The 115,343-nt window shown below is 57.9% G+C and carries 108 protein-coding genes and 1 tRNA gene (2 of these 109 running past the window's edge); 47 read left to right on the plus strand and 62 right to left on the minus strand.

Translation table 11 applies throughout. The features are described 5' to 3' along the window. Window positions 1–218, minus strand: partial view of an IS481 family transposase gene (locus tag P3G59_RS23290; RefSeq protein ID WP_277758418.1) — the start only. 961 nt of this gene lie to the left of the window's left edge; only the first 218 of its 1,179 coding nucleotides appear in the window; its start codon is at window positions 216–218; its stop codon lies beyond the left edge, outside the window. A gap of 338 nt (window positions 219–556) precedes the next feature. On the opposite strand from P3G59_RS23290, the gene lon reads away from it, so the two are divergent. The 7 genes from lon to cmoB all read left to right on the plus strand — a co-directional run bounded on the left by lon (window position 557) and on the right by cmoB (window position 7,330). Next, window positions 557–2,980 (plus strand): endopeptidase La, encoded by a 2,424-nt coding sequence (gene lon / locus P3G59_RS23295; protein ID WP_277759135.1) that lies wholly within the window; start codon window positions 557–559, stop codon window positions 2,978–2,980. Between the two features lie 263 nt (window positions 2,981–3,243). Continuing rightward, complete coding sequence (locus tag P3G59_RS23300) at window positions 3,244–3,729, plus strand: hypothetical protein (protein ID WP_277759136.1); 486 nt, start codon at window positions 3,244–3,246, stop codon at window positions 3,727–3,729. A gap of 42 nt (window positions 3,730–3,771) precedes the next feature. Then, the gene (locus P3G59_RS23305; RefSeq protein WP_277759137.1) at window positions 3,772–4,239 is read left to right on the plus strand and encodes a hypothetical protein; all 468 of its coding nucleotides are present in this window, start codon (window positions 3,772–3,774) and stop codon (window positions 4,237–4,239) included. A 193-nt stretch (window positions 4,240–4,432) separates the two neighbouring features. Continuing rightward, entirely contained in the window at window positions 4,433–4,825 is a 393-nt protein-coding gene (locus P3G59_RS23310; RefSeq protein ID WP_277759138.1) for a protease inhibitor I42 family protein, read from the plus strand. Window positions 4,826–4,827: 2 nt separating this feature from the next. After that, complete coding sequence (locus tag P3G59_RS23315; protein WP_277759139.1) at window positions 4,828–5,472, plus strand: lysoplasmalogenase; 645 nt, start codon at window positions 4,828–4,830, stop codon at window positions 5,470–5,472. A 161-nt stretch (window positions 5,473–5,633) separates the two neighbouring features. Beyond that, window positions 5,634–6,377 carry a carboxy-S-adenosyl-L-methionine synthase CmoA gene (cmoA, locus tag P3G59_RS23320; RefSeq protein ID WP_277759140.1) on the plus strand — a complete coding sequence of 248 codons (744 nt, stop codon included), beginning with the start codon at window positions 5,634–5,636 and terminating at the stop codon, window positions 6,375–6,377. Next, entirely contained in the window at window positions 6,374–7,330 is a 957-nt protein-coding gene (cmoB, locus tag P3G59_RS23325; RefSeq protein WP_277759141.1) for a tRNA 5-methoxyuridine(34)/uridine 5-oxyacetic acid(34) synthase CmoB, read from the plus strand. Before cmoA ends, cmoB begins: the two co-directional genes overlap by 4 nt. Before the next feature lie 158 nt (window positions 7,331–7,488). On the opposite strand, the gene tadA is transcribed toward cmoB, so the two are convergent. The 7 genes from tadA to treP form a co-directional block, all read right to left on the minus strand. After that, complete coding sequence (gene tadA, locus P3G59_RS23330; RefSeq protein WP_277759142.1) at window positions 7,489–7,989, minus strand: tRNA adenosine(34) deaminase TadA; 501 nt, start codon at window positions 7,987–7,989, stop codon at window positions 7,489–7,491. Continuing rightward, window positions 7,989–9,365 carry a multicopper oxidase family protein gene (locus P3G59_RS23335; protein ID WP_277759143.1) on the minus strand — a complete coding sequence of 459 codons (1,377 nt, stop codon included), beginning with the start codon at window positions 9,363–9,365 and terminating at the stop codon, window positions 7,989–7,991. Before P3G59_RS23335 ends, tadA begins: the two co-directional genes overlap by 1 nt. Window positions 9,366–9,482: 117 nt before the next feature. Next, window positions 9,483–9,773: a PTS transporter subunit EIIB gene (locus P3G59_RS23340; protein ID WP_277759144.1), complete on the minus strand. Its 291-nt coding sequence runs from the start codon at window positions 9,771–9,773 to the stop codon at window positions 9,483–9,485. Between the two features lie 2 nt (window positions 9,774–9,775). Further along, window positions 9,776–12,304: a phosphoenolpyruvate--protein phosphotransferase gene (ptsP, locus tag P3G59_RS23345; RefSeq protein ID WP_277759145.1), complete on the minus strand. Its 2,529-nt coding sequence runs from the start codon at window positions 12,302–12,304 to the stop codon at window positions 9,776–9,778. Between the two features lie 62 nt (window positions 12,305–12,366). Next, window positions 12,367–13,590 carry a carbohydrate porin gene (locus tag P3G59_RS23350; protein ID WP_277759146.1) on the minus strand — a complete coding sequence of 408 codons (1,224 nt, stop codon included), beginning with the start codon at window positions 13,588–13,590 and terminating at the stop codon, window positions 12,367–12,369. A 106-nt stretch (window positions 13,591–13,696) separates the two neighbouring features. Next, a complete protein-coding gene (treC, locus tag P3G59_RS23355) occupies window positions 13,697–15,346 on the minus strand; it encodes an alpha,alpha-phosphotrehalase (protein ID WP_277759147.1) in 1,650 nt (549 codons plus the stop codon). Between the two features lie 55 nt (window positions 15,347–15,401). Next, a complete protein-coding gene (treP, locus tag P3G59_RS23360; RefSeq protein WP_277759148.1) occupies window positions 15,402–16,844 on the minus strand; it encodes a PTS system trehalose-specific EIIBC component in 1,443 nt (480 codons plus the stop codon). Between the two features lie 235 nt (window positions 16,845–17,079). Between treP and treR the strand changes: the two genes are divergently transcribed. From treR to P3G59_RS23380, 4 genes are all read left to right on the plus strand, one after another. Then, window positions 17,080–17,784 (plus strand): trehalose operon repressor, encoded by a 705-nt coding sequence (treR, locus tag P3G59_RS23365; protein ID WP_277759149.1) that lies wholly within the window; start codon window positions 17,080–17,082, stop codon window positions 17,782–17,784. Window positions 17,785–17,885: 101 nt separating this feature from the next. After that, a complete protein-coding gene (locus P3G59_RS23370; RefSeq protein ID WP_277759150.1) occupies window positions 17,886–19,898 on the plus strand; it encodes a DUF6543 domain-containing protein in 2,013 nt (670 codons plus the stop codon). Then, on the plus strand, window positions 19,843–20,979 hold the full coding sequence (locus P3G59_RS23375; protein ID WP_277759151.1) for a membrane-targeted effector domain-containing toxin: 1,137 nt from the start codon (window positions 19,843–19,845) through the stop codon (window positions 20,977–20,979). Before P3G59_RS23370 ends, P3G59_RS23375 begins: the two co-directional genes overlap by 56 nt. Before the next feature lie 248 nt (window positions 20,980–21,227). Beyond that, window positions 21,228–23,300, plus strand: coding sequence for a TerD family protein (locus tag P3G59_RS23380; protein ID WP_277759152.1), 2,073 nt, complete (start codon window positions 21,228–21,230; stop codon window positions 23,298–23,300). 119 nt (window positions 23,301–23,419) lie between these two features. Here P3G59_RS23380 and P3G59_RS23385 read toward each other — a convergent pair whose 3' ends face one another. The 5 genes from P3G59_RS23385 to P3G59_RS23405 form a co-directional block, all read right to left on the minus strand. Then, a complete protein-coding gene (locus P3G59_RS23385) occupies window positions 23,420–23,800 on the minus strand; it encodes a hypothetical protein (RefSeq protein WP_277759153.1) in 381 nt (126 codons plus the stop codon). 385 nt (window positions 23,801–24,185) lie between these two features. Next, the gene (guaA, locus tag P3G59_RS23390) at window positions 24,186–25,763 is read right to left on the minus strand and encodes a glutamine-hydrolyzing GMP synthase (RefSeq protein WP_007916833.1); all 1,578 of its coding nucleotides are present in this window, start codon (window positions 25,761–25,763) and stop codon (window positions 24,186–24,188) included. A gap of 99 nt (window positions 25,764–25,862) precedes the next feature. Further along, window positions 25,863–27,332: an IMP dehydrogenase gene (guaB, locus tag P3G59_RS23395; RefSeq protein ID WP_034156270.1), complete on the minus strand. Its 1,470-nt coding sequence runs from the start codon at window positions 27,330–27,332 to the stop codon at window positions 25,863–25,865. Window positions 27,333–27,448: 116 nt separating this feature from the next. Then, a complete protein-coding gene (locus P3G59_RS23400) occupies window positions 27,449–27,997 on the minus strand; it encodes a sugar ABC transporter ATPase (RefSeq protein ID WP_077574417.1) in 549 nt (182 codons plus the stop codon). Between the two features lie 166 nt (window positions 27,998–28,163). Then, window positions 28,164–28,931, minus strand: a complete 768-nt coding sequence (locus P3G59_RS23405; RefSeq protein ID WP_277759154.1) for a sulfite exporter TauE/SafE family protein — start codon at window positions 28,929–28,931, stop codon at window positions 28,164–28,166. A 100-nt stretch (window positions 28,932–29,031) separates the two neighbouring features. Between P3G59_RS23405 and P3G59_RS23410 the strand changes: the two genes are divergently transcribed. From P3G59_RS23410 to leuA, 4 genes are all read left to right on the plus strand, one after another. Continuing rightward, a complete protein-coding gene (locus P3G59_RS23410; protein WP_277759155.1) occupies window positions 29,032–29,934 on the plus strand; it encodes a LysR family transcriptional regulator in 903 nt (300 codons plus the stop codon). 117 nt (window positions 29,935–30,051) lie between these two features. Further along, entirely contained in the window at window positions 30,052–31,431 is a 1,380-nt protein-coding gene (gene xseA / locus P3G59_RS23415) for an exodeoxyribonuclease VII large subunit (RefSeq protein WP_016984362.1), read from the plus strand. A 3-nt stretch (window positions 31,432–31,434) separates the two neighbouring features. Then, complete coding sequence (locus P3G59_RS23420; protein ID WP_277759156.1) at window positions 31,435–32,256, plus strand: M23 family metallopeptidase; 822 nt, start codon at window positions 31,435–31,437, stop codon at window positions 32,254–32,256. A 463-nt stretch (window positions 32,257–32,719) separates the two neighbouring features. Next, a complete protein-coding gene (leuA, locus tag P3G59_RS23425; RefSeq protein ID WP_277759157.1) occupies window positions 32,720–34,399 on the plus strand; it encodes a 2-isopropylmalate synthase in 1,680 nt (559 codons plus the stop codon). Window positions 34,400–34,567: 168 nt separating this feature from the next. Here leuA and P3G59_RS23430 read toward each other — a convergent pair whose 3' ends face one another. From P3G59_RS23430 to trmJ, 21 genes are all read right to left on the minus strand, one after another. After that, window positions 34,568–35,359: an amidohydrolase gene (locus P3G59_RS23430; RefSeq protein WP_277759158.1), complete on the minus strand. Its 792-nt coding sequence runs from the start codon at window positions 35,357–35,359 to the stop codon at window positions 34,568–34,570. Beyond that, window positions 35,347–36,495: a pyridoxal phosphate-dependent aminotransferase gene (locus P3G59_RS23435; protein WP_277759159.1), complete on the minus strand. Its 1,149-nt coding sequence runs from the start codon at window positions 36,493–36,495 to the stop codon at window positions 35,347–35,349. The genes P3G59_RS23430 and P3G59_RS23435 overlap by 13 nt, the downstream gene beginning before the upstream one ends. A gap of 235 nt (window positions 36,496–36,730) precedes the next feature. Further along, the gene (gene der / locus P3G59_RS23440; RefSeq protein WP_007950048.1) at window positions 36,731–38,200 is read right to left on the minus strand and encodes a ribosome biogenesis GTPase Der; all 1,470 of its coding nucleotides are present in this window, start codon (window positions 38,198–38,200) and stop codon (window positions 36,731–36,733) included. A gap of 136 nt (window positions 38,201–38,336) precedes the next feature. After that, a complete protein-coding gene (gene bamB, locus P3G59_RS23445; protein WP_141128386.1) occupies window positions 38,337–39,488 on the minus strand; it encodes an outer membrane protein assembly factor BamB in 1,152 nt (383 codons plus the stop codon). Further along, window positions 39,481–40,122 (minus strand): tetratricopeptide repeat protein, encoded by a 642-nt coding sequence (locus P3G59_RS23450; protein WP_122599078.1) that lies wholly within the window; start codon window positions 40,120–40,122, stop codon window positions 39,481–39,483. Before P3G59_RS23450 ends, bamB begins: the two co-directional genes overlap by 8 nt. A gap of 41 nt (window positions 40,123–40,163) precedes the next feature. Next, the gene (hisS, locus tag P3G59_RS23455; protein WP_027612134.1) at window positions 40,164–41,453 is read right to left on the minus strand and encodes a histidine--tRNA ligase; all 1,290 of its coding nucleotides are present in this window, start codon (window positions 41,451–41,453) and stop codon (window positions 40,164–40,166) included. Between the two features lie 37 nt (window positions 41,454–41,490). Then, on the minus strand, window positions 41,491–42,600 hold the full coding sequence (gene ispG / locus P3G59_RS23460) for a flavodoxin-dependent (E)-4-hydroxy-3-methylbut-2-enyl-diphosphate synthase (protein WP_277759160.1): 1,110 nt from the start codon (window positions 42,598–42,600) through the stop codon (window positions 41,491–41,493). 3 nt (window positions 42,601–42,603) lie between these two features. Then, on the minus strand, window positions 42,604–43,647 hold the full coding sequence (locus P3G59_RS23465) for a RodZ family helix-turn-helix domain-containing protein (protein ID WP_277759161.1): 1,044 nt from the start codon (window positions 43,645–43,647) through the stop codon (window positions 42,604–42,606). Next, window positions 43,647–44,405, minus strand: coding sequence for a type IV pilus biogenesis/stability protein PilW (pilW, locus tag P3G59_RS23470; RefSeq protein WP_277759163.1), 759 nt, complete (start codon window positions 44,403–44,405; stop codon window positions 43,647–43,649). Before pilW ends, P3G59_RS23465 begins: the two co-directional genes overlap by 1 nt. 12 nt (window positions 44,406–44,417) lie before the next feature. Then, complete coding sequence (rlmN, locus tag P3G59_RS23475) at window positions 44,418–45,566, minus strand: 23S rRNA (adenine(2503)-C(2))-methyltransferase RlmN (RefSeq protein WP_277759164.1); 1,149 nt, start codon at window positions 45,564–45,566, stop codon at window positions 44,418–44,420. 28 nt (window positions 45,567–45,594) lie between these two features. Next, window positions 45,595–46,020, minus strand: coding sequence for a nucleoside-diphosphate kinase (ndk, locus tag P3G59_RS23480; protein WP_007916882.1), 426 nt, complete (start codon window positions 46,018–46,020; stop codon window positions 45,595–45,597). 88 nt (window positions 46,021–46,108) lie between these two features. Beyond that, a complete protein-coding gene (gene iscX, locus P3G59_RS23485) occupies window positions 46,109–46,309 on the minus strand; it encodes a Fe-S cluster assembly protein IscX (protein WP_277759165.1) in 201 nt (66 codons plus the stop codon). 14 nt (window positions 46,310–46,323) lie between these two features. Beyond that, window positions 46,324–46,665 carry an ISC system 2Fe-2S type ferredoxin gene (gene fdx / locus P3G59_RS23490; RefSeq protein ID WP_007916885.1) on the minus strand — a complete coding sequence of 114 codons (342 nt, stop codon included), beginning with the start codon at window positions 46,663–46,665 and terminating at the stop codon, window positions 46,324–46,326. Continuing rightward, on the minus strand, window positions 46,665–48,530 hold the full coding sequence (gene hscA, locus P3G59_RS23495; protein WP_099757101.1) for a Fe-S protein assembly chaperone HscA: 1,866 nt from the start codon (window positions 48,528–48,530) through the stop codon (window positions 46,665–46,667). Before hscA ends, fdx begins: the two co-directional genes overlap by 1 nt. A gap of 51 nt (window positions 48,531–48,581) precedes the next feature. Continuing rightward, window positions 48,582–49,103 carry a co-chaperone HscB gene (hscB, locus tag P3G59_RS23500; RefSeq protein ID WP_277759166.1) on the minus strand — a complete coding sequence of 174 codons (522 nt, stop codon included), beginning with the start codon at window positions 49,101–49,103 and terminating at the stop codon, window positions 48,582–48,584. Window positions 49,104–49,111: 8 nt separating this feature from the next. Then, entirely contained in the window at window positions 49,112–49,435 is a 324-nt protein-coding gene (iscA, locus tag P3G59_RS23505) for an iron-sulfur cluster assembly protein IscA (protein WP_003227904.1), read from the minus strand. Window positions 49,436–49,469: 34 nt separating this feature from the next. Further along, a complete protein-coding gene (gene iscU, locus P3G59_RS23510; RefSeq protein WP_007916892.1) occupies window positions 49,470–49,856 on the minus strand; it encodes a Fe-S cluster assembly scaffold IscU in 387 nt (128 codons plus the stop codon). 100 nt (window positions 49,857–49,956) lie between these two features. Further along, window positions 49,957–51,171 carry an IscS subfamily cysteine desulfurase gene (locus P3G59_RS23515; protein WP_277759167.1) on the minus strand — a complete coding sequence of 405 codons (1,215 nt, stop codon included), beginning with the start codon at window positions 51,169–51,171 and terminating at the stop codon, window positions 49,957–49,959. 47 nt (window positions 51,172–51,218) lie between these two features. Next, window positions 51,219–51,710, minus strand: coding sequence for a Fe-S cluster assembly transcriptional regulator IscR (gene iscR, locus P3G59_RS23520; RefSeq protein ID WP_003227911.1), 492 nt, complete (start codon window positions 51,708–51,710; stop codon window positions 51,219–51,221). Window positions 51,711–51,957: 247 nt separating this feature from the next. Then, complete coding sequence (cysE, locus tag P3G59_RS23525) at window positions 51,958–52,734, minus strand: serine O-acetyltransferase (protein ID WP_277759168.1); 777 nt, start codon at window positions 52,732–52,734, stop codon at window positions 51,958–51,960. A gap of 3 nt (window positions 52,735–52,737) precedes the next feature. Continuing rightward, window positions 52,738–53,508 (minus strand): tRNA (cytosine(32)/uridine(32)-2'-O)-methyltransferase TrmJ, encoded by a 771-nt coding sequence (trmJ, locus tag P3G59_RS23530; RefSeq protein WP_277759169.1) that lies wholly within the window; start codon window positions 53,506–53,508, stop codon window positions 52,738–52,740. Window positions 53,509–53,653: 145 nt separating this feature from the next. Here trmJ and suhB point away from each other — a divergent pair, with 145 nt between their 5' ends. Continuing rightward, a complete protein-coding gene (gene suhB, locus P3G59_RS23535) occupies window positions 53,654–54,472 on the plus strand; it encodes an inositol-phosphate phosphatase (protein WP_016984379.1) in 819 nt (272 codons plus the stop codon). Window positions 54,473–54,695: 223 nt separating this feature from the next. On the opposite strand, the gene P3G59_RS23540 is transcribed toward suhB, so the two are convergent. From P3G59_RS23540 to queA, 6 genes are all read right to left on the minus strand, one after another. Continuing rightward, entirely contained in the window at window positions 54,696–55,244 is a 549-nt protein-coding gene (locus P3G59_RS23540; protein WP_007956693.1) for a glycine zipper 2TM domain-containing protein, read from the minus strand. Window positions 55,245–55,365: 121 nt separating this feature from the next. Beyond that, window positions 55,366–56,280 carry a protein translocase subunit SecF gene (gene secF / locus P3G59_RS23545; RefSeq protein WP_277759170.1) on the minus strand — a complete coding sequence of 305 codons (915 nt, stop codon included), beginning with the start codon at window positions 56,278–56,280 and terminating at the stop codon, window positions 55,366–55,368. 9 nt (window positions 56,281–56,289) lie between these two features. Next, window positions 56,290–58,158, minus strand: coding sequence for a protein translocase subunit SecD (gene secD / locus P3G59_RS23550; RefSeq protein WP_277759171.1), 1,869 nt, complete (start codon window positions 58,156–58,158; stop codon window positions 56,290–56,292). Window positions 58,159–58,222: 64 nt separating this feature from the next. Continuing rightward, window positions 58,223–58,561 (minus strand): preprotein translocase subunit YajC, encoded by a 339-nt coding sequence (gene yajC / locus P3G59_RS23555; protein ID WP_007916913.1) that lies wholly within the window; start codon window positions 58,559–58,561, stop codon window positions 58,223–58,225. A 43-nt stretch (window positions 58,562–58,604) separates the two neighbouring features. Then, on the minus strand, window positions 58,605–59,720 hold the full coding sequence (gene tgt, locus P3G59_RS23560) for a tRNA guanosine(34) transglycosylase Tgt (RefSeq protein WP_277759172.1): 1,116 nt from the start codon (window positions 59,718–59,720) through the stop codon (window positions 58,605–58,607). Window positions 59,721–59,734: 14 nt separating this feature from the next. Next, on the minus strand, window positions 59,735–60,799 hold the full coding sequence (gene queA / locus P3G59_RS23565; RefSeq protein ID WP_277759173.1) for a tRNA preQ1(34) S-adenosylmethionine ribosyltransferase-isomerase QueA: 1,065 nt from the start codon (window positions 60,797–60,799) through the stop codon (window positions 59,735–59,737). A 107-nt stretch (window positions 60,800–60,906) separates the two neighbouring features. Here queA and P3G59_RS23570 point away from each other — a divergent pair. The 11 genes from P3G59_RS23570 (at window position 60,907) to P3G59_RS23620 (ending at window position 69,452) form a co-directional block, all read left to right on the plus strand. Beyond that, window positions 60,907–60,991 (plus strand) — tRNA-Leu (locus P3G59_RS23570). A gap of 164 nt (window positions 60,992–61,155) precedes the next feature. Beyond that, complete coding sequence (locus P3G59_RS23575) at window positions 61,156–62,397, plus strand: tyrosine-type recombinase/integrase (protein ID WP_277759174.1); 1,242 nt, start codon at window positions 61,156–61,158, stop codon at window positions 62,395–62,397. Window positions 62,398–62,934: 537 nt separating this feature from the next. After that, a complete protein-coding gene (locus tag P3G59_RS23580) occupies window positions 62,935–63,186 on the plus strand; it encodes a helix-turn-helix domain-containing protein (protein ID WP_277759175.1) in 252 nt (83 codons plus the stop codon). A 116-nt stretch (window positions 63,187–63,302) separates the two neighbouring features. After that, window positions 63,303–63,536 carry an AlpA family phage regulatory protein gene (locus P3G59_RS23585; RefSeq protein ID WP_277762197.1) on the plus strand — a complete coding sequence of 78 codons (234 nt, stop codon included), beginning with the start codon at window positions 63,303–63,305 and terminating at the stop codon, window positions 63,534–63,536. Next, on the plus strand, window positions 63,533–63,838 hold the full coding sequence (locus P3G59_RS23590; protein WP_277759176.1) for a hypothetical protein: 306 nt from the start codon (window positions 63,533–63,535) through the stop codon (window positions 63,836–63,838). Before P3G59_RS23585 ends, P3G59_RS23590 begins: the two co-directional genes overlap by 4 nt. Before the next feature lie 531 nt (window positions 63,839–64,369). Beyond that, complete coding sequence (locus tag P3G59_RS23595; RefSeq protein WP_038362940.1) at window positions 64,370–64,654, plus strand: hypothetical protein; 285 nt, start codon at window positions 64,370–64,372, stop codon at window positions 64,652–64,654. Continuing rightward, on the plus strand, window positions 64,651–64,923 hold the full coding sequence (locus P3G59_RS23600) for a DUF3077 domain-containing protein (protein ID WP_186647613.1): 273 nt from the start codon (window positions 64,651–64,653) through the stop codon (window positions 64,921–64,923). Before P3G59_RS23595 ends, P3G59_RS23600 begins: the two co-directional genes overlap by 4 nt. Beyond that, entirely contained in the window at window positions 64,920–67,826 is a 2,907-nt protein-coding gene (locus P3G59_RS23605) for a DUF927 domain-containing protein (protein ID WP_277759177.1), read from the plus strand. Before P3G59_RS23600 ends, P3G59_RS23605 begins: the two co-directional genes overlap by 4 nt. Before the next feature lie 89 nt (window positions 67,827–67,915). Next, complete coding sequence (locus P3G59_RS23610) at window positions 67,916–68,779, plus strand: hypothetical protein (protein WP_277759178.1); 864 nt, start codon at window positions 67,916–67,918, stop codon at window positions 68,777–68,779. 55 nt (window positions 68,780–68,834) lie between these two features. Continuing rightward, window positions 68,835–69,023 carry a hypothetical protein gene (locus P3G59_RS23615; protein WP_277759179.1) on the plus strand — a complete coding sequence of 63 codons (189 nt, stop codon included), beginning with the start codon at window positions 68,835–68,837 and terminating at the stop codon, window positions 69,021–69,023. A 63-nt stretch (window positions 69,024–69,086) separates the two neighbouring features. Then, window positions 69,087–69,452: a histone-like nucleoid-structuring protein, MvaT/MvaU family gene (locus P3G59_RS23620; protein WP_277759180.1), complete on the plus strand. Its 366-nt coding sequence runs from the start codon at window positions 69,087–69,089 to the stop codon at window positions 69,450–69,452. A gap of 760 nt (window positions 69,453–70,212) precedes the next feature. Here P3G59_RS23620 and P3G59_RS23630 read toward each other — a convergent pair. The 5 genes from P3G59_RS23630 to P3G59_RS23650 form a co-directional block, all read right to left on the minus strand. Beyond that, window positions 70,213–71,361, minus strand: a complete 1,149-nt coding sequence (locus tag P3G59_RS23630) for a hypothetical protein (RefSeq protein WP_277759181.1) — start codon at window positions 71,359–71,361, stop codon at window positions 70,213–70,215. A 464-nt stretch (window positions 71,362–71,825) separates the two neighbouring features. After that, entirely contained in the window at window positions 71,826–72,623 is a 798-nt protein-coding gene (locus P3G59_RS23635; RefSeq protein ID WP_277759182.1) for a hypothetical protein, read from the minus strand. A gap of 71 nt (window positions 72,624–72,694) precedes the next feature. Beyond that, window positions 72,695–73,432: a hypothetical protein gene (locus tag P3G59_RS23640; protein WP_277759183.1), complete on the minus strand. Its 738-nt coding sequence runs from the start codon at window positions 73,430–73,432 to the stop codon at window positions 72,695–72,697. Window positions 73,433–73,615: 183 nt separating this feature from the next. Further along, complete coding sequence (locus tag P3G59_RS23645; protein WP_277759184.1) at window positions 73,616–74,845, minus strand: hypothetical protein; 1,230 nt, start codon at window positions 74,843–74,845, stop codon at window positions 73,616–73,618. Beyond that, the gene (locus tag P3G59_RS23650; protein ID WP_277759185.1) at window positions 74,832–75,872 is read right to left on the minus strand and encodes a nucleoid-associated protein; all 1,041 of its coding nucleotides are present in this window, start codon (window positions 75,870–75,872) and stop codon (window positions 74,832–74,834) included. Before P3G59_RS23650 ends, P3G59_RS23645 begins: the two co-directional genes overlap by 14 nt. A 929-nt stretch (window positions 75,873–76,801) precedes the next feature. On the opposite strand from P3G59_RS23650, the gene P3G59_RS23655 reads away from it, so the two are divergent. Beyond that, window positions 76,802–77,713, plus strand: a complete 912-nt coding sequence (locus P3G59_RS23655) for a hypothetical protein (RefSeq protein WP_277759186.1) — start codon at window positions 76,802–76,804, stop codon at window positions 77,711–77,713. A gap of 272 nt (window positions 77,714–77,985) precedes the next feature. Then, on the plus strand, window positions 77,986–78,315 hold the full coding sequence (locus P3G59_RS23660; RefSeq protein WP_277759187.1) for a hypothetical protein: 330 nt from the start codon (window positions 77,986–77,988) through the stop codon (window positions 78,313–78,315). Between the two features lie 48 nt (window positions 78,316–78,363). Here the strand turns inward: P3G59_RS23660 and P3G59_RS23665 are convergent, their stop codons facing one another. From P3G59_RS23665 to P3G59_RS23675, 3 genes are read right to left on the minus strand one after another with little or no spacing between them, the layout of a single operon-like run. Further along, window positions 78,364–79,524: a hypothetical protein gene (locus tag P3G59_RS23665; RefSeq protein WP_277759188.1), complete on the minus strand. Its 1,161-nt coding sequence runs from the start codon at window positions 79,522–79,524 to the stop codon at window positions 78,364–78,366. A gap of 42 nt (window positions 79,525–79,566) precedes the next feature. After that, window positions 79,567–79,935 (minus strand): PH domain-containing protein, encoded by a 369-nt coding sequence (locus tag P3G59_RS23670; protein ID WP_034156100.1) that lies wholly within the window; start codon window positions 79,933–79,935, stop codon window positions 79,567–79,569. Between the two features lie 45 nt (window positions 79,936–79,980). Beyond that, window positions 79,981–80,727, minus strand: a complete 747-nt coding sequence (locus tag P3G59_RS23675; RefSeq protein WP_277759189.1) for a hypothetical protein — start codon at window positions 80,725–80,727, stop codon at window positions 79,981–79,983. A 25-nt stretch (window positions 80,728–80,752) separates the two neighbouring features. On the opposite strand from P3G59_RS23675, the gene P3G59_RS23680 reads away from it, so the two are divergent. The 3 genes from P3G59_RS23680 to P3G59_RS23690 all read left to right on the plus strand — a co-directional run bounded on the left by P3G59_RS23680 (window position 80,753) and on the right by P3G59_RS23690 (window position 84,057). Beyond that, the gene (locus P3G59_RS23680; protein ID WP_277759190.1) at window positions 80,753–81,211 is read left to right on the plus strand and encodes a hypothetical protein; all 459 of its coding nucleotides are present in this window, start codon (window positions 80,753–80,755) and stop codon (window positions 81,209–81,211) included. Between the two features lie 116 nt (window positions 81,212–81,327). Further along, on the plus strand, window positions 81,328–82,065 hold the full coding sequence (locus P3G59_RS23685; RefSeq protein WP_277759191.1) for a hypothetical protein: 738 nt from the start codon (window positions 81,328–81,330) through the stop codon (window positions 82,063–82,065). A gap of 72 nt (window positions 82,066–82,137) precedes the next feature. Next, entirely contained in the window at window positions 82,138–84,057 is a 1,920-nt protein-coding gene (locus tag P3G59_RS23690) for an alkaline phosphatase D family protein (protein ID WP_277759192.1), read from the plus strand. A 28-nt stretch (window positions 84,058–84,085) separates the two neighbouring features. Here the strand turns inward: P3G59_RS23690 and P3G59_RS23695 are convergent, their stop codons facing one another. Next, window positions 84,086–85,258 carry an aspartate aminotransferase family protein gene (locus P3G59_RS23695; RefSeq protein ID WP_277759193.1) on the minus strand — a complete coding sequence of 391 codons (1,173 nt, stop codon included), beginning with the start codon at window positions 85,256–85,258 and terminating at the stop codon, window positions 84,086–84,088. A 102-nt stretch (window positions 85,259–85,360) separates the two neighbouring features. Here P3G59_RS23695 and P3G59_RS23700 point away from each other — a divergent pair, with 102 nt between their 5' ends. The 3 genes from P3G59_RS23700 to P3G59_RS23710 all read left to right on the plus strand — a co-directional run bounded on the left by P3G59_RS23700 (window position 85,361) and on the right by P3G59_RS23710 (window position 87,561). Continuing rightward, on the plus strand, window positions 85,361–86,266 hold the full coding sequence (locus P3G59_RS23700) for a LysR family transcriptional regulator (RefSeq protein WP_277759194.1): 906 nt from the start codon (window positions 85,361–85,363) through the stop codon (window positions 86,264–86,266). Between the two features lie 54 nt (window positions 86,267–86,320). Further along, entirely contained in the window at window positions 86,321–86,725 is a 405-nt protein-coding gene (locus tag P3G59_RS23705; RefSeq protein ID WP_277759195.1) for a GNAT family N-acetyltransferase, read from the plus strand. 134 nt (window positions 86,726–86,859) lie between these two features. Beyond that, window positions 86,860–87,561, plus strand: a complete 702-nt coding sequence (locus P3G59_RS23710) for a hypothetical protein (protein ID WP_110721302.1) — start codon at window positions 86,860–86,862, stop codon at window positions 87,559–87,561. 72 nt (window positions 87,562–87,633) lie between these two features. Here P3G59_RS23710 and P3G59_RS23715 read toward each other — a convergent pair whose 3' ends face one another. The 9 genes from P3G59_RS23715 to hmpA form a co-directional block, all read right to left on the minus strand. Beyond that, window positions 87,634–88,125 carry a RidA family protein gene (locus P3G59_RS23715; protein WP_277759196.1) on the minus strand — a complete coding sequence of 164 codons (492 nt, stop codon included), beginning with the start codon at window positions 88,123–88,125 and terminating at the stop codon, window positions 87,634–87,636. Between the two features lie 331 nt (window positions 88,126–88,456). Then, window positions 88,457–89,344, minus strand: coding sequence for a heme o synthase (gene cyoE / locus P3G59_RS23720; protein ID WP_007916939.1), 888 nt, complete (start codon window positions 89,342–89,344; stop codon window positions 88,457–88,459). Window positions 89,345–89,355: 11 nt separating this feature from the next. Further along, window positions 89,356–89,691, minus strand: coding sequence for a cytochrome o ubiquinol oxidase subunit IV (cyoD, locus tag P3G59_RS23725; RefSeq protein ID WP_103304512.1), 336 nt, complete (start codon window positions 89,689–89,691; stop codon window positions 89,356–89,358). Then, complete coding sequence (gene cyoC, locus P3G59_RS23730; RefSeq protein ID WP_003227982.1) at window positions 89,691–90,314, minus strand: cytochrome o ubiquinol oxidase subunit III; 624 nt, start codon at window positions 90,312–90,314, stop codon at window positions 89,691–89,693. Before cyoC ends, cyoD begins: the two co-directional genes overlap by 1 nt. Before the next feature lie 3 nt (window positions 90,315–90,317). Further along, window positions 90,318–92,348 (minus strand): cytochrome o ubiquinol oxidase subunit I, encoded by a 2,031-nt coding sequence (cyoB, locus tag P3G59_RS23735; RefSeq protein ID WP_277759197.1) that lies wholly within the window; start codon window positions 92,346–92,348, stop codon window positions 90,318–90,320. A gap of 3 nt (window positions 92,349–92,351) precedes the next feature. Then, on the minus strand, window positions 92,352–93,293 hold the full coding sequence (gene cyoA, locus P3G59_RS23740; protein ID WP_007916947.1) for a ubiquinol oxidase subunit II: 942 nt from the start codon (window positions 93,291–93,293) through the stop codon (window positions 92,352–92,354). Between the two features lie 825 nt (window positions 93,294–94,118). Next, window positions 94,119–94,628 (minus strand): disulfide bond formation protein B, encoded by a 510-nt coding sequence (locus P3G59_RS23745; RefSeq protein WP_277759198.1) that lies wholly within the window; start codon window positions 94,626–94,628, stop codon window positions 94,119–94,121. 25 nt (window positions 94,629–94,653) lie between these two features. Then, entirely contained in the window at window positions 94,654–95,214 is a 561-nt protein-coding gene (locus P3G59_RS23750; RefSeq protein WP_277759199.1) for an ester cyclase, read from the minus strand. Between the two features lie 238 nt (window positions 95,215–95,452). Further along, window positions 95,453–96,634 carry an NO-inducible flavohemoprotein gene (gene hmpA, locus P3G59_RS23755; protein WP_277759200.1) on the minus strand — a complete coding sequence of 394 codons (1,182 nt, stop codon included), beginning with the start codon at window positions 96,632–96,634 and terminating at the stop codon, window positions 95,453–95,455. 164 nt (window positions 96,635–96,798) lie between these two features. On the opposite strand from hmpA, the gene norR reads away from it, so the two are divergent. From norR to P3G59_RS23780, 5 genes are all read left to right on the plus strand, one after another. Further along, the gene (gene norR, locus P3G59_RS23760) at window positions 96,799–98,358 is read left to right on the plus strand and encodes a nitric oxide reductase transcriptional regulator NorR (protein ID WP_277759201.1); all 1,560 of its coding nucleotides are present in this window, start codon (window positions 96,799–96,801) and stop codon (window positions 98,356–98,358) included. A gap of 326 nt (window positions 98,359–98,684) precedes the next feature. After that, the gene (locus tag P3G59_RS23765) at window positions 98,685–99,587 is read left to right on the plus strand and encodes a chemotaxis protein (protein ID WP_008084803.1); all 903 of its coding nucleotides are present in this window, start codon (window positions 98,685–98,687) and stop codon (window positions 99,585–99,587) included. A gap of 27 nt (window positions 99,588–99,614) precedes the next feature. Continuing rightward, window positions 99,615–100,073 carry a GNAT family N-acetyltransferase gene (locus P3G59_RS23770; protein ID WP_277759202.1) on the plus strand — a complete coding sequence of 153 codons (459 nt, stop codon included), beginning with the start codon at window positions 99,615–99,617 and terminating at the stop codon, window positions 100,071–100,073. 156 nt (window positions 100,074–100,229) lie between these two features. After that, window positions 100,230–100,556, plus strand: a complete 327-nt coding sequence (locus tag P3G59_RS23775; RefSeq protein WP_277759203.1) for a hypothetical protein — start codon at window positions 100,230–100,232, stop codon at window positions 100,554–100,556. An 83-nt stretch (window positions 100,557–100,639) separates the two neighbouring features. Continuing rightward, window positions 100,640–101,389 (plus strand): YkgJ family cysteine cluster protein, encoded by a 750-nt coding sequence (locus P3G59_RS23780; RefSeq protein WP_277759204.1) that lies wholly within the window; start codon window positions 100,640–100,642, stop codon window positions 101,387–101,389. 114 nt (window positions 101,390–101,503) lie between these two features. Here P3G59_RS23780 and P3G59_RS23785 read toward each other — a convergent pair whose 3' ends face one another. From P3G59_RS23785 to P3G59_RS23800, 4 genes are all read right to left on the minus strand, one after another. Further along, a complete protein-coding gene (locus tag P3G59_RS23785; protein WP_277759205.1) occupies window positions 101,504–103,093 on the minus strand; it encodes a PAS domain-containing methyl-accepting chemotaxis protein in 1,590 nt (529 codons plus the stop codon). A gap of 151 nt (window positions 103,094–103,244) precedes the next feature. Continuing rightward, window positions 103,245–103,484, minus strand: a complete 240-nt coding sequence (locus tag P3G59_RS23790; protein WP_250606249.1) for a hypothetical protein — start codon at window positions 103,482–103,484, stop codon at window positions 103,245–103,247. Window positions 103,485–103,595: 111 nt separating this feature from the next. After that, window positions 103,596–103,901 (minus strand): type 1 fimbrial protein, encoded by a 306-nt coding sequence (locus P3G59_RS23795; protein WP_277759206.1) that lies wholly within the window; start codon window positions 103,899–103,901, stop codon window positions 103,596–103,598. Window positions 103,902–104,176: 275 nt separating this feature from the next. Beyond that, window positions 104,177–104,539 carry a DUF6124 family protein gene (locus P3G59_RS23800; RefSeq protein WP_277759207.1) on the minus strand — a complete coding sequence of 121 codons (363 nt, stop codon included), beginning with the start codon at window positions 104,537–104,539 and terminating at the stop codon, window positions 104,177–104,179. A 1,062-nt stretch (window positions 104,540–105,601) separates the two neighbouring features. Between P3G59_RS23800 and P3G59_RS23805 the strand changes: the two genes are divergently transcribed. The 7 genes from P3G59_RS23805 to P3G59_RS23835 all read left to right on the plus strand — a co-directional run. Further along, entirely contained in the window at window positions 105,602–106,759 is a 1,158-nt protein-coding gene (locus P3G59_RS23805; RefSeq protein WP_277759208.1) for an efflux RND transporter periplasmic adaptor subunit, read from the plus strand. Further along, window positions 106,756–109,857: a multidrug efflux RND transporter permease subunit gene (locus tag P3G59_RS23810; RefSeq protein ID WP_277759209.1), complete on the plus strand. Its 3,102-nt coding sequence runs from the start codon at window positions 106,756–106,758 to the stop codon at window positions 109,855–109,857. The genes P3G59_RS23805 and P3G59_RS23810 overlap by 4 nt, the downstream gene beginning before the upstream one ends. Before the next feature lie 8 nt (window positions 109,858–109,865). Further along, the gene (locus tag P3G59_RS23815; RefSeq protein ID WP_007916978.1) at window positions 109,866–110,543 is read left to right on the plus strand and encodes a heavy metal response regulator transcription factor; all 678 of its coding nucleotides are present in this window, start codon (window positions 109,866–109,868) and stop codon (window positions 110,541–110,543) included. After that, window positions 110,533–111,897, plus strand: a complete 1,365-nt coding sequence (locus P3G59_RS23820; protein ID WP_277759210.1) for a heavy metal sensor histidine kinase — start codon at window positions 110,533–110,535, stop codon at window positions 111,895–111,897. The genes P3G59_RS23815 and P3G59_RS23820 overlap by 11 nt, the downstream gene beginning before the upstream one ends. A 311-nt stretch (window positions 111,898–112,208) precedes the next feature. After that, entirely contained in the window at window positions 112,209–112,430 is a 222-nt protein-coding gene (locus tag P3G59_RS23825; RefSeq protein ID WP_277759211.1) for a hypothetical protein, read from the plus strand. A 197-nt stretch (window positions 112,431–112,627) separates the two neighbouring features. Continuing rightward, a complete protein-coding gene (locus P3G59_RS23830; protein ID WP_277759212.1) occupies window positions 112,628–113,944 on the plus strand; it encodes an OprD family porin in 1,317 nt (438 codons plus the stop codon). A gap of 208 nt (window positions 113,945–114,152) precedes the next feature. Then, window positions 114,153–115,343: the 5' portion of a sensor domain-containing diguanylate cyclase gene (locus P3G59_RS23835; RefSeq protein ID WP_277759213.1), read on the plus strand. Its footprint extends 315 nt past the window's final position; the window shows 1,191 of its 1,506 coding nt (coding positions 1–1,191); its start codon is at window positions 114,153–114,155; the stop codon falls past the right edge of the window.

The raw sequence follows: 115,343 nt of genomic DNA on the forward strand, positions 1-115,343 counted from the left end.
ACCGCAAACGGCACAGCCTGTGCTTGAGAATGACGCTTGCGACTGCACTCCGCCAAGCCATTGATGCTGTCCGCGTTGTAGCGGGCCACCCACTTGTAGCCAGTCTTGCGACTGATGCTGTGAGCCGCACAGAGTTGACTGAAGTTGAGCCGACCGGACAGATAGTCGGCGATGAACATCACTTTAAGGTCCATAGGTTTCAGCTCTCGCCACGGCATGGTCAGATCCTCGGAATCGACCAGTGCCAGTTAAAAACTGTTACCTATGTGCTTGAACTGTTTTGTTACCTATGTGGGTGAGTCATACCAGCAAGCCTTTTTGGTTACTTTTTCGGCGTCTGGAAAAAGTGACCCGCCGTAAGGGCGGAACCCTAAGAAGCCGTTACCGCAGCAACGGATATACATACCAGACCACCACAACATGGTCGGCCCAAAGGCCGCCAAGACCAAAGAAACCCTGTCAAAACCCTGAACACACAAGCAGAAACATCCCCCGCCATTGAAACCACCCCAAGCCTGCCCCATCTAAGACCCATACTCCATTGCGCAGGTGCCCCATGAGCGACCAGCAAGAATTCCCGGAAAACCCAGACGACTACACCGAAACCGAAGCCGAACACATCGAACACACCTCCTCCGGCAAAGGCCTCGCCCTGCCCGGCCAAAACCTGCCGGACAAGGTCTACATCATCCCGATCCACAACCGCCCGTTCTTCCCCGCGCAAGTCCTGCCGGTCATCGTCAACGAAGAACCGTGGGCCGAAACCCTCGAACTGGTCAGCAAATCCGAACACCACTCCCTGGCCCTGTTCTTCATGGACACGCCCCAGGAAGACCCGCGCCATTTCGACACCGGCGCCCTGCCGCAATACGGCACCCTGGTCAAAGTCCACCACGCCAGCCGCGAAAACGGCAAATTGCAATTCGTCGCCCAAGGCCTGAGCCGCGTGCGTATCAAGACCTGGCTCAAACACCACCGCCCTCCGTATCTGGTCGAAGTCGAATACCCGCACCAGCCGACCGAGCCGACCGACGAGGTCAAGGCCTACGGCATGGCGCTGATCAACGCGATCAAGGAACTGCTGCCGCTCAACCCGCTGTACAGCGAAGAACTGAAAAACTACCTCAACCGCTTCAGCCCCAACGATCCATCGCCGCTGACCGACTTCGCCGCCGCCCTGACCTCCGCCACCGGCCCCGAGCTGCAAGCCGTGCTCGACTGCGTGCCGATGCTCAAGCGCATGGAAAAAGTCCTGCCGATGCTGCGCAAGGAAGTCGAAGTCGCGCGCCTGCAAAAAGAGATCTCGGCGGAAGTTAACCGCAAGATCGGCGAGCATCAGCGCGAGTTCTTCCTCAAGGAACAACTCAAGGTCATCCAGCAGGAACTCGGTCTGACCAAGGACGACCGCAGCGCCGACCTCGAACAGTTCGAACAGCGCCTGGAAGGCAAAGTCCTGCCGGCGCAGGTGCAGAAGCGCCTCGAAGAAGAAATGCACAAACTGTCGATCCTCGAAACCGGATCGCCGGAATACGCGGTCACTCGCAACTACCTCGACTGGGCAACCTCGGTGCCGTGGGGCGTGTATGGCGAGGACAAACTCGACCTCAAGCACGCACGCAAAGTCCTCGACAAACACCACGCCGGCCTCGACGACATCAAGGATCGCATCCTCGAATTCCTCGCTGTCGGTGCCTATAAAGGCGAAATCAGCGGTTCCATCGTGCTGCTGGTCGGCCCGCCGGGCGTGGGTAAAACCAGCGTCGGCAAATCCATCGCCGAGTCCCTTGGCCGGCCGTTCTACCGCTTCAGCCTCGGCGGCATGCGCGACGAAGCCGAAATCAAGGGCCACCGCCGCACCTACATCGGCGCGCAGCCGGGCAAACTGGTGCAGGCGTTGAAAGACGTCGAAGTGATGAACCCGGTGATCATGCTCGACGAGATCGACAAGATGGGCCAAAGCTACCAGGGCGACCCGGCCTCGGCGCTGCTGGAAACCCTCGACCCGGAGCAGAACGTCGAATTCCTCGACCACTACCTCGACCTGCGCATGGACCTGTCGAAAGTCCTGTTCGTCTGCACCGCCAACACCCTCGATTCGATTCCCGGCCCGTTGCTGGACCGCATGGAAGTGATTCGCCTGTCGGGCTACATCACCGAAGAAAAAGTCGCCATCGCCAAGCGCCACCTGTGGCCGAAACTGCTGGAAAAGGCTGGCGTGTCCAAGGGCAGCCTGAGCATCAGCGACAGCGCGCTCAAGGCCTTGATCGACGGTTACGCCCGTGAAGCCGGCGTGCGCCAGCTGGAAAAGCAAATGGGCAAACTGGTGCGCAAAGCGGTGATGAAGCTGATCGACGAGCCGAAAGCGGTGATCAAACTCGGGCCGAAAGATCTGGAGGCGTCACTGGGTCATCCGGTGTTCCGCAACGAACAAGTACTGTCCGGCACCGGCGTGATTACCGGTCTGGCCTGGACCAGCATGGGCGGCGCGACCTTGCCGATCGAAGCGACGCGGATTCACACGCTTAACCGTGGTTTCAAACTCACCGGGCAACTGGGTGATGTGATGAAGGAATCGGCGGAGATCGCCTACAGCTACGTCAGCTCGCACCTGAAACAGTTCGGCGGTGACGCGAAATTCTTCGACGAAGCCTTTGTCCACCTGCACGTACCGGAAGGCGCGACACCGAAAGACGGCCCAAGCGCCGGTGTGACCATGGCCAGCGCCCTGCTCTCGCTCGCACGTAATCAGCCGCCGAAGAAAGGCGTGGCGATGACCGGCGAACTGACCCTGACCGGGCACGTGCTGCCGATCGGCGGGGTGCGCGAGAAGGTGATTGCGGCGCGGCGGCAGAAGATTTTCGAGCTGATTTTGCCGGAGCCGAACCGGGGTAATTTCGAGGAGTTGCCGGATTATCTGAAGGAAGGGATTACCGTGCACTTCGCGAAGAAGTTCGCGGATGTGGCGAAGGTGCTCTTCTGATAGCCCATTAGCGCCCGCTTTACCCTTACCGCACGCAGGAACTCTCCTATCGGGTTGGGTGGTGATCGAAAATAATGCGATCACCCCCCACTGGGTGCCAACCGGTTCTCGGACTACCCTCACCTCAAAGTTGACTCTTTATAGCGTTTGGCTCGCCACTCTATCGCAAGCGAATATAAAAACCTGTCAACCTTGACAGTATCCCTCGGAATAAAGCGCTATCAGAATCTGCTGACTCTCTCTGAACTGTGAAGGAAGTCCGCATGACATATTCCAATCTTGCCCCCAAAAATCTCCAGCGTCTTATCGGTGAGCTGAATCTTTCAACAAACCGAGGCATTAACCTGCACTCAACAGACATGGCTGTGAGTTTCTACCCCAACACTCTTTCAATCCGTTTTTCCATTAATAAATACCCCGACGTCAGCTACCGTAATTTGAGTTTTCAGTTGAGCAGAAACATTACGTCCGGCACTTACACCTGGGGCAGTTCCGTTGACTTCCAAGGTGCTACTTATCTTGAATATTTCAGGGAGGAAGATGAACTCAGCACCCTTATTCCATTTCAATACGAAATCACTCAAGGTTCCTTGACTGTTGACGTTGCACACTCCGGGACAGGGCAACTGACTTTCAACGTGAAAAACTTTGACATCACCTTGAAGGTGACGTCCGGTAGCAATGAACTTCAGCGCCTGAGTGGACGCTTTATCGCTGGCATCGACACTGTCGTCATCGGGAAAAGCTGACAATTAAAGTCTTCCCGCTAGCTGATTAAAGAGCCCTACACCATGACCAGTAAATCTTTTATTACCGTATTGACAATAGATGCCAGCACTGAACTCCGTGTGCAAAACCGAAAACAATTTTCAAGTACTGAAACCTTGCACCAGCTACTGGGTGACAGGGTCACGCTGAAAAGCTCAGTAAACCGCTCGTCTCAGTACAGTGAACGATCGCTTGTCCTTACCTTTAGAGAGGGTGTGGGGTCTGGGACTTATACCGTTGGCGACATTAACAGCCCTTTCTCGGCTATCAATTATGTCGAACGAGGCATTAGCAGCTTGGCCGGAGGAAGCGCGGAAATCGTGTACCCGGCAATAGAAGGCTCCATCAAAGTCGAAGCCAGCCCAACAGCAGACATGACCCGGTACCATTTCCAGCTTGAAGTCCGAGTGAAGCACGACATCTCCGGAACTCAGCTAACAGTGGAAGGAACCTCCGACGTTGACTTGATCACCACTCGATTCACACCCTAGGAGGGCTGAGGTCGAATTCGCATCTTCCTCCGAGGCCTGCATGGGGCGATAAACGCTCCGCCAATTGTGGGCCCCCTCGGTTGCTTACCTGAGCATCCTGCAGTGCTCACCCCCGACAGCGCCTGACTGTCACACTTCGTCTCATCTTCAGTTATGCTCGCCGTTCGTCGCCAACGCCGGAGCCGCTGACCTTATGTCCCCCACTCGCCTGTTTGTCCCCCTCGCCCTTTCCTTGCTGGCCGCTTGTGCCACGCAACCGAAACACAACGTGACTGTGGAAAAACAAAGCGAATGCCCCGTCCGGCTCACTAACGGACAAAACCTTATCATCACGCTGCCAAGCAACCCGACCACCGGCTATCGCTGGGCCATTCAGGACTCGGCTGGCGGCGTGCTGCGCGCACTCAGCCCCGAGGTCTACAGCAATCCGGAAGATGCCGGCGTGGTCGGCGCCGCGGGTTTGTCGACCTGGCGCTTCCAGGCCTTTGCCCCCGGCACCGGGCGCCTGCGCCTGACCTCGCAACAGCCGTGGGCACCGGAAGTGCTGCCAGTGGAAACCTTTGACTGCGCCATTTCGGTGAACTGATCGTGGGCTGGCTGATTCTGGCGCTGATGGGCGCGGTGACGTTTCTCTACGGTGTCAGCACCCATGCGGCGTTACTGTGTCTGTTGGTCAAACCATTGCCGGTGCTGGCGCTGCTCGGCTGGCTGCACGATGCACCACCCAGCGACTATCGGCGCTGGATCAGTCTGGGTCTGATTTTCTCGCTGCTGGGTGATGTGTTGCTGGCATGGCCGGGAGACCTCTTCGTGTTTGGCCTCGGTGCGTTTCTGATCGCGCATCTGGCGTATCTCAAGGCTTATCTGAGTGACTGCAAGCGTCTGGCGGTGTTGCCGTTGCTGCTCGCGCTCGGGGTTGGCGCGGTACTGTTGGGGATTCTGGTTTCCAGCGGTCTCGGGCCTTTGCTGGTGCCGGTGATCATTTACGGCACGGCAATCAGCGCGATGCTCTGGCGCGCCCTTGCTCGCCTCGGCACCGATGCGCCCAAGCGTTCGGCGCTACTGGCGGCGGGTGGTGCGCTGGCGTTTGTGTTCTCGGACAGCGTGATCGGCATTGATCGCTTCGTATCGCCATTCCACGCCGCGCCGTACGTCATCATCCTCAGCTACTGGCTGGGCCAGTGGGGCATTGCGGCCTCCGCGTTCTCCCAAAGCAAACGCGCTAGCCTTTAAAAGATCGCAGCCTGCGGCAGCTCCTACAGAAAACCGCATTCCCATGTAGGAGCTGCCGCAGGCTGCGATCTTTTGATTTGCCGCTTTATCAGACAACCCAAGCATCCCCGCGCCCTTTTGGCTAAAATGCCGGCCTTTCCATTTACACCGCCGGAACCGCCGTGAGCAAAGAACCCGATCGTATTTTCGCCAAGCCTTTGGCCCAGGTGCCCGACTTCGCCTTCAACGAAGATGTGGTGCGGGTGTTCCCGGACATGATCAAGCGCTCGGTGCCGGGTTACCCGACTATCGTCGAAAACCTCGGCGTGCTCGCCGCGCAGTTCGCCCAGCCGAACAGCGTGCTCTATGACCTCGGTTCATCGCTGGGTGCGGTCACTCAAGCCCTGCGCCGCCATGTGCGCACCGACGGTTGCCGGGTGATCGCTGTGGATAACTCGGCGGCGATGGTCGAGCGCTGCCGCGAATACCTCAACGGTCAGGACTCGATGTTCCAGGAGTTGCTGCCAGTCGAAGTGATCGAGGGCGACATTCTCGCCCTCGACTTCCAGCCCGCGTCGGTGGTGGCGCTGAACTTCACCCTGCAATTCATCGCCCCCGATCAGCGCACCGCGTTGCTCTCGCGCATTCGCCAAGCGCTGCTGCCGGGCGGCGCGCTGATCCTCTCGGAGAAGCTGCGCTTCAACGAAGCCGAAGAACACGCGCTGCTCACCGATCTGCACGTCGCCTTCAAACGCGCCAACGGCTACAGCGAACTGGAAATCGCCCAGAAGCGCAGCGCCATCGAAAACGTCATGAAGCCCGACAGCCTCGAAGAACACCGCGCACGCCTGTTGGCCGCCGGGTTCTCGAAAGTCGTGCCGTGGTTCCAGTGTCTTAACTTTGCCTCGTTGATTGCCTTGCCATGATTGATCTGTCTCCCCTCGCCCGCCGTCTGGCTGGTACGCCGCTGGCCGAATGGGCCAACACCCTGCAAGCGCAACTCGACAAGAAAATGGAGAAAGGTCACGGCGATCTGGAGCGCTGGCAAAGTGCGCTGGATGCCTTGCCAAAGATCCAGCCGAGTGAGGTCGATCTGCTCAACGGCCTGAAACTCGACACCGATTGCAACGACGAAACCCGCGCGCAAATGCGCACCGCACTGATGGGCTTGTCACCATGGCGCAAAGGGCCGTTCGACCTGTTTGGTGTGCACGTCGACACCGAATGGCGCTCGGACTGGAAGTGGTCACGAGTGGCGCCGCATCTGGACCTGCAGGGCAAACGCATCCTCGATGTCGGCTGCGGCAACGGCTACTACATGTGGCGCATGCTCGGTGCCGGCGCTGACAGCGTGATCGGTGTCGACCCGAACTGGCTGTTCTTCTGTCAGTTCCAGGCGGTGCAGCGTTATCTGTCAGAACCGAATGCCTGGCACTTGCCGTTCCCGTTCGAAGACCTGCCGCCGAACCTCGAAGGTTTCGACACGGTGTTTTCCATGGGTGTGTTCTACCACCGCCGCTCGCCGATCGAGCACTTGCTGGCGCTGAAGGATTGCCTGGTCAAGGGCGGCGAACTGGTGCTGGAAACGCTGGTGGTGGAAGGCGACAAGCATCAGGTGCTGGTGCCGGAAGACCGTTATGCGCAGATGCGTAACGTGTGGTTCCTGCCGTCGGTGCCGGCGCTGGAGTTGTGGCTGCGGCGTGCCGGGTTCACTGATGTGAAATGCGTGGATGTCAGCACCACGACGGTCGAGGAACAACGTGGTACCGAGTGGATGAAGTATCAGTCGCTGAGCGACTTCCTCGATCCCGAAGATCACAGCAAAACCATCGAAGGCCTGCCGGCGCCGATGCGTGCGGTGATTGTCGCCAAGAAGTAAACCAACCACCGCGGTGAGCCCACCCCTCACCCCAGCCTTCTCCCAAGGGAGAGGGAGCCGATCTTTGAGCTTTTCAAGATCTGAGTTCAACTCGATATCCCAAGTCGGCGGACCTCTCCCTCTCACCTCGGTAAGTCCCCTCTCCCCCTGGGAGAGGGTTAGGGTGAGGGGCTTTTTGCTCTTCGGGCGCGAAAAAATTCGGTCAGCACGGCGCCACACTCTTCGGCCAATACCCCGCCTTCATATAGCACTCGATGGTTGAGAAAGCCCTGGGTAAAAAACTGCCCCTGGCTCTGCACAATCCCGGCCTTCGGCTCCAGCGCGCCATACACCACCCGCGCCACCCGCGAATGCACGATCAAGCCTGCGCACATGCTGCACGGCTCCAGCGTCACATACAGCGTGCTACCCGGCAGACGATAGTTATCCACCGCCTGCGCGGCTTCACGGATCGCGACCATTTCCGCGTGCGCACTGGGGTCGCTGGTACTGATCGGGCAATTGAAGCCACGACCGATGATCGCGCCATCCTGCACCAGCACTGCGCCCACCGGCACTTCGCCGAGCGCTGCGCCTTGTGCGGCGAGGGTCAGGGCTTCACGCATGAAGTCGTGGTCTCGGCTGCGATCAATGATTGCCGCGGGGCGAATCTGGCGCATCACTTCACCTCGATGGCGGCCATCAGGCCGGTTTCCATGTGGTCGATCACGTGGCAGTGGAACATCCACACCCCCGGATTATCGGCGACCAGCGCCACTTGCGCGCGCTCGTTCTTGCCCAGCAGATAGGTGTCGGTGAAGTACGGAATGATCTTGTGCCGGTTCGACGCGATCACCTTGAAGCTCATGCCGTGCAGGTGGATCGGGTGCTGATACTGGGTCATGTTCTTCAATTCGAAGATGTAGCTCTGCCCCAGTTTCAGGCTGGCAATCGGTCGGTCGGCGCAAGTCTTGTCAGTGATGTCCCAGGCCTTGCCGTTGATCTGCCACAGGCTCGGCGGCTTGCCGTTGTCGACGTTGACCGACACCGAACCCACCCACTCGAAATTGAAGTTGAGTTTCTCGGCACTGGCCAGGTCCGGCTCGGCCACCGGGTTGGCGGGCAAGGCTTTCGGCCAGTCGGTCGGTGCGTCGTTGTTGGCCACCGAACGCAGTGTGCCCAGACGTACCGGCCCGTTGCGCAGCGACAATTCTTCGCCCGCCGCCGGCGCCTTGATCGCCAGACAAATGCGCATGCCCGGGCCGAGCCAGTATTCCTTGCCCAGCGGGCGCGGCTCGACCGGATTGCCGTCCAGCGCGTAGATCTGCGCTTCGACGCCGGGAATGTTGATGCGGTAAGTCAACGTGTTATCGAGGTTGAGCAAACGCACCCGGGTGATCTGCCCGGCCGGCAATTCAATCACCGGCGATGGCACGCCGTTGATGGTCGACAAGCGCCCCGCCGTGCCGCCACGCGCTGCTTCACGGGGAATGCTGAATTCGACGAAATTGCCTTCGTCATCGATGTGCCAGTTTTTCAGGCTCAAGGTTTTTTCGTACTTGAAACCTGTGGGTTCGCGCTCTTCGATGATCAGCGGTCCGACCAGCCCTCGCCCGAGTTCTTCGCTGCTGCTGACGTGCGGGTGATACCAGTAGCTGCCGGCATCCGGCACGCGGAACTTGTAATCGAAGTACTCGCCCGGCAACACCGGCAGTTGCGACACGTACGGCACGCCGTCCATTTCCAGCGGCAGACGAATGCCGTGCCAGTGAATGGTCGTCGCCACCGGCAGGTGGTTGATGAAGCGCACCCGCAGCCATTCACCCTGGCGCACACGCAACTCGGTGCCAGGCGCCGACGGGCCGAATGCCCAGGCCTCGGTCTTGTGCCCCGGCACCAACTCGACGTCCAGGGGGGCGGCGATCAGTTCATAGTCATGACCCGCCTCGGCGTCGGCCATTTTGCCGAGCCAATAACGCGACGCGCCCCCCGCCCCGACACCAACGACAACAAGACCGGCCAGGCCACCGAGGATTTGGCGACGGGTAAAGGACATGAACTCAACTACCTCACGTATCGGCAACAAGCCTTGAAGGCCTGCAAAAGGCGAATACGATACACCTGCGGTTGAGAAACAGTAAGGGCGACCTGAGGCCGCACGCCACCTGTCGGCTTAAGGCCGCAGCCCGGTAATCAAGTGCACCACGCCGCCCTCCAGGGGCATCACACCCGCGACACCAGCGGCGCTCAACGCGTAGGGGTCCATGTGCGACACATCACGCAACACAACCCGCACCCGCGTCAACGCCAGCGGTTGCTGGGACTGGAGGTTATCCACACCACCCAACGCCGCGACAATTTCGCTGCTCAATCCGTCGATCGGCTCGGCCGCTGCTGCGGGTGTGTCCACCACCAGATCCGGGGTCAGGGCCTTCCAGAATGCCTTCTGCAATTTTTCGAACATGTTCAGTTCTCCAGAACCCGTAAAGTATCGGCGGTGGCCTCATGAAAGAGCTGCACCGCCTCACGCACCTGCGCGGCGCTTTCCAGACCCAGTACCTGTTGCGCGATGATCTGACAATCCGCCAGCGCCAGTTCGCGCACCGTTGCCTTGACCGGCGCAATCATCGGCACGCTGACCGATAACTCATCCACGCCCAACCCCAGCAACAGCGGCACCGCCAGACGTTCGGAGGCCATCGCACCGCACACACCGACCCACTTCCCATGGGCGTGTGCGGCCTTCACGGTCATGGCGATCAGGCGCAATACCGAGGGATGAAAACTGTCCGCCTGACTGGCCAGGCGCGGGTGATCGCGATCCATGGCCAAGGTGTATTGCGTCAGGTCGTTGGTGCCGATCGAGAAGAAATCCACCAGCGGCGCAAACAGATCCGCCAGCAACGCCGCCGCCGGCACTTCGATCATGATCCCCAGTTTCGGCCGTTGCGTTAGCCCCAGTGCCGATATCTCCTCATCGAGCATCTGCCGCGCCAGACGCAGCTCCGAAAGCTGCGTGACCATCGGCAGCATGATGTGCAAACGCGTCAGCTCACAGCAGCCGAGCATGGCCCGGAACTGCTCACGCAACAGCTGCGGACGCTCCAGGCACAAACGGATGCCGCGCACGCCAAGGAACGGGTTGGTTTCGCTGTCCATCGGCACATAGGCCAGCGGTTTGTCGCCGCCGACATCGAGGGTGCGCACCACCAGATTGTGCGCAGGTCCGACACTGCGAGCGATGGCGCTGTAAGTGGCGACCTGTTCGTCATGGCTCGGCGCGTGATTGCGGCCGAGGTAGAGAAACTCTGAACGCAGCAGGCCGACGCCCGCGCCCCCCGAGGCCATGGCCTGCTCGGTTTCCGCCAACGAGGCGACGTTGGCCGACACCTCGACGTGATGGCCGTCGCGGGTGCGCGCCGCGAGCGTTGCGTTGGCCAGTTCATGTGCATGACGCTGACGTTGTCGCGCGTGCCGAGCCTGCCACTGGCCGACGACCGCAGGGTCGGGATGTACATGCAATTCACCCTTGTCGGCATCGAGCAATATTGGCGTGCCGTTGCTCAGTGCGAGCATCTGCACCGGCACCCCGCAGATCGACGGCAGACCACAGGCACGGGCGAGAATCGCCACGTGACTGGTCGCGCCGCCCCCGACCGTAGCGAAGCCCAGCACCTTGCTGGTATCGATGCCAGCGGTCTGCGACGGCGTCAGTTGATCGGCGATCAGAATGCATCCTTGAGGCAACTCCAGCGCCTGCTCGCCAATACCCAGCAGCAGCTTGAGGACGCGACGCCCGACATCGGTCAGATCCGCCGCCCGTTCAGCCAGAAGCGCACTGCCCAGTTGGCGAAACATCGTCGCTGTTTCTTCAGTGGCCGCGCGCCAGGCAAACGCCGCGCTTTTGCCTTCGCTGATCAACGCCTGGGCCTGATCGAGCAGCCCCGGATCTTCGAGCAGTTGCTGATGGGCCTTGAAGATCTCGGCTTCGGCCTCGCCAGCGGCGGTGTCACACAAATGCTGCAAGGCCAGATCGGCTTCGATCAGGGCATTGGCCAGGGCTTCGCGCTCGACGTCCGCTGCGCCGCCGAACTCGCTGACGTCGAAGACCGGCTCGCTGATCTGCAGCACCTGGCCCAACGCCGAACCGGGTGATGCACAGATGCCCCGCAGAAGCGTCAGCGCCTCCGTGACGACGACCTCGGCCGGCGCGACTGCCGTCACCGTTTCACCGCAGCCCTCGGCTAACAACCGGGTCAGTGCCTCGATTGCAGCATCAGCGTCTTCGCCCACCGCACTGAGTTGCACACTGTCGCCAAACGCGGTCTGTAACGCCATGATCGCCACCAGGGATTTGGCGTTGGCTTGAGTCTGCTGTTTATGCAGGTAAATCTTTGCCGAGAAACCCTTCGCCGCTTGCGCGAACACTGCCGCCGGGCGCGCGTGCAGACCATTGGGGTTGGGCAGTTTCAAGGAGGGTGAGAACACGGCCTGACCTTCTGCCGCGACGGCTTCCTCGCTGAATGTCTGTGCGCTGGCGAGTTCAAGCAACGGCTGGCCGCTTTCGACCCGTGCGCTCGACGCGACCAGCCAGGTAAACGGCTCGCCGCTGACCACCAGCATCAATGTCATCAGGCTGCGCGCATGTCGGGCAATGTAGTCGGCGTCGAACTCGATCAGCGCCTGCCCGGCGGCAACCCGTTGCCCCTCTTCGACCAGACGAGTGAAGCCTTGGCCGGCGAGGCTCACCGTATCCAGGCCGATGTGCAGCAACACCTGCACACCATGGTCATCGGTGATGCTCACGGCATGCCCGCTGGCCTGCACGTTGCTGATAATTCCGGCCAGCGGGGCACACAGGGTCGACGAGGTCGGATCGATGCACAGACCATCGCCGATCACGCGCCCGGAAAACACCGGATCGGGCACTTGCTCGAGCGCCATCAGGACACCGGACAAAGGCGCCAGCAGTTGCAAGGGTTGGGGTGTGGCCATGATGTCACCTGCAGTTTTATTCTTTGAAGTGCTGATGGAGCGCGACGCGCCATCAGCATCGCTTATTTCCACCAGTATTCGACCTGCAATCCGACATTCGCACCGTGGCGGGCGGTGCCGAAGGCGCCGGTGTCAGACAGTGCAGAACCTTTCGCCAGTTGGTTGGCCGCACGTTTGGCCGCTTCGTTCCAGGTGGCGTACGTGTAATACAGACGCACTTCGGGACGCGCCCAAAACTCGGGGCCTTCAGGCGACCAGGTCGGGGCAAACGTGAACTTGCTCAGCTTGCGCGTGCCGCCTGGAGCGTCGACTTGATCGTGGCCCAGTTCGGTGACCAGTTTGAAGTGTTCGCTTAGCGCGTAGGCAGGCCGCACCCCCAACGAGATCCAGTTCTGATCGGCACCGTCCGGACGAATGTCTTTCTGATACACCGCCTCGACCTGACCGCCAAAGCGCGGCGTCACCTGCCAGTCGAAAAACTCGACGACCCGGTAACTTTTATTGCTGTCGTCCAGTTTGACGTTGCCGGTGTAGCCCAGCCCGGTGCCCGGCCCTTCACCGTATTGCAGCGCCAGTTTGTTCTTGCCGCCGAAAAAATCCTTTTGCACATGTTGCGTGGTGATCGCCCAGCCTCGGTGGGCATCGCGGCTGTCGGGCTTGTCGATATAGCTCAAGCCGAACTCCAGTTCACCGCCCGGGTTGGTCTTGAAACCGGCGACGTTGAAGTCATGCCGATTGATGTAGTCCTTCTGGTACAGATTGTCCTTGCGCGAAAACGCGTAGCTGTACTTCAGATCGCCGATCAATACGTCTTCGACCCCGCCCCCGGTGGCGCTCTGGTTCCAGTAATAGAAATCGGAAATATGGATGTCGTTACGTTTGTAGTAACGGCGCCCCGCCCACAGAGAGCCGCCATTGAGCGCAGGCATCGCCGACCACTGTGCATAGGCCTGCGGCAAGCGGATCGAACCATTGTCGTCTTTGAATGTAGGGCTGCGGTCGTAGCGGTTATACAGCGAAGCCATGCCATCGACACTCAGGACCGAACCGTCGTCGAGGGTGTACAGGTCTTGACGCAGCTCCAGTTCGCCGTACTGCTCGCACTCGTTACCCAAGCGATATTTGGTCTGTGCGCCGGGTAACTGGAAGCACGACTGACCGCTGCTGTTGACCGACGTGCCGACACCGCTGCGCAAGTAGCCGGCAAACTCCAGCGCTTGTGACGTTGGCGGCAAGGCCAGGCAAAAACCTGCGACTGCAAGGCTGCGATTTATTGTTGTTTTCATAAGCCACCCCATTGTTTTTATTGTCTGGTTGCATGATTTCGGCGCGCAAAAATCCCCCGCGCAGTGCTCTGCGTGTTTTTTTGAAAGCTGGTTTTCTAGTTAGAGGTCAGGGATCGATCAGGTGCAGGACGAAGGACTCGTAAGGTCGCAGCACCACCTGACGCTTGCGCAACGGGCCTTGCGGATAATTGCTGATCAACAGGCGCTGGCGCATCGACTCGCTGATGACCGTCGAAGGCAATTCCACCTCACAGCTTGTCCCGTAGAAGTTGTTCACCACCAACAAACGCTCGGCGACACCTTCACGCACATACGCCCAGACCTGCGGATGTTCGGGCAGCAATTGTCGGTACAACCCGTCGGTGATCAGCGACTCGCGGCGACGCAATGCGATCAGACTGCGATAGTGATGCAGCACCGAGTCCGGGTCGTCGAGCTGCCTGGCGACGTTGATCTGCGCGGCATTGGCCGGCACCCCGATCCACGGCTCGACACTGCTGAAACCGGCGTTCGGTCCAGCGTCCCAATGCATCGGTGTGCGGCCGTTATCACGGGATTTCTGCATGATCGCAGCCATGTTGTCGGCATCACTGCTGCCGGCTTCGCGCTTGAGGCGAAAGATGTTCAGCGTCTCGACATCGCGATAATGCTCGATCGATTCGAACCCCGGATTGGTCATGCCCAACTCCTCGCCCTGATACACGAACGGCGTGCCCTGCAGAAAATGCAGCGCAGTGCCGAGCATCTTCGCCGAGAGTTCGCGATACTCGCCGTCATGGCCGAAGCGCGAGACCACGCGCGGTTGATCGTGGTTACACCAGAACAGCGCGTTCCAGCCACCACCGGCCTGCATGCCGGTCTGCCAGTCGGAGAGGATTTTCTTGAGCTGAAGGAAATCGAAGTCGGCGCGTACCCACTTCTGCAGGTTCGGATAATCGACTTTCAAGTGGTGAAAGTTGAAGGTCATCGACAGTTCTCTCGACTGCGGATTCGAATAACGAATGCAGTGTTCGAGGCTGGTCGATGACATCTCGCCGACATTGATCAGGTCATGCCCTTCGAAGACTTCGCGGTGCATCTGCTGCAAGTACGCGTGGACATTCGGCCCGTCGGTATAGAAGCGCCGGCCATCGCTGCTGTCCTCGGGAAAGTCCTGCGGCTTGGAGATCAGATTGATCACGTCCAGACGAAAACCACCCACGCCCTTGTCCCGCCAGAACTGCATCATCCGGAACACTTCGGCGCGGACCTCGGGATTGTCCCAATTCAGGTCGGCCTGAGTGTGGTCGAACAGATGCAGGTAATACTGACCGGTCTGGGCTTCGTACTCCCAGGCGGAACCGCCAAACTTGGATTCCCAGTTGTTCGGCTGATCACGCCAGATGTAGAAGTCACGGTAAGGGTTGTCGAGGCTGCTGCGCGCCTGCTGGAACCATACGTGTTCGATCGAGGTGTGATTGACCACGATGTCGAGCATCAGCTTGATTCCGCGCTTGCCCGCTTCGGCGATCAACAGTTCGCAGTCGGCCATGCTGCCGTAGCTCGGGTCGATGGCGTAGTAATCGCTGATGTCATAGCCGTTGTCGCGTTGCGGCGAACGCAGGAATGGCGTGATCCACAGGCAGTCGACGCCTAGCCATTGCAAGTAGTCGAGCTTGGCGACAATACCGAGCAGATCACCTGTCGGGTTGCCGGCGTGGCTATGAAAGCTCTTCGGATAGATCTGGTAGATCACCGAACGTTGCCAGTCTTGCATGGCACATTTCCCTCTTGAATGTTACGGGCCCTGTAGGCGCTGCCGCAGGTTCGATTCAGGCAACCCGATAACCGGGCCGGACAATCTTCATGCTCAATGCACAGGTCAGAACAAACGGCACGAGCATGGCAACCAGCATCCCGAGCACAAACATCGGGATGAACTGCGGAATGATCGAGATAAACCCCGGCAGGCCGCCGACGCCGATGGCCGACGCCTGAACCTTGTTCAGCGACAGGAACACACAGCCCAGCGCCGAGCCGGTGAGTGCGGCGTAGAACGGAAATTTGTAGCGCAGGTTGACGCCGAACATCGCCGGCTCGGTGATACCGAAGTAGGCGGAAATCGCCGAGGTCGACGCCATGCTCTTGTCCCGCGCATTACGGGTCATCCAGAACACCGCCAGGGCGGCACTGCCCTGGGCGAGATTGGACATGACGATCATCGGCCAGATGAAGGTGCCGCCCTGGGTCGAGATCAATTGCAGATCGACCGCGAGAAACATGTGGTGCATCCCGGTGATCACCAGCGGCGCGTACAGCAGACCGAAAATCGCCCCCCCGACCATCGGCGCCAGATCAAACAGCATGACCAGCCCTTCAGTGATGAAGATGCCGATGTGGCGGGTCACCGGCCCGATCACCGCCAGCGCCAGCACGCCCGTAACGACGATGGTGGTGATCGGTACCACGAGTAATTGAATGGCGTTGGGCACGCGCGCCCGCAGCCATTTTTCGATGATGCTCATTACATAGGCGGCCAGCAGAATCGGCAGGATCTGCCCTTGATAACCGACCTTTTCCACCTGGAACAACCCGAGAATGTCGAAGTACGGCAGATGCTGCCCGTCCAGCCCGGCCACGGCCTTGCCGTAGTTCCAGGCGTTGAGCAGATCGGGGTGCACCAGCATCAGGCCGAGCACGATGCCGAGGATCTCGCTGCCGCCAAAGCGTTTGGCCGCCGACCAGCCCACCAGCGCCGGCAGAAACACGAACGAGGTGTTGGCCATCAGATTGATCAGGCTCCAGAGCCCGTCGAGTTTCGGGTAGGCATCGAGCAGGGTTCGCCCTTCGATGAACATGCCTTTGGCGCCCAGCAGATTGTTGATGCCCATCAACAGGCCAGCAATGATCAACGCGGGCAGGATCGGCATGAACACATCGGAAAACACTCGCACCAGCCGCTGCATCGCGTTGATCTTTTCGGCGCTTTTCTGTTTGACGTCAGCAATGGTCGACGCGGCGAGACCGGTCTGGCGACGCAATTCGCCATAAACCTTTTCCACTTCGCCCGGACCGATCACCACCTGATACAGACCGCCGGTGAAGAACGAGCCTTTGACCAGGTCGATCTGGTTCAGCGTGGCGCTGTCGACCAGGCTCGGGTCCTTCAGGGCCAGTCGCAACCGCGTGACGCAGTGGGCGGCCTGTTCGAGGTTGTCGCTGCCACCGAGGCTGTGCAGCAATTGCCTGGCAATGTTCGGATAGTCGTGGCTCATGCTTGTTCTTCCGCTGTGGATTGTTGTTATTGGCAGCACGCCGAAGCGAAAAATACTCGTCTGTACGAGTTAATGCAACAACTCGTACAGACGAGTTTGTTTATGCATATTCCCGCCAGACCGAAAGAGAATTGTCCTACCCCGCCCTAAGATGATTTCCATCGTCCACATGGACAAAGCCCTACCCTGGCCTTAAGGTTCGAAGCTTTGAGCACAGTCGGCACCGAGCCTACCCATGAGCAAATACAACCAGATCTATAGCGATCTGCTGGCCAACATCACGACTGAACGCCTGCAGCGCGGCGCCCGCCTGCCTTCCGAAACCGAACTGATGGACAGCTATCAGGCCAGCCGTGGCACGGTGCGCAAGGCCATCGAGTTACTTCAAGAGCGTGGCTTTGCGCAGAAAATCCACGGCAAAGGCACCTTCGTGCTGTCGACCAACCCGATCGAGTTTCAGCTCGGTGGCATCGTCAGCTTTCAAGAGACCTACCCGCGCCTGGGCAACGATGTCAGCACCGAAGTGGTCGAACTGAGCCATATCCCGCTCGAAGGCGCCCTGCTCGAGCACATCCATGCCGAACCGGGCAGCCTCATCACGCGGATCAAGCGTGTGCGGCGGATTGACGGCAAACGGGTCATCCTCGACATCAACCATTTCGTCACCGAAGTGATTCCCGGCCTGACCCTCGACATCGCTGAACAGTCGATCTACGCCCATATCGAACAGACTCTGCAGTTACAGATTGCCTACGCCCAACGCACCATCGAAGCCGTGCCGCGCAGCAAGGACGATCAACTGCACCTGGACCTCGACGACCAGAGTCATGTGATCGTGGTCAGCAACCAGACCTTCCTTCAGGACGGTCGTCAGTTCGAGTACACCGAATCGCGGCACACCCTCGACAAGTTCTACTTTTCCGACGTGGCCCGACGCTGATCCAGGCACATTTGCAACGATCATATGCGGTACATATGTAGTGCACTCCCCTTGAGCGAATCGGCCATGCTTGGCTCTCATTTCTCAAGGATGGAGAAAGCATGTACGCCACCCAACCACGTCCTCTGCCCAATGCGGCAGACAAAGCGGCTCTGAAGCGAATCGCCTATACCGTCGTGCAGAACTGCCCCGGCCTGCAGGACGCCGCCCGTCAAGCGGCTCTTGATCTGCTGGAAGCCAAAGGCTTGTCGAGCCTTGATCCGGATCAGGTTTATTTCCATCGTTTCAAGACAGCCCAAAGCAGCAGCCGCTCGTTTACCGGCTGGGAGCACATCCGCGAAAATCCCTACGAATCGATGACCCTGACACAGTTGGTCATTCATCGTTTTCGCGCCACCGACCAGGACAACGCCGATCTTCTCGATCTGTATGGTGGCTTCTACACCGAAGGTCCGCAGGCCGAGGATTTCCACGAAAAAAACCAGGTTCGCCTGCATGGCAACGAGGTCTTGAACGCGTTCTGGCGCCTCGATTTCAGTGGTCACTACACGGCCACTCTGACGGACTTCTGGAACAGCCACGCCGACGATTTCCGCACATTGGCCAAATGCAATTTCCTCAGCCGTGCGGTGCAGGCTCTGGACCTTGGGCAACTCACCGGTAGCGACTTCCAATGGCTGGTGGGCTCGGTGGTGGGGCCTGTCAGCTGGCCGGTCACCCTGAGCATGCTGCAAGCGAGCCACGAGGCAACGGGCAATGTATGCGCCTTCGACATCGACGGTCATGTCGCCACCCAATTGCTGCGGGTGGTAGGTCCCGATGGCCGGCAGATTATTTATCTGCCCGGTGATGCCGAAGCGTTCGTGGTCAGGGAAACCACGGCGGACCTGCACTGGTGGGTGCTTGAGCAAATGAACAACGCGAACCGCCGCATGTCCTTCATGGAGCATTTTGCCCTCGCCGATCGTCAGGTCATGAGCGAGAACCCTACCGATCTGATGAACAGGTTAGTGGGTAGCTGGGGTCGCGCCGACCATCACCTGATCAACCGCACAAACCTGACGCTGACCGATGATGCCTTCAGTTGGCTGCGCGACTCGACCCGCCAGGCAATGTTCGCAGAGGCCCATCTGTCCCTGACGTCCAATGGCGATCTGCGCAAAAAGTTGTGGATCGGCTATTTGAGCGCGGGACTCAAGGTATTCGGTCCGATGGCCACTGTTGGCTGGCCGCTGGCGTTGCCGGTGATTGGCGCCACCATTGTCAGCATGGGCCTGAATATCGATCAGGCGCAAAACGGCAAGACCAACGCCGAACGCAAGGCCGGCGTGCTTGGCGCGGTCCTGAGTGGCATCAACATGCTCTTCAACCTTCCATTGCTCATGGGTACCGGCCCGATGCTGGAAGTCGGCCCCGAGGTCGACGTTTTTGAGGCCGCAGAAATCGCCGAGTACAGCGAAGCCTTGAACACCTCCGCCGAGGCTGACAACCCACCGCCAATCAGGGTGCCGGACGATGTCGGCATCGCCGTGCCGGCGCTTGATGAAACGCTGTCGATAACGGCGCAAAAGTCTGCGCCACCGCCGATCCCCGAACGTTATCAATGCAACGAGGTGCTCGATGGCACAGCACTCGGTGAGGAGGCCGGGAAATTTCAGGGTATTTACCGTCTCGACTCTGATCCGCCCTACGCCATCCTGATGAATGACAGTCCCTATTATGTGCGTTACTTCGCCGACTCTCGCGGCGGTGGCGATTGGGCAATCGTTGACCCGGAGCGCCCCAATCAACTCGTTCACGCCTTGCCGGTCCGCCTTAATGGCGCTGGTGAGTGGGAGCGGATCCCTGCATTGGGCCTTAAGGGAGGAGGTCAATGCATGGGTAAACAGTGTGCCCCCGAGATCGAACTCGACACGTTCGAACCCGCAGTGCCCGAGCCGCCCGCCCAACCGGAAATGGAGCCGCAACCTTCGGCCTCACGCCCCCCGCCCCCCGCGCCCCGTGCCCTGCGCCTACGATATCGATCCGACGGTGCGCCGTTCGATAAAAGCCTGGGCGTTGAACCTGAACGAAACCCATGCCCAGATGCAGCCCGATGGTGCCGGCGGTTTTAGCATGGATGACCCGTTCGAGCTGTACGCCGCCGGTAAGCGTCAACGCTTGCAGAGTTCAGCCAGAAGTTTTTTCAAGAACCTGCCGTGGGTCATCCAGCCTGCGCGTCCGGCAATGCCCGAAATCAGCCGCCTGATGGCGCTAGCCGATCTTGTCGATGGCATTTTTGAACGTGCTTCAGGGCTGGTGGTGGGAGCAACCCTTGATCGCATCGCCACCCTGCGTTTTCTGATCGAGAACATGCCGGCGCTGGCCCGACACGCGAAGACTCTATACATGCGTGGGTTGCTCAGCGACTTCGCTCAGGTTGAACTGAACCGCTACTTCATGAGCGGCACCATGAGCGTGGATCTGCGCACTTACCTGAGCAGCCTCGGCACCGATCCTGGCGGTCGATTCACCCCGCTGGAACTGGTCCGGATCGCACGAGAAAACGGCGTCCGTGTCCAGGCGATCGATTGCGCCGCAAGCTACAAAATGAAAACACCGCTGCCCTCCGTCGAAGAACAAATGATCAGCACCTTCCTGACCAACGACCTCATGACCGGCGACCTCTATCTCAACAGTCCGAAAAAATGGATCGTGGTGACCGATGCTCAGAACACAAACAACTTCAAAGGACTGTCCGGCATCAGTGAGTTGAAGGGAGGAATTGGCCTGCGAATCGATGAAGTCGCCGCCGGTGAAGAGCTGGGCGTAGATGTCGACCCAGGGGTTGAAGTACCACGCGACAGCTCGCCCGGTGGCACGGCCACGCAAGGCCCTCCAGACCTTCTTCGCGCTGATTTGCGTTTGAAGGTGCAGGCGCCCGAGGTGAACTGGACCGAAGAGACTCTGGAAAACCTTCTGTACCGGCGGGGCATGTATCTATTTGAAAAAGCAGGCGACAGCTACACCCTGATCCACCGCAGCAAACAAGGCATGCTCCAGCGCACATTGATCACCCGATTGAATGACGGCAAGTTTTCCATCCACCGTCCTGCCTGGCAGCGAGTGAATGACATCGCGTTCGCCAACCTGAAAGACCTGTCGCAAAAGCTGTCCGAGACCGGGCTGATCATGCGTAGCCGGATACCTGACTGAGGTTGGTCGGCGGTCCCCATTTTTCTGGTGAAGCAGCTTGTTACCGTTGAGATACGCAGCAAGCTGACAAAAAAGAACAACCTTACGTAGAATGCCGCCGTGGCTATGGAACACCTTCCTTCTAAACCTCCTATGACCTAGGGGTTTCGCTCTCCACACCGCGCCTGCTTTTTGCAGGCGTTTTTACATCTGCTGTAGACACGATGCTGCAGCTCGTCCATGACGGCGACCAAAGGAGAAAATCAAGCATGAATCAGGAGCTGTTCCTGCGTCGCCGCAGCAAAGTTCACGTCCCGACGGGCACTGGCGGTGCCACGCGCGCTCAAGTCGCATCGGCCGTCCAGGAAATCGCGGCGTTCCGATGCGTACTGTCAGAGTCCCTGATTGAGCAAATCGGCATGTTGTCGGCGACAGAACTCAAGTACTGGCTACGCGAAATTGTCAGAGTCTTGCGACGGAGAACCGGCGCTCATGTGCACCACCGGCCGTTTTATCCAGACTTTCCAGAGCAGGTTCTGAAAGCCCCAGAGGCAGAGCTGTACCTTAACGCCGTCATGCACTACCTCACGCTTCGACGTTTGCCACCGACTGAAAACACTCGACCCCCGATGCTTGAAGGCAACTTCATATCCTGGGTGATTGAAACGGGTAGCGTTTCTGAGTTCGAGTCACTGCTTGAGCCTCTGGTTTCATCGCGCACCTCGCTCTCCGAAGAGGAAACTGCCGATGTTGTCTGGTTTATCCGAAGCTACAAAAGCGATGTGTTTCGCCTGCTGCCCGAGACCATTTCGTTCCGGGAGATCCGTGCACAGGTTGGCGGCGCATTGATCCTGCATGTCGCTGGCGACAAACGGGTAGACACATTCCTGGAGCGAAATGTCGAAACAGCGACTGACGTACTACGACTGGCAGTCGCCCTGAGCGGAGGAGACGTTTCGCTGGCAACCGCTTCAACACGTTTCAAACCGATGAAGCGCTCGATGCGCCGTATGTTTTTGCACTTGCTCGATAAAATACCCAACGCTGCCGAAGACGTAATGCGTCATGCGGAGCGCTGGAAACGCCTGGCTGAAGTACTGCATCCGGGCGACTACGCCGATAAATATCCACACGCTCTGGCCGCCATCACGGCAGCGCGTCGAAACGAACCGCCCGCCACATTTAATTCACGTGTCGAAACATTGCTGGTCCAGCGTGACATCGCCGCGCTTGTGCCAATACTACAAAGCCGACCTGTTGAGTTCGCACGACGGCTTGACGTGACCCTGCGCCGTGCGACGGGAGCCGACTCTGTACTGGACGCGTTCGAGGCCGTTGCGGCACAAGTGTCCTCACCTGTCCTGCTGCAGGTGCTGGCACAGGTTCGTGCGCCGCGCCCCCAGCCCCTGCGCGCCTTCACTCCGAAAGGTTCATTCGCCAAAGTCTATGCCATCAACGATCGCCGAGAGCCTCTTGCGCCTGATGTGTTGGCGCGTGCAGCCCGAATCTGCGAGGACGCTCTCGTACAGCGATTTGCGTCACTGCCGCCGCTAGGGCGCTGCTTTATCGATCCGGCATTACGCGAGTACAGGGTGCCGCTAGCGCAGCGCGCCTCATCGAAGTCGCTACGTACGCTGGCGCGAGGCAGTCGGTTGCCTATCCCTGACACACGTTTCATTCGCCTGTTTCTGTGGTGGAAGAATGGCAAAGGCCGCACTGACATCGACTTGTCCGCCGCATTTTTCGATGCCAACTTCGTGTTCAGAGAAACGGTTGCGTACTACAACTTGAAAGGGTATGGCGGCTACCACAGCGGCGACATCGTCGATGCTCCCGACGGGGCTTCGGAGTTCATCGATCTCGACCTTGATGTTCTGGTCGAGAAGGGAATCCGCTACGTCGTCACGTCAATCAACTCATTCACCGAACAGCCGTACTGCGATCTTCCAGAATGCTTCGCTGGCTGGATGGCCCGCACCGACACGGCGTCGGGTGAAGTATTCGATCCGCGATCCGTGTTCGACCGTATCGATATTGCATCCGACACAGTTATCTGCCTGCCATTCGTGATGGACTTGCAGGAACGACGCATGATTTGGGCCGATCTGGGGCTGACTTCATCTCCCCGGTGGAACAACGTCGATAATAACCTCAGCGGGGTATCGTTGATGCTGCGGGCCCTGGTGCATACACCACGGCCGGATCTAGAAACGCTCTTTGAATTACATGCACGAGCCCGAGGCGAACGAGTGGCCTGCACACTGCAAGCAGAGACGGTGTTTGCCCCTGATCAAGGGTTAACGCCGTTCGATACGGATTTGATTCGATCGCAGTTTCTTTAGTAACGACTCCAATCTTCGCGATCAATTGAGCGCGACGATTCTTGCCAAGGTGCTTTGCGCCCGAAAAAAATGCCAGTCAGTAAAACTGACTGGCATTGGCGAAGATCCGTACGCTGTAATCAACGCGAAACAGAATAATTCTGGACGATATCGTTCTCGAAAAAGATCCTCAAGCTGATCCCTTGGGCGGTGGTCTTGCCAGTGGTTACGCTGGTCACTTCATTCATGGTGCCCTGCGCATTGGCCACGTGTGACGTTGCTGTACCAATAGCACCGCTGGTTTCCGGCGAGACGAATCGGTGGGCAAGATTCACGTACTTCTCCAGCCCTTCTTCGCTTTTCACGTAGGTCCAGTTAGTTATGGTGTCCGAGTCGGCCTGTTCCTGCATCGGCGGGCCAAACATCTGAGTTATCTGGTTTTTAGTGGTTTTGCCACGAACGATGGCGGTCCTCAGATAAGACTCATCGTACTTCTTCGCACCTGCGCCATTGAGATTCATTGAACCCATCATGTCATTCGAGTTGGCGCAACCACTCAACACTCCAGCCACCAGACACAGCGCAATGGCACCTCCAACTAACTTTCCATGTATGAAAGACATAACTCACCCGTATGCTTTTTCTGTACTGTTTTTATATTTGAGGAACAAGAACCCGCCACGCCTCGACACTCAGCTGCGCGCAGATGTCTTATTGGTTTTCCAGAAAGTGGGTCCAACCCACAACAGAAGTTGCCTGTAGCTTAGGGCGATGAAATACGCGTAGCTATAGTACAGGTGTGCTAGTACCCACCACGATCGCACACGGTGAACTCAAAAAAAAACCGCCTGGCGCGAACGCCAGGCGGTTTTTTATATCAGTCAGTCGGCCCTCAGGCCGGTGACATTATTCCCACTCAATGGTCGCTGGCGGCTTGCTCGACACGTCGTAAGTGACGCGCGAAATGCCTTCGATTTCATTGATGATGCGGCCGGATACGGTTTCCAGCAGTTCGTAAGGCAGGTGAGCCCAACGCGCGGTCATGAAGTCGATGGTTTCCACGGCACGCAGGGCAACAACCCAGGCGTAACGACGACCATCGCCAACAACGCCAACCGATTTCACTGGCTGGAACACCACGAAGGCCTGGCTGACTTTGTGGTACCAGTCGGCTTTGCGCAGTTCTTCGATGAAGATGTGGTCAGCGCGACGCAGCAGGTCGGCGTATTCCTTTTTCACTTCACCGAGGATGCGCACGCCCAGGCCCGGGCCCGGGAACGGGTGACGGTAGACCATGTCGTACGGCAGGCCCAGTTCCAGGCCCAGACGACGGACTTCGTCCTTGAACAGTTCGCGCAGTGGCTCGACCAGTTTCAGGTTCATCTCTTCCGGCAGGCCGCCCACGTTGTGGTGCGACTTGATCACGTGGGCCTTGCCGCTTTTCGCGCCAGCCGACTCGATCACGTCCGGGTAGATGGTGCCCTGCGCGAGGTACTTGATGTTTTCCAGTTTGTTCGACTGGGCATCGAAGACGTCGATGAAGGTGCGACCGATGATCTTGCGCTTCTTCTCCGGGTCGGCTTCGCCGGCCAGGTTGTTCAGGAACTGCTCTTCAGCGTTGGCGCGAATGACTTTGACGCCCATGTTCTCGGCGAACATGGCCATCACTTGCTCGCCTTCGTGCAGACGCAGCAGGCCGTTGTCGACGAAGACGCAGGTCAGTTGATCGCCGATGGCCTTGTGCAGCAGTGCGGCAACCACCGAGGAGTCAACGCCGCCGGACAGACCCAGCAGCACGTTGTCGGTGCCGACTTGTGCGCGAATGTTGGCGATGGCGTCTTCAGCGATCTTCGACGGGGTCCACAGGGCTTCACAGCCGCAGATGTCGAGAACGAAACGCGACAGGATGCGACCGCCCTGTTTGGTGTGGGTCACTTCCGGGTGGAATTGCACGCCGTAGTAGCCACGGTCGTCGTTGAACATACCGGCAATAGGGCAGCTCGGTGTGCTGGCGAGGATGTGGAAGTCTTCCGGCATCCTGGTGACTTTGTCACCGTGGCTCATCCACACGTCGAGGCCGAACAGGCCGTCGGCGTCGATGTGGTCTTCGATGCCGTCGAGCAGACGGCTCTTGCCAACCACGTCAACGCGGGCGTAACCGAACTCACGCAGTTCGGAACCTTCAACCTTGCCGCCCAGTTGCTCGGCCATGGTCTGCATGCCGTAGCAGATACCGAAGACCGGTACGCCCAGGTCAAACACGGCCTGCGGGCAACGCGGGCTGTCGGCGACGTGCACGGACTCGGGGCCGCCGGCGAGGATGACGCCTTTAGGAGCGAATTCGCGGATCGCATCTTCGTCCATGTCGAACGGGTGCAGTTCGCAGTACACACCGATTTCGCGCACGCGGCGGGCAATCAGTTGGGTGTATTGCGAACCGAAGTCGAGGATCAGGATGCGGTGAGCGTGAATATCGAGGGCCATGATTCAGTCTCGTCTAAGTCGTTCAGAAACAGTCGTGATTCAGAAACAACTCGGGGCTGAATCAAACAGCCCCGGTTGCTTACTTTATTGCTTGAAGGCTCAACCTACGCGGTAGTTTGGCGCTTCTTTGGTGATCTGCACGTCGTGAACGTGGGATTCGGCCATGCCAGCGCCGGTGATCCGCACGAATTCAGGCTTGGTGCGCATTTCTTCGATGTTGGCGCTGCCGGTGTAACCCATCGAGGAACGCAGGCCGCCCATCAACTGGTGAATGATCGCGCTCAGGGTGCCTTTGTAAGGTACGCGGCCTTCGATGCCTTCCGGAACGAGTTTCTCGGCGCCTGCCGAGGAATCCTGGAAGTAACGGTCGGAGGAGCCTTGAGCCTGGGACATGGCGCCCAGCGAACCCATGCCGCGATACGCCTTGTACGAACGGCCCTGGAACAGTTCGATCTCACCCGGCGCTTCTTCAGTACCGGCGAACATCGAGCCCATCATCACGCAGGAAGCACCGGCTACGATGGCCTTGGACAGGTCACCGGAGAAACGGATACCGCCGTCTGCGATCAACGGCACGCCAGTGCCTTCAAGGGCAGCGGCAACGTTGGCGATGGCACTGATTTGCGGGACGCCGACACCGGCGACGATACGGGTGGTGCAGATCGAGCCAGGGCCGATACCGACCTTGACTGCGTCAGCGCCTGCTTCGGCCAGAGCCTTGGCAGCGGCGCCGGTGGCGATGTTGCCGCCGATCACCTGCACTTCAGGGAAATTCTCTTTGACCCAGCGAACGCGGTCGATCACGCCTTTGGAGTGACCGTGCGCGGTATCGACTACCACGACGTCCACACCGGCATTGACCAGCGCGGCTACACGGTCACCGGTGTCTTTACCGGTACCGACAGCAGCGCCAACGCGCAGACGACCTTGATCGTCCTTGCTGGCCAGTGGGTAGGCTTTGGCTTTTTCGATGTCTTTGACGGTCATCATGCCTTTGAGGGCAAACTTGTCATCGACGATCAGGACTTTTTCCAGACGGTGCTTGTGCAGCAGCTCGCGGACTTCGTTCTTGTCGGCGCCTTCACGCACGGTGACCAGACGCTCTTTAGGCGTCATCACTTCACGTACGGTGGCTTCCAGACGGGTTTCGAAACGCACGTCACGGGAAGTGACGATGCCGACCAGGTCGCCATCGTGCAGGACCGGAACGCCGGAAATGTTGTGCATGCGGGTCAATTCGAACAGGTCACGCACCGTGGCATCAGCCTCGATGGTGATCGGATCCTTGACGACGCCGGCTTCGAACTTCTTGACCTTACGCACTTCGGCAGCTTGCTGCTCGATGGTCATGTTCTTGTGGATAATGCCGATGCCACCTTCCTGAGCCATGGCGATTGCCAGACGGGCTTCAGTGACGGTGTCCATTGCGGCAGAAACCAGAGGAATGTTCAGCTCGATGCCACGGGTAAGGCGGGTCTTGAGACTGACTTCGTTAGGAAGTACCTCGGAATAACCAGGCACTAGGAGAATGTCGTCGAATGTCAGAGCTTCTTGGCTGATACGCAGCATCGCGGGGGCTCCCGAGCGGGAAAATGGAAGCGCGCCATTATAGTCAGACACCCCCTGCTGTTCAATGTAAAACTCAGCTTAATATCAATGTTGCTGATATACGGAGATCCCCGGCGCTACAGCTCCACCTTGACCCAAGAGACAGGTTGATCGAGCCAATCGGCAAACTCATCGATGAAGCTTTGCTTGAAGCCCGCCTCCAGCCAGTTATTGAAGATGAAACCAAGATTGGAAAACGCACACTCCTGCAAAAACAGAAAACCGTTGATGTCGTCTTCATGCCCGCATTCCGGGCAGGTGAAGTTGTCGGTGCGCCCTGGAAACCAGTCTTCCAGGCTTTCGAACAGCGCTTCGCCGACTTCACGACGGCACTCGGCGCAACCGGCTTCTTCGAGAAAGCCCTTGGCCGGTGTGTAGATACAGCGCTTGGTGACGATCTCCAGCCCGTTGATCGGCTCACCGAATGGCAATGCTTGCGGGTGCAGGACCACCGCACGGGCGCCATCGGCAATCGCGTAAGCCATGCGGTTACCGGTGCGGCCACAGGTGCTCAGCTCTTCTTTAATGATGTTCTTGCGCACCAGCCAGCGCACGATCGCCCGGGCCCGGGGTTCGTGGACCGGCAGGGTGGAAATTTTCGGGACGATGATGCTTTGCGAGTTCATGGGTGCAAGCCTGTTGCAAATACAGAGATTATCCCCTGTAGGAGTGAGCCTGCTCGCGATAGCGGTGGGTCAGGCACATCAATATTTGCCGACACACTGCTATCGCGAGCAGGCGAAGGCCTACAAGGGAATGGCGGCCGGCAGCTTAATCCCTGACGAAATCCGGTCAAGTGCTGAGGTAACGCCCGATCAACGCGAGCCCGCTCGCCAGCACCAGCCACGTCACCAGCCGCACAAACGCCTCGCGCGACAGTTTCATGGTCAATCGCCGCCCGATCCACAACCCCAGCACCATGGCCGGCAACAGACACAGCGCCAGCATCAACAAGGGTAGCTCGGCATATACACCGGCGATAGCAAACAGGCTCAAACGCACCACCGTGCTGCAACTGATCAACGCACTTTGCGTGGCCCGCGCCGCGTCTTTCGGCAGCCGGCTGTTGAGATAAATCGCATAGAGAAAGCCGCCACTGCCGAACAGCGCACCGAACAACCCACCCACCGTACCCATCGGCACTGCCCACCCCGCCGACAATTGCGTTGGCCGCGCTTTCACCCCCAAGCTGTAAATCGCATAGGCGCTGATAAACAGCCCCATCAACAACAGCAACACATCGGATTTGAGGTTGAGCAGAAAAATCACCCCCAGCGTGCAACCGACTGCCATACACGGCAGCAGCCGCAGCAACTCGGGTTTGGCCACATCCCGCCGCGACGGCAGCAGATTGCCGAACGCCGCGACGAAATCCAGCAGCACCAGCAACGGCACGATTTTCGACAACGGCATGAACAAAATCAGAATCGGCGCCGCCACCAGCGCCGTGCCGAATCCGGCAATTCCGAACACGATGTAAGCCAAGGCAATGCCCAGCCCGATCACCGCCCAAGCGCCGACGCCCCACGACCACTCGCTCAACAGCCCCGCCACACTCATGGGTCTACTTCCTTAATAAGCCTGAGATGACTTTAGCCAGCGCCGAGCGTTGCGACTAATATCTTCAAAGCCAACAACCGATCTCAAAAAGGCATACCTGATGCTTTCAACCCGTCAATTGCGCTACTTCGTGGAAATTGCCGAATCCGGCAGCTTCAGTGCGGCGGCGGAACGTTTGTTCATCGCGCAATCGGCGCTGAGCCGGCAGATCAAGGAGATGGAGACTCAGCTACAAACATCGCTGTTCGAACGCACCGCGCGCCAGCCCCGCCTCACCGCGGCGGGCGAAGCATTTTTACCGCGTGCGAAAAATCTGCTCAACGAACTGATTAAAGCCAGCGCCATGGCCACCGAAGTCGGTAACGGCCAACTCGGTACATTGCGCCTGAGTCATTCGAGCACCGTACCGATCAGTGGGCGCCTGCTGCGTGACATCAGCCGCTACCTCGATCAGCAACAAGGTGTGTCGCTGGACATCGGCAAACTGTCCTCGGAGGCGCAGCTTGAAGAATTGGCCGAGGGCCGACTCGATATCGGCTTGCTGCGCCTGCCCGTGCTTCGTCAGCGTGAAGGTATTCAGATTGTGCCGCTGTTTACCGAGCGGTTGCTGCTGGCCGTTCCGGCCGAACATCGGTTGTCCGGTTCGTCCCTGGTCGAACTGGCGCAACTGAAAAATGAACCGTTCATTTCCATTCCCCATCCACAGCGCGGCGGCCTGAGCTATTTATGTGCAGACCTGTGCATGCGTCAGGGCTTTTTCCCGAAAGCGGCGCGGGTGATGTCGCGCAAGACCACGCAATTGCAGTTGATTCAAGCCGGATTCGGCATTGCCCTGCTGCCGGAGTCGATGCAGGATCTGGCCCCGCCCGGCGTACGCTTCCTGCCACTGAGCGACCCCGACTGCCAAAGCACCGTCGCCCTCGCCTATCGCCAGAACCCGACGCCACTGATCCAACACTTCCTCCAGACGTTCACCTCATCTTCTGTAGGAGCTGACGAGTGAAACGAGGCTGCGATCTTTTGATCTTTTTCACACAGATCAAGATCAAAAGATCGCAGCCTTCGGCAGCTCCTACAGGGTCGGTGCAATTACGGCGAGAATGCCTTTAAACTGCGCCCCATGATTAAAGATCCCTTTGCAAGACTTGGCCTGGACCGTGAAGTCCTGACCGTCAGCCAACTCAACGGCCGCGCGCGGGTGTTGCTTGAAGACGTGTTCAGCAACATCTGGGTCGAAGGCGAAATCTCCAACCTCGCCCGCCCGGCGTCCGGCCACATCTATTTCACCCTCAAGGACAGTGGTGCGCAGGTGCGTTGCGCGTTGTTCCGGCAAAACGCGGCGCGGGTGCGTCAGGCACTGAAGGACGGCCTGGCGGTGAAGGTGCGTGGCAAGGTCTCGCTGTTCGAAGGCCGTGGCGACTATCAGCTGATTCTCGACACCGTCGAACCGGCTGGTGACGGCGCGCTACGCCTTGCGTTCGATGCACTGAAAGAAAAACTCAGTGCCGAAGGCCTGTTCAGTGCCGAACGCAAAGTCCCGTTGCCAGCGCATCCGCAGCGCATCGGCATCATCAGTTCGCCCACCGGCGCGGTGATTCGCGACATCATCAGTGTGTTCCGCCGCCGTGCGCCGCAAGTGCAGCTGACGTTGATTCCGACCGCCGTGCAGGGCCGCGAAGCCACGGCGCAAATCGTCCGTGCGCTGAAAATGGCCGATGCCCGTGGCTTCGACGCGCTGATCCTCGCCCGTGGCGGCGGCTCGCTGGAAGACCTCTGGTGCTTCAACGAAGAAGCCGTGGCCCGCGCCGTTGATGCCTGTGTGACGCCGATTGTCAGCGCCGTTGGCCATGAAACCGATGTGTCGATCAGCGATTTCGTCGCCGACGTACGCGCACCGACGCCGTCCGCCGCCGCCGAGTTGCTCGCCCCCGATTCCAGTCACTTGATCCGTCAGGTCGAGAGCCTGCATCGGCGCCTGGTGATGCGCATGCGCGACCGCTTGATGCGTGATCGTCTGCGTCTGGAAGGCATGGCGCGTCGCTTGCGCCATCCCGGCGAACGTCTGCGCCAGCAGGCACAGCGCCTGGACGATCTGGACATGCGTATGCGCCGCGCTTTCGAGCGCCATCTCAATACCCGTCGTGAACGCTTGATTCGCCTGGAAACCCGCCTCGCCGGGCAACATCCGGGGCGACAACTGGCGATGTTGCGCCAGCGTCTCGACAGCCTCGCCGAACGATTGCCGCGAGCCATGCGCGAAGGCCTGAAAAATCGTCGCCTGCAATTGCACAGTCAGATGCAGACACTGCACGTGGTCAGCCCGCTGGCAACGCTGGGCCGGGGTTACAGCATTTTGCTGGATGAGCGCGGCCACGCGATCCGCAACGCGGCACAAACCCACACCGGCCAGCGTCTCAAAGCCAAACTGGGCGAAGGCGAACTGCAAGTGCGCGTCGAGGACAATCACCTGACGCCTGTCACCCTTTCTTTACTGGACTGATCCATGCCGCGTTTTCTGGCTCCACTGTTTTTGCTTTGCCTGACCTTCAATGCCCACGCCGACAGTTACATCACCCGGCTGCTGAACAAACCCGTGCCGGGCGGTGTGGCGGTGGTCGATCTCGGCACTGCCGCGCAGGCGCCGAAAGCCACCTATCAGGGCAAGCCGGTGTTGGTGGTCAAGGAACAGAGCAACTGGCTGGCGATTGTCGGCGTGCCGTTGACTGTGAAGCCGGGCGCGCAACAGATCAGCAGTGGCGGGCGCAATCTGCCGTTCACCGTGGGCAACAAGAAATACCCGGAACAGCGCATCACCCTGAAGAACAAGCAGCAGGTCAATCCGGATCAATCGAACCTTAAACGCATCGAAGGCGAACTGGCCGAGCAGATCAAGGCCTACCGCAGCTTCAGCCCGAACACGCCGAGCAATCTGCTGCTGGACAAACCGGTCAACGGGCCGCTGTCGAGCAAGTTTGGCGTGCGCCGCTTCTTTAATGGTGAAGAGCGCAACCCGCACGCCGGCCTCGACTTCGCGGTGCCGGCGGGCACGCCGATCAAGACCCCGGCGGCGGGCAAAGTGATCCTTACCGGCAACTATTTCTTCAACGGCAATACGGTATTTGTCGACCATGGGCAGGGCTTTATCAGCATGTTCTGCCACATGTCGAAAATCGATGTGAAGGTCGGTGATCAATTGGCGCGGGGCGCAGTGGTCGGCAAGGTGGGCTCGACGGGGCGGGCGACCGGGCCGCATATGCATTGGAATGTCAGCCTGAACGATGCGCGGGTGGATCCGGCGATTTTTATTGGTGCATTCCAGCCTTAAATATGTGTTGAGGCGACCGGCCTCTTCGCGAGCAGGCTCGCTCCCACACTCGATCTTATTAACAACAAAGATCCCCTGTGGGAGCGAGCCTGCTCGCGAAGGCGGCCTGTACAACACCGCAATACTCAATGACCCCCCAAAAAATCAATTGCGCCCCAACCGAACCCCGCGCAAAAAACTAAACAATGGCCTTTATTACGCACAATAAAATCGCGCAAAAACTCGCTTTCCGAGTATTCCTCTCAATTTTTTCCGACTGCTTGCCATCCTTCCCACCCGCGGTTAGGGTTGAAGGCATGAAAACCTCTCACACCCTCATTCAGCTTCGCCAGCACCGCAGCTTGTGCCTTGTCAGCGCACGACTGCCAGGCTGAATCGCTGCGCCTCGTCCCACGCTTTTCCCAGATCATTCGTAACACCGGCAGGCCGCCTCTTTTCGGCCCAGACAATAAGGAATTTCCCGATGAGCATGCTCAAAGATCCGTCTTCGAAATACCGCGCGTTTCCTGTCATCAACCTGCCGGATCGCACCTGGCCATCGAAAACCATCGATGCCGCGCCGATCTGGTGCAGCTCCGACCTGCGCGACGGCAACCAGTCGCTGATCGAGCCGATGGACGCGGTGAAGAAGCTGCGTTTCTGGAAAACCCTCGTTCAGGTCGGTGTTAAAGAGATCGAAGCGTCGTTCCCGGCCGCTTCGCAAACCGACTTCGACTTCGTGCGTACCCTGATCGAAGAAGGCCACATTCCGGACGACACCACCATTCAGGTGCTGACCCAGGGCCGTGAAGACTTGATCGAGCGCACCTTCGAATCCCTCCGTGGCGCGAAGAAAGCCATCGTCCACCTGTACAACGCCACCTCGCCGTCTTTCCGTCGCATTGTCTTCAACCAAGACAAGGACGGCATCAAGGCCATCGCCGTCAACGCCGCCAAGCTGTTCGTCAAATACGCCGCGATGCAGCCGGAAACCGAATGGACCTTCGAATACTCGCCGGAAACCTTCAGTGCCACTGAGCTGGAATTCGCCAAGGAAGTCTGTGATGCGGTGATCGAGGTGTGGAACCCGACGCCTGAGCACAAGATGATCCTCAACCTGCCGGCCACCGTTGAATGTGCAACTCCGAACATCTACGCCGATCAGATCGAGTGGTTCGGCCGCAACATCAACCGTCGTGACAGCGTGATCATCAGCCTGCACACCCACAACGACCGTGGCACTGGCGTTGCGGCGACCGAACTGGGCCTGATGGCCGGCGCCGACCGTGTCGAAGGCTGCCTGTTCGGCAACGGCGAACGTACCGGTAACGTCGATCTCGTCACCGTCGCCCTGAACATGTACACCCAGGGTCTCGACCCGCAGCTGGACTTCTCCGACATCGATGGCGTGCGCAAAGTGGTCGAGGAGTGCAACCAGATTCAGGTTCACCCGCGTCACCCGTACGTCGGCGACCTGGTGCACACCGCGTTCTCCGGCTCGCACCAGGATGCGATCCGCAAAGGCTTCTCCCAGCAGAAACCGGACGCGCTTTGGGAAGTTCCGTACTTGCCAATCGACCCGGCCGACATTGGCCGCAGCTACGAGGCGGTGATTCGCGTCAACAGCCAGTCAGGCAAGGGCGGCATCGCTTACTTGCTGGAGCAGGAATACGGCATCAGCCTGCCACGTCGCATGCAGATCGAATTCAGCCAGGTTGTGCAGCGTGAAACCGACCGTCTGGGCCTGGAGATGACCGCCAAGCAGATTCATTCGCTGTTGATCAGCGAATACCTGCAAGCCAACACTCCGTATGCGCTGGTCAGCCATCGCCTGCAGGAAGAAAACGGCAACAGCAATGTTGAAGTGGAAGTGGCGAGCAAAGGTCAGGGCGAAACCAACCTGCACTGGCGCGGCAAGGGCAACGGTGCGCTGGAAGCACTGGTGGCCGGCCTGCCGATTCCGGTGGAGATCATGGACTACAACGAACATGCGATTGGCGCGGGCACCAACGCCAAGGCAGCGGCCTACATCGAACTGCGCGTGAACGGTGAGCGTGCAGTGCATGGCGTGGGTATCGATGAAAACATCACCACCGCCAGCTTCAAGGCGCTGTTCAGCGCGTTGAATCGCTCGCTGAGCCAGCCTGAGGCGAAAGCGGCGTAATCGACCGCTGAAATGCAAAAGGCCCCGGAGTGCGAACTCCGGGGCCTTTTTTTGTCTACGATCGTTCCCACGCTCTGCGTGGGAATGCCTCAAGGGACGCTCTGCGTCCAGTGACGCGGAGCGTCACGGGCTGCATTCCCACGCAGAGCGTGGGAACGATCAGTTACCTCAGGTGAACTCGAAGGTGTCGGCATCCAGATTCGCTGGAAAGCGCTCACGATAAGCCGCCAATGGCGCCGCTTCCAGCACCACCTTGAACACCCCGTCCGCCTCCCCCGCCGCCAGCAAGGTTTCACCCTGGAAATCCAGTACCTGACTGTCGCCGGTGTAAGCGAAGCCCTTGCCGTCGGTGCCGACGCGGTTCACCGCCGCCACATAACAAAGGTTTTCGATCGCACGTGCCGGTAACAGGCGATTCCAGTGCAAACGCCGCGCGCCCGGCCAATTGGCGGTGTACAGCAACAGATCGGTATCTTGCGCATCGCGGCTCCACACCGGAAAACGCAGGTCGTAACAAATCAGCGGGCGGATACGCCAACCCTTGAGTTCGAACTGCACCTGCCGTTCGCCAGGGGTGTAGTGGTTGTGCTCACCGGCCATACGGAACAGGTGACGCTTGTCGTAATGCAATACTTCGCCATCCGGCCGCGCCCACAGCAGGCGATTACGATGGCTGCCGTCAGACGCCTGAATAATCACACTGCCGGTGATCACCGCGTTAAGTTTGGCCGCCTGAACGCGCAGCCATTTTGTGGTCGGACCATTCTCGGCTTCGGCGAGGGTCTCGGACTCCATGGAAAATCCGGTGGTGAACATTTCCGGCAGGATGATCAGATCCGCCCCGCGCGCCTGCTCCAGCAACACCTCGAAATGCTCGAAGTTGGCCTGGCGGTCGTGCCAGGCCAGGCTGGTCTGGATCAGCGCCAGGTTGAGATCGGGTAACGCACTCAGATCACGCATAGTTTCGCCGCCGCTTCACGCAGCGTCTCCTCGCGTTTGGCGAAGCACAAGCGCACCAGGCGCTGGCCTTCAGGTGGGTTCTGGTAGAACACCGACACCGGAATACTCGCCACGCCGTGCTCGCGGGTCATCCACATCGCCATCTCGACATCGTTCAGGTCGGGGCGAATCTGCGAATAATCGACCAGTTGAAAATAGGTGCCGGTGACACGAGTAAAGCTGAAGCGCGAAGGTGCCAGCAGATCGCAGAACAGATCGCGCTTGGCCTGATAAAAGCCCGGCAACTCTTCGACGTGTTCCGGATGTTCGGCCATGTAATCGGCCAGGGCATATTGCAACGGCGTGACGCCGCAGAAACTGACGTACTGGTGCACCTTGCGCAATTCAGCCGTCAGGGCTGGCGGCGCGACGACGTAACCGGTTTTCCAGCCGGTGACGTGATAAGTCTTGCCGAACGAGCTGACCACGAACGCGCGCTGATACAGCTCTTCGTGGGCCAGCACGCTGACGTGGGGCACGCCGTCGAATACCAGGTGTTCGTAAACTTCATCACTGATCAGGTAGATGTCGCGACCACGGATCAACGCCGCCAGTTGATCGAGCTCGGCACGACTGATCAAAGCGCCGCTCGGGTTGTGCGGGGTGTTGATGACGATCATTTTCGTACGCGGACTGAGGGCCGCGGCGAGCTGGTCGAAATCGATGGAGAAATCGTCCGGTTTCAGTTGCACATGCACGCAACGACCGCCCGCCAACTCCGTCGCCGGTTCGTAGCTGTCGTAGCACGGATCGAAGACGATGACTTCGTCGCCGCTGTGGATAACCGCCTGAATCGCACAGAAGATCGCCTGGGTGGCACCTGGCGTGACCGTCACTTCGCTGTCGGCATTGACCTGCACGCCATAGCTGCGGGCGATTTTCGCTGCAATCTGCTCGCGCAAGGCCGGCAAACCGGTCATCGGTGAATATTGGTTATGGCCACTGGCGATGTGCCGACCTACCGCGTCACGCAATGACTGCGGGCCGTCAAAATCAGGAAAACCCTGGGACAGGTTGATCGCGCCGGTTTGCGCCGCGAGCTGAGACATCTGCGTGAAAATAGTGATGCCGACATTCGGCAGCTTGCTGGTGATCATCGGGGGTTCCCTGCTCAACACCCGGCTCTGACGACGGCGCGGGAGAGCCCGAGGATAGCCCATCCGGCGCCCATAAAAAAAGGGCGCCGGATGGCACCCTTCTCTCATGTTGATCGTTCCCGCGCTCTGCGTGGGAATGCAGCCTTGGACGCTCTGCGTCCGTCGCTCATGTGACGCAGAGCGTCACGGGATACATTCCCACGCGGAGCATTGGAACGATCAACGACCCGCGACCTTATTTCTTGTCGCGGCGCTTCTTGTCGGCTTTTTTATGGTGCGACATCAAGCGACGCTTCTTGTTGACCTGGCGGTCGGTCAGCGTGGTCTTGTTGCCTTCGTACGGGTTCTCGCCGCCCTTGAACTCGATGCGGATCGGCGTACCGACCAGCTTCAGTACACGACGGTAGGTGTTCTCGAGATAACGCACGTACGACTTCGGCACTTTCTCGATCTGGTTACCGTGGATCACGATGATCGGCGGGTTCGCACCACCCAGGTGAGCGTAACGCAGCTTGATCCGGCGGTTGTTGACCATCGGCGGCGCGTGCTCGCCAACCGCGTCTTCCAGAATCTGGGTCAGACGGTTGGTCGGCCAACGGGTGACCGCCGACTTGAACGAGTTCTGTACCGAAGCGTAGAGATTGCCCACGCCAGTGCCGTGCAGGGCCGAGATGAAGTGGATGTCGGCGTAATCAACGAAGAACAGACGACGCTGCAGCTCGACCTTGACGTAGTCGCGCTCGCTCGGCGTCATGCCGTCCCACTTGTTGATCGCGATCACCAGCGCACGACCCGACTCGATGGCAAAACCGAGCAGGTTGAGGTCGTGATCGACCACACCTTCGCGGGCGTCCATCACGAAGATCACCACGTTGGCGTCTTTGATCGCCTGCAGGGTTTTGACCACGGAGAATTTTTCGACTTCTTCGTGGATCTTGCCGCGCTTGCGCACACCGGCGGTGTCGATCAGCGTGTACTTCTCTTCATTGCGCTCGAACGGAATGTAGATACTGTCGCGGGTGGTGCCGGGTTGGTCGTAGACGATGACGCGGTCTTCACCGAGCATGCGGTTGACCAGCGTCGATTTGCCGACGTTCGGACGACCGATGATAGCGATCTTGATGCCGTCTTTTTCGCTTGGGCCCGGAATGCGCTTGGCTTCCTCGCCTTCGGCAACGATCTCTTCTTCGCCTTCTTCCGGCTCTTCTTCGTCGCGCGGGAAATCACCCAGGGCGATTTCCAGCATCTGGGTGATGCCACGGCCGTGAGCACCGGCGATCGGAATCGCGTGGCCCATGCCCAATGGAGCGAATTCAGCGCGGGCCATTTCCGGGTCGATGTTGTCGACCTTGTTGGCAACCACATAAGAACGCTTGTTACGTTTGCGCAGGTGTTCGGCGATCATCTGGTCGGCGGCGGTGAAGCCGGCCTTGGCATCTACCAGGAACAGCACAACATCCGCTTCTTCGATGGCCAGCAGCGACTGCTCGGCCATTTTTTCGTCCATACCGTGCTCGTCACCGGAGATACCACCGGTGTCGACGAGAATGTAGGAACGCCCTTGCCACTTGGCCTCACCGTACTGGCGATCACGGGTCAGACCGGACAAGTCGCCGACAATGGCGTCGCGAGTCCTGGTCAGGCGGTTGAACAAGGTGGACTTGCCGACGTTCGGTCGGCCCACCAGGGCGATTACGGGAACCATGCGGCTCTCCACTTCGTTATTTCAGAAAATACAAAAGCCGCTGCGAGGCAGCGGCTGGTGCTCGGGGCAACGCCTGTTAGCGCTGCAAGCCCCATGAATCCGGGGCCGCCTGGGGGTTTAACCCCAAGCATAGTTGTTACTTGATGGTCAGGGCTTCCAGTTTGCCGCTGTTGCCATAGACATAAATCGTGTCACCCACCACCAGCGGACGGGCACGCAGGCCGTCGCTGTCGATGCGCTCACGGCCGACGAAACGACCGTCAACCTGACTCAGCAGGTGCAGATAACCTTCCAGGTCACCGACTGCAACATAGCTGGAGAACACTTCCGGTGCCGACAGTTGACGGCGAGCCAGCGAATCGTTGCTCCACAAGGCTGTGGTGGAACGTTCGTCGACGCCTTCAACGGTGCCCGAGGACAGGCTCACGTAAACGCTGCCGAAACCCTGAGCGATACCGGCGTAGCTCGACGCATCGCGCTGCCAGAGTTGACGACCGCTTTCCAGGTCCAGAGCCGCCACGCGCCCCTGGTAACTGGCAACGTACAGCGTACCGCCGGACAACAGCAGACCGCCGTCGATGTCGACCACGCGCTCCAGTTCCGAACGGCCTTGTGGAATCGCAATGCGTTGTTCCCAGACCGGCACGCCGTTGGAAATGTCCAGAGCGACCACTTTACCAGTCGACAGTCCAGCCACCGCGAGGCGGTTGGTGACCAGCGGAGCACTGGTGCCACGCAGGGTCAGTACGGCCGGCGTGCTGTCATACACCCAGCGCTGGGTACCGGTGGAGGCATCCAGACCGATCAGACGATCGTCCTGAGTCTGCACCACCACCACGTCACCGTTGTTGGCCGGCGGCGCGAGAACTTCACTGGTCACGCGAGCACGCCACTTCTCTTCACCATTGCTGGTGTCCAGAGCGACGACTTCGCCACGCAGCGTACCGATCAGCACCAGACCGTAACCCACGCCAACGGCGCCGGAGACAGGCAGGTCAAGATCCTGCTTCCACTTCACGTCGCCGTTGCTGCGATCCATGGCCATCACCACGCCGGTCACATCGGCCGCGTAGATGGTGTCACCGTCGATCGCCGGCACCAGCATGTTGTAGGTTTCGCCCTGACCGTCACCGATCGAACGGCTCCACTGCTTGTGCAGAACCACTTCTTCTTTGAAGTCGGTCAGTTCAGCCGGTGGCAATTCTTTCTTGCTGTTGCTGCTGCAACCCGCGGCCAGAAGGGCCAGAGCCAGCAATGCTGCATGCTTCCAACGGATCACGTCACGCATCCCCTTTGGCCAGGTCGTCGAGCTTGATTTGAAGGCCACCGACCGCCGCTTCATCCGACAGTGCCGCCTTGGCTTTTTGATACGCCTTGTTCGCGTCATCGGTACGGCCCAGCTGTACCAGCAGGTCGCCCTTGAGTTCTTCGCGAGTGGCCAGGAACGCTTTGTCGGCATCGCCGTCGAGCAGCTTCAGGGCGTCGTCGGCCTTGTTCTGCGCGCCAAGTACCTGCGCCAGACGCTGACGGGCGATTTCGCCCAGCGCCGGGTTGGCCGGTTTGTCGACGATGGCTTTGAGCTCGGTCGCGGCGTCATCCAGCTTGCCGCTATCGACAGCCACCTTGGCCACGAACAGGCTACCGTACTGCGCGTAGGCAGAACCGCCGAATTCGCTGTTGAGCTTGCCGGCCAGGTCCGCAACGCGGGCGGCATCAGGCTTGCCGTCAGGCGTCAGCGTGGTTTCCAGCAGTTGCTGATAGAGCACCGAGGCGCCTTGCGACTGGTTGCTCTGATACTTGTGATAAGCCTGCCAGCCGAACACGATGACCAGCGCCAACAGGCCGCCGGTGACCAGAGGTTTGCCGTTGCGTGTCCACCAGTCCTTCAAATCCGCCAACTGTTCGTCTTCGGTACTCGACACCCCAATACTCCTTAATCGCTAAATCGGCTGTTTGGACAGCTTCAACCCTGCACGACGCAGGTGGCCAGGTGAGCGGCGAGCGCATCCCAGGCAATGCTTTGTTGTTCGCCCTGGCCACGCAGGGGTTTGAAACCTACCACTTGCTGGGCCATTTCGTCGTCACCGAGGATCAGTGCGTACAGCGCACCGCTCTTGTCGGCCTTCTTGAACTGGCTTTTGAAGCTGCCGGCGCCGGCATTGACTTGCAGACGCAGGTTTGGAAGTTGATCGCGAACACGTTCAGCCAGGGCCAGACCGGCCAGCTCGGCTTCTTCACCGAAGGCGCAGAGGTAGACATCGACCTGACGGGAGATTTCTTCCGGGATCTGCTCCAGGGTTTCAAGCATCAACACCAGACGCTCGATGCCCATGGCGAAACCGACGCCCGTGGTTGGCTTGCCACCCATCTGCTCGACCAGACCGTCGTAACGGCCGCCCGCGCAAACCGTGCCCTGAGCGCCGAGCTTGTCGGTGACCCATTCGAAAACGGTTTTGCTGTAGTAGTCGAGGCCACGCACCAGCTTCGGGTTGAGCACGTAAGGAATGCCAACGGCATCCAGACGCGCTTTCAAACCTTCGAAGTGCGCACGCGATTCGTCGTCGAGGTAGTCGGCCATTTTCGGCGCATCGACCAGCACCGCTTGAGTGTCGGCATTTTTCGTGTCGAGCACGCGCAACGGGTTGGTTTTGAGGCGACGCTGGCTGTCTTCGTCGAGCTTGTCGTGGTGCGCCGAGAGGTACTCGACCAGCGCTTCACGATAACGGCCACGGGACTCGCTGGTGCCCAGGCTGTTGAGTTCGAGCTTGACCGCATCACGGATACCCAGCTCGCCCCACAGGCGCCAGGTCATGATGATCAGTTCGGCGTCGATGTCCGGACCGTCGAGGTTGAACACCTCCAGACCGATCTGGTGAAACTGACGATAACGGCCCTTCTGCGGACGCTCGTGACGGAACATCGGGCCGATGTACCAGAGTTTCTGCACCTGGCCACCGCCGGTGATGCCGTGTTCGAGTACGGCACGCACGCACGCCGCGGTGCCTTCCGGACGCAGGGTCAGGGAGTCGCCGTTGCGGTCTTCGAAGGTGTACATCTCTTTTTCGACGATGTCGGTCACTTCACCGATCGAGCGCTTGAACAGCTCGGTGAACTCGACGATCGGCATGCGGATCTGCTTGTAACCGTAGTTATCCAGCAGACGCGCAACGGTGCCCTCGAAATAACGCCACAGCGGGGTCTGTTCGGGCAGGATGTCGTTCATGCCACGAATGGCTTGCAGAGACTTGCTCACTTTAAATCCTTAAATTCGTTCGGCGCTTCAGTCAGGCTCAGCCGCGCGCAATAACGGCAGCGTCAGCTTCGACCTTTTCGGCCGCTTTCTGGCGAATCAGCTTTTCCAGCTCGTCCACCAGATTGTCATTCGTCAGTTTCTGCGACGGCTTGCCGTCGATGTAAATCAGGTTTGGCGTGCCGCCGGTCAGGCCGATATGGGCTTCCTTGGCTTCGCCGGGGCCGTTGACCACGCAACCGATCACCGCGACATCCAGCGGCACCAGCAGGTCTTCAAGGCGCCCTTCCAGCTCGTTCATGGTTTTCACTACATCGAAGTTCTGCCGCGAGCAGCTCGGGCAAGCGATGAAGTTGATGCCACGGGAACGCAGATGCAAAGACTTGAGAATGTCGTAACCGACCTTCACTTCCTCGACCGGGTCGGCCGCCAGCGAGATGCGGATGGTATCGCCAATCCCTTCGGCGAGCAGCATACCTAGGCCCACGGCGGATTTCACTGTGCCCGAACGCAATCCACCGGCTTCGGTGATGCCCAGGTGCAGCGGCTGGACGATTTCTTTCGCCAGCAACCGGTAGGCTTCGACGGCCATGAACACGTCGGAGGCCTTCACGCTGACCTTGAAGTCCTGGAAATTCAGGCGTTCGAGGTGTTCAACGTGACGCAGAGCGGACTCAACCAGCGCCGCTGGCGTCGGCTCGCCGTATTTCTTTTGCAGGTCTTTTTCCAGGGAACCGGCGTTGACGCCGATTCGGATCGGAATGCCGCGATCACGGGCGGCATCGACCACCGCACGCACGCGGTCTTCACGACCGATGTTGCCCGGGTTGATGCGCAGGCAGTCCACGCCCAGTTCGGCTACGCGCAAAGCGATCTTGTAGTCGAAGTGAATGTCGGCGACCAGCGGCACCTTGACCAGTTGCTTGATTCGGCCGAACGCCTCGGCGGCGTCCATGTCTGGCACCGAAACGCGGACGATGTCGACGCCAGCGGCTTCCAGACGGTTGATCTGCGCAACGGTGGCGGCCACGTCATTGGTGTCGCTGTTGGTCATGCTTTGCACCGCGATCGGCGCGTCGCCGCCCACCGGTACGTTGCCGACCCAGATCTTGCGCGAAACGCGACGTTTGATTGGAGATTCGCCGTGCATGACTTATTGACCCAACTTCAGGCGAGCAGTCTCGCCACTGGTGAACGGAGCGATATCGACCGGCTGGCCGTTGTAGCTGACCTGTGCAGCACGGGCAACGCCCAGGCGCACGGCGAGCGGCGGCTTGCCGGAAACAGAAACGCTATCGCCTTTGTGCTTCAGACCACTGAACAATACTTTGCCACGGCCATCGGTGACTTGCGCCCAGCAATCGGCGCTGAACTGCAGTTGTACCTGACCGTCGCCAGCTACCGGAGCAGCCGCTTCCGCGGTCGGGGCGGGAGTTGCAGGCACTACCGGAGCGGTAACGGTCGGCGCTGGCGTAGCAGGAACGCTTGGCGCCGGAGTGGCCGGATTGGCGACAACCGGGGCTGGCGTATGGACCGGGGCGGCCGGCGTTACAGCCGGAGCAGCCGCTGCAGTTGGAGCCGTTGCCGGGGAGGCCGCTTCGGCACCGGTCGATTCAGCGGTGGTTTCAGACTGAGGTAGTGCCAGCGCCGTCGAACTGTCGGACTGATTCTCCTCGACAGCCTGGTCTTCCGGCTCGTCGATCGGATGAATCTGGGTAGTGCCGTCAGCACCCTCGACTTCAACGTGCTCAGGCGCCAGAGAAGCCACATCCTTGGTCCGCAGCGACGTCTGATCCTGCCACCAGACGAAACCGCCGCCGATGACCGCAATCAGCAACAGCAGGCTGACAATGCGCAAAATGGTGTGGGAAACCCGTACAGGCTCTTCGATACGACCCAGCGCGTGAACGTTGCTGCCCTGGGAATCGGTGCCGGTGGACTGGTCGAATTGCTGGACCAGAACGGTCTGGTCCATGCCAAGCAATTTGGCATAGGCGCGAATGTAACCGCGAGCGAAGGTATGCCCCGGCAGCTTGTCGAAAGCGCCGGCTTCAAGATTGCTCAGGGAAGTCACGGTGAGGTTGAGCTTGAGAGCCACTTCGGCCAGCGACCAGCCATTGCTTTCGCGGGCCTGGCGCAGGGTCTCACCGGGGTTAACGCGATTCGCTGCTACAACTTCGGGATGCGCCGCTTTCATCATTGCTCCGACAGGTATTGCTGATATTCCGGCGTACCGGGATAGAGTCGTTTTAATTGCAGGCCATAACTGGCGGCCTTGTCGCGATCTTCAAACACTTTTGCCAGCCGAACGCCGAGCAATAGACTACGTGCATTTTGTTCGGTCAGCAGGCTGAAACGGTCGTAATAGTCACGCGCGGGCACATAATGCCTGTCTTCGAAGGACAACTCAGCCATTTCCAGCAATGCACGCGGTTGTTGGCGGTTCAAACGCAGCGCCTTTTCCAGTTGCTGCTGCGCCAGATCACGCTGACCGAGCTTCGCGGCAGTCATGCCGAGGTTTTCGAACACACGCGAGCGCTCAGGATACAGGGTATCGGCGGCGGCCTGTTCAAAACGCTCGTAGGCTTCCTTGTAACGCTGTTCTTCGTAGAGAAAACTGCCGTAGTTGTTGAGGATGCGCGCATCGGCAGGACGGGAGGACAAAGCCTTGCGGAAGTGTTCGTCGGCCAGCTGCGGCTCCATTTCGGACTGAAACACCAGGCCGAGGGCAGCGTTGGCGTCAGGATCGGAACCGTCGATTTCCAGCGCCTTCTTCAGCGGCACCTTGGCCCGCTCGGTCATGCCTTGCTGCAAGTATCCCAGCCCCAACTGCACGTAGGCAGCCCGCGCTTCATCGCGGCCCTTGCTGGTCTTCATCGGGTTGTAGTCACCCGAAAGGACACAACCAGCACACAGGCTGGCCAACAGCAACAGCAGCGCAAAGCGCAGGGCCATAGAGATCCTCTCTTAGTTAGTGTTCGCGGCGTTCTGTGCCAGATCGCTGTCGGCGTTCAACTCACGCACGGCGATGTAACGTTCGCTGCGACGGGTGCGATCCAGCACCTGCCCTACCAATTGACCACATGCAGCGTCGATGTCTTCACCACGGGTGGTGCGGACAGTGACGTTGAAACCGGCCTGATGCAACTGATCCTGGAAACGACGGATCGCGTTGTTGCTTGGCCGCTCGTACCCGGAATGCGGGAACGGGTTGAACGGAATCAGGTTGATCTTGCACGGGATATCTTTGAGCAACGCGATCATTTCGACGGCGTGCTCGACCTTGTCGTTGATGTCCTTGAGCAAGGTGTACTCGATGGTCAGCACACGTTTCTCGCCCAGAGACGACATGTAGCGCTGGCACGACTCGAGCAGCATCTTAAGCGGATATTTCTTGTTGATCGGCACCAATTGGTTACGCAATGCGTCATTCGGTGCGTGCAGCGACAACGCCAGGGACACGTCGATGTGCTTGGCCAGCTCATCGATCATCGGCACCACGCCCGAAGTGGACAGGGTCACGCGGCGCTTGGAGATCCCGTAGCCGAGGTCATCCATCATCAGATGCATGGCGGCGACGACGTTGTCGAAGTTCAGCAGCGGCTCACCCATGCCCATCATCACCACGTTGGTGATGGCACGGTCGACGGTTGCCGGGACACTGCCAAAAGATTTGTTGGCAATCCACACCTGGCCGATGACTTCGGCGGCGGTGAGGTTGCTATTGAAGCCTTGCTTGCCGGTGGAGCAGAAACTGCAATCCAGGGCACAGCCTGCCTGGGACGAAACGCACAAAGTGCCGCGTTTGCCCTGGGGAATGTATACGGTCTCGACGCAGCTGCCGGACGCCACGCGCACCACCCACTTACGGGTGCCGTCGCTGGAGATGTCCTCGCTGACCACTTCCGGACCACGGACCTCGGCAATAGCCTTGAGCTTGTCGCGCAAGGCCTTGCTGACGTTCGTCATGGCGTCGAAATCATCGACGCCAAAGTGGTGAATCCATTTCATTACCTGACCGGCACGGAAACGCTTCTCCCCGATTGAGTCGAAGAATTTTTCCATTTCCTGTTGAGTCAGACCCAGCAGGTTGGTTTTTACAGTCGATGTAGTCATGGATTCACCTTCACTCTTAAGCCAATGCTTAGCGAGTGGTTACTTCAGTAGCTGCGAAGAAGTACGAGATTTCACGAGCAGCTGCGGCTTCGGAGTCCGAACCGTGAACAGCGTTGGCGTCGATGGAATCAGCGAAGTCAGCGCGGATGGTGCCGGCAGCAGCTTCTTTAGGGTTGGTAGCGCCCATCAGCTCACGGTTCAGAGCGATAGCGTTTTCGCCTTCCAGAACCTGAACAACAACAGGACCGGAGATCATGAAAGCAACCAGGTCGCCGAAGAAACCACGAGCGCTGTGCTCAGCGTAGAAGCCTTCAGCTTCAGCTTTGGACAGTTGCTTCAGTTTCGAAGCTACAACGCGCAGGCCGGCTTTTTCGAAACGAGTAGTGATTTCGCCGATGACGTTTTTTGCAACAGCGTCAGGCTTGATGATGGAGAAAGTGCGTTGAACAGCCATGGTGTAACTCCAGAAACGGTAATTTGCGAAAAATTAAACCCGCGAATTATACGCGGGTTCTTGGGTATTGCCTAACCTGCGAGGACGATCAGTCCAATTCTGCGGCCCAAAGCTCCTGAACCGCTTCCAGCACCTTCTCGCCAACGCGGCCAGAAGTCTTATCGAAGTCCGGCAGTTCCTCGATCATATGCTGCAGACGGACGAAACCTACAGAGTACGGATCAAGCCCCTCGTGGGCCTCGGCCAGCTCTTCTGCAATACGTTGAACATCATTCCAACCGTAGCTCATGACAGTCTTACCAGTCAGTGCGGCGCTTCAGCCGCATGGTTAAGCGAATATTTCGGAATCTCGACGGTGATGTCTTCTTCACCGACGATAGCCTGACAGGCCAGACGCGATTGCGCCTCCAGGCCCCAGGCACGATCGAGGAAGTCTTCTTCCAGCTCGTCAGCCTCTTCCATCGAGTCGAAACCCTCGCGGATGATGCAGTGGCAAGTGGTGCAAGCGCAGACGCCGCCGCAGGCGCTTTCCATCTCGATATGGTGTTCGTGGGCCAGTTCGAGAATCGAGGTGCCGGGCGCAGCCTCGACGACCATGCCTTCAGGGCAGAACTTCTCGTGGGGCAGAAAAATGACCTGCGGCATCAGATATCCTCGATTTCATTCAGATTGCGCCCCGACAGAGCGGCTTTCACCGTCAGATCCATGCGGCGGGCAGCAAAAGCATCGGTCACTTGCGACAGACGCTTGGTCTGCTGCTCGATGGCGTAACCATCGGTACCTTTCATCAGTTCAGCCAGTTCCTGCAGCTGCAGGTCGATGACCATGCGCTCTTCGGCGTCGAGCAAACGCTCGCCATCCGCCTCCAGAGCGCCCTGCACCGCTTCGATCAGGCGCTGGGCATCGACTTGTTGCTCACGCAGAACGCGGGCGACCTTGTCGTCATTGGCGTGCTGGAACGAATCTTTCAGCATCTTGGCGATTTCGCCGTCGGTCAGACCGTAGGACGGCTTGACCTGAATGCTCGCCTCAACGCCCGAACCCAGTTCACGGGCAGAAACGCTGAGCAGACCGTCGGCATCGACCTGGAACGTCACGCGAATCTTCGCCGCGCCGGCGACCATCGCTGGAATGCCGCGCAATTCAAAGCGCGCCAGAGAGCGGCAGTCGCTGATCAGCTCGCGCTCGCCCTGCAATACGTGGATCGCCATGGCCGACTGGCCATCTTTATAAGTGGTGAAATCTTGTGCGCGGGCGACGGGAATGGTGGTGTTGCGGGGAATCACCTTCTCCATCAGGCCGCCCATGGTTTCCAGCCCCAGAGACAGCGGAATCACGTCGAGCAGCAGCAGTTCGCCGCCATCGCGCTTGTTGCCCGCCAGGGTATCGGCCTGGATCGCGGCACCGATGGCCACCACTTGATCCGGATCGATTTCAGTCAAAGGCTGACGACCGAACGCTTCGGCCACAGCTTCGCGAACGCGCGGAACGCGGGTCGAACCGCCGACCATGACCACGGCGTGTACATCTTCCAACTCGATACCAGAGTCGCGAACGGCGCGGCGGCAGGCTTTCAGGCTGCGCGCGACCATTGGCTCGATCAGCGCATCGAAGGCTTCGCGGGTCAGCTGCGCTTTCCAGTCGCCATAGGCCACTTCAACGCTGGCCGCATCGGTCAGGGCTTCTTTGGCCGCACACGCGGTTTGCAGCAGATTACGTTGTGCGCCCGGATCGAGATCGGCGGACAGGCCGGCGCTCTCGATGATCCAGCCGGCAATCGCGTGATCGAAATCATCGCCACCCAGCGCGCTGTCGCCGCCAGTAGCCAGAACCTCGAAAACACCGCCAGTCAGACGCAGAATCGAAATATCGAAGGTGCCGCCACCCAGGTCATAAATCGCGACCAGGCCTTCAGCATGTTGATCCAGACCGTACGCCACGGCGGCTGCGGTCGGCTCATTGAGCAGACGCAACACGTTCAGACCGGCGAGTTTGGCCGCATCCTTGGTGGCCTGACGCTGAGCATCGTCGAAGTACGCCGGCACGGTAATCACCGCGCCAACCAGTTCGCCACCCAAGGTCGCTTCAGCACGCTGACGCAGTACCTTGAGGATATCGGCGGAGACTTCGACCGGGCTTTTCGGGCCTTGCACGGTGTCGATGAACGGCATGTGCGATTCGCCACCGACAAAGCGGTACGGCAGTTGCTCGCCCAATTGCTTGACGTCGGACAGACCACGACCCATCAAGCGCTTGACCGACAGCACAGTGTTCAAAGGATCGGAGGCGGCAGCCAATTTGGCCGACTCGCCGACTTCGACGCGATCGGCGTGATAACGCACAGCGGACGGCAGAATCACCTGCCCGTTTGCGTCAGCCAATGGCTCGGAAAGACCACTGCGCAACGCAGCGACCAGCGAATTGGTAGTGCCCAAGTCGATCCCCACAGCCAGACGACGCTGGTGCGGTTGAGGACTTTGGCCGGGTTCGGCGATCTGCAGTAGGGCCATCGTGATCAGGACTTATCTGTATATCAGGCGTGCGACCGGAGCGGCACTGGGTTAATCGTCGAGGCGCTCTTCTAACTGGCGCACTTCGTAGGTGAGCTTGTCGAGGAACTGCATGCGCCGCATCAGGCGTTCGGCCTGTTCGCGTTGCGTTGCATCATCCCAACAGGCTGCGAAGCTTTCGTTGAGTTCTTCCTGAGCCACTTTCAGGCGCCGCTTGAACACCGCGACACCGTCGAGGTCGGCACTGTCCTGAAGGTCTTCGAGTTCTTCGCGCCATTGCATCTGCTGCAGAAGAAACTCGGGATCATGGACCGTGACTTCCATCGGAACTTCATGCCCGCTGATGGTCAGCAGATAGCGTGCGCGCTGGGCCGGGCTCTTGAGTGTCTGATAGGCGTCGTTGAGCCGTGCAGACTGCTCGAGCGCCGACCGCTGCTCACGCTCGGAAGCGTCGGCAAAGCGGTCAGGATGAACGCCGCGCGCCAACTCACGATAGCGCGTGGCCAACTGCTCGAGATCCAGACGGAAACTCGGTTGCAGCTCGAATAAAGCGAAATGACAAGGAATACCCACGACAAGCCTCAGATGTTGAAGCTTTCGCCGCAGCCACATTCACCGCGTACGTTGGGGTTGTTGAACTTGAAGCCTTCGTTCAACCCTTCCTTGACGAAATCGAGCTCGGTGCCGTCCAGGTAGGCCAGGCTTTTCGGGTCGATGATCACTTTTTCGCCGTGACTTTCGAACACCTGATCCTCTGCAACCACCTCGTCGACAAACTCCAGCACGTAGGCAAGGCCGGAACAGCCCGTGGTGCGAACACCCAGACGAATCCCTTCACCTTTGCCGCGCCCGTCGAGGGAGCGCCGCACGTGTCGAGCAGCCGCTTCTGTCATGCTGATAGCCATCGGTGACTCCTTACTCGTCGCCAAATCCAGAAAGTCAGATCAAGCCTTTCTTCTGCTTGTAATCGCGAACAGCCGCTTTGATAGCGTCTTCAGCCAGTACCGAGCAGTGAATTTTCACTGGCGGCAGGGCCAATTCTTCGGCCAGCTGGGTGTTCTTGATGGTTTCGGCTTCGTCCAGGGTCTTGCCCTTCATCCACTCGGTGGCGAGGGAGCTGGAAGCGATCGCCGAACCGCAGCCATAGGTCTTGAACTTGGCATCTTCAATGATGCCAGCGTCGTTGACCTTGATTTGCAGACGCATCACGTCGCCGCACGCCGGAGCGCCGACCATGCCGGTGCCGACATCAGGATCTTCCGCGTTCATCTTGCCGACGTTGCGCGGGTTTTCGTAGTGGTCGATGACCTTTTCGCTGTAAGCCATGATTCTCAATCCTCACTCATCAGGGCCGCTCTTCAGCCCTGCAACTGCGCTGCGTAAACCGCCGCGTCGCTACAGGATCTGTATCTGGCGGCTTCTATATTTAGTGTGCCGCCCACTCGATTTTCGAGATATCGACGCCGTCTTTGTACATGTCCCACAGCGGCGACAGAGCGCGCAGCTTGGTAACGGCCTCGCAGACTTTCTGCGCGGCGTAGTCGATTTCTTCTTCGGTGGTGAAGCGGCCGAACGTGAAGCGGATCGAACTGTGTGCCAGTTCGTCGTTGCGGCCCAGGGCGCGCAGTACGTACGAAGGCTCCAGCGACGCCGAGGTGCAGGCCGAACCGGACGATACCGCCAGATCCTTGAGCGCCATGATCAGCGACTCGCCTTCAACGTAGTTGAAGCTCAGGTTCAGGTTGTGCGGAACGCGGGCAGTCAGGCTGCCGTTGACGTACAGCTCTTCCAGGTGCTCGACCTGCTTGTAGAAACGGTCGCTCAAGGCTTTGATGCGGACGTTTTCGGCAGCCATGTCTTCTTTGGCGACGCGGAACGCTTCACCCATGCCGACGATCTGGTGGGTCGCCAGGGTGCCGGAACGCATGCCACGCTCATGACCGCCACCGTGCATGGTCGCTTCGATGCGCACACGCGGCTTGCGGCTGACGTACAGCGCGCCGATGCCTTTAGGGCCGTAGGTCTTGTGGGCGGAGAACGACATCATGTCGACTTTCAGTTTCTGCAGGTCGATGTCGACCTTGCCAGTGGACTGAGCGGCGTCGACGTGGAACAGGATGCCCTTGGAACGGAGCAGTTCGCCGATCGCTGCGATATCGTTGACGGTACCGATTTCGTTGTTCACGTGCATCACGGAGACCAGGATGGTGTCTTCGCGCAGTGCCGCTTCAATCATGGCCGGGGTGATCAGACCGTCTTCGGTCGGCTCGAGGTAAGTGACCTCGAAACCTTCACGCTCCAGTTGGCGCATGGTGTCGAGGACAGCCTTGTGCTCGATCTTGGAGGTGATCAGGTGCTTGCCCTTGGAGGCGTAGAAATGTGCCGCACCCTTGATTGCCAGGTTGTCGGATTCGGTGGCACCGGAAGTCCAGACGATTTCGCGCGGATCGGCGTTGACCAGATCGGCCACCTGACGACGGGCGTTTTCGACGGACTCTTCAGCTTTCCAGCCAAACACGTGGGAACGGGACGCCGGGTTACCGAAGTTTCCGTCGACCAGCAGGCATTCACTCATTTTTTGCGCGACACGCGGATCAACCGGGGTGGTCGCAGAGTAATCAAGGTAAATCGGCAATTTCATGGACTATCTCCTAAATCAGGGCTGGCGTGCCGCTAGCTCTCTGGCTGTCATTCGACGGCGGACGCTTCAATCTTGTCCAGGCGTGGCGCCTTGCTGTTGCAACGGCGCTGGTCCTGACGCTGGGCTACTTCTTGCACCTCACGGCGAGTCACAAGATCAGCCAAGCTGATACCACTTAGAAATTCGTGAATCTGCAGGCTCAAATCGCACCACAGATGATGGGTCAGGCAGGTGTCGCCGGAATGGCAATCGCCTTGGCCCTGGCATTTGGTGGCATCGACCGATTCGTTTACCGCATCGATCACCTGAGCGACCTGGATGCCCTGCATGTCGCGGGACAATTGGTAGCCGCCACCCGGACCGCGAACGCTGGAAACCAGATTGCTGCGGCGCAGCTTGGCAAAAAGCTGTTCGAGGTAGGACAGGGAGATGCCTTGGCGCTCGGAGATATCGGCCAGGGACACGGGCCCGTGCTGCGCGTGCAACGCCAGGTCAAGCATGGCGGTCACGGCGTATCGGCCTTTTGTAGTCAGTCGCATGGACAGTTACCACGGAGTTCAGAATGGGGCGAGTATGCAATTCCCGAGTATTTAAGTCAACTTTAAGACCTAGTACTTTAGTCAGGATTACCCGCAAAAGAGCGCGCGAATGATAGCAGGGTCTGCGGCTTAATGGCACACCGGCTGGCGCAAGCCTCTGTAGGCGCTGCCGAAGGCTGCGATCTTTTGATCTGATCAAAAGATCGTCTGATCGCGGCACGAGCCTTCGGCAGCTCCTACACAGGGCTCAGCTGGCTTTGGATTCGTCTTTGCCTTTGACGCAGGCGAAGTCTTCTTCACGCAGCTCAGGCAGATCTTTCGCACAGTAATTACTGCCCAGATCCTTCAGCGCGCCACACATCCCCTCCAGACGCCCATCCACCGCTTGCAAGTGATCGAGCAACTGACCAATGGCGCGCGCCACCGGGTCGGGCATGTCTTCGCTGACACCGTAGGCATCAAAACCGATCTTCTCGGCCATGGCCTTGCGCTTGGCGTCCTGCTCTTCATCGGACTTGACGATGATTCGCCCGGGAATACCGACAACAGTGGCGCCCGGCGGCACTTCTTTGGTCACCACGGCGTTGGAACCGACCTTGGCACCGGCACCAACCGTGAACGGACCGAGCACTTTGGCGCCCGCACCCACGACCACACCATCACCCAACGTCGGGTGACGCTTGCCTTTGTTCCAACTGGTGCCGCCAAGGGTCACGCCCTGATAAATGGTCACGTCATCGCCAATTTCGGCGGTCTCACCGATGACGATGCCCATGCCGTGGTCGATAAAGAAGCGGCGACCGACTTTTGCGCCCGGATGAATCTCGATCCCGGTCAACCAGCGGCCGAAGTTCGATACCAACCGCGCCAGCCATTTCAGTTCGTTGCACCACAACATGCCGGCCAGTCGATGAATCCAGATGGCATGCATGCCGGGGTAGCAGGTCAGGACTTCAAAAGCGTTACGCGCCGCCGGGTCTCGATGGAATACGCTCTGGATATCTTCACGCAAACGCTCAAACATCATTTAGTCCTTCCGCTTAAGAAGCTCACCACGGGCCGCCTTCTGGGTTTCCGTGAGGATGCCACGCAAAATATTCATTTCCGCCCGGCTCACCGAGCTGCGTCCGTACAACCGGCGCAGGCGCGCCATCAAGTGCCGTGGTTTTTCCGGATCGAGGAATTCGATGGCGACCAGCGTCTGCTCCAGATGCTCATAGAATCGCTCCAGCTCATCCATGGTCGCCAGCTCGGCACTTTTCACCGAAGCCACTTCTTCTTTCTCGACCTTGCTCGGCTGACCTTGGGCGGCCAGCCAGGCCATGCGCACTTCGTAGCTCAACACCTGCACCGCCGCGCCGAGGTTCAGCGAGCTGAACTCAGGGTCGGAGGGGATGTGCACGTGAAAGTGACATCGCTGCAGCTCGTCATTGGTCAGGCCGGAATCTTCACGACCGAACACCAGCGCAATCTCGGCGCCCTGCCCGGCTTCCTCGACCACTTTGGTGCCGCATTCGCGCGGATCCAGCAGCGGCCAGGGAATGCGGCGATCACGGGCGCTGGTGCCGAGCACCAGGTTGCAGCCGACCAAGGCATCTTCCAGGGTGGCAACGACCTGTGCGTTTTCAAGGATGTCACCGGCACCGGAGGCGCGAGCATCGGCCTCGTGATGCGGAAACAGGCGCGGCTCGACCAGCACCAATCGCGACAGCCCCATGTTTTTCATGGCGCGCGCGGCCCCGCCGATGTTGCCGGGGTGGCTGGTATTGACCAGGACGACACGAATGTTCTGCAGCAAGGGAGGCGCTCTCGGACACAGGAAAGGGGTGCAAATCTTACAGAACAGCCTACCGTTAAGCTATGAAAGCGAACAGCGTCCTTCACCTGAAGAAAAGTTCTGATAGAATGCGCGGCTTTCTTTAACAACCTTAGGTGACACATCCATGCAGCCCATGCTGAATATCGCGCTGCGCGCCGCCCGCAGCGCCAGTGAACTGATCTTCCGCTCCATCGAGCGCCTGGATACCATCAAGGTCGACGAAAAAGACGCCAAGGATTATGTATCCGAGGTGGATCGCGCCGCTGAACAGAAAATCATCGACGCGCTGCGCAAGGCTTACCCGAACCACTCGATCCGCGGTGAAGAGACTGGCCTGCACGCCGGTACCGGCATCGAAGGCGAAGAGTACCTGTGGATCATCGATCCACTGGACGGCACCACTAACTTCCTGCGCGGCATTCCTCACTTCGCTGTCAGCATCGCCTGCAAATACCGTGGTCGCCTGGAACACGCAGTGGTTCTGGACCCGGTTCGCCAGGAAGAATTCACCGCCAGCCGTGGTCGCGGCGCTCAACTGAACGGTCGTCGCCTGCGCGTCAGCGGTCGCACCAGCCTCGACGGCGCCCTGCTGGGTACCGGCTTCCCGTTCCGTGACGATCAGATGGACAACCTCGACAACTACCTGGGCATGTTCCGCGCCCTGGTTGGCCAGACTGCCGGCATCCGCCGCGCTGGCTCTGCGAGCCTGGACCTGGCGTATGTTGCTGCCGGTCGTTTCGATGCATTCTGGGAGTCGGGCCTGTCCGAGTGGGACATGGCTGCAGGCGCCCTGCTGATTCAAGAAGCCGGCGGCCTGGTGAGCGACTTCACCGGCGGTCACGACTTCCTGGAAAAAGGCCACATCGTTGCCGGCAACACCAAATGCTTCAAGGCAGTACTGACGGCGATCCAGCCGCACCTGCCGGCTTCGCTGAAGCGCTAAGCTTCCCGCGAAACGAAAAAGCACCCTTCGGGGTGCTTTTTTTATGCCTGGAATTTTACAAAACCTCCCTGTAGGAGCTGCCGAAGGCTGCGATCTTTTGATCTTGCTTTCAAAGGCCAAAGTCAAAAGATCGCAGCCTTCGGCAGCTCCTACATTGGAATCGGTTTTTTTGCGGGCACAAAAAAGCACCCCGCAGGGTGCTTCTTGTTAAAACAGTCGGTACTTACTGACCCGGCTCATTCTGCGACAGGATCAGCTTGCCTTCCTTGTCGACCGGAATCTGGTTGCCCGGATCGCGATCCATGCGGACCTTGCCTTCCTTGCCATCGAGCGAGTAACGCACGTCGTAGCCGACGACCTTGTCACTGATGTCATTGACCGTGTTGCAGCGGGTTTGCGTGGTGGTGTAGGTGTCACGCTCTTGCATGCCTTCCTGCACCTTGTTGCCCGCATAACCGCCACCGACCGCACCGGCTACCGTGGCAATCTTCTTGCCGGTGCCGCCGCCAATCTGATTACCCAGCAAACCACCTGCCAGTGCACCGACCACCGTACCGGCGATCTGATGCTGATCTTTTACCGGAGCCTGACGAGTCACTGTCACGTCCTTGCACACTTCACGTGGAGTCTTGATCTGTGTTTTGACCGGTTCAACGGCCAACACTTGCGCATACTCAGGGCCGCTTTTAACCAGGCTGTAGGTGGCAACAGCACCCCCGGCAGTCACACCGACAGCACCCAATACCGCACCAACCAGCAACGACTTGTTCACATGAACCTCCTGACCATCACATGCGGGACGCGCCCGCGCTTCTCCCAGCCTTGGAGCATAAAAAAAGGCGCGAGTTCAACTCGCGCCTTTCTTGGGCTGACAGCCGGGAAAACGATGGCCGCTATGGACGGTCGTCGACTTCCTTCTCGGTGTTGGCCGGAGGAATCAGATCCTCGGTGCTCAGGTTCAGCCAGATCAGCACCACGTTGGCGATGTAGATCGACGAGTAGGTACCCGCCAGAACACCGATAAACAGCGCAATGGAGAAGCCGAACAGGTTGTCGCCACCGAAGAACAGCAGAGCCGCGATCGCCAACAGGGTGGAGATCGACGTCGCCATGGTGCGCAGCAGGGTCTGGGTGGTCGAGATGTTGATGTTCTCGATCAGCGAAGCCTTGCGCAACACACGGAAGTTCTCACGAACCCGGTCGAATACCACGATGGTGTCGTTCAGCGAGTAACCGATGATCGCCAGTACCGCCGCCAGCACCGTCAGATCGAAAGTGATCTGGAAGAACGACAGGATACCGACCGTCACGATAACGTCGTGAATCAGCGAAACGATGGCGCCGACCGCGAACTTCCACTGAAAGCGGAAAGCCAGGTAGATCAGGATGCCGCCGAGCGCCAGCAGCATGCCGAGGCCGCCCTGGTCGCGCAGTTCTTCACCGACCTGCGGGCCAACGAACTCGACACGCTTGACCGTTGCCGGGTTGTCGCCGCCGAGTTTCTGCAGCGCTTCCGCGACCTGATGACCCAGCTGCGGGTCTTCACCCGGCATGCGCACCAGCAGATCGGTGGTTGCACCAAAGCTCTGCACGATGGCTTCGTGGTAACCCGAAGTCACCAGCTCCTCACGTACCTTGGTGACATCGGCCGGACGCTCGTAGGTCAGCTCGATGAGCGTACCGCCGGTGAAGTCCAGGCCCCAGTTCATGCCCTTGTGGAAGACGCTGAACAAGGCCAGCACCGTGAGGAAAACCGTGACGCCGAACGCAACGTTGCGAACGCCCATGAAGTTGATTGTACGTAACATGGCAGCCCCTTAAATCCACAACTTCTTGAAGTCACGCCCGCCAAAGATCAGGTTGACCATTGCGCGGGTCACCATGATGGCCGTGAACATCGAGGTAAAGATCCCGAGGGACATGGTCACTGCGAAACCTTTGACCGGGCCGGTGCCCATGGCAAAGAGAATCCCGCCGACCAACAAGGTAGTCAGGTTGGCGTCGAGAATCGCGGTGAATGCCCGGCCGAAGCCTTCGTTGATTGCACGCTGCACGGTCATGCCGGCGGCGATCTCTTCACGGATCCGCGAGAAGATCAGCACGTTGGCGTCGACCGCCATACCCATGGTCAGCACGATACCGGCGATACCCGGCAGGGTCAGCGTTGCACCCAGCAGCGACATCAAGGCCAGCAGCAGCACCATGTTCACCGCCAGTGCGACGGTGGCGATGAGGCCGAAGAAGCGGTAGATGGCGATGATGAACAGCGACACGAACAGCATGCCCCACAGCGACGCGTCGATACCTTTGGTGATGTTGTCAGCACCCAGGCTCGGGCCGATTGTGCGCTCTTCGGCGAAGTACATCGGCGCCGCCAGACCACCGGCACGCAGCAGCAGCGCCAGTTCGGACGATTCGCCCTGACCGTTCAGGCCAGTGATGCGGAACTGAGCACCCAGTGGCGACTGAATGGTCGCCAGGCTGATGATCTTCTTCTCTTCCTTGAACGTCTGCACCGCAACGTCTTTCTCGACGCCATCGACCACTTGTTTGGTGTAAGTGGTGATCGGACGCTGCTCGATGAAGATCACCGCCATGCTGCGACCAACGTTCGAACGGGTCGCACGGCTCATCAGTTCGCCACCGTGACCATCCAGACGAATGTTCACTTCAGGCGTGCCGTGCTCGCCGAAACCGGCCTTGGCATCGGTAACCTGGTCACCGGTGATGATCAGACCACGTTCGATCTGTGCTGGCGGACGCTTGCCTTCACGGAACTCGAAAGTTTCGGAAGTGGCTTTCGAAGCGCCCGGCTCTGCAGCCAGACGGAACTCAAGGTTGGCCGTCTTGCCGAGGATACGCTTGGCTTCGGCAGTGTCCTGCACGCCCGGCAGCTCAACCACGATGCGGTTGGCGCCCTGACGCTGAACGATCGGTTCGGCAACACCCAGCTCGTTGACGCGGTTACGTACCGTGGTCAAGTTCTGCTTGATGGAGTATTCACGGATTTCCGCCAGCTTGGCCGGGGTCATCGCCAGACGTAGCACCGGTTGACCGTTGAGGTCGGCCGGAACAATGTCGAAATCGTTGAAGTTCTTGCGGATCAGTGCACGGGCCTGTTCGCGGGAATCTTCATCGCTGAAGCCCAACTGAATGGCACCGCCCAGTTGCGGCAGGCTGCGATAGCGCAGCTTCTCTTTGCGCAGCAGGCTCTTGACGTCGCCTTCGTAAACTTTCAGGCGTGCATCGAGGGCTTTGTCCATGTCCACTTCGAGCAGGAAGTGCACACCACCGGACAAGTCCAGACCCAGCTTCATCGGGTGCGCACCCAGATTGCGCAGCCATTGCGGGGTGGTCTGTGCCAGGTTCAGCGCGACGACGTAGTCATCACCCAACGCCTTGCGCACAACGTCTTTGGCCGGCAGCTGGTCTTCAGCCTTGCTCAGACGGATCAGACCGCCCTTGCCGTTGGCCGCCAGCGTGGCTGCCTTGACGTTGATCCCGGACTCTTTCAGCGCGGTGCTTACGCGATCCAGATCGGCCTGATTGACCTGCAGGGCCGTGCTGGCGCCGCTGATCTGAATGGCCGGGTCATCGGGGTATAGATTCGGAGCGGAATAAATCAGACCGATCGCCAGCACCGCCAGGATCAGAATGTATTTCCACAGAGGATATTTGTTCAGCATCACGCCGCCCGTTATGAACGCGGGGCGCCTTGCGCGCCCCGTCGATTGAGTAGAAGTTGTTGCTTCAGATCGCTTTCAGCGTGCCTTTTGGCAGCGTGGCGGCGATGGCGCCTTTCTGGAACTTCATTTCCACGGTGTCGGAAACTTCCAGAACCACGAAGTCATCGGCCACTTTGGTGATCTTGCCGGCGATGCCGCCAGTGGTCACGACTTCGTCACCTTTCTGCAGGCTGCTCAGCAGGTTCTTCTGCTCTTTGGCGCGCTTGGCCTGTGGACGCCAGATCATCAGGTAGAAGATGACCAGGAAGCCGACCAGGAAAATCCACTCGAAGCCGCCGCCCATTGGGCCGGCAGCAGCCGGTGCAGCCGCGTCAGCCATGGCGTTAGAGATAAAAAAGCTCATTTAGCACTCCAGTTGCAAATGTTGAATCTTGGGGTCAGAAAACTCAGTCCAAAGGCGGAACGGGGAGCCCGCGTTTGGCGTAGAAGGCATCGACAAAGGCGGCCAATGTACCCTGTTGAATAGCCTCGCGCAAACCAGCCATCAGCACCTGATAATGGCGCAAGTTATGGATGGTATTGAGCATGCTTCCCAGCATTTCGCCGCACTTGTCCAGGTGATGCAGATAAGCGCGGGAGAAGTTCTGGCAGGTATAGCAATCGCAGGTCGGATCCAGCGGCGATTCATCATGGCGATGGAACGCGTTACGGATCTTCAGCACGCCTGTATCAATGAACAGATGCCCATTGCGGGCATTACGGGTTGGCATCACGCAATCGAACATGTCCACACCGCGGCGCACACCCTCAACCAGATCTTCCGGTTTGCCAACGCCCATAAGGTAACGAGGTTTGTCAGCCGGCAACATGCCCGGCAGATAATCCAGCACTTTGATCATCTCGTGCTTCGGCTCGCCCACCGACAGACCGCCAATGGCCAGGCCATCGAAGCCGATCTTGTCGAGGCCTTCGAGCGAGCGCATGCGCAGATTCTGGTGCATGCCGCCCTGCACGATGCCGAACAACGCTGCGGTGTTGTCACCGTGAGCATTTTTCGAACGCTGAGCCCAGCGCAGCGACAATTCCATCGACACGCGCGCGACGTCTTCGTCAGCCGGGTACGGCGTGCATTCGTCGAAAATCATCACGATGTCGGAGCCGAGGTCGCGCTGCACCTGCATCGACTCTTCAGGCCCCATGAACACCTTGGCGCCGTCGACCGGAGAGGCGAAGGTCACGCCCTCCTCCTTGATCTTGCGCATCGCGCCGAGGCTGAACACCTGGAAACCACCGGAGTCAGTGAGGATCGGGCCTTTCCACTGCATGAAATCGTGCAGGTCGCCGTGTTCCTTGATCACTTGGGTGCCAGGACGCAGCCACAGGTGAAAGGTGTTGCCCAGAATGATTTCTGCGCCCGTGGCGACGATGTCACGCGGCAACATGCCCTTGACCGTGCCGTAGGTGCCCACCGGCATGAACGCCGGGGTCTCGACGGTGCCACGCGGGAAGGTCAGACGACCACGACGGGCCTTGCCATCGGTGGCAAGGAGCTCAAAGGACATTCGACATTCGCGACTCATTCTGTTTCCTCTGGGCCGGTTTCTTTAGGGGCAGTCGGTGCGGGATTGCGGGTGATGAACATGGCATCACCGTAGCTGAAAAAGCGGTAACCGTTGTCGACGGCAGCCTTGTAGGCCGCCATGGTTTCGGGATAACCGGCAAACGCCGAAACCAGCATCAACAGCGTGGATTCCGGCAAATGGAAGTTGGTCACCAGGGCGTCGACCACATGGAACGGCCGGCCCGGGTAGATAAAGATATCGGTGTCGCCACTGAACGGCTTGAGCACGCCATCGCGCGCGGCACTCTCCAACGAACGCACGCTGGTGGTGCCGACCGCAATCACTCGGCCACCGCGCGCACGGCACGCTGCGACCGCATCGACCACGTCCTGGCCGACTTCCAGCCACTCGGTGTGCATGTGGTGATCTTCAAGCTTCTCGACGCGCACCGGCTGGAACGTCCCCGCACCCACGTGCAAGGTGACGAAAGTGGTCTCGACGCCCTTGGCCGCAATCGCTTCCATCAGCGACTGATCGAAATGCAGCCCCGCCGTCGGCGCCGCCACCGCGCCGAGTTTCTCGGCGTATACGGTCTGATAACGCTCGCGATCCGAGCCTTCATCCGGGCGGTCTATATAAGGAGGCAACGGCATGTGCCCGACGCGATCGAGCAGCGGCAACACCTCTTCCGCGAAGCCCAGCTCGAACAACGCATCGTGACGCGCGAGCATTTCGGCTTCGCCACCACCGTCGATAAGGATCTTCGAACCTGGCTTCGGCGACTTGCTGGAACGCACATGCGCCAGCACGCGGTGCGTATCGAGCACCCGCTCAACGAGGATTTCCAGCTTGCCGCCCGAGGCTTTCTGCCCGAACAGCCGCGCCGGAATCACCCGGGTATTGTTGAACACCATCAAATCGCCCGGGCGCAAATGCTCGAGCAAATCAGTGAATTGACGGTGTGCGAGGGCGCCGCTCGGCCCGTCAAGGGTCAGCAGGCGACTACCGCGACGCTCGGCCAAAGGGTGGCGGGCGATCAGCGAATCAGGGAGCTCGAAAGTAAAGTCAGCAACGCGCATGATGGGGTTCGTCTAGCAGGGCCCGAAAGTCTAGCGGAAATATCGAAAATTCTCTATGTACCTGATTGACCGACGGTAATCTCATCTCTATACTTCGCCGCCATTGAGCCCTGATGGCGGAATTGGTAGACGCGGCGGATTCAAAATCCGTTTTCGAAAGGAGTGGGAGTTCGAGTCTCCCTCGGGGCACCACATAGCAGTATCTGAGAGTCTCTACCAGTCTCTCAGACCCAAAGAAACCGGCCACTTGGCCGGTTTTTTTGTGCCTAGCTGTTTACCCCTGTCTCCCTCTATCCGTTGTATCCCTGTATCCCTCCTTGTATCCTGAGAAAATTACCTAACTTTGGGATACAAGGATGAAGCGCGCAGACATCAAGCGCCGCCCTCTCGCTGACACGACACTCGCGGGACTGGAGCCGGAATCAAAGGAATACCGCGAGCTGGACGGAAACGGCCTCTACTTCAGGGTAAAACCTGATGGCGGGAAGTCCTGGCAACTTCGCTACAAACGACCGGCGGGCAACTGGGCATGGATGGGGCTCGGGGGTTACCCTGAAGTAAGTGGAGCGCTGGCACGAGACAAAGCTGCTGATTTGCGTAAAGTAGTGAGCAGCGGTGCAGATCCCCTTGAACAGAAGCGCTCTGCTAAGGCTGCGGTTGATTTAGCCAAGACACGCACTTTTCGTGCAGCTGCCGATGCTTGGCTCAAGGCTAAGGAGGAGAAGGGGCTAGCGCCCTCCACCCTCAACAAAATACGTACATATCTCGATAAAGACATTCTTCCTGCGCTCGGCGACAAGCCACTGGACGAAATTACTCGTACCGATTGCGCAGAACTTCAAGCATCCATCGAAGCAAGAGACGCTCACAACGTTGCGGAAAAATGCCGCACCTGGATCAATCAGATTTTTGGTCGAGCCATTGGCCTAGGCCTGACTGAGAACGATCCCGGAAGCCGTCTTCGAGACATTGCCGCCCAAGCACCGAAAACTCAGCAGCACCCTCACCTACTGGAGCATGAGCTAGGCGACTTTTTAATCGCTCTCAAGAACACGCCAAGCAGGCTGACGGCTCGAACTGCAGCGTGGCTCTGCCTTTGGACAGCGTCTAGGCCGGGTATGGTTCGCTTAGCCGAATGGAAAGAGTTCGATCTTCACAAAGCTATTTGGACAACACCTGCCGCGAAAATGAAAATGCGCAGGGATTTCGTATGTCCGTTACCTAAGCAAGCGATATCAGCTCTGAAAGAGCTTCACAGCCTCACTGGGCGCAGCCGATGGTTATTCCCTGGAGTCGGCGCGAAGAATCCAACAATTAGTGAAAACACTATCAACAAAGTGTTCGCAACGGTCGGCTACAAAGGGAGGCTTGTGGGTCACGGCACACGCCACACTGCCAGCACACTGCTCAGGGAGCACGGTTGGCCAAAGGAGCACGTCGAAGCTCAACTCGCTCATAAGGAAGAGGGCATTTCAGGAATTTACAATAAAGCTCAATACTTCGAGCATCGGGTAAAGATGATGCAGTGGTACGCGGATTACCTAGATCAGTTGGCAGCAGGAAATGTCATTCACGGACATTTCGGCGAAGCGGTCTGAGCGCACACTCTCAACCCCTTCAAAAAATCCATGTAACGCGTGTAACTCGTGTAACAACATCGACCAAACGCCCGAATTCATTGGGCCTCCCAGTGGTTACACGTTTGAACGGGATCGCGTACACCCGGTGTAACGATGACTAAGCGTGTAACGCCGGATAGCACCACTTCACTGATGGCCACGTATGGCTGGGACTTGAATGTCTCTCGCTGGAAACGACAGAAAGCATGGGGCGGGGGGCTGAATTTCGGAAATTGAGAAACTGCAGAGAGAAAGTCAAAAACTCGGTAATAAAGTACCAGTTGTGTAAAACATTGTGAAAAACGAGTTTTCCTTTTCATTTTTTCCACTGTATAGAAAACCAGTGGGACATGGTGGGACGGCCCGGCAAAAAATGAAAACTTTGTCGCGAACGTGCTGACTTTACTGTCTACTAAACGGAACACTGCTTCGAAGTAGACGGAAAATAAAGCTTTCAAAAAACAATTATTAGTTTACATAGCTGGGGCCTGTAAGAACTACGACAGGTAACCCGCTATGACGACCCATAACACTGCAGCCCCATGTGCAACCATCCAGCCTGCTACAGAGCTTCTCACTACTGATCAGGTAGCGAACGCTCTAGGCTTGTCCAGCCGAACCCTCGCTGCATGGCGCAGCTCACGTACTCATTCACTCCCCTACGTCAAAACCGGGTCACGGGTGCGTTATCGCTCCGGGGACGTCGCGGCTTGGCTTGAAACCCGGGTTTGCTCCACCGGTGCCAATGCGGGAGGACGAACCGAGTGACCGCTTCCAACCCAGTCAAGAAAATTAAAGAGCTCTCTGCATCCGCCACTTCGATCACTGACCGACGTGACAGCGCCAACTCGTCGCAATCACAAGTCAATGCTTCTGATTGGGATCTGTGCCGGTACGACCCCGCTGCCACGTTGATCCGTATCAACCAAGTCATGGCCCTCACAGGCATCGGCCGCGCAACCGTTTACAAGCTTATGAACCAGTCCGAAAGCGGATTCCCGCAGGCAGTGAAACTCACCAATAGCAACGCACGCGGCGCGCCGGTGGCGTGGGTTTTGGCCGAAATCTTGAATTGGAATCGTGCACGAATTGCGGCCCGTAACGAGGTGGCCGCATGAAACTCAAGATCGCCAGCAAAGCATTGATGCATCCGTTTTCGGTGTTGCGCCGAATCGGTTTCTCATCCCAAACCATGCAGCGTTTTGAACGCTTTCGCAGCCGAGAAGAAAAAAAGGGGCGTGTGGTCAGCATCCTCAAATGGGCCGACGGCACCTGGTGCATTCTCTCTCTCCACTGCGAAAAATTTGGATTTGTGGTCGTCGATGAAGGCCAGCAGATCGACGCCTACGAAGACGCCAAATCCTTGATCGACGGCGACTTCCTGCCCCTGCTCTCCCTGCGCTGGGAAGCTCACGCCTGAAACGAAAACGCCCCCGGGGGCGATCCGGAGGCGTTGAGGTCAATCTACATGCCCGAACAATTTATGCCGCACCAGAACAAACCGCAAGCCACCAGCGCAGTTGCACTTTCGAAAAACGGACGTTACTCTCTGGCCGTCGCTGCAAATTCAGCGACCGACCTTGGCGGGTCGAACGATTTCAGGCGCAACAGCGCCATATACTCAATTGCAGGCGCTTTTTTTGTGCCCGCGATTACGCGTTATGGCGAGTTGCGCAGGAGCACCTTCGGGTGCGCCGGGTTCCTGAATCACCGGTCCGCCAATCTTGCGCAATTCGCCACCCATTCCTGCTTGGCGGCAGGCTGTGGTGGCTCCTCTGATTCGGGAGCTACATCTAATGATCACCATCGATCCGTCCAAAATTCGCGCCGCTGCACACCGTGCAATGGCTCTCGCCGCTTTACACGCCAACTCCAGCCTCGCTACACGCCTCTCCCGTTACAACGCTCACATGGCCAAAGCCCGCGCACTCGAAAACGCAGGCGGTGCCCAATGAATAACGCCCTGAGCTTCTCTCTGCCTGAAGACCTGCTTTGCGTGAATCCGACCGCAGAAGCCGGTGTGCCCATCGACGCTATTACCTGCGCGATTGACCGTGCCGATTCAGTGCTGACATTGCTTGAGGATCACTTCGAAAATGAATCCTCGCGCCTCGCCAATCACGTTATCGCAGCCGTACTTTGGGATGTACGCGGCACCCTCGGCCTGATCAAAACACTGGCCATGCACGGCGATAACACCTCGACGCCTGCCATGCAGAAAGGCGGTGCGCTATGACCGCTTCCACCACGCTCGGCCACGCCACTTTTACTCGCGTGAACGCCACCGATTTAAAGTTATTTCGAGTCAATGCCGGTGTCCCGGTCGAGGATGCACTGGAGATGGTTTCTCTACTCCAGCATCACGCTAACCAGCTCAACTTCGACGCCGCCATGAGCGACAGCGGTGAGCGTTTCAGTTGGCCTGCCCTGTACCTTGGCGAGATGGCCAAAGCGCTGATCGATGACATCAACGACGCTTTGTTTCTGCCGAGGGCTGACACATGAGCCAGCGCCCGAATATCACCACAAAACGTCCAAGCTTTGCCGACGTGAAAGCCGCTGCGCTAAAAGACATTGATCGTGTCCTGTCGCATTGGCTACCCAACGGCAAGCGTGTAGACGGCGGCAAGGAATATACCGCTCCGAATCCAACCCGCAGCGACAAGCGTGCCGGTTCGCTGAAGATCAATTTGAGCAAGGGCACCTGGGCCGACTTTGCCACCGGAGACAAAGGCGGCGATCTCATCGATCTTGTGCGCTATTTGGACGGCGGCACTGACGTCGAGGCTTGCAACAAGCTGGCCGACTTATTGAACGTTGCGCCCGGTGCTGCCCAGACGAAAGCTGCACCGAGCAAGCCCAAAACAACGACGTGGAACGCTATTCAGCCGATCCCGACCGAGGCCATGAACAAGTGCCCAGCCAAACATCGCAATCATGGTGTGCCGTCCAAGGTTTGGGTCTATCGCGACGCAAAGGGTCAGCCTCTCATGGCTCTCTACCGCTTCGACCTCGGCCCCGATGAAGATGGCAAGCCGAAGAAGGTCTTCGCGCCACTGACGTGGTGTCAGCGCGTCGATGGCCAATCCACACAATGGCGCTGGCAGGGTCTGCCAGATCCGCGTCCTTTGCTTCGCCTTGATGAACTGACCCAGCGCAGTGACGCACCGGTGGTTCTGTGCGAAGGCGAGAAAGCTGCCGATGCCGCCGCAGAACTGCTGCCCAACCACGTGGCCACCTGCTGGCCGAACGGCTCCAATTCTTGGCACAAAGCCGACCTGACAACTCTCAAAGGTCGGGACGTGTTGTTGTGGCCGGACAACGACGACAGCGGCAAAGGCTGCATGGAAATCGTTGCCGAGAAGCTGCGCGAAATCGGCGCTGCCTCGGTCCGCCCCATCGCACTGGACGTGTTCAAACGCAAGCCGATGCGAAAGAACGAACGTGCCGCTTTTGCCAAAGGTGGGCAGTGGAACGAAGGCGACGATGCTGCCGATGCAATCGCCAAAGGCTGGACTGCTGCCCACTTCGTCGAGCTGGAAAGCAGCGGTGAACTGTTCGCTGTGATCGAGGAAAAAGCGGTTGTTGCACACCTTGAACCAGACCCCGAACAGAGGCCTAAAGCAGCGCCCAAGCGCCCGACCAAATCGAAAAACGATCTAATGCCGGGAGGCTTTCGCCTGACGTCCGAAGGCGTGTTCTATGCCGGTGACGATGGCGAGGCGCGTCCGGTGTGTTCGCCTCTGGCGATCCTCGCCCGGACGCGTGATGACAAGGGGCAGAACTGGGGTCTGCTGGTCGAGTTCGACGATCCAGACGGCACCAAAAAACGCTGGAACATCCCGGCGCGCACCATGACTGGCGACTTCGGCAAGGACGTGCTTGGGCCGCTGGTAGACATGGGGCTACGCCTCGCCGGTAGCCGCTCAGGACGCAACGCACGCAATGACTTGCAGAGTTATCTCGGCGGATTTGACAGCGCGGAACGGGCACGACTGGTAACCCGCTTGGGGTGGCACGACAACGCCTTTCTATTGCCCGAGCAGCAGGTTGGCACGCACAGCGAACATCTGCATTTCTATGATGCCGGTGCCCAGCTTCCACCGATCAGCGAAGCGGGCACGCTCGAACAATGGCAACAGCAGATAGGCGCATTGTGCGTTGGCAATCATCGCCTAGCGTTTGTCGTCGGGGTGGCGTTCGCGGGTCCGCTGCTACACATGCTCGGCCATGAGTCGGGCGGCTTCCACCTGTACGGCGACAGCTCCGGCGGCAAGACCACTCACCTGCAAGTTGCCACCTCGATCTATGGCGGACCTCGTCTGGTGCGTTCATGGCGCTCGACTGACAATGCGCTGGAGTCCATCGCTGCCGCGCATTCTGATGGACTCCTGGTACTGGATGAAATCGGCATGTGCGATCCACGCATCATTGGCGAAACGGTCTACATGCTCGGCAACGGCACCGGGAAGGCTCGTGCCAATGACCGAGGCCAAGCAGGCCGACAGGTACAAGAGTGGCGTCTACTGTTCCTCTCCACAGGCGAGAAGACCTTGGCCCAGCACATGGCCGAAGCCAACAAGGAACTGAAAGCGGGCATGGAGGTGCGCATGCTCGCCGTTCCGGCCGATGCCAGCAAAGGCCTCGGCATGTTCGACACGCTCAACGGTTTCGAGGATGCGGCAGCGCTCTCCGATGCGCTCAAAGCCCGCGTAGCGAAATACTACGGTACCCCGCTCACTGCATTTCTGACGGCGCTGTGCGAACCCGGCAAACGCCACGGCTGGGCGGCGATCCTGCGCCGCACGCTGGAAGGCTTTATTGCTAAATCGCTTCCTGCATCCGCGAGTGGGCAGGCGCACCGTGCCGCCGCTCGTTTCGGTCTCGCGGCAGCCGCGGGCGAGCTGGCCACCGCGATGGGTATCACCGGCTGGCCGGACGGGACCGCCACCACAGCCGCTCGCGTGTGCCTGAGTGCTTGGTTAAACGAACGTGGCGGCGCCGGTAATTTCGAGGGCGATGCGATATCAGCGAGGCTGCGACAGTTCATCGAGCGCTTCGGCGAAAGCCGCTTCACCCGCTGGGAATCGACTGCAGCCAAGATCGACGAACACGGCCCGCGCACGATCGACCGCCTCGGCTTTCGCAAGACGCTGGAGCACGGTATGGGCGACACCCTGCACACCACGAATACCTACTACGTGCTGACGGAAGCTTGGCGCTCAGAAATTTTCCGGGGCATGAACCTTACCGCAGTAAACAAGGAGCTCTTGCAACGCGGTGTGCTAGAGCCGAGCAGCGACGGCAAGGCATCAAGTCTGGTGCGATTGCCCGGCTTAGGCCAACAGCGCTGCTACATCGTGAAGGCAATTCCGGGAACGGATGACAGCGAGGCTCGGGCTGCCTGAGGGCATCTCAGCTGATCGAGGTAACGCCGGCTCACTCCCGGCCTCGCCAGCCAAATCAATGTAATCAAAACTCATCAAGGACCATGAACATGAAAATGAATGAATTGAAACAGCAACGAGCCGCTCTGGTCGCTGAGCACGAAACCATCGAAAACAGTCTCTCCGCACTGGAAGCCGCTTGGCACAATGCGCCAAATAACTACAGCCCTGTTGGTAACATGATAGGAAGTCCTGAGAGGCGTGAAGCTATGGATCGACTCTCATCTGCCAAAGCCCGCTTACGAGCCATTCCATCCGAGATCGAGCGTATCGATAAAAAGATCGCCTACTTAGAACAGATGGAACAGGTTGACGAAATCAAATCGCAGTCGATCCAAACCATGTCCGTAGCTGCTGCTGAGGTCGAAGCGCTGGAACGCACACAGTCGCACTTGAATGAGCGTCTTCTGACGATTCAGACGGATGCGGAGCAATCCCTGGAAAAAGCGCAGCAAGCAGAAAGAGACGCTGCAAGCCTGTATGCCAGAAGTCTTGCGAGTGGCGATAGCGAAGGCGAAAAAGCTGCCAACGGCGAAATTCAGAAGGCAGCCAAGCAACTCGCCACCACAGATGAGCACGTTAGAAGACAGGAGCTCATCCTCGTGGCTTTACAGGCGGAACTTGACTCCCTAGAAACTCAAATCTCAAACGCGAAGCAGCGAGCAGACGACGCCAAAAATGCGGCCCTGAGCGCAGTAGGGCTTACGTTAGACGAAGAGTGGAATGCCGCCACGAATCACTTAGTAGCTATTGGTGCACGGATACTTGCCGTGGACTACCAACAAGGGAACTCGGGATACGGTTTCTCCAAGCTAGATGTACCTCGATTCGGTCCTTTTCATTCGGATATTCGTCGTGAGGAGCTTGCCGCTGCTGCCCGAAATATCACATTAGAGGAACTGTTGGCAGCTTGAACCCGAAATAGCCCGCCGACGCGGGCTGTTTAGAAACCCTCGGATTAAATAAATCATGATTACTACCATACAAAACAGCGCTAGCTGGACTGACACCCTGAAAGCGCGCAAAAGCTATTTGACGGCGCTGATGAAGGTCGTAGATATCAAAGCCGGTAAAGCCTCTAAAGTTCAGGCACTAACCGTCAACTTGATCAAGAGCGAAATGAGCCTCATCGAAAGCCAGCTAAAAGGTCGAAAGTAACCGGAACTCTATGCTGTAATGCTATTCAGATAGATATCTTCAAAAATAAATCAGGAAGCAATAATGTCAAAACTTGCCGAATATCGTCAGCTGGAAAAACACTTGGCCGAACAACTTCAGGCGCTGGAAGCACTGAAGAGCGACGGAGCCCTGAAAAAAGAGATCGAGTTTGAAACTAAGCTCCGGGAATTGCTCGCCCAGTACGGCTTCAGCCTCAAGCACGTCGTCAACCTACTAGACCCACAAAGCAGCGCACGCGGCAAAGCGCCTGTTCAAGCGCCGGGCACGCGAAAACCTCGAGAGCTAAAGACGTATAAGAACCCGCACACTGGTGAAGTGGTTGAAACCAAAGGTGGCAATCACAAGACCCTAAAAGAGTGGAAAACCCAACACGGTTCCGACGTGGTTGAAAGCTGGCTGAAAAAGTAAGATCTATGCACCTAAAAAAGGGCCCAGACGGGCCCTTTTTGTTTATTTGAGTAACCCTGATCTACCCACTGCAGCAAGCACGGTCATGATGGAAAGCATACAATTGCACTCCATTTCCCCAATACAAGCTTCTGCTTGAGTGGAGGCGGAAAGTTACTTACGTCCTCCGTACCAAGCGTACCGCGCTGGGTGTAGAAATTCGTGAACGCAACGAGCCAGACGCACCGCCTAGCTCTCCGTCAGCGAATGAGCACGCAGCTACGACTATGCCACCACATACTAGGGCTTCACACCGCCTGTAGGGCGCGTGCTTAGTATCTAGGAGGTCAGTCCGAACCTACCAGAGAGGCTGCAAGAGCGCGGCGAAGGCCCGGCTAAATATTGTACGCCTTGATGATTTTGGAAAGAGCGACGAATAGGACCATAGATGCTAGTAAACCCCATACGCTCCATTGCAAGAAAATTAACTTACGCTTAAGGCCAGGTTGAAGACTGGCGAGATCTTCCGTATTCAGTTCTCCCCGTTTTATGAACGATTTTGGAAACGTCACAATGCCCGAAATACCCCCTACGAGCAGAAGCTTCCCCCAAGGCCCGCCGTGCCTGAGTGGCGCTCTGATTGTTACAGCTGAACAATTTTTGAGTGGTTCTAGCATTTCATCCAGTCGCGTGTAAGCCAAGTGCAGGCAGACGCCTATCCAGACAATGCTGAGAAGAATAACAACTCCGCAGAGGAAGCCGACAACGAGTCCCGCCATGCTCATTTCGTGACCTCATAAATAGCTTCGCCCAATGTCTCGCCCCCGGCGCCTAGAAGCTTTCCACCTGCGTATGAACCCGCACCGACAATGATGACGCCGCATAAAAGAGTGGCGGCTCCTCCCGTTGGAATTCCCAGTCCGATACAAATTGTACTTACGGTTGCGCCTGTCAGGGCGGCCCCTGTCATTGCTCCACCAGCCACGCCGCCGATAAAGTTGCCTCCCTCTGTGAATTTTATTTTTCTGCAGGCCGCTGCATTGCCCGCAGTGCAAACATCTTGAACCTTCATATAGCTTGCGCCGCCCCCTACAGCAGTGCCAATCCAGCCGCCGTACTTAACAAACTTGGCTGCTTTGGCGACGCCTTCCGCGTGAGTGGCATAGCCGGGGATCTGCCCCGGCGCACCTGCCAAACTCCAGTGGTGCACCAAGCTTTTGCTTGATATACCAAGGGCAGATTTCAGACGAGGATGATCAGGGAAACCAATGCCTTTCTTGGTTAGAAAGTTGAGTTGCTTGTCCAACTTGGCAAACAGTCGTGCACGCTCAGCGAAAAATTCAGGGCTACGTAAATTGCCATCTCGTAGGAAGCTTTTCTGGTGCAGTGTTTCGATATCTTTTAAGGAGGTCTGCACGTCTCCAAGGTTCTTGGCGAAGATCGCCGTACCAACACCGACTGAGGTTGAGCCTTCTGAAAGTATGGATTCGATTTCGCTCCGATGGCGAACCATGAAGCTGGCTTCTTCGTCAGTCATGGGCTTGAGTGCAGCATCCACTTTCTGAGCTGCTTCTGTTAGCAGTGCCTCTTCACGGGTGCACTGGAGATTGTTCGGATCGCTCAATACGATGAGTTGACCGGGCTTGGCATAGCCGGTTACGTGCGGGTTGAGTCGTTTGAATTTCTCAAGAGCGGCGCCGTTTGCTTTATCGAATAACGCAGCTTCGAGAGCAGAACGGGGCATCACTTCCTGGACGATGTAGAAGCCGGGTTCAGCCGTTTCCTTTGCAACCTCAGGCTTCTTCGCAGGTTCATCAGGGTATTCCGCCCAGTACTTGGCGTGCAGATCCGTAGGTTCACCACCGCGGTAAGGTTTATTTCTCGGTGCATTTACGAGTGCGGGTTTTGGCACGTTTCCATATTCGCTCATGAATCATCCTTGTTCGTCCCTGAGAATACTGATTTGAGGCTGGGCATAGCGACACTATAGAAAAAGACCACCGCTGGCTGTAGGACAAATCCTAAGTGCTATGCCAAAACTCTGGATCCCTCTCAATTGCTAGGGATGAAGGATAACTTACGAGGAAAGGCGATTGAATGAAGGCACATCGCCACCAAAAAATCGCCTCATCCATTTGATTGAGATTCATCTTATGCTCAGTAACGGGAACCGGCAGAACAACTCCCATTCATTTTGAATGGCTGAGATCGGCCAAAAGCAGCCTCCCTGAAAGCTGATCCTGAGTGACTTACCTATCATAGAAATTCCAACAATGGTAAATGCCGACAACCTCATTTTCTGTAAAAAACAATGTCAGTTCCTCTGGACATTCAAAAAGCACAGTTCTTCCCTAGATTTCACACGTTAAACTATTCACATTCGATCCTCAGATATCACGCGATTTCTGATTCATTCAGACGACCTGCGAGACTATTTACGTGCTTCTTTAGCAAGTTGTAAAAATGCTGAGCAGCCAAAGTCAGTGCACCGACATCACACAGATTATCGTAGTACTCCCCCACGTTGACTCGCGCATGATCTAGTCGATGGCCCGCCTTAAGTTCTGCAACAAGTCGATCAGACATCTCTTCAAAGGTCATCTTTTTATCTACTGCACGATGCGCAAGATTAAGCACATCTGTCAGACAACTTAGTATTTCCTCATCGAAATATACTGAGAGCAATGCAGATAATGAGCCTATCTCTACAATTAGATTTCGATACTCACCGAAAACCAAGATAGTTCGCTCATCAAATTCCTTGTGTTTTTGGAGGTATAGTTGCTTGGACCCCTCATCACCTTCCATCTTAGAAATACCTACAGCAGCCAAAGCCAACTCTCGCTCCGACATAAAGTGCTGATACTTTTTTACAGTATCAATCAATCGAGCGACATCTACCACGGCCCTCTTAAACGTATCAATTTTCAATCGAGACTCTTCTTGGAGCCATAGGTAGCGCTGCTGCGACTTCCATACCTGCCCCTTATAATCCTCAAATTGCTTTGAATATTCTACCTTCACAGACTCAATCTTAGACGTAATCACCTCGATATCTTCTTTAGTAGCCAAGTTCTTGCCCTTTTCAGCCATGTAACCTGGCAAGAAACTCCGCACTATCAGTGAGAACACTCCTCCCACGATGAAAGATAGGAAGTAACGCATAAATAAATCCAAGTCAAACCATTCCAACCGCTACCTCCTGACAATCAAGTTAAAATCAAGTTAAAGAGAGAAAAGTATTGCGAAAATATTAAATTTCGTTAGCGCTCATACCTACCGAGCCTCAATGACTTTATTGTCTCAAATTTGGATATCAGAAGTATCGACCTTTCGGGTTCAAAGAAGAAAAAGAAATCACCAGCATGGCCAATGAATCGTGGACTTTGAATAGGCAGTGCATTGGGCGTTACGGTCACGTCATCAATTATGTAATCGAATGCTTTTCCCTCCAAGACAGCGGTCGCCTTCAACTGACCATGCCCGAAAGCAATAAAAGGGAGAACTGCAAGTAAGAACAAGCATGCAGTACGAGGGCCTTCTGCGGGGATTTGACGTGCTAAGATATCATGAGTGCTAGCATATAAGGCGAGAGGGGCTCCGATCAGAACTGGTAATGCGACCTGCCACTTTTCTACTGGACCGTAAATTAAAAAGGTTAAAACTCCAGCAATATACAACATAACCAATAAGCGTTTATATTTTCTTAGAAATCGCGCTGGAGATGTATCTCTACCCTCTCCAGGCTGGAGCGCTGGCCCAACATGTACGAACTGACCAACCATTACTCCAAATGCCAAAAACACAAAAGCCGACGCAATTGGGTATATTGTTGATTTAACGATATCCGTTAGGTTTACATATTCTAAAATATTAACCCCAAATGGAGACCAGTACCCCCATAGATAGAGAACTCCCGCCGCCGCAAAGTACAAGGACAGAAAGTATATGTAGGCACCTGATTGCTCTTTTAACCCTTCTGGAAACAATTTTTCACCCATGAAGCTCCTCACGTGAGCGTTTGTTGAATGGCGAATCCTATGCGGAGAGCGGCAGCTATCTCCGTTCGCTCTGTTGCACGGATAAACTTTGCGATATTCAAAACAGCCAGCTTGACTTATACAAATTTTTTAAAAAAAACACCACCTCGGTCACTAGAGACTCATCATCTCTAAAATTTACAGCTATTCCTTATTAGAAAAAAATATTCTGGAAAAAATAGCGTAACCTCTGACACCCATATAAACAACCAAAAGAAAGACCAGCAACATAGCAAGCTCTACGGAAACTTCTTGGCTAGCGGAGTTATAACCAAATAAAAGAATCGCCGCCATGCATGCCGCAATCACTATCAGCGACACAATTTCAAGCAATAAGTACTGGTGCTTATATCTTGCCTCTAGAGACTTATATTGTGTATCGAACTGTTCTTTAATAGCATTATGCTTCTTTTTGATTAACCCCCACTCATTATCAATCTCATTATATATTGACTGCAAGGTATTACGTTGATTAATTATTAGTAGAAGCATAAATACCGTGAAAGCCAGAGCGCCAGACAGAATTAAGAAGTTCTTCAGGGTCACGTGACTGGACGGCTCAAACTGGCTACCTGCAACAATTAGTGCCGCCGGTACTGTTAGCAGCTGATTTTGAATATCCGAAAACACTTTGTTAATCTTAGTTATGAATTCAAACTTGCTTTTCTCAATCTCGGCCTTTATTTTCTGAAAAGAAAACTCGGAGACGTATAGCTGATATCCAGACGATACGCGCCGTTTGAACTCTTCAAATTTTTCATTCAAAAGCCCCACATCAAAAACACAGCCCTCGAACTCCTTGGATAGTTCAAGGAGAACCGATTTAATAATAGTTTTCTTTTGGTCGGCATGTATCTCATCCGTGACATAACGCCCGATGAACTCCTGTAAGCCTTGGATAGGCGTGATTTTATCTGCCTGATAATCTATATGGAGTTCGATTTTTTCTTTGTGGAAAAATATGATTTTTGTTGATGTCGGTTCTGTGCCGTGTTCTGCGAGTTTGCTCAAGGACTCTACGAGAAGCACGGTGTCCAAATAGGCTTGGACCGGCAGAGGTCGATCAACGTCTGCGGCGCTAAAAAGATAGTCGAGATCCGCAATATAGAACTCTTTTGGGCACTTCTTTTTTCTTGATGCGCCGGCAAGGAGATCAGTTAGTGATTGTGCAAAAAACTCGTTAGCCGCAGAGAGAGCCCTGAATACTATCAGCCCTGTTTCTGGATTAGAGGAGATCAGTAATCCAGCTTGCTCCAGCTCTCCAGTTATCTTGGAAAAGCTAGGATTTGTTGCTGTGCCACTTACTCGTCCACGCGACACTTCTTTGTCATTGAGAGATCTATATGACCATGCTGATAGTTCAAGCTTGCTCATCGGCATCATCTAACTCTCCAAGAGCTTTCCTCATATCCCTGACAAGCTCCGCTGGAGGGCGTTTAATTATAATTGAGTCGGCGTCCGGATCGTAGTAAACAGTTTCGGTGCGCAGATCATTAACATCAAAACTTAAACTTACAGAGCCAAAGCGGCGACTAACCCGCATAAGTTTCTTATAGGTTGCAGGATTTGGGGAAAAAATCTCACTCACTTCATAATTGTTTTCCCTGATGTACTGTACAAAGCTTTCAGGATCTTGTTCATTTATATGCGCAGATAGAGCGGTCAGATTTACCGGAGCTTCTTCTTGTTTTCTCTCATTGCAAAAATTGTAAAGTCTGTCTCGAGTAAGCTGGCAACGATCCGCATCCCACCCCTGAGCAGCGTAGTAATCTTCCATGGCTTTAACTGCGATTTCGGTGTTGTGTTTTGCATCAGTATATTCTGTGCAAGATATGGCAGCCCTGAAATATTGAGTGATCTCAGATTCGCCCGCTCTGCGCTTTATAAAAGACAAGTAAGGTTGCTGGTCATTCTGCCACTTTTCAATATCGATGCGCGCTGCCTCGTGTAGGTGGCTAATATCGAATGAAAGAGAATTGTTCAGGTCGAGGGTTTCTTCATCAATACCAACTCCTTCCTTGAGCTTAAGCATCGCTATTAAAAGCCAGTCTCTTCCTTGATTGGTGTATCGAACAAACAGAGGCCAGCTCGTAGTGGCCATAAACTGGTCTTTCATTCTATCGGCAATGAGATCACAGGATGTATTGCTAAATTCGATGATGTTAGACTCTTCGTTGGAATAGTCCTGCATGATGTTTGGAAATGGGTGAGCAGCTCCCTGCCCAAAGGTTCCATAGCCATTACTTAGCTTTGTATAAAGAGCTAAGACATCTGTGCATAACGTAGTGAGTCGATCATCCAGTGGCAAAACTACAGGCCGGCGGCGCATACCAATAGAATCTGCACCATTTGTTTCTTTGGCCTTCAAAACGCCATGAATTATCGACTCTCTGATTTCCATCGCTAGTAAAACTCCCTGCTGAATTTAGTGGTTGTTGGGCGTCTGGCTTACTACGACCGACTAGGTTTGAAGGCGAAGCCTACGATCAAGGGCAGCTACAGGCAAGCAAAACGCCACTACCTTAGTGACCGTTCGTAATTTTCTTCAGCTCCTCGTTCAGTGTAGATATTGGATTGCCTCTAGTTTGATAGACGTCATTGGATAGCTGCTTTTGGTCGAAAGCGGCCTGCTGCGACTGCTGGCTAATCGCTGGCACAGCTGACGGACTGGTGATTACAGGTCGCTAATCGCATTTAGTGGGCAGGCAGGGGTGGGAGCACTCTCCCCTCCTGCATCATAGGCGTGACCTCGTTTATTCCTCTTTCATGCATCAGAAGCGTTACACCAAATGGCTGAGTTACACGCCTCAAGATTGGTGTACGAAGGCGATGTAACATTAATAATAATCAATAAATACAGTTACTTACCAATCACCGTTACACCAGTTACATGAGTTACACCACATTTGGAGGCCCCCCCGCACCCCGGAGGCATCAATCCCACCAGCGAACGTCAGGTGTATCTCCCGCAGTGTGCCTGGGGCCCCAGAGGTTTTCTTTGAGACACGGGGTCGGAAACCCGCAGGAGCTTGTTAGCGGGAGAACTCCCAGCTTAGTGAACAGGTGAACCCGGTGAACTGCCGGTTCACCTGTGCATTTGCCCTACGGAATGACGTCTTTGGGTCACCATTACCGAAACGGTAACGATGGCTGTTTTTCAACGTGATTCTTTCAATTTCAATGACTGAAATTTCAGTAACTCTTGAGTCCTCCCACTAACGAAACCTCGCGGGTTTCCGACCCCGTACCTAACGATTTTCCGTAGGGGCCCCCGGCATTTTCCGCTCGTTCACCACGGTGGTACGCTAAAGCTCAACTTAAGGAGTGGCTATGGAATCGGCGCGCGATAGAAAAACCATGGAAATTGTTGAAGCTGAGGACCTCTGGCTTCTGCCGGAGGTGGACACCTACGGCTACATCTGTAGAGGTTGCAAACTTGACGTATTCCCCGCTTCCTATCAAAAAACTAATCTGCAGCGGCCTCATTTTCGAAGTGCACGCGGAAAGGACCATTTTGAAGGGTGTGATATCGAGGGGGAAAAGAAAACAGTATCCAAAGGAAGGACGGGCAGCGTCCGCAAAGAGTTAGAGACAAGTGCAGCATTATCTCCTGCACGGTTAAAACTTCGAAACGAAAGGACGGTAGTCGACGTCGACCTCCCTCCCTCTGCAGCCCAGACGATCAGCGTCAGCAAAAGCCGCTCAGGGGATGTAGGCGAAGAAAGGCCGAAAGGACGACGCTCAGCCAACAGCATCCGCCCGATCTGCAGAGCGTTTATCGACTTTCCCTATGATCGGGATTTGTCGCTTGAAGTGCCTGGTATCGACGATACAACGTACCAATACGCGTTCAAAAAGCTACGTGGGGAGGGGATAGAAACCTTCACTCGAGCAAAGATTTTCTATGCAGAGCTTCACTGGAGCAAACCTGAAGAAGAGGGAGACTACCTTTACATCAACCTGTCTGCAGGTGAGTGGGTCAAAGATCCTCCCAAACTAGTCCGGCCTTACAGGATTCGCGTCTGCCGAGAAGGTTGGTCGAAGGCAAAACGCACAGTTGTGCGTAATGAAATCGACGTGCTACGTGAAGAGGGTATTGAGGCGAAAAAGAAAAATAGCAAAGAACGGCCATGGGTTTTCTTCATCGGCGAGCAGGACGAGAAAGACCCAGCAATCTTCAACGTGACCGATCACCGGTTGGTCTGTGGCCTGCTCGGGACGATTACTTATCCCAAGCGCTAGTAGTAGACTTACCGTCGCTTGATGACTCCCAAGGGAAGCCAGTAGGAAGCAGCGTGTATCCCTACTTGTATCCCTGACTGAGAAATCACTCTGCAAGCCATGGACTATATAGGTTGCGCGAGTCTCCCTCGGGCACCAAAATTAAGAAAGGTCTTGCTTAGCAAGGCCTTTTTTTTCGCCTGCCGGAAAGTGCCTGCTGATGCAGGAGCTGCGGCAGGCTGCGATCTTGTGATTCACCGCTTCTTGGTCAACCGAAATCCCAAGGATCCCCCATGGAAACGTCACTGGAAACAGTCGCCCTTTTCTCCCTCAAGCTCGCTTACGAGGAAGAAGGCCTGAGCCCGATCCTGCGGGACGACATGGTCATGGGTGATTACCAGAAAGACGTGTTCGAACTTCTGGTGCGGCGCGGGGATGTCGAGACCATTCAGTTCAAGATGAACGAATGCCTGGGGCTGGCGATGAATGCCTTGGGTGGTGTCGAGAAACCGCTGGGGCGCGAGTTGCTCAAGTTGTCCACCGAGTTCAGCAAGGCGCGCTCGCTGGAGCAGCTCGATCAGCCGCTCCTCGCGCTCAAGGGTTATTTGAAAGATATTTTGTGATGGTGGTCCTGCCTATCGGCTGACGCCGTAGCTCAAACTCTTACAGCCTTAAAAAGGAGAGTTGGAGCACTCAAACCTTCTTACCGCAAGATTCAAGAACGGAAGCCATACTCCCATTATGACGTCATCATGAAACATATTGGAATGTTTCAGCAAATCACTCGTTCTCTCAATTAGCCGCGGGTGTTTTTGCGCAAACCCCCTTATAGCTGCCTGCCCCATTCGCTCATCTTTAATAAATGGCACTTTGAATTCCGGCATATACTTAACTGCGCCATCCTGCGGAGCCTTCGTATTAAGAACCATGCTGACCGATTCATTCGAAAAAACAGAACCCCAATCGTAATCGGAATGTAAAATTGATCCCGTCAGCACGATACCACCGAAGGATTCCTGTAAATCTTTAGCCTCTTGCAGATACCGGCCAACTATAAAAGAACCAAATGAATGCGCAACAATAGAAATAGACCCCTTATATGTCTTCCTGATCTCCGCCAACCACAAGCGAAAATTTTCTAACACTTCGTCCTGTGCCTTTTTTTTAGTTAGGATATCCGCTTCTTCATAACCATAGACAAATGGAGCGACACACCAGCCTTGAGTAGAAGCAAGAAATGTAAATTTTGGTACCCAGTCGGCATTTGACCTGATCCCATGAATAGGAATAACGAGTTTTGAATAACTAAAATCCTGAATGACGTGCCGATGCGTATAAGAAAGCAAAGCTGCTTCCAGCATTGGGGAAGCAACATCATCGCGTTTATGTTCAACCACCGCCGGGTCAAGCTTTATCTGGACAATACCCCGTCGGATACCTCGCCTGTCAGTCGCCAGCAACTGAATGTAGGCTTGAAGTAGCTCCGGCTCATCTTCTGCCAAAAACTGAATATCCAATACAACCTTATCTGCAAGTTTCAATCGTGGTATTGGGGGTATCCCATTCTTACCTTTAAACGTCACCAACACATCCAAGTCGGCCGGGTCCGGTTTTTTTGTGATAAATGACCCACCAATTATTAACGATGCCGCACCTGCATCGTACGCCCACTTATACAGTGATTGCAGCGCAGGCTTATATCCCAGTCTCGCCCCTCCTGATTTTGAAGCCTCATCCTCAGGCGCGCAAAAAACACCAATGAACTCTTCCAACCCCATTTGATGAGTTTGATCAGCCACATATCCAGCACTATTGAAATCAGGAATGCTCATGACATATCCCCTCTCGTCCATTTAGCCAAAATTGCATATCAACTACAGCAGATGCTTCGAGATGTACTTGGAAATCTCCACCATCGACGTCTTCCCGGTGAATTCGAACTTCACTTTCCCCAGTGAAGAAAAGTAAATCTCCAGCTCCGAATCCAGATCGAAGGTGCCCGAGGTTTCCACGGAGTAGGCGACGATGTTCTTGTACGGCAAGGACGTGAAATCCTTTTTGCTGCCGGTAATGCCCTGAACGTTGACCGCGATGATGCGTTTGTTGGTAAACACCACGCCATCACGCATGGCCTTGTAAGAGTCGATCACTTCCTCGCCGTCCAGCAACAGCGCGCTTACGCGTTCGGCGTATTCATCGTTCTGCTTGAGTTTGAAGAAGCCTTTGTTGTTGAAGTCGATCATCTGTCCATCCTCATATTCAAGAAAACATCCCGGTATTTCTTTGGTTCAACGACGGGCTTTCAACACGCGGATATCCGTCGGAAACCCATCCGCGCCAACAAGCGTTTTCCAGCCCAGATACTGAAACTCGCCCTTCTCATCAATGTAATCACCCTTCTCCACTGAACGGCCGCCAACCACCGCCACGCGTTTTTCTTCGCCACAACCGCCGTCAGAAGGCCGAACCGTATAGATCACATACGGTTTCACATATTGCGTGGCGCGGAAGTATTGGCCGCAGATTTCGTCGACGGTGATCAGCATGGTTTTCAGGCGTGCTTCGCCGTCGGTGTCTTCGTGCAGTTTGAGGAAGGAGATGTCGCCGACGTCGCTGTAGCCGAGGGCACGGGCGCGTTGGTATTCGGGGGAGTTCTGGTGGGCGATACGGCCTTCCTCCGCAGCACCTTGCATTTTCGCGGCGAACTCGGCTTTGCCTTGGGCGATCATCGTATCGGCCTGGGCCGCTACGTTTTCGCATTGTGCAAATTCCTGGGAGCCGAGGTGATCCGGCGTCAGGTTCGAGCGGTGTTCGTTCATGGTCCGCAGGTTGCTTTCCAGGGCAAACATCACGTCATAGGCCGTGGTGCGGCCGCTTTGCACGTCGGCCATTTTTTCCTGCACGCGCAGGCAGTTGCCGGCGTAGTACTTCCAGCTGTTTTCCGGGTGTTCTTGCCAGGCGTCGACTGCCGGGGTCATTGCAAAGGCGAACGTGATCGCGCAGAGCAGGCGCAGAGAGTGGGTACTGACGAGCATAGGTAATCCGTTACGGAGATGGGCAGTGGCGCGACGCTACTATTTTGCTATCTTGCCGTCCACTGCCAGTCACGAGGTCGCCAGCGCCTCGATGGAGTCAATTTTCAGAGGGAGAAACACCTTGATGGCCTTGTTGTACTTTTTCGTCTGGGCAGCCGTTTGGGCTTGGGTCGTGCAGAGCCGTGGTGGCTGGAACCTGATCCTTGCCAACCTGGCGGGTGCCGCCAGCGGCTTTATCGTCGCAATGATTTTTTCGGTGATCTGTTCAGGTCTTTTCCCGGCGCACGTGCCTCCTTCACCCGAGAACCTGGCCAGTAGCGTGTTGCAAGTGATCACCACGTTCGGCGTGTTGGCGGGCGTCTGGATGTGGCTGGTCAGGCGTCCGCAGCCAGAGCATCCGTTGGCCCGCCAACTTTTCGCGGGCATCTGTGGCTTGGCTGCAGGTGTGACGACACTGGTGTTTTTCGCGCTCAATTTTCACTGAGTGCCGCTATCGTGACTGGCATTAGCCGTCTGTTTTGTTATCGTGCCGCCCATCGTCAGCGTTCACTGTGGGCGTGCGTTGATTTCAGGGTTTTGAAGGTTTAAGGAAAGGATCAAATGGAGTTTCTGCGTTTTCTGGCGTTTGTCGCGGCCTGGGGTTTCATGTGGCGCTGGGTGGTGAAGAACCGCGGTAGCTGGAATATTTTCTACGGCAACATCGTTGGCGCAGCGGGCGGTTTCATTGTGGCGATGGTGGTGCTGTCGATCACGTTGTCGCTGTTTCCGTCGTCGCATGACTACCAACCGGCGCAGGCCGAAAACACTCAAGTCACCGAGCCGACCTCTCTATTGCCTGAAGCCGAGGCAGTAACACCCGCCGCCGCGCTAAAGGATGCGCCCGCCTTTGCTGCCATCGAACCGGACGACAAGCCGTCTCCCGCCGACTCCGCGTTGTTGCCGAATTACGCCAGCCGGGCGCCGAAATCCATCGGATTACAGACCGTGCTGGATCAAAGCGACTATCAAGGGCGCATGGCCCTGGCAGCGCTGAACAAGAAATTGCGCGACGACGCACAGGCCGACAAGTCGATGATCGCGTATGTCATGTGCAGCCCGTTTGTGACCAGCACGTTGCGCTTTCCCGCTTCGGCGCGTTTCGCTGACAGCAAAGCGCTGGTCAGCCACCGCTTCAAGGATCAGGTCTACACCTTCAACAACACCGTCACCGCGCGCAACATGAACGGCGACGATGTCACCTACCGTTTTGATTGCTCCGTGCAAGAACAGCCGCGAGTTGACGCGCTACCTGCGCAGTGGCGTTTGTTGGCGCTGAATCTGCAAAAAGCCGACTCTTAAGGCTGATTTAAGGGTTCAAGGCGCCGGCTGCGCTATCATCGCCGGCCTGTGCGCCTTGAGCTTTGCCCTTCGATGTCTCCGACACCCGCTGACCTGATCCCCCTGCCTCCTGTCCTGGCCGGCCCGCTGCTGCGACGGCTGGAGCCAATGCGCGTGGTTATGTGGCTGGTCGGCACGCGGCCACTGTCGCTGACATTGCGCCTGCAAGACGTAGGAGACATTCCTCTCGATGCCGGGAAATGCACGGTCATTCCCGTAGGCCGCCACGCCTTTGTGCATCTCATCGATGTTGCCCTCGATAACGCCCTGCCCTGCGATACGCGTATCGACTACGACCTGCTGATCGACGATGCAGAGGGCATCGCCGACTGGGCGGCGCATCTGCTGTACGGCGATGCGACCAGCGCGAACTTCGTCCTGCGCTCGCGGATTGATCAACTGCTGCACGGCTCCTGCCGCAAACCGCATCACCCGGCGGCGGATGGCTTGCTGTGCGTCGACCAATTGCTGGCGACGGAAACCGATGCGCATCAACGCCCGGCGCTGTTAATGATGAGCGGCGATCAGGTCTACGCCGACGATGTCGCCGGCCCGATGCTGCGGGCGATTCATGCCTTGATCAAACGACTCGGCCTGTTCGACGAACACCTCGAAGGCGCCGTGGTCAGCGACAGCGCCAAACTTTACGAACACCCGGCCAGTTACTACCACCGTGCGGACTTGTTACCCGCGCTGGAGAGCAACGAGACATTGCGCGAGCGATTTTTCGGCGGCGCGCGTAAGCCGATTTTCACCAGCAGCAGCGCCGACAATCATCTGGTGACGTTTGCCGAAGTCATGGCGATGTATCTGCTGGTGTGGTCGCCGATCGCCTGGTCGCTGATCAATCCGCAAGCACCCGAGTTAACGCCCGAACGCCTCAAACGCTATGCCCTCGAACAGACTCGCATCGATGCTTTCAAGGCTGGATTGGGCAAGGTCGCCCGCGCGCTGGCGCATCTGCCGAGCCTGATGATTTTCGACGATCACGACATCACCGACGACTGGAATCTGTCCGCGCAGTGGGAGGAAACGGCCTACGGCCATCCATTCTCCAAACGCATCATCGGCAATGCGCTGATCGCCTATATGTTGTGTCAGGGCTGGGGCAATAATCCAGATGCATTCAAGGATGTGCTGGCGAAAACTGCGCAATTGAGCGCCAGTGGCAATGACCAGTATCTCGACAGCCCGGTGCAGGACGACCTGATCGATGACTTGCTGCGCTTTCAACATTGGCATTTTGTACTGCCGACCAGCCCGGCGCTGGTGGTCATCGACACCCGTACCCGCCGCTGGCGCAGTGAAATGGCGCTCAAGCAGCCCTCAGGCCTGCTCGATTGGGAGGCGCTGAGCGAACTGCAACAGGAGTTGCTCGATCACCCGTCAGCGATCATCGTTTCCCCGGCACCGATCTTCGGTGTGAAGCTGATTGAAACCGTGCAGAAAGTCTTCAGTTGGTGCGGTTATCCGCTGCTGGTCGATGCGGAAAACTGGATGGCCCATCGCGGTGCCGCGCAGGTGATTCTGAACATTTTCCGCCACTCACGCACACCCGGTAACTACGTAGTGCTGTCCGGCGACGTGCATTATTCCTTCGTCTACGAAGTGCTGATCCGACACCGCAAGGCCGGGCCGCGGATCTGGCAGATCACCAGCAGCGGGATCAAGAACGAGTTTCCAAAAACCCTGCTGGAGTGGTTCGACCGCCTCAACCGCTGGCTTTACTCACCGCGCTCACCGCTGAACTGGTTTACCAAACGCCGCCGCATGCGCATCGTGCCGTATACACCTGAGCATGCTGAGGCTGGCGAACGGTTGTGGAATTCGGCGGGGATCGGTCAGGTGTTTTTCAATGAGCAGGGGCAGCCGCGAGAGATCATTCAGCACAATTCGAATGGCAAGGCGAAGACACGGATGCTGGCGCCGGATCTGGCGGATTATCCGGACTAGAGGCTCCCACAGAGTTATCGGATATCCATTAATTCGCGGAAACAATCCGTCCAATTCCTCTGACAATCATCTCCACCTCACGCTCATCAATCGTCAACGGTGGCAGCAGCCGTATCGTTTTGCCCCGCGTGACGTTGATCAACAGCCCATGATCCCGCGCCGCGATCAGGGTGAGATCACGCACCAGTTGTTTCAGCTCGATACCGATCATCAAGCCCTGACCACGAATCGCCAGCACATTGGGATTGTCCGCCAGCTCTGCACGCAAGCGAGTCAGCAGACGCTCACCCTGAACCCGGGCGTTTTCCAGCAGGCCTTGTTCTTCGATGATGTCCAGCACCGTGCAACCGACCCGACACGCCAGCGGATTGCCGCCGAAGGTGCTGCCGTGGCTGCCGGGCGTGAACAGATCCGCCGCCCTGCCCCGGGCCAGACACGCGCCGATCGGCACGCCGTTGCCCAGCCCTTTTGCCAGGGTCATGACATCCGGGACAATGCCTTCATGTTGAAACGCGAACCAGCGCCCGGTGCGGCCGATGCCGGTCTGGATTTCATCGAGCATCAATAACCATGCATGGCGATTGCACAGTTCGCGCAGGGCTTTCAGGTAACCGGGCGGCGCAAGCTGCACACCGCTTTCGCCCTGGATTGGCTCAACCAGAATCGCCACGATGCGCTCGCCGTGCTTTTGCTGCACCTGCTCCAGCGCAGCGATATCACCGAACGGCACTTTGAGAAAATCCCCCGGCAATTCGTTGAAACCCAGGCGCACTGCCGGGCCATCGCTGGCCGACAGCGTGCCAAGTGTGCGGCCATGGAACGCGTTGGCCATGACCACCACCAGCGGCTGTTCGATGCCTTTGCGCCAGCCATACAAACGCGCGAGTTTCAGCGCCGTTTCATTGGCCTCGGCGCCAGAGTTATTGAAGAACGCGCGTTCCATCCCCGACAGCTCGGTCAGCCGCTTGGCCAATTGTTGCTGCCAGTCAATGCTGTACAGATTCGACGTGTGCAGCAGCAATCCGGCCTGCTCGCTGATCGCCGAAACGATGCGCGGGTGCGAGTGACCGACATTGGTCACCGCCACACCGGCAACCGCATCCAGATACTCGCGACCGGCCTGATCCCACAGGCGAGTGCCGAGGCCTTTGGTAAAACTCAAGGCCAGCGGTTGGTAGGTGTTCATCAGGGCGGCGGTCATGACTTCAAACTCCAGCGAAGGTCGGTGTGCTGGCAGTATGGTTAGCCAGCGAAACTGGATAAACTCGGAAAAACTTCATTCATTTAAAAGCAGAGCTTGATAATGGACCTGTTCCAGTCGATGAGCGTCTACGTCAAAGTCGTCGAAGCCGGGAGCATGACGGCGGCCGCGTTGCAGTGCGACATGTCGACGACCATGGTGGGTAATCACTTGCGCGCGCTGGAACAACGGCTGGGCGTACAACTGCTGCAACGCACCACCCGGCGTCAGCGTCTTACCGAATTCGGCAGCCTCTACTACCAGCGGTGCCTGGATGTCTTGGGGTTGGTGGCAGACTCCGAACGGCTGGCCGAACAGGCACTCGATCAGCCCCGGGGCATGCTGCGCCTGACCGCGCCGCTGACATTCGGCGTGGAACGACTGGCGCCGGCGCTGAGTGAGTTCTCGTTGCTGTATCCGCAGGTCAAACTCGATGTGGTGCTGACCAACAGCCGTCCCGATCTACTGGAAAGCGGTCTCGATGTCGCGTTTCGGCTGGGTAATTTCGAGCAGTCCAACCTGATCGCCCGGCCCTTGATCGACTACACCCTGACCGCGTGCGCGTCGCCGCAATACGTCGCCCGGCGCGGCATGCCGAAAACGCCGGAAGACTTGCAGCATCACGATTGCCTGTCGTTTGCCTATCCCGCCGGTGACGACTGGCAATCGGTGGAAAAGCGTTGGCGCCTCAGCGGCCCCGACGGGGAAATCATGGTCGACGTCAGCGGGCCAATGCTGATCAACAGCTCCGCCGGGCTGCATCAGGCTGCCCGCACCGGCATGGGCATCGTGATGTTGCCGGATGCGCTGGTGGAACAAGACCTGCGCGATGGCAAACTGGTGAAGGTGATCGCCGACTTCCAGCCACCCAGCCGACCGATGCATCTGCTCTACGCGCCGGATCGCTATCGCTTGCCGAAACTGCGTCGTTTCGTCGAGTTTGTCATGCAACGATGGGGGAAATCCTGACGTCACCTGCACGAGCCACCCATGAAGAATCACTGACAAGGACCCGAACAGCAGATGAACAAGACACTCGTCGTACGCGATTTGCTGCCCGTCGAAACGGAATCGGTGAGGCAGTTTCTCGGGCAGCATGGCTGGGGCCATCGCACCGGCTCACCTGAACACTTCGCCCAGTTGCTCGAGCATTCCCAGCGCAAGGCCGTCGCCGTCCAGGGTGAGCGCATCATCGGCTTCGCTCGCGGGATCACCGATGGTTTGTCCAACGGTTACCTGTCGATGGTGGTGGTCGATGACCAGCACCGGCGTGAGGGGGTTGGCCGCGCATTGGTCGAGCACATCATGGGCGACAATCCCGATATAACGTGGGTGCTGCGCGCCGGGCGCGAAGGCGCAGAGGCGTTTTTTGCCAGTCTGGGTTTCGAGACCTCGGTGATTGCCATGGAGCGTCCGCGCTTGAAATAGCGCACGCCGGGAAAAAACTCGACCGGCAGACCGTTGCTCCGTGACAACGCCGCCCCGCTCCCCTAAATTAGTCGGCCTGAAAAAGCCCCCGGGTTTTCTCATCTCCACTCAAGTTAAAAAGTAGTGAAATTTCAATGTCCGATTTCAACACCGCTGAATCCGTAGTCACCGAATCGTCCAAAGCGGAATACGAAAACTCCATCAATCTTTCACAACACCTGCCACAAGCCAAAATCATCAGCGAGATGGTCCTGGACGCGTTCCAGTCGACCCGCGAAAGCGACCAGATCCGCGAGCTGCGCGCGGCGATCCGTCAGGCTCACGACAGCTTCGATGACGACAAGGCCTACGAGCTGATGGGCGAACTCAAGGCGCTGAAAGACGCTGAAGCGGCCGACCTCGCCGCCCTTGAAGACCTCAGCAGCAAGTTCTCGATCGGCCGCATCCTGTCCAGCTTCAAGGACGATCCGGCGTTCCAGGAAATCGTTTATGGCCTGGCCCTCAAAGTGCTGAACCAGACCCATCAGGCGATCAGCAACCCGAGCGGTGGCAAGAGCAAGGCAGCCAAGAAGAAAGAAGTCGAAATCTTCACCATCAGCAAGGACGGCATCAGCGTGACCCTGCCGCTGCGCACGCCACGCTCGCGCCTGAACGTTGACCGTGCAGCGCTGGAGTTCCTCGGCTTCACCTTCGTCGGCGAAGGCGAAGAAGCGGAGCTGGAGAGCGAAACGTTCCTCGACAACGCCGGCACCGAGCAGGCGGTAAACCGCAAGAACATCATCACCGCGCTGCAACAGCAGACCGCGTTCGATGGCTACAGCATCGCCGCGCAGTAATAGCGCAGCGCTGAACGAAAAAGCCCCGCACTGAGATTCAGGCGGGGCTTTTTGTTATCCGGCTTTCGAGGGTTATGCGCCGGAATGCAGTGCGACGATCATGTCGACCTCAATCGCCGCATTCTTCGGCAATTGATACACACCGACCGTGCTGCGCGTGTGCCGGCCGGCATCACCGAGCACGTGACTGAACACGTCCGACGCACCGTTGGCCACTTCGCTCAGGTCAACGAAGTCCGGCGTCGACTTCACGTACACGGTGACCCGCAACAATGCCTTGATCTTGTCCAGCGAACCGACGGCATCGACGATCAGCGCCAGGCAGCGCATCGCACTGATGCTGGCGGCGGCTTGCGCGTCCTTGAGGTTCAGTTCCAACCCAACCCGACCGGGGTACTGAATCTTGCCGTGGGTGCGTGGCACCATGCCGCTGATGTACAACTCATCGTGATGACGGATCAGCGGCGCGTAATTGCCGCCGGCGGTGTTCTCGCCATAAATGTCGTAGTTCAGCTCCTGGGCCAGGGCAATAAAACGCTCGTCGCAGGTCATCCTCTCAGTCATTTCGCCCAGCCTCTCGATTGATGCATGAATAACAGTGTCCCTGCGAAGTGGCATGGCGCTATCACCGTTATGGTTGGATCCAAATCTAGGGGGTTTACTCCGATACCGCAACTAAACCCTGTAGGAGCTGCGGCACGCTGCGATCTTTTGATCCTGATCTTTAAAACTACAATCACAAGCAAAAGATCGCAGCGTGCCGCAGCTCCTGCAAAGGTATCGAGTCGAAGTGGCCTCTGCTCGCGATTGCCGACGCCTCGATCACCGAAAGTCAGCCAACAAAAAACCCCGCACATCTCTCGATGTGCGGGGTTTTTCTTCAAGCCTTTGAGCCTTACGGCGCGTACGTCAGCAGCAGCTCTGCGGGCACCTTGAAGTCCAGGGACATCATGACGCTCAACGCAGTGATGGTGAAGATCGAGAACACGAACAGCTTGCGTGCCCAGACCGTGTCATCCACCGCTTTGTAGCCGGTCCAGGCCATGTACAACCAGTACATGCCCATGGCCGCGGCAACCGCGAGGTAGCTCATGCCGGCGTAACCGCTGAAGGTCAGCATCAAGGTCGCCACGAGGAACGCCAGGATGTAGAGCAGGATGTGCTTCTTGGCCACTTGAATCCCGCGCTTCACTGGCAACACCGGAATCGATGCGGCCAGGTAATCGTTGAAGCGGAAGATCGCGATGGCGTAGGAATGCGGCATCTGCCACAGGCTGAACATCACCAGCAACGTCAGCGCGGCCATGTCGAAGCTGTTGGTTACGGCGACGTAACCGATCACTGGCGGCATGGCGCCCGACAGACTGCCCACCAGCGTGCCGTGAACCGACTTGCGCTTGAGGTACAGGCTGTAGAAGCCGACGTAGATGATGAAGCCGATGACCGCGAACAAAGCGGCCAACGGGTTGGCCACCTTGTACAACAACGCAACGCCGAGAACACCAAGGATGGTCGCGTAGACCAGGGCCAGTTTCAGGGAGATCAAGCCCTGCACCAGCACCCGGTTCTTGGTGCGTTCCATCTTCAGGTCGATGTCGCGGTCGATGCAGTTGTTGAACACGCAACCGGAGGCAACAACCAGGGATGTACCGATCATGGCAGCCAGAAACACCGCCAGATCCACATGCCCTTTCGAGGCCAGGAAAAACCCGCCTGCCACAGAAAGCACGTTACCGAAAATGATCCCCGGTTTGGTGATTTGGATAAAGTGCTTGAGCGACATCGGGTCTTACCTCACTTCGCCATCATGAACGTGTGGATGCTGAACATGATCCACAACGACAGGCCAACCAGCAGCAGGATCACGATGGCCGTGAAGACGAACGCAATCACATTGTTACGTTGGGCCACGGAACGGTCCAGGTGCAGGAAGTAATACAGGTGAACGATCACCTGGATCACTGCGAACAACAGGACGATTGCCAGCGTGGTGGCCTTCGGCAGGCTCGGGTACATCACCAGACCGAAAGGAATCACGGTCAGGATCACCGACAGGATGAAGCCAATGGCGTACGACTTTACGCTGCCGTGGCCAGCATCATGGCTGTCATGGGAGTGTGCATTAGCCATTACAGAGTCCCCATCAGGTAAACAACGGTGAATACGCAGATCCACACCACGTCCAGGAAGTGCCAGAACAGGCTCAGGCAGCTCAGACGGGTCTTGTTGGTCGCCGTCAGGCCGTGCTTGTTGACCTGGTACATCATGATGCCCATCCAGATCAGACCCGCCGACACGTGCAGACCGTGGGTACCGACCAGGGTGAAGAACGCGGACAGGAAGCCCGAACGGCTAGGACCGAAGCCCTCGGAGATCAGCAGGTGGAACTCGTTGATCTCCATGGCGATAAAGCCAGCGCCGAGCAGGAAGGTCATGAACAACCAACCCAGAACCTGCTGCTTCTTGCCTTTGTACAACGCCAGCATGGCGAAGCCGTAGGTGATCGAACTGAACAACAGCAGAGCGGTTTCGCCCAGCACGTAGGGCAGTTCGAAGATGTCGTGGCCCGACGGGCCACCGGCAACGTTGTTTACCAGTACTGCGTACACCGCGAAGATCGACGCAAACAGAATGCAGTCGGTCATCAGGTAGAGCCAGAAACCGTATACGGTCATCTCGCCCGAGTCGTGGTGATGGTCATCGTGCCCATGGTCACCATGGGCGTGTCCAACATTGGTCACTAAGTTCGACATGGTTTAAGCCTGTTCCAACGAGGTTTCAACACGGGTGGCACCGGCCGGGATTTTCCCTGCCGCGACCAGACGCTTGTGCTGCTCGGCTTCGATGCGCTCGATCGTTTCAACCGGAACCATATAGCCCTGGTCGTCACGTGCAGCGTGGATCACGAAGTAGATGACGGTGCCGGCCAGGCTGGCGATCGCCAACCACCAGATGTGCCAGATCATCGCGAAACCGAAGACGGTCAACAGCGCGCCCATCACTACGCCAGTGGCGGTGTTGTTCGGCATGTGGATCGGCTCGTACTTGGCCGGACGCTGGTACGCAGTACCGTTTTCCTTGGCTTCGGTGAACGGGTCGATGCAGTCAGCCTTAGGCAGCACAGCGAAGTTGTAGAACGGCGGTGGCGACGAGGTCGACCATTCCAGAGTGTGTGCATTCCACGGGTCACCGTGATCGCAGATGTTCTCTGGCTTGTTGCGGTCACGCACCGATACGTACAGCTGGATCAGCTGGCAAGCGATACCGACAGCGATCATCACCGCACCGAACATGGCAACGTACAGGTACGGTACCCACTCAGGGTTGGTGGTGGCGTTCAGACGACGGGTCATGCCCATGAAGCCCAGTGCATAGAGCGGCATGAACGCGACGAAGAAGCCCGAGATCCAGAACCAGAACGCTGCTTTACCCCAGCCTTCGTGCAGCTTGAAGCCGAACGCTTTCGGGAAGTAGAAGGCGAAACCTGCGATGTAACCGAATACCGCACCGCCGATGATCACGTTGTGGAAGTGCGCGATCACGAACAGGCTGTTGTGCAGCACGAAGTCAGCACCCGGGATGGCCAGCAGTACGCCGGTCATGCCGCCGATGGCGAAGGTCACCATGAAGCCCAGGGTCCACAGAACCTGGCTGGTGAAGCGCAGACGGCCCTGGTAGATGGTGAACAGCCAGTTAAATAGTTTCACACCCGTCGGGATGGAAATCAGCATCGTCGCCAGACCGAAGAAGGCGTTGACGCTGGCACCCGAACCCATGGTGAAGAAGTGGTGCAGCCAAACCATGAAGCCCAGTACCGAGATCGCGCCCGAGGCGTAGATCATCGAGTGGTGGCCGAACAGTTTCTTGCCGGTGAACGCCGAGATCACTTCCGAGAAGATGCCGAAGGCCGGCAGGATCAGGATGTAAACCTCAGGGTGGCCCCACGCCCAGAACAGGTTGACGTACATCATTGGATTGCCACCAAGTTCATTGGTGAAAATGTGGAAATCCATGTAACGGTCAAGAGTCAGCAGTGCCAGGGTAGCGGTCAGGATCGGGAACGAAGCCACGATCAGAACGTTTGCCCAGGTGCAGGTCCAGGTGAAGATCGGCATGTCCATCAGTTTCATGCCAGGGGTACGCATTTTCAGCACGGTCGCGAGGAAGTTAACCCCCGTTAGCGTCGTACCCAACCCGGATAGCTGTAGCGCCCAGATGTAGTAGTCCATACCCACGCCAGGGCTGTATTGCAGACCCGACAGCGGTGGATAGGCAACCCAGCCGGTCTTGGCGAATTCGCCGACGCCCAGGGACAGGTTGATCAACACAACGCCGGATACCAGCAGCCAGAAGCTCAGGGAGTTCAGGAACGGGAACGCAACGTCACGCGCGCCGATCTGCAGCGGCACTGCAAGGTTCATCAGGCCGGTGAAGAATGGCATCGCCATGAAGATGATCATGATCACACCGTGAGCGGTGAAGATCTGGTCATAGTGTTCAGGTGGCAGGTAGCCAGGCGAACCCTCGGTGGCCATGGCCAACTGGGTACGCATCATGATGGCGTCGGCAAAACCGCGCAGCAGCATGACCATGGCGACGATGATGTACATCACGCCGATTTTCTTGTGGTCAACCGAGGTCAACCACTCGGTCCACAAGTAGGTCCACTTCTTGAAGTAGGTGATTGCAGCGAACAGCGCCAGACCACCGAGGGCGATCATGGCGATGGTCACCATCACGATCGGCTCGTGGAATGGGACTGCTTCCCAACTTAATTTACCAAACATCGTTTACTCCTCTGCCCCGGCAGCTGAATGCGAACTCGAGTCAATTTCCGTGGCCGCCACTTCTTTCTCTTTCTTCTCGTGCTTCAGCGGCTTGCCCGGCTTCATACCTTCGTACTTGTCGACGATGATCTGGAACTGGTTCGGCGTGACCGAGGAGTAGAGCTCGACTGGGTTGTTCTGGCTCGGTTTGGCAAGGGCCGCGTATTCAGCTTGATCAAGCTGTTTAGGTGACTTCTTGACTTCACTTACCCAGGCGTCGAAATCTTCCTGAGTGGTGGAGATAGCCTTGAATTTCATACCGGTGAAACCCGCGCCGCTGTAGTTGGCGGAGATACCGTCCATTTCAGCGTTGCGGTCAGCGATCAGGTGCAGCTTGGTCTGCATGCCCGCCATCGCGTAGATCTGGCCGCCCAGACCCGGGATGAAGAACGAGTTCATCACAGCGTCAGAGGTGATCTTGAAGTTGATTGGCGTGTGCGCCGGGAACACGATCTTGTTGACCGTGGCAATGCCTTGTTCCGGGTAGATGAACAGCCACTTCCAGTCCAGCGCGACCACTTCGATGGTCACAGGCTTGACGTCGGACTGAATCGGACGATACGGGTCCAGTTCGTGGGTCGAAATGTAGGTGATGTAACCCAGGGCAATGATGATCAGGACCGGGATGGTCCAGACTGCCACTTCGATTTTGGTCGAGTGCGACCATTTCGGGGTGTAGACGGCGTTCTTGTTCGACGCGCGGTACTTCCAGGCGAACAGGAAGGTCATGACGATAACCGGCACGACGACCAACAGCATCAGCAGGGTCGCGGTGATGATCAGGTTTCGCTGTTCCAGGCCAACCTGGCCCGTTGGATTGAGCAAGGTCATGTTGCAGCCTCCCAGCAACAACGTGCCGAGCAGCGGCACTAGGCCTAGTAATCTGGGGTACCTGTTTTTACTCATCTCACGACCTCTAAAGCAGCTTGCGCAATGCAGTTGGGTTTTGATCGCCAACACTTCACCCTGCCAAGGGTTGGCATTTTCTTTGGATTGAATAAGGGCCGCCCGTCGCGCGTCAGACGCTCGACAAAACCTGGGACAGCGGTCAGTTCTTATTCGAATTCGTGGTCAAAGGCCTTGTTACAGACCAATTCCATTTGGTGCGGAAAGTTGGAAGGCACCGACACCTGGGTGTCTTGAAAGCCTTTCGACTCACTCGACACCCGACTTCCTGCTCGCCTCCTTAATAAAGGCTGAACAGTGCCGGGAATTCAGTGCGGGCGATTGTAGATAGGTAGCGCCCTATACACCATGTCTTATCCCGAAATAATTTTTATCCGTTCGAGCAACAATGCGTCGCCATTTTTGCAAAAGTTCCACATGTTATCGAAATAGATTCTCAACAAAAACACCAAAAAATGTAGGTGTACCCGCGTCAGTTCAGACAGCTCCGAAGGCTATTTCCGAACGTTGGAACAGCGCAAAGCCCGATAACCCAAGGCTTTTGGCCATATACCCGCGCTTGTTAAAACTGCCTGCTCTGGCACTTGCGTGCTAAAGCCGAAAAACCGCGAAACTGACCAATCCTTTTTTGTAACAACGGCCGATTCCGGGTCATCGAAGCGGCCTGCGACACCACGTATGTGACAACATGTCGCACACCTGCCACACCCTCCCTTGCCGTCCGTCACGGTGTTTTCACCCACACTCTGAAATGCAAAACGCCTCGATTGGCTGATCCGCAAATCGAGGCGTTTTCTGTATCGGCCAGACAGCCGAATAGTTGACTCAGCGCAATGCTTTTCGGTTACGCGAGGTCAGCAGCGGCACCAGAATCACCACCAGCACGAACGCCACCAGTGCCCATTGCGCCAGCGACAGACCGAGGATCGGCGGGTACGGCGTCGAGCAGAAACCGTCGACCTGAAAGCCCAACGGGAAGATCTTCGCCAGCGGCAGATCATCGACAATCGGCTGCAGCACATCGATGCCGCAACTCACCGCCGGATAGAACTGGGTGTAGACGTGATGCCCGGCCACACCGGCACCGGCAATCGCACAAATCACTACCAGCACTTCAAATACGGTGATGCTGCGGCGCGTGCGCATGCCCGCGCCAATGAACGCGAACAGCGCGATCAACAGCAACGCATAGCGCTGCAAGATACACAGCGGGCACGGCGCTTCGCCGAGCACGATCTGCATGTACAGCGCACCACCGATCAGTGCCAGGCAGATGATGCCCAGCAACACCAGAAAGCGCCGTTCACGTCCCAGTCGAATCGTTTCCTCGCTCATCGCGTTTCCTTTATATGTCCATGGTTCAGCTGGCCGGCGGCTGCGCTTGCAGTTGCGCCATCAAGCTGATGTTGTCTTCGATATGCCAATTGGCCGCGATGCGACCCTTGTCGATCTGATAGATATCGGTTGCCCGGAAGTCTACACGCTGGCCCTGCCCTTTGAGAGCCTTGAACGTACCGCTGAAGTGTCCGCGAAAGTGCAGATGCACCACCACGCGATCACCGGCGATGATCATTTGCTCGATGTCGCAACTCAAGTCCGGCACCGCCGTGCGAAAGAACTTCGACGCCAGCAATGGCCCGGTCGGCCCCTGCACCCGGCCCTCGGGTGGCGTCTGGTCGACAAATTGCGGCGACAACGCCGCCATGGCCAACGCCTCCTCACCGGAATTCCAGAAACTGCCATAGCGCCGCGCGGCCAGTTCCATGGCTTCTGCCTGCGCCTTGGGCAGGCTCTGATCGACGATCAGGGTCTGCGGTTTTATCAGGGCAGATTCGGCAAAGGCCAACGGACTGGTCAGCAACGCGGCCGAAAGACCGATAGCTGTAAAGCTGAAACGACGGGCGAAGGTGAAGTGCGACATGGGGGCGATCCTGATCATGTAAACGAACGAGCGCCTATCATCAGCATCGGGGAATAAACGATAAACCGGTTAAGAAACGATTAACCTTTAAACAGAATTTAAGAATCGAGACCGTATAACGGCCTTCGCGAGCAGGCTCGCTCCCACATTGGATCTGCGTCGAACACAAATACTGTGAACCACACAAACCCATTGTGGGAGCGAGCCTGCTCGCGAATGAAGGCAACTCGACTCTGGCTTATTCCAAAGCAGAAGCCGGCCCGAAGAACTCATAACGGCTCTGCTGCTCCGGCACACCCAGCGCTTTCAGATGCCGCTTGATCGCGCCCATGAAGCCCTTCGGCCCAAGGAAGTAAGCGTCGACATCACGCTGCTGCGGCAACCACTCGCCTAACAACGCCTGACTCAACATCCCGACCTTGTCCGCCGCCGGGCTCACGCCGTCATCTTCGGCGTAGCAATAAAAACGCTTGAGTTGCGGATGACGCTCAGTCAGGTCGTCAATCCAGTCACGGAACGCGTGGACGCTGCCATTGCGCGCGCAGTGGATAAAGTGCACCGGACGTTCGGTCTGCAGCGCCGCTTCAAGCATCGCCAGGGTTGGCGTGATGCCGACGCCGCCACTGATCAGCACCAACGGCTTGTCACTCGCGGTCAAAGTGAACTCACCCGATGGCGGAAACAGTTGAATGCTCGCGCCGACGTGCAATTGATCGTGCAAGTGATTGGACGCACGGCCACCCGGTTCGCGCTTGACGCTGATGCGGTACTGACCGTTGTTCGCCAGTGCCGACAGCGAGTAATTGCGACGGATTTCTTCGCCATCGAGGATCAGCTTCATGCCGATGTACTGACCCGGCTCGGCTGCGAGGATCGGGCCTTTGTCGGCCGGTTCGAAGTAGAACGAAATAATTTCCGCGCTCTCCTCGACCTTGGCCGCGACGATGAACTCACGCGCCCCGCGCCAGCCGCCGACGGCGTGTTCTTTCTGGTCGTAGATCGCGGTTTCGGCGCCGATCAGGATGTCCGCCAGTTGCCCGTACGCTGCGCCCCAGGCGCTCATTACTTCGGGCGTAGCGATCTCTTCGCCAAGCACTTCGGAAATCGCCCGCAGCAAGCAGGTGCCGACAATCGGGTAGTGTTCCGGAAGGATCTGCAGGGCGACGTGCTTGTTGATGATCTTCGCCACCAGATCGCCCAACTGGTCGAGCTGATCGATGTGCCGCGCGTACATCAATACACCGTTGGCCAAGGCACGAGGCTGGTCACCGCTGGCTTGGTGCGCCTGATTAAACAGCGGGCGCACTTCAGGGTATTCAGAGAGCATCATGCGGTAGAAGTGAGTGATCAGCGCTTCACCGCCGCTTTCCAGCAGAGGCACGGTGGATTTGACGATGGCACGATCCTGGACGCTAAGCATAACAATGACTCCTGAGCTTTCTTGAAAAGTTACCTTAGGCTTATCAGGTTCCGTGCCAAATAATTTATCCATATAAATCAATCGCTTGAAAATATCGTAGTCATAAAGACTCAAAGGCCTTTATAGTCATCCCGACTACATCTTGTCTCTTTGACTACAAGACCATGACTGCCAAATCCCTGCTCACTGCGCTACTGCCTCTGGTCTCCGACCTGTCCCGCGAACTGCCCGAGGGCGAGCGTTACCGACGCCTGCTCGAAGCCATGCGCGCCCTGCTGCCCTGCGATGCGGCGGCGTTGTTGCGTCTCGACGGCGAAGCGCTGGTGCCGTTGGCGGTGGACGGTTTAAGCACCGACACTCTCGGCCGGCGCTTCAAGGTCAGCGAGCATCCGCGCTTCGAGATTCTGCTGAGCGGGGCCGGGCCGACGCGCTTCGCCGCCGACAGCGACTTGCCCGATCCTTATGATGGCCTGGTCGACGGCCTCGACGAGCATCTCGAAGTTCACGATTGCCTCGGCTGTCCGTTGTTTGTCGATGAAAAACTCTGGGGCCTGATCACCCTCGACGCCCTCGACCCCGAGCGTTTTGAGCCGATCGAACTCGACGCCCTGCAAGCTTTCGCCAGCCTCGCCTCGGCCACGGTCAACGCCGCCGAACGCATCCAGCGCCTGGCCAATCGCGCAGAAGACGAGCACCAACGCGCCGAGGTTTATCGCCAAGCCAGCGGCCAGCAGAACCGCGAGATGATCGGCCAGAGCAAAGCGCTGAAGAAATTGGTAGAAGAGATCAATCTGGTCGGCGGCAGCGATCTGACCGTGTTGATCACCGGCGAAACCGGCGTCGGCAAAGAGTTGGTGGCCCAGGCGATTCATGCCGCTTCACCGCGCGCAGACAAACCGATCATCAGCCTCAACTGCGCCGCCCTTCCCGACACGCTGGTAGAAAGCGAGCTGTTCGGCCATGTGCGCGGCGCCTTCACCGGCGCTACCAGCGACCGTCGCGGCAAGTTCGAACTGGCCAATGGCGGCACGCTGTTTCTCGATGAGGTCGGCGAACTGTCGCTGACCGTGCAGGCGAAATTGCTGCGCGTTTTGCAGAGCGGTCAGTTACAACGCTTGGGCTCGGACAAGGAGCATCAGGTCGATGTGCGCCTGATTGCCGCGACCAACCGCGACCTGGCGGAAGAAGTGCGCAGCGGTCGCTACCGTGCCGACTTCTATCATCGCCTCAGTGTGTACCCGCTGCGCGTGCCGGCGCTGCGTGATCGCGGCCGCGATGTGTTGCTGCTCAGTGGTTTCTTCCTCGAACAGAACCGCTCGCGCATGGGCCTCAACAGCCTGCGCCTGAACAACGACGCTCAGGAAGCACTGCTCGCCTACACCTGGCCGGGCAACGTGCGTGAACTGGAACACTTGATCGGACGCAGTGCGTTGAAAGCGCTGGGTGACTGCAAGGTGCGGCCGAAGATTCTGAGTTTGAGCGCGGCGGATCTGGATCTGCCGCGCGAGGTTGTGGATAACTCGGTTGAGACGGTTGCCGGTGTTGTACCTGAGATGCCGCTGATCAGCGGGGATCTGCGCAGTGCGACCGAGCAGTATCAGCGGCGTTTGATCAGTGCGGCGCTGGCGCGCAATCAGGATAACTGGGCGAGCGCGGCGCGGGAGTTGGGGCTGGACCGGGCGAACCTTGGGCGGATGGCCAAGCGGTTGGGGATGAAGAGCTAAAAGCACACCCTCACCCTAACCCTCTCCCAGAGGGAGAGGGGACTGATTGGGGGATATTGCAGACTTCCGCCGACGTGAACGCTCTTTTCTGAATCCATAATCGACTCGGTCATTCAGGTCGATGTACAACGCCAGACACCTCGGTCGGCTCCCTCTCCCTCGGGGAGAGGGCTGGGGTGAGGGGCTGTGTTCGAGAGAACAACGATCAACTCAAGCCGACTACCCGACAACTAACCTAAAGCCCAACCTTTTGACGCCGATAACCCGGCATCAATAGTTTCTGGCGATTTGCACCCTCGCCCACCACCTTTCCACAGAAGGTTCATATGTCCTCCACCAAAGCCCGCGCAGACTCACTTTCGCTTCTGCTGTTTACCTTGCGCAGCGGCAAGTTGATGGCGATCAACCTGCTGAAAGTCAGTGAAATCATCCCCTGCCCGCCGCTGACCAAACTGCCGGAATCGCACCCGCATGTGAAAGGCATCGCCACGTTGCGCGGCGCCTCGCTGTCGGTCATCGACCTCAGCCGCGCCATCGGCGAGCGCCCGCTGGAAGATCCGAATGGCGGCTGCCTGATCGTCACCGACGTCAGCCGCTCGAAGCAGGGTCTGCACGTGCAGGCGGTGAGCAAAATCGTTCATTGCCTGACCACCGACATCAAACCGCCGCCATTCGGTTCCGGAGGCTCGCGCGCTTACATCACGGGCGTGACCTCGGTGGACGGCACATTGGTACAGGTGTTGGATATCGAAAAGGTTATCCACAGCATCGCCCCGGCGCAGATCGAAATGGCCCCGACCGACCTGACCATGGAAGACGCCGAAGTGCTCGGCAACGCGCGTATTCTGGTGGTCGACGACAGCCAGGTGGCGCTGCAGCAATCGGTGCACACCCTGCGCAACCTCGGCCTGCAATGCCACACCGCGCGCAGCGCCAAGGAAGCCATCGACTGCCTGCTTGACCTGCAAGGCACCGCGCAGCAGATCAACCTGATTGTCTCCGACATCGAAATGTCCGAGATGGACGGCTACGCCTTCACCCGCACCCTGCGTGAAACGCCGGACTTCGCCCATTTGTACGTGCTGCTGCACACTTCGCTCGACAGCGCGATGAACAGCGAGAAAGCGCGCCTGGCCGGGGCGAACGGCGTGCTGACCAAGTTCTCCTCGCCGGAACTGACCCACTGCCTGATCGAAGCGGCCAAACACGTCGCGGCACACGGTCACTGAGTCTTGGCCGAGAAATATTGTTTTCTGATGCGGCGCGATCTGACCAAGGACGCGCCGGACGCTCTTGTACCTGAAGGCATTGAACTGCGCACGTACTCCGTCGAACTGGCGGCGGACGTGCACGACTTGATGCAACTCGGCTATCGCGAAGGTGGCGGCCGGGTGCCGGCGCTGGACGTTTGGCAGCAGCAGTTCGAAACCGATCCTGAATACGATCCGAGCCTGTGCTTTGTAGCACGCGATGGCGAAGGCGTGGTCGGCGTGGCGCAATGCTGGACCAGCGCCTATATCAAGAATCTGGTGGTGCATCCGCGCATGCAGGGCCGAGGATTGGGCCGGGCGTTGTTGCTCAATGCATTCAAAGTGTTTCAGCAACGGCGCGAAGGGTTCGTTGACCTGAAGGTGCTGGAAGACAACCGGCGGGCGCAGCGCTTGTATGAAAGTGCCGGGATGTACGTAGTCCGCCGGGAGTTGGTGCCGGACTGATTAAAGTCAAAAGATCGCAGCCTTCGGCAGCTCCTGCAGGGAGCCGCATATCCGTGTAGGAGCTGCCGAAGGCTGCGATCTTTTAGCGGTGTCCCAGGCAACAAAACTCTTTAGGCAGACTCCAACCTTGGCCACCCACGATCAAGGACGCCGACCATGAAAGCCCTAACCGCAAGCCTGCTCTGCCTCACCGCCCTCACCTCCCAGGCCCAAGCCTCCAGCCCCGATGCCTGGGCCGCCTACGACAAAACCGTGCTCGCCAGTTGCACCAAGGCCAGCGGCCTGAAAAACGCCAAACCGGTCGGCACCCCCGCACAATTCGACGACCGTGTCGGTTATACCGCCGTCTTGCTGCAAGGCCAATACCCGCAAAAACACATGAAAGGCCAGCAAGGCACCGAGCTGTGTCTGTACAACAAAACCTCGAAAACCGCCTTCGTCACCGAGTGGGACTCGATCCGCCCGACCGGCAAAACCCGTTGAGTGGCGCATAACTTGCTTCGATCCGCGTCTGTGCGGTGGTTTTCCGCCACCGTTTCACACCCTGATTGAAGACAGATCGCTCAATGAATACGACGTTTTCCTGCGTAGGCTGCGGCAAATGCTGCACCGACCATCATGTCCCGCTGACGTTGGCCGAAGCCCGCATGTGGGCGGCGGATGGTGGTCAGGTGATTGTGCTGGTGGAGGCTTTTCTCGGAAACGGACTGGGTTTGCCGACGCAGCAACGTGAGCATGCCGAACGCCGTTCGGCGGTGGTGCGCAGTGGCGCAACGGATGCCCATGTGGCTATCACCTTCGCCGCGTACAACGTCGGCCCCTGCCGGAATCTTGACGAAGACAAGCTGTGCCGGATCTACGAGCGGCGGCCACTGGTGTGTCGAATCTATCCGGCGGAAATCAACCCGCACATCCCGCTCAACCCTGCCGCCAAGGATTGCCCGCCGGAGTCTTGGGAACAAGGGCCGGTGTTGATTGCCGGGGGCGAGTTGGTTGATCAGGAACTGGTTGAATTGATCCAACGCTCGCGCCAGGCCGATCGCGATGACATCGGTGTCAAAGACGCGATTTGCGCGATGCTCGGGATTCGCACCACGGCGTTGAAGGGTGACGGGTTTACCGCGTATTTGCCGAATATGGATGCTTTTGCGGCGGTGATTGATCAGGTAACTGCCCAGCCGCTGAGCACTGCGCCGAGTGAATGGTTGTTTCATTTGTCTGGGGATGATGTGGCCGGGCAAGTGCTGGCGGCCGGGGCGCAGGTGGTGACGGAGCCGGCGCAGACGTATGCGTTTATCTCGCTGCGGGCGGCTTGATCCAGAAACTACATCGCGGCTGATGGCCCTTTCGCGAGCAAGCTCGCTCCCACAGGGGATCGCATTTCAACTGTGGGAGCGAGCTTGCTCGCGAAGAGGCCTTTGCAGGCAACATCAATCCCGAACCTGCCGCCGCCCCCAGAACTCCCGCGCCAACAACCGCAAATCCCCCGCCAGCCCCGCCACATCCTCGGAGTTGCGCTGACTCTGCCGGCCTTCATCCACCGTCACCTCGCACGCCGTGCGGATGCTGACGATGTTGCGATTGATGTCCTCGCTGACCGCACTCTGTTGCTCCACCGCTGCAGCAATCTGCAGGCTCATCTCGGTGATCTGCTCGACCCGCTCACTGATCCCGCTCAGCGCCCGCGCCGCGCGTTGCGCCTGCTCGACACTGTTATCCACATGCTCGCTGCTTTGCTGCATGACCAAGACCGCATCGCGCGCACCGTTTTGCAGGGTGCTGATCATCCGCTGAATCTCGTTGGTCGATTGCTGCGTACGCTGCGCCAGCCCTCGAACTTCATCCGCGACCACCGCAAATCCACGCCCGGCATAACCGGCGCGTGCCGCCTCGATTGCCGCGTTGAGCGCCAGCAGATTAGTCTGCTCGGCGATGCTGCGAATCACTTCCAGCACCCCGGAAATTTCGCTGCTATGCCCCTCAAGTTGATGGATCACCTCGGTCGCCCGGCGCAACTCCTCAGCCAGACGCAACACCGCACTGCGACTTTCGCCCACCAGCAAGTACCCTTCACGGGTTTCCGTACCGGCCATGTCTGCCGCTACCGAGGCCTGCTGCGCATGACTGGCCACCTGCGCTACGCTGGCCGCCATCTGATGAATCGCCGCCGCGACCTGATCGGTTTCTGCCTGTTGAGCGAGTGAACTGGCGTGACTGCTGTGCAGATGATCGACCAATTGCGTGGCATGTCCGGCCAACTGTTGCGAGGCATCGCCGATGCGCCCGACCACTGCGCCGACCTGCGCCTCAAGCATCTGCAGGGCGAACTCGATCTTCCCGAACTCGTCGCGCCGCCCGGTGTAAATGGCTTGGCTCAAGGGGTTGTCCGCCACGGTGCGCGCACGTTCAGTCAGTTGCTCCAGCGGTCGCAGAATCCAGTGCACGCCGAAAGCGCAGAGAACACTGCCGACGACAAATGCCACGCCGTGCAGCCAGGCGAATTCCGGCCGCAACCAGGACTCGGCGCCCAACCCAACACCCAGCAACACACTGGCCAACGCCGTGATCTTCGCCCGCACACCGATGTTTGGCCCCCGCCACCGCGCCCTTCGCTCACCCCGCAATTGCGCATAGGCCCGCTCTGCCGCCGCGACCAACCGCGCATCCGGCCGCGTACGCACCGACTGATACTCCACCGCCACGCCGTTCTGCGTCACCGGTGTGACATAGGCACTGACCCAGTAGTGATCACCATTTTTGCAACGATTCTTCACCAGCCCCATCCACGAACTCCCGCGCTTGAGCGTCTGCCACATATGCGCAAACGCCTGCGCCGGCATGTCCGGGTGACGCAGCAGGTTATGCGGGGTCCCGAGCAATTCGTCACGGCTGTAACCGCTGATCTTGATGAAGTCGTCGTTGGCGTAGGTGATCGCGCTGGTCAGATCGGTGGTCGAGAGAATGTTCGCGTCCAGCGCCACATCGACATTGCGGCCGGTGACCGGGAGATTGATCTTCATGGGAAAGCGCGCTCGTTTTATTGGAAAGAGTCGGCAGGGCTGCTGACTCTAAGCGCACCAAATGGTGAAACGTTGATCTGGCTCAGGAACTGAGCACTTAGCCATCACTGTGACTGAAAATCACAGCAATGGCCGCAGGCGGGATTAAAACTCAGCGCTTGCCCATCGAGCGACGGGTGCCCGGCGGCGCCATGCCCGGGGTTTTGGTATGGCCGTTCTTGGCGCCGTTCTTGTACCACGGCTGGTTCGAGCCTTTGGCGGCGGCCAGTTCACCCGGTTTGAACGGGAACTTGAAGGCCGGGATTTCGGCTTTGGTTTCGCTGGTGTCGGCCAGTTCAGCCGAGACATCGCTCACGGCGTCGTCAACCGGCGGCAGGGTCGGGGAAGTCATAAAAGCTCCGGAAAGCAAAAAGTCGGGCCCGATCAGTGAGCCGCGAAGGCGCGCAGTATACCTGTGCGCCATGGCTCGGCACCTGAAGATTTGCAGCGCACGCCGAACGGTTTACAGGTAACTGATGATGACAATGCCTTTGTCGGTCGAGGTCTTCAGCGCTTCGTAGCGCATGGAAATCGGCAGCGACTGATGACTGCAGGCGTTGCGATCAGTGTCCACGTCAACTTTCACGCCGGGCTTGATTTCTATCTGGCGAGACTCACGATCAACAAACGCCCCGACCGGTCCGACCTGACAGCCCGGGTCAACAATTTGCCCGGTAAAGCGGATCTCACCGGATTGACTGGCCGGCGCGGCGAAGGCTGTGAGTGGAAGCAACAGAAGCACATACGGCAGAGCGGTTTTCAGCTTCATTTCAAGACACTCCCGGGGTGAGCGGCCCGGAGAACCCGGGCTACACAATGTTTATCCGCGTGCAGGGGCGGATCTTGAGAAGCGTAGTGGGCAAATAAGTCCCTGATTGGGACTGATCGGTCCCTTTTTGGGACTGCTTAACAAAAAATGGCCGTTAGAGATGGGGTGCCCAATCAGACGTCTTCGCGAGCAGGCTCGCTCCCACAGGGGGACTGCGTTTCAAACGGTGGGAGCGAGCCTGCTCTCGAAGCACGATGACGCGGTGCTCAGACGGATTACGTTTGTGGATCAACCCGATCCAGCGCCCGGTTTACTGCCAGCTCGGCGAGCATGACGATCTGCTGGATCGCCAGCGCCGTACTGCGCTGCGGACGACTGAGCTGATCAGCCAGATCAGCGGCCATGACATTGGCTGAAGCCAGCGATTCGCAGGCATGGGCGAGCAGGCTTTCGGTATCGATGTTCGGATGGATGATGAACATCGTACTGGGCTGACGCGGTTTGACCGGTTCGGGGCAGAGGTAGAAATCGAGGGCGCGCTTGATGGCTTCGCGGGTTTTGATTTGGTCGTCGGCGCGGATGGCGTCTTCGAGTGGGGTGGTGGGATCGCTGGGTGGATCGGGTACGGGCTTAGTCATTTACTCAGTCCTCACTGATTGGAGCCAACAATTACCGTTTCTCACGCGGCGAATTGGGTGGCAGCTACGTACGGGGTGAGAAACCGGGCAAGGACCAGTACAACCTCCGGCCGGACCGAAGTCCGCCCGTACATAGCCGCCATAAAAATGCAGGCAGCAATCAGCTGGCGCCGATTATGACGGTACTGGTATTGGAATAATACTTAGCCCGGGTTCTCACACCCGATCACCGAGTTTTCGGCGACAACCCAAGACTAGAGAGCGCACGTCCGACGGACAACCTGAAAACCTTGTGGGAAGGTTCTGGTTATTTGACACAAATTTAAACAGCCAAAAGCCAACCTTCTCCCAAAGGGAGAGGGGACTGACCGAGGTGTTTGGGTGAGGTACGCCGACGTGAAATACCGAGCCGAACTCAGATTATGAAACAGATCAAAAGCCCCTCACCCTAGCCCTCTCCCGGAGGGAGAGGGGACTGAACCGAGGTGTTTGGAAGAGCTACGCCGACGTGAAATACCGAGCCGAATTCAGATTCTGAAAAGCCCACAAATCGGCTCCCTCTCCTTGGGGAGAGGGCTGGGGTGAGGGGTGAATCCAACACCGAACAAAAGCCGACCGCATGCATGCTCTTCACCACTCAACAGGATGAGCGTTAGCTCGGCTGCAGCTCTTGATCTTGATCCACGGGCGACGTCGGAAGGCTGAGCGGAGGGATTGATCCGGGCGTGGGAGCGCAGCGACCGTTTGGCGAAGCCAAACACAGCGAGAGGAGGTGCAGCGAAGCAAACCGTAGGCGCTGCGCCCGGATCGATCCCGGAGCGAAGGAACCCCGAGCCCCAGCGAGCGGGCCGAACGTAGGAGCAAGCCTTTTTGGTTACTTTTTCGGCGTCTGGAAAAAGTGACCCGCCGTAAGGGCGGAACCGTAATCAGCCACACCCGCACCAACGGATAAACACACAGAGAAAACTGACAGCGCTGACAGCCAGCCGTCACCCTCCTGACCCCCAAACAAGTTTATAAAGACCCTAACCCTGCCCAAACTCCGTCCGGCGCCGACTTCGCATGCGAATCCAAAAGAACAAAGCCCTGCTAGCCCTAGTGATCGTCCTGGCCGCCGCAGGCACATGGTGGGCAATGAAACCCGCCCCGACCAAACTCGCCACCCCCACCGCCATCCCCGTGCGAGTCATCGCGGTCAGCGAAAAAGACGTCCCCCGCTACACCAGCGGCATCGGCTCCGTACTCTCCCTGCACAGCGTCGTAGTACGCCCCCAGATCGACGGCATCCTCACCAAAATCCTCGTCAAAGAAGGCCAACTCGTCAAAGCAGGTGACCTGCTGGCCACCATCGACGACCGCTCCATCCGCGCCAGCCTCGACCAGGCTCGCGCGCAACTGGGCGAAAGCCAGGCGCAACTGCAAGTCGCCCTGGTCAACCTCAAACGCTACAAACTGCTCACCGTCGACGATGGCATCTCGAAGCAGACCTACGACCAGCAACAAGCCCTGGTCAACCAACTCAAAGCCACCGCCCAAGGCAACCAGGCCTCCATCGATGCAGCGCAGGTACAACTTTCCTACACGCAGATCCGCTCCCCCGTCACCGGCCGCGTCGGTATTCGCACAGTCGACGAAGGCAACTTCCTGCGCATGACCGACACCGCAGGCCTGTTCACCGTCACCCAGATCGACCCGATCGCCGTCGAATTCTCCCTGCCTCAGCAAATGCTGCCGACCCTGCAAGGCCTGATCAGCGATCCGCAACGCGCACAGGTCAAGGCCTACATCGGCGCCGACACCGACGGCGAAACCGGCAACCTGCTCGGCGAAGGTCACCTGACCCTGATCGATAACCAGATCAACGCCAACACCGGCACCATTCGCGCCAAAGCCGAATTCGACAACGCCAGCCAGAAGCTCTGGCCCGGCCTGCTGGTCACGGTAAAAATTCAGACAGCCCTCGACAAAGATGCGCTGGTCGTCCCGCCCACCGTCGTACAACGCGGTCTCGACCAACACTTCGTTTACCGAGTGAAGGGCGACAAGGTCGAAGCCGTGCAAGTGCAGATGGTTTATCAAGGCAGTGGCCAGGACATCATCAAAGGCGTGCAGGCCGGTGACGTGCTGGTCACCGACGGCCAGTCGCGACTCAAACCCGGCTCGACCGTGCAAGTCATGACCGAGCCGGCGCAGGTGGTGCAAGCGGAGCCGAAACCATGAAGGCACACAAAGGCGTCTCGACGTGGTGTATCGATCACCCGGTCGCCACCATTCTGTTGACCATCGCACTGGTATTGGTCGGCGCAATTGCCTTCCCGCGTTTGCCAATCGCCCCACTGCCGGAAGCGGAATTTCCGACGATTCAGGTGTCCGCGCAGTTGCCTGGCGCCAGCCCCGACACCATGGCCTCTTCCGTGGCCACACCGCTGGAGGTGCAATTCAGCGCCATCCCCGGCATGACCCAGATGACCTCGAGCAGCGCGCTGGGCTCAAGCCTTTTGACCCTGCAATTCACCCTCGATAAAAGCATCGACACCGCTGCGCAAGAAGTACAAGCGGCGATCAACACCGCCGCCGGCAAGCTGCCCAAGGACATGCCAACGCTGCCGACGTGGAAGAAGGTCAACCCGGCCGACAGCCCGGTGCTGATCCTCAGCGTCAGCTCGACGCAAATGCCCGGCACCGAACTCAGCGACCTGGTGGAAACCCTGCTCTCACGTCAGATCAGTCAGATCGACGGCGTAGGCCAAATCAACATCACCGGTCAGCAACGTCCGGCGATCCGCGTGCAAGCCTCGGCGGACAAACTCGCGGCGATCGGTCTGACCCTTGCCGACATTCGTCTGGCGATCCAGCAAACCAGCCTCAACCTCGCCAAAGGTGCGCTGTACGGCGAATCGAGTATCTCGACACTGTCGACCAACGACCAGTTGTTCCACCCCGAGGACTACAGCCAACTCATCGTTTCCTACAAGGATGGCGCCCCGGTTCACCTGCGCGATGTCGCCAAAGTCGTCAACGGTTCGGAAGATGCCTACGTGCAAGCCTGGGCCGGTGACCGACCGGGCGTGAACCTGGTGATCTCGCGCCAGCCCGGCGCCAACATCGTCGAGACCGTCGACCGCATTCAAGCCGCCCTGCCCGGCCTCGAAGCGATGCTGCCGGCGTCGGTGCAGGTGAAAACCCTGATCGACCGCACCCAGACCATTCGCGCCTCGCTGCACGAGGTCGAGATCACCCTGTTGATCGCGATTCTGCTTGTGGTCGCGGTGATGGCGCTGTTCCTGCGTCAGTTGTCGGCGACCCTGATTGTTTCAGCGGTGCTCGGCGTATCGCTGATCGCGAGTTTCGCTTTGATGTACCTCCTTGGGTTCAGCCTGAACAACCTGACGCTGGTGGCGATCGTCGTCGCGGTCGGCTTCGTCGTCGACGATGCGATCGTGGTGGTGGAAAACATCCACCGGCATCTGGAGGCCGGCGACGACATGCGCGAAGCGGCGATCAAGGGCGCCGGCGAGATTGGCTTCACCGTGGTCTCGATCAGTTTCTCGCTGGTGGCGGCGTTTATTCCGTTGCTGTTCATGGGCGGTGTGGTCGGGCGACTGTTCAAGGAATTCGCCCTGACCGCGACTTCGACCATCATGATTTCCGTGGTGGTGTCGCTGACGTTGGCGCCGACGCTGGCCGCGCTGTTCATGCGCAAACCGGTGCATCACGCCAGCGATAAACCCGGCTTCAGCGAACGCCTGCTCGGCTGGTACGAGAGAGGTCTGCGCCGCGCCCTCGCCCATCAGAAACTGATGATTGGTGTGTTCGGTTTATCGCTGGCAATGGCCATCGGTGGTTACATCTTTATCCCGAAAGGTTTCTTCCCGGTGCAGGACACCGGTTTCGTCCTCGGCACCACCGAAGCTGCGGCGGATATTTCCTACGGCGACATGGTGAAAAAACACTTGGCCATGGCCGAAATTGTCGCCGCCGACCCGGCCGTGCAGGCGTTTTCCCACTCGGTGGGTGTCTCCGGCAGCAACCAGACCATCGCCAACGGCCGCTTCTGGATTGCCCTGAAAAAACGCGGCGACCGTGATGTTTCCGCGAGCCAGTTCATCGACCGCATCCGCCCGCAACTGATGAAAGTCCCCGGCATCGTTCTCTATCTGCGCGCCGGTCAGGACATCAACTTAAGCTCCGGCCCGAGCCGTGCGCAGTACCAATACGTACTGAAGAGCAACGACGGCGCGACCCTCGCCACCTGGACGCAACGCCTGACCGAAAAACTGCGCAGCAACCCGGCGTTCCGTGACATTTCCAACGACCTGCAACTGGGCGGCAGCATCACCCACATCAGCATCGACCGCAGCGCCGCCGCGCGTTTCGGCCTGACCGCGAGCGATGTCGACGAGGCGTTGTACGACGCCTTCGGCCAGCGGCAGATCAACGAATTCCAGACCCAGGTCAACCAGTACAACGTGATTCTGGAACTGGACACCAAACAACGCGGCAAGGCCGAGAGCCTCAACTACTTCTACCTGCGTTCGCCGTTGAGTGGCGAGATGGTGCCGCTGTCGGCGCTGGCCAAGTTCGATGCACCGACCATTGGCCCTCTGTCGATTGCCCATGACGGCATGTTCCCGGCCGCTAACCTGTCGTTCAACCTGGCGCCCGGCGTGGCGTTGGGTGATGCGGTGATTCTGCTCAATCAGGCCAAGGCCGAGATCGGCATGCCGACGGCGATCAGCGGCAATTTCCAGGGCGCGGCGCAGGCGTTCCAGAGTTCGCTGGCCAGTCAGCCGTGGCTGATTCTGGCGGCACTGGTGGCGGTGTACATCATTCTTGGCGTGCTTTATGAAAGCTTCGTGCACCCGCTGACAATCATCTCGACGCTGCCGGCGGCGGGCCTTGGCGCAGTGATCATGCTGTGGATCTGCGGCCAGGACTTTTCGATCATGGCGTTGATCGGGCTGGTGTTGCTGATCGGTATCGTCAAGAAAAACGGCATTCTGATGATCGACTTTGCCCTGGAAGCCCAGCGACACCGAGGCCTGTCGCCGCAGGATGCGATTTTCGAAGCATGCATCACGCGGTTCCGGCCGATCATCATGACCACCCTTGCCGCCCTGCTCGGCGCCCTGCCGCTGATGCTCGGTTACGGCACCGGCGCCGAGCTGCGCCAGCCGCTGGGCATCGCGGTGGTCGGCGGTTTGCTGGTCAGCCAGATGCTGACGCTGTTCACCACGCCGGTCATATACTTATGGCTTGAGCGGCTGTTCCATCGGCCCAAGCCAGAACCTTTGCCGGCACTGGCAACCACAGACTGAGGCGGGTCATGCGCGTTCTGATTATCGAAGACGAGGAAAAAACCGCGGACTATCTGCACCGCGGTCTGACGGAACAGGGTTACACCGTGGATCTGGCCCGCGACGGCGTCGAGGGCCTGCATCTGGCGCTGGAAAGCGACTACGCGGTGATCGTCCTCGACGTCATGTTGCCGGGCCTCGATGGCTTCGGCGTGTTGCGCGCGTTGCGTGCGCGCAAGCAGACCCCGGTGATCATGCTCACCGCCCGCGAGCGCGTCGAAGACCGGATCAAGGGCCTGCGCGACGGCGCCGACGATTACCTCGGCAAACCGTTCTCCTTCCTCGAACTGGTCGCGCGTCTGCAAGCGCTGACCCGGCGCAGCGGCGGCCATGAACCGGTGCAGGTGAGCATCGCCGACCTGTGGATAGATCTGATCAGCCGCAAGGCCACCCGCGCCGGCACGCGCCTGGATCTGACCGCCAAGGAGTTCTCGCTGTTGAGCGTGTTGGCCCGCCGGCAAGGTGAAATCCTCTCGAAAACCGCGATTGCCGAGATGGTCTGGGACATCAATTTCGACAGTGACGCCAATGTCGTCGAAGTCGCGATCAAACGCCTGCGCGCCAAACTCGACGGGCCGTTCGACGAGAAACTGCTGCACACCATTCGCGGCATGGGTTATGTGCTGGAGAGCCGTGGTGTCCAGTAACTCGATTGCCCTGCGCCTGAGCGGCATGTTCACGCTGGTGGCGCTGCTGGTGTTTCTGTTGATCGGCGGTGCGTTGTATCAGCAGGTGGACAAGGGCTTGGGCTTGTTGCCGGAAGCCGAACTGGATGCGCGTTACAGCGTGCTCGAATCAGCGCTCAATCGCTTCGGTACACCGGAGCATTGGGTGAAGATCAACGCCAAGTTGAAGCTGCTCGGCGAAGAGGACAAACGCATTCGGTTCTGGGTGGTGAGTGGTGATCCGGGTTACGAATACGGTCAGCCGGATGCTGCAATTCGTGCCTTCGCCAAAGGCCCGCTGGGCATGCATGACATGCAATTGGCCGATCATCCTTATCCGCTGAAAGTGCTGCTGACCGAGCTGCCAGCCAAGGACCAGCGCCCGCCGCTGCGCTTCATGATCGGCATCGATACCGAGACGTTCCATGAGACTCAACACAACCTGTTGATCGCGTTGATCGGGCTGGCGATTGTCGGTGTGTTGATGGCTTCGGCACTGGGTTACTGGGTGGCGCGGATCGGTCTCAAACCGCTGATCAAGCTGTCCCACGAAGCGCAACGACTGGCACCACCGCTGCGGGCCGGACGCTTGCGTTTGTCACCACTGCCGCCGGAACTTGAGCAGTTTGTCGACTCGTTCAACTCGACGCTGGAGCGGGTTGAACAGGCCTACTCGCGGCTGGAATCGTTCAACGCCGACGTCGCTCATGAGTTGCGCTCGCCGCTGACCAATCTGATTGGCCAGACCCAGGTGGCGCTGACCCGCGGACGCTCTGCCGAACATTATTTCGAAGTGCTGCAATCCAATCTGGAAGAGCTGGAACGGCTGCGCTCGATCATCAACGATATGCTGTTTCTGGCCAGTGCCGACCAAGGCAACAAGGCGACCAAACTCACTTCCACGTCGCTGGCCGATGAGGTGGCGACGACCCTGGAGTATCTGGATTTCATTCTTGAAGACGCACAGGTTCAGGTGCAGGTCAGCGGTGATGCGCAGGTGCAGATCGAGGTCGCGCATTTGCGTCGGGCGTTGATCAACTTGCTGAGCAACGCGGTGCAGCACACCGGGCCGGGTCAGGTGATCGAGGTGCGCATCGAGGTTGAAGCGCATCAGGTGAGTATCGGTGTGGCCAACCCCGGCTCGCCGATTGCCAGCGAGCATTTGCCACGCTTGTTCGAGCGTTTTTATCGGGTGGATGCGTCGCGTAGCAACAGCGGTAATAACCATGGCTTGGGGCTGGCGATCGTCAAGGCGATTGCGCTGATGCATGGCGGGGATGTGTTTGTGCGCAGTGATCGCGGGATGAATACCTTCGGGATTTATTTGCCGGTCTGAAAAGCCCCTCACCCTAACCCTCCCGAAACGTCGGACCGCCCATAGGGAGAGGGGACTGACCGCGTTGTTCTTTCGAGTTACACCGACCTGAAAAATCCAGCCGAACTCAGGCCTTGAAAAGTATGGATATCTGCTCCCTTTCCCCCTCGCCCCCTTGGGGGCGGTCCGACGTTTCGGGAGGGCTGGGGTGAGGGGGTGACTTTTGCTTCTGCTGTAACAGTCATTTATGAAAATCACGCTGTTTCCCGACGCCCGGCAACCTTATCTTTGCCCGCACCAAACAGCACTCGCCAAGCGAGAAGGTTTTCAAGATGTCCAACAGTATGGGTATTGCCAGCGCATTCGTTTTGTCCTCATTGATCCTGTCGCCGATGGCGATGGCTGAAGAATCGCAGTCGTTCGTAGCGCACAACGCCGCTCGCGCGCAGGCCTACGATCAATATCAGGCCGACGTGATGGCCAAGGCGCAAGACGCCACGCAAGCCCCGCAGGCGGCGACTTCCCAGGCTCAAGCGTCCGAGAAAGACAGCTGAGTCGCGCACCGCGCCAACGTTTCCCTCGACGCGGTTGTTTGGCTCTTCCCGTTCAACCGTCGTCATTCCAGGCCGCTGCCTTTCAGCGGCCTTTTTTCGTTGTGGTCTGAAAGCCGTTTGGTTCGTCTGTAACAACAAGAAACATCAAGCCCCTCAGGACATTGAGGGGCCAGTTGACCCAAGGAGCTCCATCGCACGTGCGTTACCCAGTTCGCTTCACCCCGCTATTCATTGCAATTGCCGCAACGATTGCCCCTGCCGCTCACGCTGACGAGCCTGCCAAGGAAGGCTTTGTCGAAGGGTCGAGCCTCAACCTCAACGCCCGCAACTACTACATGAATCGCAACCGCTTGCAGAAAGCGGACGACAACATCGAGTGGGGCCAGGGCTTTCTCGGGGTTTTCCAGTCGGGATACACCGAAGGTACGGTCGGTTTCGGCATCGATGCCCACGCCATGCTCGGGCTGAAGCTGGATGGCGGTGGCGGCACCGATGGTTCGAGCATCCTGCCGGTCAGAGAGAATGGCGGCAAAGCGCCGGGGGCTTTTTCCACCGCAGGTGGCACGCTGAAAATGCGCGCCTTCGATACCGAGTTGAAGGCCGGTGACTTGTTCCTCACCAATCCGGTCATCGCTGGCGGTGATACGCGCATGCTGCCGCAGACCTTTCGTGGTGTGAGCCTGACCAACCACAGCTTCGACGGCTGGTTGATCGAAGGTGGTCAGGCGAGTTTCACCAAGCCGTACAACCAAAGCGGTCATACGCGTATTGGCACCTCGTATGGAACACTGGCGGATGGCGACGAGAGCCAGCACCTGAACTGGGCCGGCGTGGCGTGGAGCGGTGTCGAAGGCCTGACCAGCAGTCTTTATGCGTCCGAGCTGAAGGACATCTGGAACCAGTACTACTACGACCTCGACTACACTTGGCAGTTGAACGATCTGGTCAGCCTCAACCCGGGCCTGCATTTCTATCACACGCAAGACACCGGTGATGCGCTGCTGGGCACCATCGACAACAACACCTACAGCCTGCATTTCACCGTCGGCGTGGGTAGCCACAGCGTTACCGCCGCGTACCAGCGGGTCAACGGCAACACGCCGTTCGATTACATCAGCCAGGGCGACAGCGTTTATCTCGACAACTCGCAGCAGTACTCCGATTTCAACGGCCCGAACGAGCGCTCGTGGAAGCTTAAATACGCCTATGACTTCGCCGGTGTCGGCGTGCCGGGCCTGACCTCGTCTGTGTCCTACTCGCGCGGCACTGTCGACCTGACCAAGGTTGACCCCGACAGCAAAGGCTATTCCAACTGGTACAGTGCCGACGGCCGCAACGCCAAACACTGGGAACGCGATCTCGACTTGAAGTACGTCGTGCAGAGCGGCCAGGCCAAGGATCTGGCCGTGCACCTGCAATGGGCAACCAACCGTGGCGGCAACGGCTACGGCGTGATTGATTCGGACACAGATGAATACCGCGTAATCATCGACTACCCGATCAACGTCTTCTAAGATCGGCGCCATAACACCGTCTTGAATTCAGTGATGCACCCTGTAGGAGCGAGCCTGCTCGCGAAAGCGGTCTACCATTCGACATCCAGGTTGAATGACACAGCGCTTTCGCGAGCAGGCTCGCTCCCACATTGCGATGGTTTCTGGCTTTGGCAGCAGTGTTTGTGCAACTACGCTTATAAGACGCCCCCCAACCGACAGCCCAATCATGATCGCGAGCCGTACCCCACCTGTTGCGGGCAAGACCGGACGCCCCGAGTTGCTGCTGATCTGCGGCAGTTCGCTGACCGTGATCGCGATTCTGTGCATCGTCACCTTCCTGCTGATCCGCGAGCATGCCAACGCTCAGGAATCGGCGACCCGCAGCGCCACCACCATCGCCCAGCTGATCGACGCCGATGTGCTGCGCACCGTCGAGTTGTACGACTTGACCCTGCAAGGCCTGATCGCCGCTGCCCAGCGCGATGACCTGCAAGATGTCTCACCGCAGATCCGTCATCTGGCGCTGTTTGACCGCTCCACCACCGCGCGCTTCAAGGGCGACATTCTGTTGCTCGACAAGCATGGGGACGTGATTGCCGACTCCTCGCGGATCGAGCCGAAACCGGGCAACTTCGCCGACCGCGATTACTTCCTCGCCCACGCATTCAACCGCGACGTTGGCATGTTCATCAGCCGCCCGTTCAAGACCCGTTGCGACTGCGACGAGGCCAATCAGTGGCGAATCAGCTTCAGCCGGCGGATTTCCTCGGACACCGGTGAGTTCGCCGGCGTGGCCGTGGCGTCGATGAAACTCGACTACTTCGACCAGTTGTTCAACAGCCTCGACATCGGCAAAGACAGCACGTTGAACATCATCAACAGTGACGGCGTCCTGCTCGCGCAGAAGCCTTATCTGCAAAGCGATTCCATCGGCAAGAGCTTCGGCAACCGACCGAATGTCGTGCGAATCCTCGGGGACAAGGATGGCAGTGGCAGTTTCACCAGCACCTCGAGTATGGATCAGCAACAGCGCCTCTATACCTATTCGCGGGTCGGCAATCTGCCGCTGACGGTGATGGTCGCGCTGTCCAGCGACGAAGTGTTTGGCACCTGGCGGCGTACCGCGATTTTGATCAGTGGAGCCACAGGCGTGTTGTGTATGGGTTTGTTGTGGCTGACCTGGCTGCTGGCCCGTGAGTTGCGTTTGCGCCAACGGGCCGAGCGCGAGCTGGCGCAACTGGCCGCCACCGATGCGCTGACGGGCGTAGCCAATCGGCGCATGCTCGATCAGGCCCTGCGTCACGAGTGGTTCCGCGCCCAGCGTTCGGGCAAACCGATGTCGGTGATGATGATTGATGCCGATCACTTCAAGGCCTTCAATGACCGGCACGGGCATCAGGCCGGCGATCACGCATTA

The organism is Pseudomonas sp. A34-9 (assembly GCF_029543085.1).
GTDB lineage: Bacteria > Pseudomonadota > Gammaproteobacteria > Pseudomonadales > Pseudomonadaceae > Aquipseudomonas.

What these genes read in the sequence shown, in the direction of transcription:
- lon (WP_277759135.1), top strand. Translation starts at nt 557, where the DNA reads ATGAGCGACCAGCAAGAATTCCCGGAAAACCCAGACGACTACACCGAA.
- P3G59_RS23300 (WP_277759136.1), top strand. Translation starts at nt 3,244, where the DNA reads ATGACATATTCCAATCTTGCCCCCAAAAATCTCCAGCGTCTTATCGGT.
- P3G59_RS23305 (WP_277759137.1), top strand. Translation starts at nt 3,772, where the DNA reads ATGACCAGTAAATCTTTTATTACCGTATTGACAATAGATGCCAGCACT.
- P3G59_RS23310 (WP_277759138.1), top strand. Translation starts at nt 4,433, where the DNA reads ATGTCCCCCACTCGCCTGTTTGTCCCCCTCGCCCTTTCCTTGCTGGCC.
- cmoB (WP_277759141.1), top strand. Translation starts at nt 6,374, where the DNA reads ATGATTGATCTGTCTCCCCTCGCCCGCCGTCTGGCTGGTACGCCGCTG.
- tadA (WP_277759142.1), bottom strand. Translation starts at nt 7,989, where the DNA reads ATGCGCCAGATTCGCCCCGCGGCAATCATTGATCGCAGCCGAGACCAC.
- P3G59_RS23335 (WP_277759143.1), bottom strand. Translation starts at nt 9,365, where the DNA reads ATGTCCTTTACCCGTCGCCAAATCCTCGGTGGCCTGGCCGGTCTTGTT.
- P3G59_RS23340 (WP_277759144.1), bottom strand. Translation starts at nt 9,773, where the DNA reads ATGTTCGAAAAATTGCAGAAGGCATTCTGGAAGGCCCTGACCCCGGAT.
- ptsP (WP_277759145.1), bottom strand. Translation starts at nt 12,304, where the DNA reads ATGGCCACACCCCAACCCTTGCAACTGCTGGCGCCTTTGTCCGGTGTC.
- P3G59_RS23350 (WP_277759146.1), bottom strand. Translation starts at nt 13,590, where the DNA reads ATGAAAACAACAATAAATCGCAGCCTTGCAGTCGCAGGTTTTTGCCTG.
- treC (WP_277759147.1), bottom strand. Translation starts at nt 15,346, where the DNA reads ATGCAAGACTGGCAACGTTCGGTGATCTACCAGATCTATCCGAAGAGC.
- treP (WP_277759148.1), bottom strand. Translation starts at nt 16,844, where the DNA reads ATGAGCCACGACTATCCGAACATTGCCAGGCAATTGCTGCACAGCCTC.
- treR (WP_277759149.1), top strand. Translation starts at nt 17,080, where the DNA reads ATGAGCAAATACAACCAGATCTATAGCGATCTGCTGGCCAACATCACG.
- P3G59_RS23370 (WP_277759150.1), top strand. Translation starts at nt 17,886, where the DNA reads ATGTACGCCACCCAACCACGTCCTCTGCCCAATGCGGCAGACAAAGCG.
- P3G59_RS23380 (WP_277759152.1), top strand. Translation starts at nt 21,228, where the DNA reads ATGAATCAGGAGCTGTTCCTGCGTCGCCGCAGCAAAGTTCACGTCCCG.
- P3G59_RS23385 (WP_277759153.1), bottom strand. Translation starts at nt 23,800, where the DNA reads ATGAATCTCAATGGCGCAGGTGCGAAGAAGTACGATGAGTCTTATCTG.
- guaA (WP_007916833.1), bottom strand. Translation starts at nt 25,763, where the DNA reads ATGGCCCTCGATATTCACGCTCACCGCATCCTGATCCTCGACTTCGGT.
- guaB (WP_034156270.1), bottom strand. Translation starts at nt 27,332, where the DNA reads ATGCTGCGTATCAGCCAAGAAGCTCTGACATTCGACGACATTCTCCTA.
- P3G59_RS23400 (WP_077574417.1), bottom strand. Translation starts at nt 27,997, where the DNA reads ATGAACTCGCAAAGCATCATCGTCCCGAAAATTTCCACCCTGCCGGTC.
- P3G59_RS23405 (WP_277759154.1), bottom strand. Translation starts at nt 28,931, where the DNA reads ATGAGTGTGGCGGGGCTGTTGAGCGAGTGGTCGTGGGGCGTCGGCGCT.
- P3G59_RS23410 (WP_277759155.1), top strand. Translation starts at nt 29,032, where the DNA reads ATGCTTTCAACCCGTCAATTGCGCTACTTCGTGGAAATTGCCGAATCC.
- xseA (WP_016984362.1), top strand. Translation starts at nt 30,052, where the DNA reads ATGATTAAAGATCCCTTTGCAAGACTTGGCCTGGACCGTGAAGTCCTG.
- P3G59_RS23420 (WP_277759156.1), top strand. Translation starts at nt 31,435, where the DNA reads ATGCCGCGTTTTCTGGCTCCACTGTTTTTGCTTTGCCTGACCTTCAAT.
- leuA (WP_277759157.1), top strand. Translation starts at nt 32,720, where the DNA reads ATGAGCATGCTCAAAGATCCGTCTTCGAAATACCGCGCGTTTCCTGTC.
- P3G59_RS23430 (WP_277759158.1), bottom strand. Translation starts at nt 35,359, where the DNA reads ATGCGTGATCTGAGTGCGTTACCCGATCTCAACCTGGCGCTGATCCAG.
- P3G59_RS23435 (WP_277759159.1), bottom strand. Translation starts at nt 36,495, where the DNA reads ATGATCACCAGCAAGCTGCCGAATGTCGGCATCACTATTTTCACGCAG.
- der (WP_007950048.1), bottom strand. Translation starts at nt 38,200, where the DNA reads ATGGTTCCCGTAATCGCCCTGGTGGGCCGACCGAACGTCGGCAAGTCC.
- bamB (WP_141128386.1), bottom strand. Translation starts at nt 39,488, where the DNA reads ATGCGTGACGTGATCCGTTGGAAGCATGCAGCATTGCTGGCTCTGGCC.
- ispG (WP_277759160.1), bottom strand. Translation starts at nt 42,600, where the DNA reads ATGCACGGCGAATCTCCAATCAAACGTCGCGTTTCGCGCAAGATCTGG.
- P3G59_RS23465 (WP_277759161.1), bottom strand. Translation starts at nt 43,647, where the DNA reads ATGAAAGCGGCGCATCCCGAAGTTGTAGCAGCGAATCGCGTTAACCCC.
- pilW (WP_277759163.1), bottom strand. Translation starts at nt 44,405, where the DNA reads ATGGCCCTGCGCTTTGCGCTGCTGTTGCTGTTGGCCAGCCTGTGTGCT.
- rlmN (WP_277759164.1), bottom strand. Translation starts at nt 45,566, where the DNA reads ATGACTACATCGACTGTAAAAACCAACCTGCTGGGTCTGACTCAACAG.
- ndk (WP_007916882.1), bottom strand. Translation starts at nt 46,020, where the DNA reads ATGGCTGTTCAACGCACTTTCTCCATCATCAAGCCTGACGCTGTTGCA.
- iscX (WP_277759165.1), bottom strand. Translation starts at nt 46,309, where the DNA reads ATGAGCTACGGTTGGAATGATGTTCAACGTATTGCAGAAGAGCTGGCC.
- fdx (WP_007916885.1), bottom strand. Translation starts at nt 46,665, where the DNA reads ATGCCGCAGGTCATTTTTCTGCCCCACGAGAAGTTCTGCCCTGAAGGC.
- hscA (WP_099757101.1), bottom strand. Translation starts at nt 48,530, where the DNA reads ATGGCCCTACTGCAGATCGCCGAACCCGGCCAAAGTCCTCAACCGCAC.
- iscA (WP_003227904.1), bottom strand. Translation starts at nt 49,435, where the DNA reads ATGGCTATCAGCATGACAGAAGCGGCTGCTCGACACGTGCGGCGCTCC.
- iscU (WP_007916892.1), bottom strand. Translation starts at nt 49,856, where the DNA reads ATGGCTTACAGCGAAAAGGTCATCGACCACTACGAAAACCCGCGCAAC.
- P3G59_RS23515 (WP_277759167.1), bottom strand. Translation starts at nt 51,171, where the DNA reads ATGAAATTGCCGATTTACCTTGATTACTCTGCGACCACCCCGGTTGAT.
- iscR (WP_003227911.1), bottom strand. Translation starts at nt 51,710, where the DNA reads ATGCGACTGACTACAAAAGGCCGATACGCCGTGACCGCCATGCTTGAC.
- cysE (WP_277759168.1), bottom strand. Translation starts at nt 52,734, where the DNA reads ATGTTTGAGCGTTTGCGTGAAGATATCCAGAGCGTATTCCATCGAGAC.
- suhB (WP_016984379.1), top strand. Translation starts at nt 53,654, where the DNA reads ATGCAGCCCATGCTGAATATCGCGCTGCGCGCCGCCCGCAGCGCCAGT.
- secF (WP_277759170.1), bottom strand. Translation starts at nt 56,280, where the DNA reads ATGTTACGTACAATCAACTTCATGGGCGTTCGCAACGTTGCGTTCGGC.
- secD (WP_277759171.1), bottom strand. Translation starts at nt 58,158, where the DNA reads ATGCTGAACAAATATCCTCTGTGGAAATACATTCTGATCCTGGCGGTG.
- yajC (WP_007916913.1), bottom strand. Translation starts at nt 58,561, where the DNA reads ATGAGCTTTTTTATCTCTAACGCCATGGCTGACGCGGCTGCACCGGCT.
- tgt (WP_277759172.1), bottom strand. Translation starts at nt 59,720, where the DNA reads ATGTCCTTTGAGCTCCTTGCCACCGATGGCAAGGCCCGTCGTGGTCGT.
- queA (WP_277759173.1), bottom strand. Translation starts at nt 60,799, where the DNA reads ATGCGCGTTGCTGACTTTACTTTCGAGCTCCCTGATTCGCTGATCGCC.
- P3G59_RS23575 (WP_277759174.1), top strand. Translation starts at nt 61,156, where the DNA reads ATGAAGCGCGCAGACATCAAGCGCCGCCCTCTCGCTGACACGACACTC.
- P3G59_RS23580 (WP_277759175.1), top strand. Translation starts at nt 62,935, where the DNA reads ATGACGACCCATAACACTGCAGCCCCATGTGCAACCATCCAGCCTGCT.
- P3G59_RS23590 (WP_277759176.1), top strand. Translation starts at nt 63,533, where the DNA reads ATGAAACTCAAGATCGCCAGCAAAGCATTGATGCATCCGTTTTCGGTG.
- P3G59_RS23595 (WP_038362940.1), top strand. Translation starts at nt 64,370, where the DNA reads ATGAATAACGCCCTGAGCTTCTCTCTGCCTGAAGACCTGCTTTGCGTG.
- P3G59_RS23600 (WP_186647613.1), top strand. Translation starts at nt 64,651, where the DNA reads ATGACCGCTTCCACCACGCTCGGCCACGCCACTTTTACTCGCGTGAAC.
- P3G59_RS23605 (WP_277759177.1), top strand. Translation starts at nt 64,920, where the DNA reads ATGAGCCAGCGCCCGAATATCACCACAAAACGTCCAAGCTTTGCCGAC.
- P3G59_RS23610 (WP_277759178.1), top strand. Translation starts at nt 67,916, where the DNA reads ATGAAAATGAATGAATTGAAACAGCAACGAGCCGCTCTGGTCGCTGAG.
- P3G59_RS23615 (WP_277759179.1), top strand. Translation starts at nt 68,835, where the DNA reads ATGATTACTACCATACAAAACAGCGCTAGCTGGACTGACACCCTGAAA.
- P3G59_RS23620 (WP_277759180.1), top strand. Translation starts at nt 69,087, where the DNA reads ATGTCAAAACTTGCCGAATATCGTCAGCTGGAAAAACACTTGGCCGAA.
- P3G59_RS23630 (WP_277759181.1), bottom strand. Translation starts at nt 71,361, where the DNA reads ATGAGCGAATATGGAAACGTGCCAAAACCCGCACTCGTAAATGCACCG.
- P3G59_RS23640 (WP_277759183.1), bottom strand. Translation starts at nt 73,432, where the DNA reads ATGGGTGAAAAATTGTTTCCAGAAGGGTTAAAAGAGCAATCAGGTGCC.
- P3G59_RS23645 (WP_277759184.1), bottom strand. Translation starts at nt 74,845, where the DNA reads ATGAGCAAGCTTGAACTATCAGCATGGTCATATAGATCTCTCAATGAC.
- P3G59_RS23650 (WP_277759185.1), bottom strand. Translation starts at nt 75,872, where the DNA reads ATGGAAATCAGAGAGTCGATAATTCATGGCGTTTTGAAGGCCAAAGAA.
- P3G59_RS23655 (WP_277759186.1), top strand. Translation starts at nt 76,802, where the DNA reads ATGGAATCGGCGCGCGATAGAAAAACCATGGAAATTGTTGAAGCTGAG.
- P3G59_RS23660 (WP_277759187.1), top strand. Translation starts at nt 77,986, where the DNA reads ATGGAAACGTCACTGGAAACAGTCGCCCTTTTCTCCCTCAAGCTCGCT.
- P3G59_RS23665 (WP_277759188.1), bottom strand. Translation starts at nt 79,524, where the DNA reads ATGAGCATTCCTGATTTCAATAGTGCTGGATATGTGGCTGATCAAACT.
- P3G59_RS23670 (WP_034156100.1), bottom strand. Translation starts at nt 79,935, where the DNA reads ATGATCGACTTCAACAACAAAGGCTTCTTCAAACTCAAGCAGAACGAT.
- P3G59_RS23675 (WP_277759189.1), bottom strand. Translation starts at nt 80,727, where the DNA reads ATGCTCGTCAGTACCCACTCTCTGCGCCTGCTCTGCGCGATCACGTTC.
- P3G59_RS23685 (WP_277759191.1), top strand. Translation starts at nt 81,328, where the DNA reads ATGGAGTTTCTGCGTTTTCTGGCGTTTGTCGCGGCCTGGGGTTTCATG.
- P3G59_RS23690 (WP_277759192.1), top strand. Translation starts at nt 82,138, where the DNA reads ATGTCTCCGACACCCGCTGACCTGATCCCCCTGCCTCCTGTCCTGGCC.
- P3G59_RS23695 (WP_277759193.1), bottom strand. Translation starts at nt 85,258, where the DNA reads ATGACCGCCGCCCTGATGAACACCTACCAACCGCTGGCCTTGAGTTTT.
- P3G59_RS23700 (WP_277759194.1), top strand. Translation starts at nt 85,361, where the DNA reads ATGGACCTGTTCCAGTCGATGAGCGTCTACGTCAAAGTCGTCGAAGCC.
- P3G59_RS23705 (WP_277759195.1), top strand. Translation starts at nt 86,321, where the DNA reads ATGAACAAGACACTCGTCGTACGCGATTTGCTGCCCGTCGAAACGGAA.
- P3G59_RS23710 (WP_110721302.1), top strand. Translation starts at nt 86,860, where the DNA reads ATGTCCGATTTCAACACCGCTGAATCCGTAGTCACCGAATCGTCCAAA.
- P3G59_RS23715 (WP_277759196.1), bottom strand. Translation starts at nt 88,125, where the DNA reads ATGACTGAGAGGATGACCTGCGACGAGCGTTTTATTGCCCTGGCCCAG.
- cyoE (WP_007916939.1), bottom strand. Translation starts at nt 89,344, where the DNA reads ATGTCGCTCAAGCACTTTATCCAAATCACCAAACCGGGGATCATTTTC.
- cyoD (WP_103304512.1), bottom strand. Translation starts at nt 89,691, where the DNA reads ATGGCTAATGCACACTCCCATGACAGCCATGATGCTGGCCACGGCAGC.
- cyoC (WP_003227982.1), bottom strand. Translation starts at nt 90,314, where the DNA reads ATGTCGAACTTAGTGACCAATGTTGGACACGCCCATGGTGACCATGGG.
- cyoB (WP_277759197.1), bottom strand. Translation starts at nt 92,348, where the DNA reads ATGTTTGGTAAATTAAGTTGGGAAGCAGTCCCATTCCACGAGCCGATC.
- cyoA (WP_007916947.1), bottom strand. Translation starts at nt 93,293, where the DNA reads ATGAGTAAAAACAGGTACCCCAGATTACTAGGCCTAGTGCCGCTGCTC.
- P3G59_RS23745 (WP_277759198.1), bottom strand. Translation starts at nt 94,628, where the DNA reads ATGAGCGAGGAAACGATTCGACTGGGACGTGAACGGCGCTTTCTGGTG.
- P3G59_RS23750 (WP_277759199.1), bottom strand. Translation starts at nt 95,214, where the DNA reads ATGTCGCACTTCACCTTCGCCCGTCGTTTCAGCTTTACAGCTATCGGT.
- hmpA (WP_277759200.1), bottom strand. Translation starts at nt 96,634, where the DNA reads ATGCTTAGCGTCCAGGATCGTGCCATCGTCAAATCCACCGTGCCTCTG.
- norR (WP_277759201.1), top strand. Translation starts at nt 96,799, where the DNA reads ATGACTGCCAAATCCCTGCTCACTGCGCTACTGCCTCTGGTCTCCGAC.
- P3G59_RS23765 (WP_008084803.1), top strand. Translation starts at nt 98,685, where the DNA reads ATGTCCTCCACCAAAGCCCGCGCAGACTCACTTTCGCTTCTGCTGTTT.
- P3G59_RS23770 (WP_277759202.1), top strand. Translation starts at nt 99,615, where the DNA reads ATGCGGCGCGATCTGACCAAGGACGCGCCGGACGCTCTTGTACCTGAA.
- P3G59_RS23775 (WP_277759203.1), top strand. Translation starts at nt 100,230, where the DNA reads ATGAAAGCCCTAACCGCAAGCCTGCTCTGCCTCACCGCCCTCACCTCC.
- P3G59_RS23780 (WP_277759204.1), top strand. Translation starts at nt 100,640, where the DNA reads ATGAATACGACGTTTTCCTGCGTAGGCTGCGGCAAATGCTGCACCGAC.
- P3G59_RS23785 (WP_277759205.1), bottom strand. Translation starts at nt 103,093, where the DNA reads ATGAAGATCAATCTCCCGGTCACCGGCCGCAATGTCGATGTGGCGCTG.
- P3G59_RS23790 (WP_250606249.1), bottom strand. Translation starts at nt 103,484, where the DNA reads ATGACTTCCCCGACCCTGCCGCCGGTTGACGACGCCGTGAGCGATGTC.
- P3G59_RS23795 (WP_277759206.1), bottom strand. Translation starts at nt 103,901, where the DNA reads ATGAAGCTGAAAACCGCTCTGCCGTATGTGCTTCTGTTGCTTCCACTC.
- P3G59_RS23800 (WP_277759207.1), bottom strand. Translation starts at nt 104,539, where the DNA reads ATGACTAAGCCCGTACCCGATCCACCCAGCGATCCCACCACCCCACTC.
- P3G59_RS23805 (WP_277759208.1), top strand. Translation starts at nt 105,602, where the DNA reads ATGCGAATCCAAAAGAACAAAGCCCTGCTAGCCCTAGTGATCGTCCTG.
- P3G59_RS23810 (WP_277759209.1), top strand. Translation starts at nt 106,756, where the DNA reads ATGAAGGCACACAAAGGCGTCTCGACGTGGTGTATCGATCACCCGGTC.
- P3G59_RS23815 (WP_007916978.1), top strand. Translation starts at nt 109,866, where the DNA reads ATGCGCGTTCTGATTATCGAAGACGAGGAAAAAACCGCGGACTATCTG.
- P3G59_RS23825 (WP_277759211.1), top strand. Translation starts at nt 112,209, where the DNA reads ATGTCCAACAGTATGGGTATTGCCAGCGCATTCGTTTTGTCCTCATTG.